The sequence below is a fragment of the Bradyrhizobium zhanjiangense genome (assembly GCF_004114935.1).
GTDB lineage: Bacteria > Pseudomonadota > Alphaproteobacteria > Rhizobiales > Xanthobacteraceae > Bradyrhizobium > Bradyrhizobium zhanjiangense.
In genome coordinates, this window is record NZ_CP022221.1 from 7,124,175 (window position 1) to 7,239,517 (window position 115,343).

General features: G+C 59.2%; 102 protein-coding genes and 15 pseudogenes (1 of these 117 only partly in view). 57 read left to right on the forward strand and 60 right to left on the reverse strand.

The features are described from left to right. Positions 1-754 precede the first annotated feature (754 nt). From XH85_RS34220 to XH85_RS34230, 3 genes are all read left to right on the forward strand, one after another. Positions 755-1,882, forward strand: coding sequence for an AraC family transcriptional regulator (locus XH85_RS34220; protein ID WP_164940871.1), 1,128 nt, complete (start codon positions 755-757; stop codon positions 1,880-1,882). Positions 1,883-2,302: 420 nt separating this feature from the next. Continuing rightward, positions 2,303-2,959, forward strand: coding sequence for a response regulator transcription factor (locus XH85_RS34225; RefSeq protein WP_128935414.1), 657 nt, complete (start codon positions 2,303-2,305; stop codon positions 2,957-2,959). Between the two features lie 346 nt (positions 2,960-3,305). Next, on the forward strand, positions 3,306-3,698 hold the full coding sequence (locus tag XH85_RS34230) for a response regulator transcription factor (protein WP_128935415.1): 393 nt from the start codon (positions 3,306-3,308) through the stop codon (positions 3,696-3,698). Positions 3,699-3,743: 45 nt separating this feature from the next. Here XH85_RS34230 and XH85_RS34235 read toward each other — a convergent pair whose 3' ends face one another. Together XH85_RS34235 and XH85_RS34240 are read right to left on the reverse strand one after the other, a co-directional pair. Continuing rightward, entirely contained in the window at positions 3,744-4,256 is a 513-nt protein-coding gene (locus XH85_RS34235) for a molybdopterin-dependent oxidoreductase (RefSeq protein WP_245473822.1), read from the reverse strand. Between the two features lie 276 nt (positions 4,257-4,532). Continuing rightward, complete coding sequence (locus XH85_RS34240; protein WP_128935417.1) at positions 4,533-5,069, reverse strand: PAS domain-containing protein; 537 nt, start codon at positions 5,067-5,069, stop codon at positions 4,533-4,535. Between the two features lie 324 nt (positions 5,070-5,393). Here XH85_RS34240 and XH85_RS34245 point away from each other — a divergent pair, with 324 nt between their 5' ends. Further along, positions 5,394-6,404 carry a helix-turn-helix domain-containing protein gene (locus tag XH85_RS34245; protein ID WP_128935418.1) on the forward strand — a complete coding sequence of 337 codons (1,011 nt, stop codon included), beginning with the start codon at positions 5,394-5,396 and terminating at the stop codon, positions 6,402-6,404. A gap of 223 nt (positions 6,405-6,627) precedes the next feature. Then, complete coding sequence (locus XH85_RS34250) at positions 6,628-7,035, forward strand: globin domain-containing protein (RefSeq protein ID WP_245473823.1); 408 nt, start codon at positions 6,628-6,630, stop codon at positions 7,033-7,035. Between the two features lie 112 nt (positions 7,036-7,147). On the opposite strand, the pseudogene XH85_RS34255 reads toward XH85_RS34250, so the two are convergent. Further along, a pseudogene (locus tag XH85_RS34255) lies at positions 7,148-7,304 on the reverse strand (IS5/IS1182 family transposase); the annotation flags it as partial. Positions 7,305-7,444: 140 nt separating this feature from the next. Between XH85_RS34255 and XH85_RS34260 the strand changes: the two are divergent. The 7 genes and pseudogenes from XH85_RS34260 (at position 7,445) to XH85_RS34290 (ending at position 18,531) form a co-directional block, all read left to right on the forward strand. Continuing rightward, entirely contained in the window at positions 7,445-12,280 is a 4,836-nt protein-coding gene (locus XH85_RS34260) for a trifunctional serine/threonine-protein kinase/ATP-binding protein/sensor histidine kinase (RefSeq protein ID WP_128935419.1), read from the forward strand. A gap of 469 nt (positions 12,281-12,749) precedes the next feature. Beyond that, entirely contained in the window at positions 12,750-13,124 is a 375-nt protein-coding gene (locus XH85_RS34265) for a hypothetical protein (protein ID WP_128935420.1), read from the forward strand. Positions 13,125-13,126: 2 nt separating this feature from the next. Beyond that, positions 13,127-14,203 carry a LysR family transcriptional regulator gene (locus XH85_RS34270; RefSeq protein WP_128935421.1) on the forward strand — a complete coding sequence of 359 codons (1,077 nt, stop codon included), beginning with the start codon at positions 13,127-13,129 and terminating at the stop codon, positions 14,201-14,203. Positions 14,204-14,549: 346 nt separating this feature from the next. Beyond that, positions 14,550-15,718, forward strand: a pseudogene (locus XH85_RS45970) (tyrosine-type recombinase/integrase). Beyond that, the gene (locus tag XH85_RS34280; RefSeq protein ID WP_128935422.1) at positions 15,715-16,647 is read left to right on the forward strand and encodes a tyrosine-type recombinase/integrase; all 933 of its coding nucleotides are present in this window, start codon (positions 15,715-15,717) and stop codon (positions 16,645-16,647) included. Before XH85_RS45970 ends, XH85_RS34280 begins: the two are co-directional and overlap by 4 nt. Then, entirely contained in the window at positions 16,644-17,651 is a 1,008-nt protein-coding gene (locus XH85_RS34285) for a tyrosine-type recombinase/integrase (protein WP_128935423.1), read from the forward strand. Before XH85_RS34280 ends, XH85_RS34285 begins: the two co-directional genes overlap by 4 nt. Before the next feature lie 460 nt (positions 17,652-18,111). Continuing rightward, positions 18,112-18,531, forward strand: a complete 420-nt coding sequence (locus tag XH85_RS34290; RefSeq protein ID WP_208758067.1) for a hypothetical protein — start codon at positions 18,112-18,114, stop codon at positions 18,529-18,531. 904 nt (positions 18,532-19,435) lie between these two features. Here XH85_RS34290 and XH85_RS34295 read toward each other — a convergent pair. After that, positions 19,436-20,353, reverse strand: coding sequence for an NADP-dependent oxidoreductase (locus XH85_RS34295; RefSeq protein WP_128935424.1), 918 nt, complete (start codon positions 20,351-20,353; stop codon positions 19,436-19,438). Between the two features lie 580 nt (positions 20,354-20,933). On the opposite strand from XH85_RS34295, the gene XH85_RS34300 reads away from it, so the two are divergent. After that, on the forward strand, positions 20,934-21,617 hold the full coding sequence (locus tag XH85_RS34300; protein ID WP_128935425.1) for an antibiotic biosynthesis monooxygenase family protein: 684 nt from the start codon (positions 20,934-20,936) through the stop codon (positions 21,615-21,617). Between the two features lie 296 nt (positions 21,618-21,913). On the opposite strand, the pseudogene XH85_RS34305 reads toward XH85_RS34300, so the two are convergent. The 3 genes and pseudogenes from XH85_RS34305 to XH85_RS48150 form a co-directional block, all read right to left on the reverse strand. Beyond that, positions 21,914-22,345: pseudogene (locus tag XH85_RS34305) on the reverse strand (carboxymuconolactone decarboxylase family protein); the annotation flags it as partial. An 18-nt stretch (positions 22,346-22,363) separates the two neighbouring features. Further along, positions 22,364-22,981: a nitroreductase family protein gene (locus tag XH85_RS34310; protein WP_208758068.1), complete on the reverse strand. Its 618-nt coding sequence runs from the start codon at positions 22,979-22,981 to the stop codon at positions 22,364-22,366. 599 nt (positions 22,982-23,580) lie between these two features. Then, a complete protein-coding gene (locus XH85_RS48150) occupies positions 23,581-23,781 on the reverse strand; it encodes a helix-turn-helix domain-containing protein (protein WP_208758069.1) in 201 nt (66 codons plus the stop codon). Between the two features lie 311 nt (positions 23,782-24,092). On the opposite strand from XH85_RS48150, the gene XH85_RS34320 reads away from it, so the two are divergent. The 4 genes from XH85_RS34320 (at position 24,093) to XH85_RS34335 (ending at position 29,494) form a co-directional block, all read left to right on the forward strand. Beyond that, on the forward strand, positions 24,093-26,030 hold the full coding sequence (locus XH85_RS34320; RefSeq protein WP_245473824.1) for a GMC family oxidoreductase: 1,938 nt from the start codon (positions 24,093-24,095) through the stop codon (positions 26,028-26,030). 178 nt (positions 26,031-26,208) lie between these two features. Then, positions 26,209-26,724, forward strand: coding sequence for a Dps family protein (locus XH85_RS34325; RefSeq protein ID WP_128935427.1), 516 nt, complete (start codon positions 26,209-26,211; stop codon positions 26,722-26,724). A 322-nt stretch (positions 26,725-27,046) separates the two neighbouring features. Beyond that, entirely contained in the window at positions 27,047-28,546 is a 1,500-nt protein-coding gene (gene gorA / locus XH85_RS34330) for a glutathione-disulfide reductase (RefSeq protein WP_128937526.1), read from the forward strand. Positions 28,547-29,092: 546 nt separating this feature from the next. After that, a complete protein-coding gene (locus XH85_RS34335; protein ID WP_128935428.1) occupies positions 29,093-29,494 on the forward strand; it encodes an SPW repeat domain-containing protein in 402 nt (133 codons plus the stop codon). A gap of 1,121 nt (positions 29,495-30,615) precedes the next feature. On the opposite strand, the gene XH85_RS34340 is transcribed toward XH85_RS34335, so the two are convergent. Further along, positions 30,616-31,356 carry a Crp/Fnr family transcriptional regulator gene (locus XH85_RS34340; protein WP_128935429.1) on the reverse strand — a complete coding sequence of 247 codons (741 nt, stop codon included), beginning with the start codon at positions 31,354-31,356 and terminating at the stop codon, positions 30,616-30,618. A gap of 1,417 nt (positions 31,357-32,773) precedes the next feature. Between XH85_RS34340 and XH85_RS34345 the strand changes: the two genes are divergently transcribed. Continuing rightward, positions 32,774-33,592, forward strand: a complete 819-nt coding sequence (locus XH85_RS34345; protein WP_128935430.1) for a YiiX/YebB-like N1pC/P60 family cysteine hydrolase — start codon at positions 32,774-32,776, stop codon at positions 33,590-33,592. 431 nt (positions 33,593-34,023) lie between these two features. After that, on the forward strand, positions 34,024-34,911 hold the full coding sequence (locus tag XH85_RS34350; protein WP_128935431.1) for a LysR family transcriptional regulator: 888 nt from the start codon (positions 34,024-34,026) through the stop codon (positions 34,909-34,911). 407 nt (positions 34,912-35,318) lie between these two features. On the opposite strand, the gene XH85_RS34355 is transcribed toward XH85_RS34350, so the two are convergent. Together XH85_RS34355 and XH85_RS34360 are read right to left on the reverse strand one after the other, a co-directional pair. After that, positions 35,319-35,732 carry a cupin domain-containing protein gene (locus XH85_RS34355; protein WP_128935432.1) on the reverse strand — a complete coding sequence of 138 codons (414 nt, stop codon included), beginning with the start codon at positions 35,730-35,732 and terminating at the stop codon, positions 35,319-35,321. Between the two features lie 533 nt (positions 35,733-36,265). After that, positions 36,266-36,544 carry a hypothetical protein gene (locus XH85_RS34360; protein WP_128935433.1) on the reverse strand — a complete coding sequence of 93 codons (279 nt, stop codon included), beginning with the start codon at positions 36,542-36,544 and terminating at the stop codon, positions 36,266-36,268. Positions 36,545-36,711: 167 nt separating this feature from the next. Between XH85_RS34360 and XH85_RS34365 the strand changes: the two genes are divergently transcribed. Both XH85_RS34365 and XH85_RS47000 read left to right on the forward strand, forming a co-directional pair. Beyond that, entirely contained in the window at positions 36,712-37,329 is a 618-nt protein-coding gene (locus tag XH85_RS34365; RefSeq protein ID WP_128937527.1) for a LabA-like NYN domain-containing protein, read from the forward strand. Positions 37,330-37,380: 51 nt separating this feature from the next. Further along, positions 37,381-37,686, forward strand: a pseudogene (locus XH85_RS47000) (hypothetical protein). Positions 37,687-37,848: 162 nt separating this feature from the next. On the opposite strand, the gene XH85_RS45505 reads toward XH85_RS47000, so the two are convergent. The 7 genes from XH85_RS45505 to XH85_RS34400 all read right to left on the reverse strand — a co-directional run bounded on the left by XH85_RS45505 (position 37,849) and on the right by XH85_RS34400 (position 47,011). Beyond that, entirely contained in the window at positions 37,849-37,992 is a 144-nt protein-coding gene (locus tag XH85_RS45505) for a hypothetical protein (protein ID WP_164940669.1), read from the reverse strand. 133 nt (positions 37,993-38,125) lie between these two features. Then, positions 38,126-43,531, reverse strand: a complete 5,406-nt coding sequence (locus tag XH85_RS34375) for a trifunctional serine/threonine-protein kinase/ATP-binding protein/sensor histidine kinase (RefSeq protein WP_245473825.1) — start codon at positions 43,529-43,531, stop codon at positions 38,126-38,128. A 135-nt stretch (positions 43,532-43,666) separates the two neighbouring features. Further along, positions 43,667-43,849 (reverse strand): hypothetical protein, encoded by a 183-nt coding sequence (locus tag XH85_RS34380; RefSeq protein ID WP_128935434.1) that lies wholly within the window; start codon positions 43,847-43,849, stop codon positions 43,667-43,669. Positions 43,850-43,889: 40 nt separating this feature from the next. Beyond that, complete coding sequence (locus tag XH85_RS34385) at positions 43,890-44,186, reverse strand: hypothetical protein (protein WP_128935435.1); 297 nt, start codon at positions 44,184-44,186, stop codon at positions 43,890-43,892. A 689-nt stretch (positions 44,187-44,875) separates the two neighbouring features. Further along, the gene (locus XH85_RS34390; RefSeq protein ID WP_128935436.1) at positions 44,876-45,853 is read right to left on the reverse strand and encodes a LysR family transcriptional regulator; all 978 of its coding nucleotides are present in this window, start codon (positions 45,851-45,853) and stop codon (positions 44,876-44,878) included. 86 nt (positions 45,854-45,939) lie between these two features. Beyond that, positions 45,940-46,308, reverse strand: a complete 369-nt coding sequence (locus XH85_RS34395; protein ID WP_128935437.1) for a response regulator transcription factor — start codon at positions 46,306-46,308, stop codon at positions 45,940-45,942. An 88-nt stretch (positions 46,309-46,396) separates the two neighbouring features. Then, on the reverse strand, positions 46,397-47,011 hold the full coding sequence (locus XH85_RS34400; protein ID WP_128935438.1) for a response regulator transcription factor: 615 nt from the start codon (positions 47,009-47,011) through the stop codon (positions 46,397-46,399). A 689-nt stretch (positions 47,012-47,700) separates the two neighbouring features. Here XH85_RS34400 and XH85_RS34405 point away from each other — a divergent pair. Together XH85_RS34405 and XH85_RS34415 are read left to right on the forward strand one after the other, a co-directional pair. Next, positions 47,701-48,600 (forward strand): sensor histidine kinase, encoded by a 900-nt coding sequence (locus XH85_RS34405; protein WP_128935439.1) that lies wholly within the window; start codon positions 47,701-47,703, stop codon positions 48,598-48,600. Positions 48,601-49,128: 528 nt separating this feature from the next. Then, positions 49,129-49,673, forward strand: a pseudogene (locus tag XH85_RS34415) (Dps family protein). A 211-nt stretch (positions 49,674-49,884) separates the two neighbouring features. Here XH85_RS34415 and XH85_RS34420 read toward each other — a convergent pair. From XH85_RS34420 to msrB, 3 genes are read right to left on the reverse strand one after another with little or no spacing between them, the layout of a single operon-like run. Continuing rightward, positions 49,885-51,165 carry a lactonase family protein gene (locus XH85_RS34420; protein WP_128935441.1) on the reverse strand — a complete coding sequence of 427 codons (1,281 nt, stop codon included), beginning with the start codon at positions 51,163-51,165 and terminating at the stop codon, positions 49,885-49,887. Positions 51,166-51,178: 13 nt separating this feature from the next. Continuing rightward, a complete protein-coding gene (msrA, locus tag XH85_RS34425; RefSeq protein WP_128935442.1) occupies positions 51,179-51,691 on the reverse strand; it encodes a peptide-methionine (S)-S-oxide reductase MsrA in 513 nt (170 codons plus the stop codon). 2 nt (positions 51,692-51,693) lie between these two features. After that, a complete protein-coding gene (gene msrB / locus XH85_RS34430; protein WP_128935443.1) occupies positions 51,694-52,146 on the reverse strand; it encodes a peptide-methionine (R)-S-oxide reductase MsrB in 453 nt (150 codons plus the stop codon). Positions 52,147-54,673: 2,527 nt separating this feature from the next. Between msrB and XH85_RS34450 the strand changes: the two genes are divergently transcribed. Both XH85_RS34450 and XH85_RS34455 read left to right on the forward strand, forming a co-directional pair. Then, complete coding sequence (locus XH85_RS34450; protein WP_245473827.1) at positions 54,674-55,759, forward strand: SAM-dependent methyltransferase; 1,086 nt, start codon at positions 54,674-54,676, stop codon at positions 55,757-55,759. Positions 55,760-56,171: 412 nt separating this feature from the next. Further along, entirely contained in the window at positions 56,172-57,650 is a 1,479-nt protein-coding gene (locus XH85_RS34455) for an MHYT domain-containing protein (protein WP_164940872.1), read from the forward strand. 9 nt (positions 57,651-57,659) lie between these two features. On the opposite strand, the gene XH85_RS45975 is transcribed toward XH85_RS34455, so the two are convergent. Further along, a complete protein-coding gene (locus XH85_RS45975; protein ID WP_208758070.1) occupies positions 57,660-57,863 on the reverse strand; it encodes a hypothetical protein in 204 nt (67 codons plus the stop codon). A 1,032-nt stretch (positions 57,864-58,895) separates the two neighbouring features. Here XH85_RS45975 and XH85_RS47015 point away from each other — a divergent pair. The 3 genes and pseudogenes from XH85_RS47015 to XH85_RS47025 all read left to right on the forward strand — a co-directional run. Beyond that, positions 58,896-59,069 (forward strand): annotated as a pseudogene (locus XH85_RS47015) (transposase DNA-binding-containing protein); the annotation flags it as partial. A 419-nt stretch (positions 59,070-59,488) separates the two neighbouring features. Continuing rightward, the gene (locus XH85_RS47020; RefSeq protein WP_245473828.1) at positions 59,489-60,352 is read left to right on the forward strand and encodes an IS4 family transposase; all 864 of its coding nucleotides are present in this window, start codon (positions 59,489-59,491) and stop codon (positions 60,350-60,352) included. Positions 60,353-60,751: 399 nt separating this feature from the next. Further along, positions 60,752-60,931 (forward strand): response regulator, encoded by a 180-nt coding sequence (locus XH85_RS47025; RefSeq protein ID WP_276486204.1) that lies wholly within the window; start codon positions 60,752-60,754, stop codon positions 60,929-60,931. Positions 60,932-61,240: 309 nt separating this feature from the next. Here XH85_RS47025 and XH85_RS34470 read toward each other — a convergent pair whose 3' ends face one another. Then, positions 61,241-61,885, reverse strand: coding sequence for a hypothetical protein (locus XH85_RS34470; protein ID WP_128935448.1), 645 nt, complete (start codon positions 61,883-61,885; stop codon positions 61,241-61,243). Positions 61,886-63,173: 1,288 nt separating this feature from the next. On the opposite strand from XH85_RS34470, the gene XH85_RS34480 reads away from it, so the two are divergent. After that, on the forward strand, positions 63,174-63,431 hold the full coding sequence (locus XH85_RS34480) for a hypothetical protein (RefSeq protein WP_245473830.1): 258 nt from the start codon (positions 63,174-63,176) through the stop codon (positions 63,429-63,431). A gap of 265 nt (positions 63,432-63,696) precedes the next feature. Beyond that, complete coding sequence (locus XH85_RS34485) at positions 63,697-63,981, forward strand: hypothetical protein (protein WP_245473831.1); 285 nt, start codon at positions 63,697-63,699, stop codon at positions 63,979-63,981. A gap of 111 nt (positions 63,982-64,092) precedes the next feature. On the opposite strand, the pseudogene XH85_RS47030 reads toward XH85_RS34485, so the two are convergent. From XH85_RS47030 to XH85_RS34510, 4 genes and pseudogenes are all read right to left on the reverse strand, one after another. After that, positions 64,093-64,519: pseudogene (locus XH85_RS47030) on the reverse strand (hypothetical protein). A 7-nt stretch (positions 64,520-64,526) separates the two neighbouring features. Next, on the reverse strand, positions 64,527-64,748 hold the full coding sequence (locus XH85_RS34495; protein WP_128935449.1) for a hypothetical protein: 222 nt from the start codon (positions 64,746-64,748) through the stop codon (positions 64,527-64,529). A 183-nt stretch (positions 64,749-64,931) separates the two neighbouring features. Continuing rightward, the gene (locus XH85_RS45510) at positions 64,932-65,108 is read right to left on the reverse strand and encodes a hypothetical protein (RefSeq protein ID WP_164940873.1); all 177 of its coding nucleotides are present in this window, start codon (positions 65,106-65,108) and stop codon (positions 64,932-64,934) included. Positions 65,109-66,614: 1,506 nt separating this feature from the next. Beyond that, positions 66,615-66,836 (reverse strand): hypothetical protein, encoded by a 222-nt coding sequence (locus XH85_RS34510; RefSeq protein ID WP_128935451.1) that lies wholly within the window; start codon positions 66,834-66,836, stop codon positions 66,615-66,617. A gap of 43 nt (positions 66,837-66,879) precedes the next feature. Between XH85_RS34510 and XH85_RS34515 the strand changes: the two are divergent. The 4 genes and pseudogenes from XH85_RS34515 to XH85_RS34530 all read left to right on the forward strand — a co-directional run. Beyond that, positions 66,880-67,173, forward strand: a pseudogene (locus tag XH85_RS34515) (hypothetical protein); the annotation flags it as partial. A gap of 3 nt (positions 67,174-67,176) precedes the next feature. After that, positions 67,177-67,901 (forward strand): annotated as a pseudogene (locus XH85_RS34520) (SOS response-associated peptidase). Between the two features lie 62 nt (positions 67,902-67,963). Further along, a pseudogene (locus tag XH85_RS34525) lies at positions 67,964-68,326 on the forward strand (Y-family DNA polymerase); the annotation flags it as partial. A gap of 459 nt (positions 68,327-68,785) precedes the next feature. Next, positions 68,786-68,971 (forward strand): hypothetical protein, encoded by a 186-nt coding sequence (locus XH85_RS34530; RefSeq protein WP_128935452.1) that lies wholly within the window; start codon positions 68,786-68,788, stop codon positions 68,969-68,971. Between the two features lie 135 nt (positions 68,972-69,106). Here the strand turns inward: XH85_RS34530 and XH85_RS34535 are convergent, their stop codons facing one another. Further along, entirely contained in the window at positions 69,107-69,586 is a 480-nt protein-coding gene (locus XH85_RS34535) for a hypothetical protein (RefSeq protein ID WP_164940874.1), read from the reverse strand. A 445-nt stretch (positions 69,587-70,031) separates the two neighbouring features. Between XH85_RS34535 and XH85_RS34540 the strand changes: the two genes are divergently transcribed. After that, entirely contained in the window at positions 70,032-71,216 is a 1,185-nt protein-coding gene (locus XH85_RS34540; RefSeq protein WP_128937530.1) for an acyltransferase family protein, read from the forward strand. A 394-nt stretch (positions 71,217-71,610) separates the two neighbouring features. Here XH85_RS34540 and XH85_RS34545 read toward each other — a convergent pair whose 3' ends face one another. Then, the gene (locus tag XH85_RS34545; RefSeq protein ID WP_128935454.1) at positions 71,611-72,912 is read right to left on the reverse strand and encodes a serine hydrolase domain-containing protein; all 1,302 of its coding nucleotides are present in this window, start codon (positions 72,910-72,912) and stop codon (positions 71,611-71,613) included. Between the two features lie 360 nt (positions 72,913-73,272). Here XH85_RS34545 and XH85_RS34550 point away from each other — a divergent pair, with 360 nt between their 5' ends. Next, complete coding sequence (locus XH85_RS34550) at positions 73,273-75,024, forward strand: glycoside hydrolase family 17 protein (RefSeq protein WP_245473832.1); 1,752 nt, start codon at positions 73,273-73,275, stop codon at positions 75,022-75,024. An 883-nt stretch (positions 75,025-75,907) separates the two neighbouring features. Further along, positions 75,908-76,204, forward strand: a pseudogene (locus tag XH85_RS34555) (DinB/UmuC family translesion DNA polymerase); the annotation flags it as partial. Between the two features lie 81 nt (positions 76,205-76,285). Here the strand turns inward: XH85_RS34555 and XH85_RS34560 are convergent. Both XH85_RS34560 and XH85_RS48155 read right to left on the reverse strand, forming a co-directional pair. Next, positions 76,286-76,752, reverse strand: a pseudogene (locus XH85_RS34560) (metallophosphoesterase family protein). Positions 76,753-76,778: 26 nt separating this feature from the next. Continuing rightward, positions 76,779-76,865 (reverse strand): annotated as a pseudogene (locus XH85_RS48155) (non-homologous end joining protein Ku); the annotation flags it as partial. A 175-nt stretch (positions 76,866-77,040) separates the two neighbouring features. Here XH85_RS48155 and XH85_RS34565 point away from each other — a divergent pair. The 4 genes from XH85_RS34565 (at position 77,041) to XH85_RS34580 (ending at position 79,017) form a co-directional block, all read left to right on the forward strand. Then, on the forward strand, positions 77,041-77,409 hold the full coding sequence (locus XH85_RS34565; RefSeq protein ID WP_420837856.1) for a hypothetical protein: 369 nt from the start codon (positions 77,041-77,043) through the stop codon (positions 77,407-77,409). A gap of 34 nt (positions 77,410-77,443) precedes the next feature. After that, positions 77,444-77,890 carry a hypothetical protein gene (locus XH85_RS47035; RefSeq protein ID WP_128935456.1) on the forward strand — a complete coding sequence of 149 codons (447 nt, stop codon included), beginning with the start codon at positions 77,444-77,446 and terminating at the stop codon, positions 77,888-77,890. Next, positions 77,887-78,615 (forward strand): SOS response-associated peptidase, encoded by a 729-nt coding sequence (locus XH85_RS34575; RefSeq protein WP_276486205.1) that lies wholly within the window; start codon positions 77,887-77,889, stop codon positions 78,613-78,615. The genes XH85_RS47035 and XH85_RS34575 overlap by 4 nt, the downstream gene beginning before the upstream one ends. 138 nt (positions 78,616-78,753) lie before the next feature. Beyond that, entirely contained in the window at positions 78,754-79,017 is a 264-nt protein-coding gene (locus XH85_RS34580; RefSeq protein WP_128935458.1) for a hypothetical protein, read from the forward strand. A 9-nt stretch (positions 79,018-79,026) separates the two neighbouring features. Here XH85_RS34580 and XH85_RS34585 read toward each other — a convergent pair whose 3' ends face one another. The 4 genes from XH85_RS34585 to ku form a co-directional block, all read right to left on the reverse strand. Then, the gene (locus tag XH85_RS34585) at positions 79,027-79,227 is read right to left on the reverse strand and encodes a DUF2905 domain-containing protein (RefSeq protein WP_128935459.1); all 201 of its coding nucleotides are present in this window, start codon (positions 79,225-79,227) and stop codon (positions 79,027-79,029) included. A 27-nt stretch (positions 79,228-79,254) separates the two neighbouring features. Then, positions 79,255-79,419, reverse strand: a complete 165-nt coding sequence (locus XH85_RS48160) for a copper chaperone (RefSeq protein ID WP_245473706.1) — start codon at positions 79,417-79,419, stop codon at positions 79,255-79,257. A gap of 60 nt (positions 79,420-79,479) precedes the next feature. Continuing rightward, on the reverse strand, positions 79,480-79,848 hold the full coding sequence (locus XH85_RS34595; RefSeq protein ID WP_128935460.1) for a VOC family protein: 369 nt from the start codon (positions 79,846-79,848) through the stop codon (positions 79,480-79,482). Between the two features lie 125 nt (positions 79,849-79,973). Further along, positions 79,974-80,900, reverse strand: a complete 927-nt coding sequence (gene ku / locus XH85_RS34600) for a non-homologous end joining protein Ku (protein WP_128935461.1) — start codon at positions 80,898-80,900, stop codon at positions 79,974-79,976. Between the two features lie 380 nt (positions 80,901-81,280). Between ku and XH85_RS34610 the strand changes: the two genes are divergently transcribed. After that, positions 81,281-81,529 (forward strand): hypothetical protein, encoded by a 249-nt coding sequence (locus tag XH85_RS34610; RefSeq protein ID WP_128935462.1) that lies wholly within the window; start codon positions 81,281-81,283, stop codon positions 81,527-81,529. Between the two features lie 10 nt (positions 81,530-81,539). Here XH85_RS34610 and XH85_RS45515 read toward each other — a convergent pair whose 3' ends face one another. Then, positions 81,540-81,707, reverse strand: a complete 168-nt coding sequence (locus XH85_RS45515; protein ID WP_164940635.1) for a hypothetical protein — start codon at positions 81,705-81,707, stop codon at positions 81,540-81,542. A gap of 446 nt (positions 81,708-82,153) precedes the next feature. Beyond that, complete coding sequence (locus XH85_RS45520; protein WP_164940875.1) at positions 82,154-82,321, reverse strand: hypothetical protein; 168 nt, start codon at positions 82,319-82,321, stop codon at positions 82,154-82,156. A 377-nt stretch (positions 82,322-82,698) separates the two neighbouring features. On the opposite strand from XH85_RS45520, the gene XH85_RS34615 reads away from it, so the two are divergent. Beyond that, a complete protein-coding gene (locus tag XH85_RS34615; RefSeq protein WP_208758071.1) occupies positions 82,699-82,911 on the forward strand; it encodes a hypothetical protein in 213 nt (70 codons plus the stop codon). A gap of 8 nt (positions 82,912-82,919) precedes the next feature. Here the strand turns inward: XH85_RS34615 and XH85_RS34620 are convergent. Then, positions 82,920-83,530 (reverse strand): annotated as a pseudogene (locus XH85_RS34620) (cell envelope biogenesis protein TolA). Positions 83,531-83,644: 114 nt separating this feature from the next. Between XH85_RS34620 and XH85_RS34625 the strand changes: the two are divergent. Then, a complete protein-coding gene (locus tag XH85_RS34625; protein WP_128935463.1) occupies positions 83,645-84,010 on the forward strand; it encodes a response regulator transcription factor in 366 nt (121 codons plus the stop codon). A gap of 95 nt (positions 84,011-84,105) precedes the next feature. Here XH85_RS34625 and XH85_RS34630 read toward each other — a convergent pair whose 3' ends face one another. Both XH85_RS34630 and XH85_RS34635 read right to left on the reverse strand, forming a co-directional pair. Continuing rightward, positions 84,106-84,333 (reverse strand): hypothetical protein, encoded by a 228-nt coding sequence (locus XH85_RS34630; RefSeq protein WP_128935464.1) that lies wholly within the window; start codon positions 84,331-84,333, stop codon positions 84,106-84,108. Between the two features lie 427 nt (positions 84,334-84,760). Then, positions 84,761-85,006, reverse strand: coding sequence for a hypothetical protein (locus XH85_RS34635; protein WP_128935465.1), 246 nt, complete (start codon positions 85,004-85,006; stop codon positions 84,761-84,763). Positions 85,007-85,386: 380 nt separating this feature from the next. Between XH85_RS34635 and XH85_RS34640 the strand changes: the two genes are divergently transcribed. Beyond that, positions 85,387-85,620 carry a hypothetical protein gene (locus tag XH85_RS34640; RefSeq protein ID WP_128935466.1) on the forward strand — a complete coding sequence of 78 codons (234 nt, stop codon included), beginning with the start codon at positions 85,387-85,389 and terminating at the stop codon, positions 85,618-85,620. 218 nt (positions 85,621-85,838) lie between these two features. Here XH85_RS34640 and XH85_RS47500 read toward each other — a convergent pair whose 3' ends face one another. The 3 genes from XH85_RS47500 to XH85_RS45980 all read right to left on the reverse strand — a co-directional run bounded on the left by XH85_RS47500 (position 85,839) and on the right by XH85_RS45980 (position 86,823). Then, entirely contained in the window at positions 85,839-85,973 is a 135-nt protein-coding gene (locus tag XH85_RS47500; protein WP_276484903.1) for a hypothetical protein, read from the reverse strand. A 74-nt stretch (positions 85,974-86,047) separates the two neighbouring features. Further along, a complete protein-coding gene (locus tag XH85_RS34650; protein WP_128935467.1) occupies positions 86,048-86,410 on the reverse strand; it encodes a PRC-barrel domain-containing protein in 363 nt (120 codons plus the stop codon). A 128-nt stretch (positions 86,411-86,538) separates the two neighbouring features. Beyond that, entirely contained in the window at positions 86,539-86,823 is a 285-nt protein-coding gene (locus XH85_RS45980) for a hypothetical protein (protein WP_208758072.1), read from the reverse strand. Between the two features lie 39 nt (positions 86,824-86,862). Between XH85_RS45980 and XH85_RS45985 the strand changes: the two genes are divergently transcribed. From XH85_RS45985 to XH85_RS34665, 3 genes are all read left to right on the forward strand, one after another. Then, a complete protein-coding gene (locus XH85_RS45985) occupies positions 86,863-87,012 on the forward strand; it encodes a hypothetical protein (RefSeq protein WP_208758073.1) in 150 nt (49 codons plus the stop codon). A 231-nt stretch (positions 87,013-87,243) separates the two neighbouring features. Beyond that, positions 87,244-90,381 carry a GAF domain-containing protein gene (locus XH85_RS34660; protein ID WP_245473833.1) on the forward strand — a complete coding sequence of 1,046 codons (3,138 nt, stop codon included), beginning with the start codon at positions 87,244-87,246 and terminating at the stop codon, positions 90,379-90,381. Positions 90,382-90,645: 264 nt separating this feature from the next. Beyond that, entirely contained in the window at positions 90,646-91,956 is a 1,311-nt protein-coding gene (locus XH85_RS34665; protein WP_128935468.1) for an adenylate/guanylate cyclase domain-containing protein, read from the forward strand. A gap of 92 nt (positions 91,957-92,048) precedes the next feature. Here XH85_RS34665 and XH85_RS34670 read toward each other — a convergent pair whose 3' ends face one another. The 14 genes and pseudogenes from XH85_RS34670 to XH85_RS34740 form a co-directional block, all read right to left on the reverse strand. Further along, on the reverse strand, positions 92,049-92,276 hold the full coding sequence (locus XH85_RS34670; RefSeq protein WP_128935469.1) for a hypothetical protein: 228 nt from the start codon (positions 92,274-92,276) through the stop codon (positions 92,049-92,051). A 264-nt stretch (positions 92,277-92,540) separates the two neighbouring features. Beyond that, entirely contained in the window at positions 92,541-92,759 is a 219-nt protein-coding gene (locus XH85_RS34675; RefSeq protein WP_245473834.1) for a hypothetical protein, read from the reverse strand. Between the two features lie 1,145 nt (positions 92,760-93,904). Next, positions 93,905-94,318, reverse strand: coding sequence for an SRPBCC family protein (locus tag XH85_RS34685; RefSeq protein ID WP_128935471.1), 414 nt, complete (start codon positions 94,316-94,318; stop codon positions 93,905-93,907). Positions 94,319-94,556: 238 nt separating this feature from the next. Then, positions 94,557-95,155 (reverse strand): annotated as a pseudogene (locus tag XH85_RS34690) (IS3 family transposase); the annotation flags it as partial. Between the two features lie 332 nt (positions 95,156-95,487). Then, positions 95,488-95,763: a hypothetical protein gene (locus XH85_RS34695; protein WP_128935472.1), complete on the reverse strand. Its 276-nt coding sequence runs from the start codon at positions 95,761-95,763 to the stop codon at positions 95,488-95,490. A 198-nt stretch (positions 95,764-95,961) separates the two neighbouring features. Then, on the reverse strand, positions 95,962-96,732 hold the full coding sequence (locus XH85_RS34700; RefSeq protein ID WP_276484908.1) for an amino acid ABC transporter ATP-binding protein: 771 nt from the start codon (positions 96,730-96,732) through the stop codon (positions 95,962-95,964). Between the two features lie 15 nt (positions 96,733-96,747). Beyond that, the gene (locus XH85_RS34705; RefSeq protein ID WP_128937534.1) at positions 96,748-97,524 is read right to left on the reverse strand and encodes an SDR family NAD(P)-dependent oxidoreductase; all 777 of its coding nucleotides are present in this window, start codon (positions 97,522-97,524) and stop codon (positions 96,748-96,750) included. Then, a complete protein-coding gene (locus XH85_RS34710; RefSeq protein WP_128935473.1) occupies positions 97,524-98,516 on the reverse strand; it encodes an NAD-dependent epimerase/dehydratase family protein in 993 nt (330 codons plus the stop codon). The genes XH85_RS34705 and XH85_RS34710 overlap by 1 nt, the downstream gene beginning before the upstream one ends. Positions 98,517-98,519: 3 nt before the next feature. Beyond that, positions 98,520-99,191, reverse strand: coding sequence for an amino acid ABC transporter permease (locus XH85_RS34715; protein ID WP_128935474.1), 672 nt, complete (start codon positions 99,189-99,191; stop codon positions 98,520-98,522). 9 nt (positions 99,192-99,200) lie between these two features. Beyond that, the gene (locus XH85_RS34720; RefSeq protein WP_128935475.1) at positions 99,201-99,872 is read right to left on the reverse strand and encodes an amino acid ABC transporter permease; all 672 of its coding nucleotides are present in this window, start codon (positions 99,870-99,872) and stop codon (positions 99,201-99,203) included. A 54-nt stretch (positions 99,873-99,926) separates the two neighbouring features. Next, positions 99,927-100,760: a substrate-binding periplasmic protein gene (locus tag XH85_RS34725; RefSeq protein WP_164940876.1), complete on the reverse strand. Its 834-nt coding sequence runs from the start codon at positions 100,758-100,760 to the stop codon at positions 99,927-99,929. Positions 100,761-100,819: 59 nt separating this feature from the next. Next, positions 100,820-101,740 (reverse strand): polysaccharide deacetylase family protein, encoded by a 921-nt coding sequence (locus XH85_RS34730; RefSeq protein WP_128935477.1) that lies wholly within the window; start codon positions 101,738-101,740, stop codon positions 100,820-100,822. Positions 101,741-101,752: 12 nt separating this feature from the next. Continuing rightward, positions 101,753-102,259, reverse strand: coding sequence for an ureidoglycolate lyase (locus XH85_RS34735; protein ID WP_128935478.1), 507 nt, complete (start codon positions 102,257-102,259; stop codon positions 101,753-101,755). A 208-nt stretch (positions 102,260-102,467) separates the two neighbouring features. After that, entirely contained in the window at positions 102,468-103,202 is a 735-nt protein-coding gene (locus XH85_RS34740) for a GntR family transcriptional regulator (RefSeq protein ID WP_208758074.1), read from the reverse strand. Positions 103,203-104,347: 1,145 nt separating this feature from the next. On the opposite strand from XH85_RS34740, the gene XH85_RS34745 reads away from it, so the two are divergent. The 3 genes from XH85_RS34745 to XH85_RS34755 are packed head-to-tail and all read left to right on the forward strand — an operon-like array spanning position 104,348 to position 107,051. Beyond that, entirely contained in the window at positions 104,348-105,139 is a 792-nt protein-coding gene (locus XH85_RS34745) for an ABC transporter ATP-binding protein (RefSeq protein WP_164940877.1), read from the forward strand. Next, positions 105,136-105,996: an ABC transporter permease gene (locus tag XH85_RS34750; protein ID WP_128935481.1), complete on the forward strand. Its 861-nt coding sequence runs from the start codon at positions 105,136-105,138 to the stop codon at positions 105,994-105,996. The genes XH85_RS34745 and XH85_RS34750 overlap by 4 nt, the downstream gene beginning before the upstream one ends. 14 nt (positions 105,997-106,010) lie before the next feature. Further along, positions 106,011-107,051, forward strand: coding sequence for an ABC transporter substrate-binding protein (locus tag XH85_RS34755; protein ID WP_128935482.1), 1,041 nt, complete (start codon positions 106,011-106,013; stop codon positions 107,049-107,051). A gap of 50 nt (positions 107,052-107,101) precedes the next feature. On the opposite strand, the gene hutC is transcribed toward XH85_RS34755, so the two are convergent. Next, the gene (gene hutC, locus XH85_RS34760) at positions 107,102-107,839 is read right to left on the reverse strand and encodes a histidine utilization repressor (RefSeq protein ID WP_128935483.1); all 738 of its coding nucleotides are present in this window, start codon (positions 107,837-107,839) and stop codon (positions 107,102-107,104) included. A gap of 238 nt (positions 107,840-108,077) precedes the next feature. Between hutC and XH85_RS34765 the strand changes: the two genes are divergently transcribed. After that, complete coding sequence (locus XH85_RS34765) at positions 108,078-108,680, forward strand: HutD/Ves family protein (protein ID WP_128935484.1); 603 nt, start codon at positions 108,078-108,080, stop codon at positions 108,678-108,680. Here XH85_RS34765 and XH85_RS34770 read toward each other — a convergent pair. Beyond that, positions 108,662-109,501, reverse strand: coding sequence for a phosphate/phosphite/phosphonate ABC transporter substrate-binding protein (locus tag XH85_RS34770; RefSeq protein WP_208758075.1), 840 nt, complete (start codon positions 109,499-109,501; stop codon positions 108,662-108,664). The two genes, XH85_RS34765 and XH85_RS34770, sit on opposite strands and share 19 nt — an antisense overlap. Beyond that, a complete protein-coding gene (locus XH85_RS34775; RefSeq protein WP_128935485.1) occupies positions 109,498-110,499 on the reverse strand; it encodes an ornithine cyclodeaminase family protein in 1,002 nt (333 codons plus the stop codon). Before XH85_RS34775 ends, XH85_RS34770 begins: the two co-directional genes overlap by 4 nt. Between XH85_RS34775 and XH85_RS34780 the strand changes: the two genes are divergently transcribed. Beyond that, positions 110,498-110,803 (forward strand): hypothetical protein, encoded by a 306-nt coding sequence (locus XH85_RS34780; protein WP_128935486.1) that lies wholly within the window; start codon positions 110,498-110,500, stop codon positions 110,801-110,803. The genes XH85_RS34775 and XH85_RS34780 overlap by 2 nt on opposite strands. Before the next feature lie 325 nt (positions 110,804-111,128). On the opposite strand, the gene XH85_RS34785 is transcribed toward XH85_RS34780, so the two are convergent. Beyond that, a complete protein-coding gene (locus XH85_RS34785; RefSeq protein ID WP_128935487.1) occupies positions 111,129-112,394 on the reverse strand; it encodes a hypothetical protein in 1,266 nt (421 codons plus the stop codon). A gap of 450 nt (positions 112,395-112,844) precedes the next feature. On the opposite strand from XH85_RS34785, the gene XH85_RS45525 reads away from it, so the two are divergent. The 4 genes in view from XH85_RS45525 to XH85_RS34800 are tightly spaced (at most 8 nt apart) and all read left to right on the forward strand, a layout consistent with a single transcriptional unit that may run on beyond the window. Continuing rightward, a complete protein-coding gene (locus XH85_RS45525; protein WP_164940878.1) occupies positions 112,845-113,015 on the forward strand; it encodes a hypothetical protein in 171 nt (56 codons plus the stop codon). Between the two features lie 2 nt (positions 113,016-113,017). Beyond that, positions 113,018-113,761, forward strand: a complete 744-nt coding sequence (locus XH85_RS34790; RefSeq protein WP_128935488.1) for an HNH endonuclease signature motif containing protein — start codon at positions 113,018-113,020, stop codon at positions 113,759-113,761. Beyond that, positions 113,758-113,985: an ABC-three component system middle component 6 gene (locus XH85_RS34795; RefSeq protein WP_128935489.1), complete on the forward strand. Its 228-nt coding sequence runs from the start codon at positions 113,758-113,760 to the stop codon at positions 113,983-113,985. The genes XH85_RS34790 and XH85_RS34795 overlap by 4 nt, the downstream gene beginning before the upstream one ends. Positions 113,986-113,993: 8 nt before the next feature. Then, positions 113,994-115,343, forward strand: the 5' portion of a protein-coding gene (locus XH85_RS34800; protein ID WP_245473835.1) for a DUF2326 domain-containing protein. The gene runs 384 nt beyond the window's last position; the window shows 1,350 of its 1,734 coding nt (coding positions 1-1,350); the start codon lies at positions 113,994-113,996; its stop codon lies beyond the right edge, outside the window.

The window sequence follows — 115,343 nt, forward strand, 5'->3', positions numbered from 1 at the left end:
AACCATCTCGCACCAATCACGATAAGCGTATAGTAGCCTATGATGTTGTGACCGCGAAGATTAGGGACGCATTTCGATTGCACTCGCCACAAAGTCGCAAGCTCGGGCGGACGCGATGATCTACCACCTCCGAATGATTAATTTGCCGTGTCTGACGAGTTTGCTCGGCGACTGCATAGTTTGCCTCCAAGTAGGGCGTACGGAATTATTGATTTGCTACAGGCCTGACTAGCCGGCGCGGCAAACTAGAGCTGCACCAAAATTGGGTCCAGGCCAAACAATAAGCGCTTGAAGAACAGTCGTTCCAGGTTAGGACCGCCGCCCGGTATTTCTGGTCTTGTGTTTCTCAGTAGCATGCGCGCGATCCTCAGGGACATCCAACCAACTCGGGGGCGCGCACGACGGTTCAGGACTCCGAGTTGGCCATGTGAAGCTGCGCGTGAATTAAGTCGAAGCCTGGATATACGAAAGTCGCAGCTCGGCTCCGCGAAAGTTTATCCCCGTTTGGCCCTTCCTGTCAGACGCGCAAATGCGAGTGCAATTGAGGACCAAGGTATCACACGGCATGCTCACCTCGACCCGTTCGTCGCGGATTCGGGCGAAGAAAGCCGGCGCTCGGCCTAGTGCCCACGCAGAAACACCGCGACAATGAAATTAAAGAGTCTTGAATAGGCACCCGGAGGTCGACCCCATGTGTCTAGCAAATGACGGTCAGTTGACAGCACGAACCCACTTTGAGCGAAGAGGAGAAGCCATGCCAGAAGGCCCCCTACTACTTCCGACCTCCAAACTGGGAGCCGAACTCCACCAAGTCCGTTTACGGACGAATTCGACGACGCTACGCCGTTCGCCGCGTGGCCCTGACGATCTGCAACAGCTTTCAAGATCGCAAGCGTTGCTCCCGATAACCCCGTCCCGAAACTTTGAAGGCGACCATGACTGCTCCATTTTTGATACAATTCGCCAATCAGATGGTCACCTCGTGGCGGACCTGATCCATCCTGTCGTTGAAATCTCTCCTTCCGACACTGTGGCACGCTTCAAGGTAAATGGGCATGGCATGACGGCCGAATCCTTGCGATTCACCGGACGAGGTAGAATCCAGAATCATTTTCGGGCTCCAGTCCATATGCTCGTGATGTACGAGAAGGGAGAGCGCAGTGAAGGAGAGACATTCGTGGAAGGTCTGCCGCGATCTGCGCTCCGAAACCTCGAGCGGAAACTGACATTCGTGCCGGCTGGCCGCGAATTTCACGATTGGCACGAGCTGCGCGGGTCGCAGATGCGGCTCATGTACTTCTACTTCGAACCTGAGAACCTGAAGGTTCTTTATAAGCGTGGCATCACCGACCTACCGAACGCTCCACGTATACTATTTGAAGACGAAGCGCTCTGGCACACCGCGCTGAAGCTGAAGGCGTTCGTCGAGAGCCGTGCAGGAGACCCGATGTACTTCGGGAGTCTCGGTACTCTGCTCATACATGAAATCGTGCGTTTCACTTGCGGGATGCCCAGCATTCAACCTCAGCTCCAAGGCGGCCTTGCACCGTGGCAGCAACGCCTCGTCAGCGCCTATATCCAGGAACATCTCAATGAGCGGATACCGATTGGCACGTTGGCGCAGCTCGTTCGTCTGAGCCCATATCATTTCTGCAGGGTATTCAAGCAATCTCTCGGAATGCCGCCACATCGGTACCAAACTAAGCATCGTGTTGAGCACGCCAAGTTGCTGCTGGCAAAACGAGCGGGCTCGATGACAGAAATCGGTCGGGCGGTAGGCTTCAGCAGTCGTAGCGCGTTCGCCACGGCGTTCCGGAAGGCGACGGGAATTGCCCCGGCGGATTACCGCCGAAGCGTGGCTCCTCCCTTGACATATGAATGACCTGCGACGTCGCGACCAAGTTGCTATTCGGAACGTCGAGGCATCTCGGCCTCTCATTGCGTCGAGGTCGGTCTGGCTTTCGGCGCCTTAGGAACGCAGCTCACGAGCCGGAAGAAGACCTGCATCTGCGAGTGATGGCCTAGCAGCATCCGTTCGCACGACGTAACGGTGAAGCGGCGCGCAAAGGGGACCGCCCCGCCCAAACGCCACCGAGTGATCCCGGGTTCCCTAAATCCGTCGCTGCTAACGGAGCGTGAGGTGAGCTGACATTTCATCGGGCGGCTACAGCGTGGAGGTGAGGACATTGGCGAACCTTCTCGTGGCCCACGAACCAAGGCGTTCCGCGCTGGAACCCCTCTCATGTGTTGAACGGCCTTCGTGGAGGTGATATTTTTACACGAAGTTGGGAGAGATTATCTCGTGGCGCAGCATTCTATTCAAAAGCGTGCAGCAGCCGAGGAGCCAACTATCGCCGTCGTTGACGATGACAGGGACTTCCGCGACTCACTCGGAGATCTGTTCAACTCGGTCGGCTTCAAGGTCAAGTTGTTTGGGTCGGCCGCGGAGCTTCTCGAAGGCGAATTATTACCCGACGTGGTGAGCTGCCTTGTACTTGACGTTAGATTGCCGGGCTTGGGCGGTCTCGACTTCCAAACCGAGCTGTCGAAAATGAACGCTTCCATTCCCATCATCTTCATGACCGGTCACGGCGACATTCCGATGTCGGTTAAGGCGATGAAGGCAGGCGCTGTCGATTTCCTGACGAAGCCGTTTCGCGATCAGGACATGCTGGATGCGGTGACGATCGCGCTGGAGCGCGATCGGACGCGGCGAAAGGTCGAGCAGCGGCTTACGGACCTGAAATCGCGTCTCCAACGTTTAAGCCCGCGCGAGCGAGAGGTGCTGGCTCTCGTGACCTCTGGCTTAAAGAACAAGCAGATCGCTTTCCAGCTAGGCGTAGCTGAGATCACTGTGAAGGCGCACCGCGGCCACGTGATGCAGAAGATGGGTGCGCAATCGCTAGCCGAGCTTGTCAGAATAGCGGAGATGCTTGGTATAAAGTTGCCACCGTCCTAATCGCTTCGTGGTGTCTCCATCAGCGAAAATTGCTTAGGCGCAAACCAACTGATGCTTTTGATGGATGCCGGAAGCGCCTCCCTGACGCGTCGAGCGCAATGACCTGGCATCAGCGCACGTGTTCGGAAGTGGCCCAAATCGGGTTGACCTATTCAGAAGTCTTGAATCACTTAGTCTAAAGTATAACATCGATTATTCCGAGGTCTGGCATCCCCCGTCCACAATATAATCGCGGGTCCAAACGCTTCTCGTTATAGTACGATGCTTGGATATCCGCGCGGTGCCCTTCTTGAGATACGGAACGCGAAATGCGGCGGTCCGCATCCCCAGCATTGAAGGCGGGGATATGTCTAGCGAGATTCAGATTTCGATCATCGATGATGATGAGCAATCTCGCGAGGCGTTAGCGGGTCTCATGCAGGCAGTTGGCTTCACGACTGAGGCCTTTGCATCCGCAATGGATTTCTTGGCGTCTCCTAACGTCCGCCATACCTCCTGTTTGATTGTTGATGTCCACATGCCGCGCATGACTGGGCCTGAATTGCATAGCCGCTTGGTAGGATCTGGCTATGACATACCAACAATTCTGATCACGGCTTACCCCGATGACAGCGCGCGAACTCGAGTTCTGGGTCAGGGCGTCGTTGGCTATCTGACCAAGCCCATCGACGAAGAGATTCTGCTCGGATGCGTCCAATCGGCTCTGCAGCGCGCAAAATCGGATGAAAACCCATCATGACCGCGAAATCAGCTGCCGGCGCTCGGCCAGCTTCGGTCCCGAGTTTCAGCTCGAAGATCGTTGCTCTTTGAATGGGTCGCCGTAGATGTGATATCCGTTAAATTCCCATAAGCCTGGCGATTCGCGATCCAAAAACTCGATCCCGCGTACCCACTTCACGCTCTTATACGCATAGAGGTTTGGCACCACGAGGCGCAACGGGTAGCCATGCTCGGCCGTAAGGAGTTCGCCGTTATGCCGCAGGGCGAAGATAGTCGTCGGGCGCAGAAAATCTGAGATTGGCAGGTTTGCCGTGTGGTTATTCTCGCCATGGACCATCACATGCCGCGCTTCTGGCCGCAGCTTCACTCGCTTCATTAATTCTGTGGCGAGCAATCCTTCCCAATGGTTGTCGAACCGACTCCAGTGCACGACGCAGTGCATGTCCGCAAATACTTCGCTCTGCGGCAGATTGGAAAGTTCTTCCCACGAAAGCCGCAGTTGCTCCTCTACCAGGCCGAACACTCGAAAATCCCACGTCTTGGGACGAAAGACCGGCACCGGGCCCACATGCTTCACCGGCCACTCGAGCGTAAGCGACTGTCCTGGGGGCAGCCGCCCAGCGGCACGCAACTCACGCTCTCGTTCACGTCGCTCGTTCGATCGCACAGCTACCTCCATCGCAAGAGCATGGCGCGCGCAAAAGCACCGCGCGCCCTAGTCAGCGTAACTTGTAATTTCCCGGGCCGAAAACGCGGTCAGCCGGGTGCGGCGGACAAACATTGAGCTTCTGGTACGCCACATGCCGAGAAGGCCCCTATGAAGAAATACGGAACCCGAAGCGGCGAAGGAGCCTCACTGCTCCTCCCCCTCACCGATCTCGCAATCGGAATTATTTGCAGACTCGGAGAGTAAGCCAGGGACAGTCTTGCTGGTATTGTGACGGAAAATGTTGACGGCTCCGATCACTTCGTCGTCGTTGTCACGAATCGGAAAGACATTAACGAGCGCCAGAAGACGATTGCCGTTGGGATGCTCGCAAATCACATCGGCGTTGCGAACGGTGGCGCCGTTGTTGATCACCACGGATGGTGGTGCAAGTTCGTGCGGCATCACTTCTCCTGAAGGGTAACGCAGAAGGTGTGACCCGCAATACTTCTCCGAGGCTCCCAGAGACGGCGTGCGTCCCCAACCCGCGATTGCAGCTTTGTTGCACTTGACGACAGTGGCATCCTTTTCGAGAACGTATATCCCTACTGGGATAGAATCCATTGCCGCTTGGTCTGCAAGAATTCCTTTTGTGACGAGGTGCCCGTCGACGACTTCTCCTCGGAAGTCGATTTTGTCGAAGTCGCCATCCAAAATCATCGTGCTTGTTGCGTTGGTTGCCATTTTCAACCTCCTTTGTGTACCCACCTTGTTCATAGGACCTATTCGGCCTTACACTCGAATTTGAGTAAGCATAGTCTCGCAGGTCACTACCGTCGTCTCACCGTGCGCCGCATGATGTCTCATTTTGCGCCGATCGCCATTCGGTTGTCGTTCAGTTAAGGCCGCGGAGAGGCGGGTGCGTGATCAGCTCGCCGCTGGAACCGAGACGCAAAGGAACTCTCCACATCCGCCCTTAAAAAGTGGCAGCCCCCAAAGTCTGGCACCCTCGCTTTGCCGATGTAACCGGTCTAAGTTAGGTTCCAAGGCATTTGGTCGGCCCACGGGATGATCATGCAAGTCCATTTTTCCACGGACCATATTGCGCCGCGCGACCGCGTGAAGTTCTGGTGCGACTATTTCGCGAAGCAGGCCCATAGCATCACGCCGGGCGAGATTCCGGATCCCGCTGCCTTTCGCGCGGAAGCGAGTGGATCGATTGCAGGCGAATTTGCGCTGCTGGAGATAAGTTCGGGACTTGAGAGGGTCCAACGGACGGCGGCCGACGTTGCCAGGGACAAGATTGAAGCGTTCTTCGTCAGCCGATTTCGCGCGCCGGTCATCTGGAGGGCCGCGGCACGCAGCACGCCAGTCGACCTGATTCATGAGCCCGGTGATTTCTGCATAAGCTCGACCGAATGGCAATTCAACGCGGAATGGAAAGGCCCAGAGTCGTTCGACATGCTGATCATCCCGTGGGCTGCACTCTCGCCGATTATAGCCGGGGGTCGACTGGAGCGCCCGTTTCGGTTGGCCGGTGCCTCGCCGCTCGGCTCGCTGCTCGGCGCAGCTATTGATGCGGTGAAGGCGCAAGCCCCGCTGCTCTCCAACGAACACGGTGAAGCTGTGCTGCGCAATCTCTGCGGTCTCGTGGCACTGAGCTGTAACATCTCAAACGAAGGCATCAATCGGGGGCGGGATTCGCTACAATCGGCGCGGCTCGCGGCCGCCAAGCGTTACGTCGACCTGCATCTCGCCGATCCTTCCCTGACCGCCGCCAGCGCCGCGGCCGCACTCGACATCTCGGCGCGCCAGTTGCATCGCCTGTTCGAGGCAAACAATGTCAGTTTCGCCCGATACGTTTCGCGCGAGCGACTGCTCCGGTGCCGCGACGCCATCGCCGACGCGACGGGAACCGGACGATCGGTGATCGATATAGCTTTTGGCTGGGGGTTCAACAGTATGGCGACGTTTTATCGCACGTTCGCAAGCGAGTTCGGTAGCCCGCCCACCATGCTGCGTGCGGCATCGCAAGGACGAGTGAATGGCCAGCGCACGACAGGAAAGGACACATCGTGAATGCGCTCGGGGCGATCTCCCGCTTGGCGCTAGATGAGACGTTGCCTGGCGCTAAATGAGACGACCTCGCAACTGCTTCCGTGTGAATGACCCACGGCAATCGCGCCAATGAGATGCGTCGGGTTGCACGACGTTTCTATTCGCCTGAGGTCTCGCATCCGATTGCTATCATGTGTCGCGCGCAGCCGAGTGAGCCGCGCCCGCACGCAAAGGAAATGACATCGTGGATGCTGTGCAGCAGGAGCTTGTTCAGACCACCTTCGCCCGGCTGGCGGCGATGCCTGAGGTCGCCGGGGCGTTGTTCTACGAGCGGCTATTCGCCACCAATCCGAATTTCCGGCCGCTATTCAGAAACAACATGCGTATTCAGGGCGTCAAGCTAATGACCATGCTCGCTATGGTCGTCTACAATCTACCCGCGCTGGATCAACTTTCGCCCGCGATCCATGACCTTGCCGTCCGCCATGTCGAGTACGGGGTTAAGCTCGCCGACTACGACGCGGTGCGGGAAGCGTTGCTCTGGACCCTCGAACAGGCGCTTGGAGAGGATCTCACGCCCGCCGTTCGTGAGGCGTGGACGGTCTGCTACGATGAACTTGCGGGTGAGATGAAGGCGGCGGCCGGCGTCTGATTTACGATCTCCCGCATGGCACTAAGCGCCTTTTTTCCTCTCTGGAAGCGGTGATCCCGATATGTCCGTTCCGGGTCTTGGTTGTGTGCAAACGGATAGGATCGGCGCGCGGCCGTTGTCGGCCGACGTTTATGACCTCGTGCGTAACAATCAGATGATGTCGCGGTGTCCACCGCGACCTGGACATTATAGCCGACGACACCCGATCCGCGTCCGCTGGTGGCCATCGAACGGGCATCCGGATCTATCAGCGATATCTGTTGATCCGGCGTATTGCGCATCGTACGCATACGACGAAGACCGCCTGATTGACGCATGCGCGCGAGAGCCGGGTAGCGCTATGATAGCGCTGCGTGAAGGTTAGGCAGCTTGCTGAACTGGTGATGCTGTGGCAACAAGAATGTCACCTATGCCGGGGCTCTCGGGGTACGTGCTGGCGCCCCTGCGGGAAAGCGCAGACTTTACCCTTTACCGCGGCCGAAAGCACGACGCCCCCTCGCCGGTCCTAGCGATCGCACTCTTCGAACAGCCGTCGCCTCAAAGCATCAGGCGGCTCATGCACGAATACTCGCTCGGAGCCGAACTCGATCCCGCGTGGGCTGCCAAGCCTCTGGCCATTGCTCGTCACGAAGGGCGTATGATCCTCTTACTCAAGGACCCTGGCGGTCAGCCGCTGGATCGGATTCTTGAGCGTGACCAGGGGCAACCGCTCGACCTGACTCGTTTCCTTAGAACCGCCATTGGGTTGGCAAGAACACTCGGGCAAGTCCATCAGCAGGGCTTCATACATAAGGATATCAAGCCTGCGAATGTCCTCGTCGACGACACCGGCAACGCGTGGCTCACGGGATTCGGGATTGCCTCCAAACTTACGCGCGAGCGCCAGTCGCCCGAACCTCCAGAGTTCATCGCGGGAACGCTCGCCTACATGGCACCCGAGCAGACGGGACGAATGAACCGTTCGGTCGATTCTCGGAGCGACCTTTACTCGCTTGGGGTGACCTTTTACGAGATGCTGACCGGGAGTCTTCCATTCGCGGCCTCCCACCCGATGGAATGGGTGCACTGTCACATCGCGAAACAACCAGCCGCACCCAGCGAGCGCGTAGGAACCGTACCGACCTCGGTCTCCGCGATCACGATGAAGTTGCTCTCCAAGACGGCGGAGGAGAGGTATCAGACAGCGGCGGGAGTTGAGAGCGATCTTCGGCGCTGCCTCTCCCAATGGGAGTCCCAGGGGCGGATCGATGACTTCACCCCTGGCGCTCACGACACCCCAGATCGCCTTATGATCCCCGAGAAGCTGTACGGGAGGGACCGCGAGGTTGACGCTCTGCTGGCCGCCTTCGACCGCATCGTACGCGGTGGCCGTGTAGAACTGGTGCTGGTCTCCGGATATTCCGGCATCGGCAAATCCGCAGTCGTCAATGAACTCCACAAACCACTCGTGCCGCCACGCGGCTTGTTTGCATCAGGCAAGTCCGACCAGTACAAGCGCGACATTCCGCATGCCTCGTTGGCCCAGGCGTTTCAGAGCCTCGTCCGGCGGCTCCTCAGCCAGAACGAGGAAGACCTGCGCAAATGGCAGGACGCACTTCGTGAGGCGCTGGGTCCAAACGGACTGCTCCTCGTCGATCTGGTCCCGGAATTGAGGCATGTCATTGGCGAACAGCCGCCAGTGCCCGAATTGCCGCCGCAGGAAGCGCAGAGACGTTTTCAGATCGTATTTCGACGGTTCATCGGCGTATTTGCGCGACCCGAACATCCGCTCGCGCTCTTCCTCGATGACATGCAATGGCTAGATGTCGCCACACTCGACCTCCTCGAAGACCTGTTGAGCCGCAACGATTTGCAGCACTTGCTGATCATTGGTGCGTACCGGGACAACGAGGTCAATGCCACCCACCCGCTCATGCGTAAGCTGGAAGCGATCCGTCAGGCCGGAGCGGCAGTGCAGGACATCGTTCTCACACCACTGAGTCGCGACGATCTAGGCAAACTGATTGTGGACTCCCTTCACTGCCAACTGGAGCGCGGCGCCCCACTGGCAGACTTGATCCACGAAAAGACCTCGGGCAACCCGTTCTTCGCAATCCAGTTCATTTCTACTCTGGCGGACGATCGCCTACTGAAATTCGATTATCGCGAGCGCCGTTGGGTATGGGACCTGCTCCGCATTCGTGACAAAGGCTTCACGGACAATGTTGTAGAGCTGATGGTCGAGAAGTTGAAGCGCCTTCCGCCAGAAACCCAGAAGGTACTCGAGCAGTTCGCCTGCATGGGCAACAGTGCAGAGTTCGAGATGCTGCGGATTGGGTATCAGGGCTCAGTCGAGGACATCCACGACCATCTCTGGGAAGCCGTGCGATCGGGCCTCATCTTCCGTGCGGACAATTCCTACCGTTTCCTGCACGACCGCGTGCAGGAAGCCGCCTACTCGCTGATTCCGAAGGAGCTGCGTGCCGAGGCTCACCTGCGCATCGGAATGCTCCTCGCCGAGCACACGCCCGCTGAAAAACGTGAGGAGGCGATATTTGAGATCGTCAATCAACTCAACCGGGGCTCCCATCTCATCACCTTAGTCGAGGATCGCGAGCGCGTCGCGGAACTTAATCTGATCGCCGGCCGGCGCGCGAAGCTCTCGACAGCATACGACTCGGCGCTCAAGTATCTCAGAGCCGGCAGAGCCCTTCTTGAAGAAGAGACTTGGAAACGTAATCACCAGCTCATCTTCTCGATCGAGTATCTGACAGCCGAGTGCGAGTTGCTCACTGTCACGGTTTGCCTCGCCGCCGGGGATCCACTCGCCGAAGTGCAAAAGGAATGCGAGAACGGCGTGGCATCCGCTAGGCGGGCGCGTTTCGGCCTGGCCATCGAGCGCTGCGAAGCACAACTCGGTTTGATCCTCACCTTGCGCGGGCTGACTGCAACTTTCGGATGCCTGGATCACGAGGGATACAGTGAAATCGATACCGAACGCCGCTTAGCCAAGAGCCCCGACTTAGTGCTCGCCGAGTTCTATTACTGGACGCGAAAGCTGCAGGCGCACTTTTTCGCCGGAGACCTTGCGTCGGCGGTGGACGCCTCGCTACACGCCGAACCGCTGCTTTGGACGTCGGCGGCAATGTTCGAGTCAGCGGAGTATCGACTCTATGGCGCGCTGGCGCATGCGGCGGTCTGTGATCACGCCACTCCGGAGGAGAGACCGAGGCATTTCGATTCTGTGCTGGACCACTACCGGGAGCTCCAAATGTGGACCGAGGCCAACCCCGAAACCTTCGAAGATCGCGCCACGTTGGTCGGCGCCGAAATCGCCCGCCTTGAGGGCCGGGTGCAGAACGCTCAGGAGCTGTACGACAAGGCCATCCACGAGGCTCACAAACACGGATTCGTGCACAACCAGGCAATTGCCAACGAGATAGCCGGGCGCTTCTACGCAGAGCGCGGTTACGAGAAGATCGCCGCGACCTATTTGCGGGCCGCGCGGGCCTGCTACCTGCGCTGGGGAGCCGACGGAAAGGTCCGCCAACTTGAGGAGCTTTATTCGCACCTTAACGTGGACAAGTCGATCCCAGATTCCGCGGCGACAATAGTGACACCCATCGAGCAGCTCGACTTGACTACCGTACTCAGAGTGTCGGAAGCAGTGTCAGGCGAGATCGTCTTCGAGAAGTTAATCAACACGCTCATGAGTTCGGCAATCGAACACGCGGGCGCCGATCGAGGTCTCTTGATACTTTCGCGAGACGACAAATATCAAATTGAAGCAGAAGCAACAACCAGCGGTGACAACGTGAACGTGGTCCTGAAACAGGCACGCGTCACGGCCGCTGATCTACCGGAGTCTGTGTTTCACTACGTCCTTCGGGCAAAAGAGAGCGTTCTCCTGCACGATGCGTCCAGTCAGAGCTCGTTTTCAGCGGATGCCTATATTCGCGACCATCGCTCGCGGGCAGTGCTCTGCCTCCCAATACTTAAGCAGACCAGGTTGATTGGAATGCTGTACTTGGAGAACAACTTTGCGACTGACGTGTTTACTCCTGCTCGAATGGTGGTCCTCACACTACTCGCTTCCCAGGCGGCTATCTCAATAGAGAACGCCAGCCTGTACCGCGAGCTAGCCGAGCGGGAGGCCAGGATCCGACGGCTAGTGGATGCCAACATCATCGGCATCTTCGTCTGGGATCGTGACGATCGGATCATCGATGCCAACGAAGCTTTTCTCCGCATCGTCGGATACGACCGCGACGATCTCGTCTCCGGTCGACTGCGCTGGCGGGATCTGACGCCCACCGAATGGCGCGATGCCGACGACCGATGCGTGGCCGAGCTGGAGGCGACCGGAACCGTGCAACCCTATGAGAAGGAGTACTTCCTGAAAAACGGCAGCCGCGTGCCAGTGCTGGTCGGGGCAGCGACGTTCGGCGGGCGACACGACCAAGGCGTTGCCTTCGTGGTAGACTTAACGCAGCGCAAGCGGGCAGAGGAGGAAATTCGCGAAAGCGAGCGGCGCTACAGCGAGGTGCAGATGGAGCTCGTGCACGCGAATCGAGTCGCAACAATGGGGCAGCTCTCTGCTTCGATTGCCCATGAAGTCAACCAGCCGATCGGCGCGACGCTCAACAATGCCTCAGCGGCGTTGCACTGGCTAAGCAAAGAACCGGCAGATCTGGAGAAAGCTCGTCAGGCTCTCAACCGGATCTTTGCAAACGGCAATCGCGTCAGCGAGGTCGTCGGCCGGATGCGCGCCCTTTTCAAAAAAGCACCTCTCCGGAAAGAAGAAGTTGACATCAACGGAGCAATCCTCGAGGTCATCGCCCTGACCCGTAGCGAAGTCGAGAAGAATGGCATTGTGGTGCAGTCACACCTCGTGGACGGCTTGCCGCTCATTCAAGGAGATCGGGTCCAGGTGCAACAAGTGATTATGAACCTGATCATCAACGCGATCGAAGCCTTGAGCTCGATCTGTGAGGGGGCGCGAGAATTGGTGATCACCACCGATAGGAGCGAGTCGGATGGCGTTCTTGTCGAGGTGCGGGATTCAGGTCCAGGCCTGAGCTCAGCGGATCTTGAGCGCGTCTTTGACGCCTTCAATACGACAAAGCCCGGCGGCTTGGGGATGGGTCTGTCGATCTGCCGCACCATCATCGAAGCGCACGGGGGACGACTGTGGGCCACGGCCGCCGAACCTCGGGGAGCAACTTTTCGATTCACGTTGCCCGCACAGTCAAATCGAGCCGCGTGAATCGAATATCCTGCAGCGGGCCAACAGCAGAGCGAATATCTATCGACCGCAAGAATCTTGGTGTTTTTCGGCTTTTGCGATTTCAAGCGTGCCTGTCGGCTACGTGACAGAGCTGCACCAGTATTGAGTTCGCCCGTTGAGTCGCCTTGATGCAATGACAGATAGCGACCCCGGGATGGCAAGCGCGCTTTAGTGTTGCTAATCCAAAAAGGCAGCTACCAATCAACCAACCAAAGGCGACTCGTCCAATTAATTCTGACTTCTAGGACACGGCTGACCCTTAAGCCAACTTAGGTTGACAGGTGATCGAGACCACGGAGCTGTCGGGCACGCCAGAGACGAAGCAGAACTACTCACTCAATAAACCCGCAAGAATGATAACGCCGTAACAAGAACTGAGCTTACCGTCGCGCTTAATCTGCTCTATCTCTGGCCAGACATCAAGACAGCAGCGTCACGGATAACCAGGATGCGAACCATATTCCCTGCGCCAACTGCATTGCCCACCGGGGCCGATGTGACCGTGTGGGGTACAAAACGCTGTGCCCATGACGTCGACATCCAAGGTCGCCATCAGCACATCGAGATCGGATCGAGGCCATGCAAGGTTCATGATCCAAGGTTTTTGCCGGACCCTCGAATTGAGCTGATGTCATCGTCCGCGGCGTTAGCAGGAAAGAGCGTTGGCGAGAGAACTTTTCGCCAGGCGGATATCGAGAACTCCGGGCCGATGCATAATTCCCATTTCGTCAGAAACTCCACGACCAATCCTTTTGCCATCACCCCTGCTTCCCATGGCAACGAGCTGAAATGGTCCGGACCATGGCAAATCTCTCGGGTGTGAGCATGCATCTGCAGTTTCATCAGGTGCGATACTTCTTGGCCCTCGCAAGGACGCTCAATTTTACCCAAGCGGCAAAGCAATGCAATGTGACTCAGCCAGCACTGACAAAGGCGGTTCACAAGCTGGAGGAAGAGCTCGGCGGAGCGTTGATTCACCGTGAACGTCGTTTCACCCAACTCACCGAGTTGGGCAAGATGGTTTTGCCCACGCTCGAGCAAGTATTTGCCGCCGCGGAGGCGGTACGGCTTCAGGCGCGAAGTTATCAAAAAAAGACAATCGCCAGGCTCAAAATAGGACTGTCGCCATCAATCTCGGCCGCACTCATTACGGAAGTGCTCTGGGAGCTCACTACGACCATCCCTGACCTACGTTTCGATCTGCGCGAAGCCGATGCCAATGGGCTCGTTACGATGCTCTTGGATGGCGAAATCAATGCGGCACTCGTCGGCGACGCTGTGGAGCTGCCTGAACGTATCGATCGCTGGCCGCTGTTCGAAGAGCGGTACATGCTCGTTCTCCCTCGGGAACATGTAATGGCGAGGAAATCCGTCATCCCGCTACACGACTTGCACGAGTTGATTTTTCTCGAAAGGCTCGGATGCGATGTCGCAAGTAGATTCGTGCAAGCTGGTCTTCTCGACCATCAAGGTCCAAGAATTGTGCACAGCAGCGATCAGGAAAAGCATCTTCAGCAAATGGCATCCGCCGGTTTTGGAGCCATCCTAGCCCCAGAGCACGCTCCCAGGCTGCCATCGCTCGCCGCTATTCCGATTGAGGGCGATCCCGTCCGGTGCGAGGTGCAGCTCTTGGCCGTGGCGGGGAGGCGATATTCGCCAGCGCTTGACGCCTTCATCAAAATTGCCCGTGCTCGCGATTGGACGCGTGTGCTGGACACAATCCGCAACGCATCTGCACCTGCGTCGAACAACGACAACATTCGCAAGCCCGACGCACAAGCTGCAAGCTCCCTGTTTGAGTCACGCCTCCGAGCCGATCGCTCACGAGATCCTCGGATAATTCGGAGCGAAGATCGGGAAGTACGGAAAGTCCCGCAACCTCACTCAATCGAACGGCGGTGACTACTCGCGAGAAACGAGCTAGCTGGGCTGGTGTGTCCCCTCCGTACCGGAGGATCTTGACCAGCTTGCCGCTCTTACCTCGGAACACATAGAGATCGCCGCCGTGCGGTTATGTTGCGTGCAACATAACCGCATTTATGTGTCGGAGGAGATTATGTGGCGGAGGCGCCCTAACGCCAGCCGGGGCCGGCCACGGCTGGATTCCTCCGCCACATAATATTTTGTGCCCCTCGTGCGGACGCGGGATCCCCCTGCGCCGTAACGCCGGAGGGGCATAATGCTCGAGTTCTATTTTTCGTACCGTGGGGTGCTTAAACGCCTTCGTGACGGGGCGCTCGGCGCCGAGATGGATCGCATCGCGGGGCACTTTCTCTCGCTCGGTTACAAGAAAGCATCCGCTAAGCTTTATCTGAGCCGGATCGCACGGTTCGGCCGTTTTGCTGCAGCGCATTGCGGTTCACGGCCGATCGGCGAAGCTATCGTCGATAGCTATCTATGCACATTCACCACGGAGTCACCGCGGATTGCGGCAGTGTCTGCGCCCCAACACGCTCGACGGGTGGCGCCCGAACGATTCATTGCCTCGACGCCCATTGTAGTCGATGATTCGGACGCTCCGCTTTTGCGCTCCTTTTCTGACTATCTGAGCAGGGTACGAGGCCTTGAGCCAAGGTCCCGCGATGGCGTTCTCTTGGGCGCACGGCGCTTTCTGGATTGGCTCCGCCATCGCCATCCTGGCCAAGACCTCGAGGCGTTGACGGCAGAGCATGTCCTTGCCGCTGTCGAGTATCGGCTATCGCTCTCGGCGACCTCCGGCACTCGCACGGCGGCGATCTCTCACATCCGAACGTTTCTCCGCTTTCTGCATTGGGGTGGCCACCACGAGCAGGATTTGGCTCCCGTCGTTCCAAGAACGCCATATTGGCGACTGGCCCATTTACCGCCCCGGCTTTCGTGGGATGATGTTCGCCGCGCCATCGATGCGATCGGCAAGGCGACGCCGATCGACCTTCGCGATCGAGCTGTCCTGTTGTTGCTCGCCACCACAGGCATTCGCAACGGCGAGCTACGCGCTCTTCAGCTCCGGGATATCGACTGGCGAGCTGGCGAGGTTTTTGTCCGGCGCACCAAGGGCAAGCGTGACCGAGTGGCCCCGCTCATCGAGGAGCCGGCGCCGCGCTCGCCGACTACATCCTGCGGGCTCGACCGAACGTCGATAGTCCATATCTATTCCTGTCCTTCACGCCGCCCGTGGGGCCGTTCAAATCCGCGTCGCCTGTTTCGAGGATCGTGCGGAAGCGGTTGCGGCATGGCGGGATCGAGCTCGGTCGCGTCGCAGGCGCGCATCTCCTGCGCCACAGTTTGGCCACCCAGCTCGTCGGGCGTCGAAGGCCGATCAACGAGGTCGCCGATCTTCTAGGGCACCGAAGCATCAACACAACGGCGCTGTACGTGAAGGTCGCAGCCTCACAGCTCGCTGAGGTCGCGCTCCCCTTTCCGGGAGGCGCCGCATGACCGCCTTCGCCGCATTCCTCGGCGACAAGGTCGAGCGTTACATCGAGCTGCGCCGCTCGCTCGGCTACGCCTTCAACAAGCAAGCGGGCACGCTGCGGGCTTTCGTTCGCTACGTCGAGCGATCTCAGCTGGGTGCGCCCGCCACCCGGACGATGGCGCTGGACTTCGTCCTGTCGTTCGGTGGCGCCGCCGACAGCCGCGCGGTCCGTCACGGCGTGCTCCGCCGATTCTACGAGTACCTCGTCGTCTACGACCCCCAGACCGAGGTCTTGGAGCGCAAAGCTTTCCCGCGGTCCAGGGCGATTCCGCCGCCGCGCATCCTAAGTGAGGCTGAGCTGACGTCGCTTATCGACGCATGCAGCTTCATTTCGCCAGGGAACCCTCACAGGGGCCGCACGATGGCGACGCTAATCGGATTGTTGGCCAGCACGGGATTACGATCGGGCGAAGTGGTCAGCCTTGATCGCGGCGACGTCGATCTGATCAACGGGGTCGTCCTCGTCCGTAAAACCAAGTTCCGTAAAGACCGCCTGATTCCTGTTCACCCAACAACCCAGGCAGCCCTTCGTCGATACGCCCGTGAGCGCGACACCGTGTTTCCCAGGCCCAAAGGCGAGGCCTTCTTCCTCAGCTCGCGAGGCTGCCGTCTGTCGGCGACCGGCCTGCAAAGCAACTTCGCTAAGGCCCGCAAGCTCGCGGGTCTTGACAATGGCAAGCCTCTGCGACCGCACGATCTCCGGCACCGGTTCGCGGTGACCAGGCTCAGGCTGTGGCACCAACAGCGCGCAGACGTCCAAGCGCTGCTACCCTTACTCGCCACCTATCTCGGACACGCCAGCTACAGCGACACGGCCTACTACCTCACCGGTTCGTCGGATCTTCTCGCCATCGCGGCTGAACGCGCCTTCCTCGACGGAGGCGCCGCATGAGCGAACACCTCCTTCTGGCGCCGCTCCTGGAGTCGTACTTCCGGTGCCGGTTGACCAAGCAACGCAACGCGACCTCCGCGACCCTGGCCAGCTATCGCGACGCCTTGCGCATGCTGATCCTCTTTGCCGCTGCCCGTTTGCGGAAGAAGCCAGCGGCGCTGGCCCTTGAAGATCTCGATCGGGACCTCGTTCTCGCCTTTCTCGATGAGCTTGAGGAGAAGCGGAACAATTCCATCGCAACGCGCAACGCCCGACTAGCCGCGATCCGATCCTTCTTCCATCACGTCGCTGCCGCCGATCCCGCCTCGTTCGGCGTCGCCCAACGGGTTCTGACGATCCCCACGAAACGGACCCACATCGAGGTGACGCATCATCTCACCAACGCCGAGGTGGAGGCCATCATCGCAGCCCCTGATCAGACGACGCCCCGCGGCCGGCGCGACCGGGCCTTTCTGCTCTTCTTGGCGAGAACCGGCGCTCGCGTGTCCGAAGCGACCGGCGTCAATGCGAACGACCTTCAGTTGGAGCGAGGACGCCCGCAGGTGCTGCTTCACGGCAAGGGACGCCGAGATCGCGTCGTTCCCATTCCTAAGGATCTGGTGCGATCGCTGACGGACCTATTGAGCGAACGCGGCCTCGCCAATCATGAACCGCGGCCGATCTTCGTCGGGGTCCACAACGAGCGCCTGACGCGTTTCGGCGCGACACACATCGTGCGGCGTGCCGCTTCCCAGGCCGGGTCCACGAGGCCAAGCTTGGAGAGCAAGCCGATATCGCCGCACATCTTCCGGCATTCCCTCGCCATGAAGCTTCTCCGGTCAGGCGTGGACCTCCTGACGATCCAGGCCTGGCTTGGCCATGCTCAGGTCGCCACAACCCACCGATACGCCGCTGCGGATGTTGAGATGATGCGCCGGGGCCTCGAGAAGGCGGGCGTCTCAGGCGACCGCAGCGCGCGCTTCCGGCCGAACGACACCATCCTGCAGCTGCTGGCCAACATCTGATTATTATGTGGCGGAGGAATCCAGCCGTGGCTGGCCCTGGCTGGCGTTAGGGCGCCTCCGCCACATAATCTCGTCCGACACATAAGTGCCGGTCTCGCCTGAAGGCTTCCTGCACCAGTAAGACCAGCGAGTTCATGCCGCAGCGCATGTCTGTATGGCGCCGGTGGCAATCTACACCCGTACGCGCGACGCAATGGAGATCACCGCGGCCGTCCATCTGCCAGCGCCCGCAGACCGTTTGCGTCTGAAAGCTGTAGACGCACCACCGCCGGAGAGAATGAAAACGATAACGATACTGCATTTCTAACGGCGGGCGGACACGAATACTGTCCTCATGCACCTCATCGATACTTGGTGGCAGCACGGGTCGCCCAATCACAACGCTTGGTCTGGGGGCACCGCCTCTACTCTCGATGTCCCAATAACTCGATCGAGCAGCCCAGCAAGCAGGAGTTGCGTTATGCCATTTTGCAACGCCACAAAGTCTATCTACACCTACCTAATCGACTATCCTGTAGCCATCGTCTTGATGGTCGCGCCGCTCCGGATAAACTTTGGCAAGAACAGTCCTGTCGCGCTCTGGTTTTCCGCGGTGACCCGCGCCACGGCGCTGCTGCCGCCGGCTTTCGTGGACTACGCGACGGGGATCGTCCGGATCATTCGTTCCTGGCTGCATCTGTGGGTGGATAGCGCATTGGACGCGATTTCCATCACTGCCCCGTCTACCGCCCATTTTGGCGGGCCTTACGTCTGGTGCTGCTGGATTCTCGCGGTTGCGGTCTTGCTGACGACCTCAGTTCTCCGCGCGGTCGAAGTCGGCACTGTATTGGTGGCCGATCTCGACACGCCGGCTATCAGGTGTCGATCGATTCGATTCTAACGCGGCATGCAGGTTTGCCCAAAATAGGTACGTTAAGCCGATCGTTGCTGAATAGATCGTAGCCGTCGAGACTACAATCGATACGATTTATATGTCCTCAATCAAAGAAGAAGGCGGCGTGGGTCGGCCGAGATAGCTAGCGCCTACATCCTGCGCGGCGGCGCCTTGCCCGACACCGAGCTGTTCGCTTCATCGGGACGTTGCTTACAACGCTTACGCAGTTGGCGGTTGGCTGGTGATCAAGTAGTTGTCGATAGCGACTTTCTGGACTACCGGACTGATCAAGCGGTGAATTCCGTTCGGAACGGCTGGAGGACCGCCATTTGACTGGGCGGCATCCCATCAAGACTAATGTCGGTGGTTACCGACAGTATGTAAGTCGGAGCATGTTCTTGGATCCCCGATTGGCCGCAGTAGACGCCAGGGAAGTGAGGACGGATTTTCAGCACTACAATCGCTCCTTTCCAGATCGCGGCGCAGCCACTAAGGGCCGCAGCTGCACCCCGGACGGCTTGACGTAACACCATACCACATTTTAGTTCCGCGATCGACAATGAGCGCACAGTAATCCGCGAGAGCCTGTCATGGCATTGGCTGGTTGACTTGCTCTGTCTAAGACCTTGCGCATTGATCGGCTCGCGCGGAAACTATTGGTCGCTTTCGATGAGACAATCTTCCGACTCCCACTACCAACGTCCCATTCCGGTTCGCGAATGTCGTTTCTCATTCCGTCGGCGCTATAAGCTCAAGGGCATGCGACCTCGGCCCGATCCGTTCGACCGACGCAAGAAAGCCAATCCGCGCAGCGCGGCCGAACGGCACCCACGTGCTTTCACTTCATCGAAGAAGGCAGCCTGAACTGGGCAATGCCGTTTGGCCACGTGCATCGATAGGCGCGTGCCGTTCACGGACGAACGCGGATGATTTTCTTCCCGTTGATCCGCTCGGTCTGGTTAAAGGCGGCCACAGCCTCGTGGAGCGGCGAGACGATACCGATGTTCGTCCGCAGCCGTCCGTCTCGCACCCGCTGGACGATCTCACTTAGTTGGGCGCGATCGGACTCGACAACAAAGTCGATTGTCAAGACGTTGGCGGGCCGTGTCTCGCTTGGCCCGACAATGGACACCAGCGTCCCTCCGGGTCTAACCAGCCGCGCGGACCGTTTTCCGATGTCGCCGCCAATAAGATCGAATACCAGATCGACGTCGCCGACGTCTTCCAAGGCGTCGTTCTCAAGGTCGACGAACTCTTGCGCGCCGAAGTCGAGCGCTTTCTGACGATCCGCGGCGCGTCCGGTTCCGATGACGTAGGCACCGGCCTCGCGTGCGAGCTGGGTCACCATCGAACCGACTGCGCCAGCGGCGCCGTGCGCAAGGACGCTCTGGCCCGCCCTGAGGCGACCGTGATCGAACAGTCCCTGCCATGCAGTCAGGCCCGAGATCGGCAAGCTCGCGCCAACCGTGAAGTCCACGTCGCCCGGCAGCGGCGCGAGATTGCGTGCCTCGACCGCGACGTACTCCGCCAAGGTACCGTCGCGGTACCAGTCGGCGAGGCCGAACACTCGCTGCCCGAGCGACAGCCCTGTCGTGCCATAGCCGACGGCGGTGACCACTCCGGCCAACTCGTGCCCGGGGACCGACGGCGTCCGGTCGCGGTCGCTACGATCAGTCCAGGTCGAGGGCCACGCCAGCTCAGTCCCAACGAATCCTGACGCATGAACCTCAACGACAACGTCGTTTATCGCGGCCTGCGGCTGGGACCGCTCTCCCAGCTTCATTCCGGTCGTTCCCGCGGCCTGGTCGGTCACTATAATCGCTTTCATCGTCCACCTCTTCGAGTGTGGTATGTCATCATGATCCAATATTTTCGCAGAGGATCGAAAATACGATGTGAAACTCGGTGGTCCAATGACCTGTAGATATGGAATCGATGCCATCGATGCAGCGTGCGAGAAGTCAAAGGTGTGGTACGAGTAGAAACATCTGCTTCTTACGACGAAGCGAAATTGTGAGTGGTTGGGAAGATGATTTCCAGTCCGCATTGGCGTCTTCAGCCATAGGCCGGCACGCTGTGGAGGCCGGTGGGGCGTGGTTGACGTCTGCCATAGATCGTCTGCAAGACGTGCGCCGGCGCTGGTGTCGAGGACCGTGTCGGAGCAGCTCTTCCTTCTCGACGAGTAGCCCGAGCGGAACTCTCGATAATCGCCAAAAGTGTTGACGCGAGTATCGAAACATCGCTTTGAGGTGGACTCTTCATCAATAACGCGATCGCGGTGGGCGCGGTCGTCAGGGTGTGATCGAGGGCGTACAGCTTAGGACAGCTAGAATTGCGAGTGCGTTCATGGCCGGGGCACTCGACATCGAGATCGATTACGCGGCGGCACCGAAGGAGCGCGATACGACATGTTTTCAGTGATTTTCGAGACGCTGCCCAATAGAGAGAACTGGAATGATTATCTCCACAACGTTAAGATACTGCGTCCCGAGCTTGAGCTGGTCGATGGCTTCGTCGACAACGTCCGTTACCGTAGCCTGACCCGCGAGGGCTGGATCCTTTCACTCTCGAACTGGCGGGATGAGAAGTCGCTCGTGCGCTGGCGCACCTGCAGATCCCATCATGAGGTTCAGCAGGAGGGCCGCGACAAAATCCTTGCTGACTACCACCTGCGCATCGGCCAGATCACTGCTGACAATCAAGTGCCGCCGGGGTACGCCCTCTCCGAGCAAAGGCTCGATGAGACCGAAGTCGGCGAGGGAACGACGGTCACTCTGATTAACGCGACTCGCCCCGCGGAATCGAAGCGGACCAACAACGCCTACGAATGCGCCGAGCGGCTAGGCCTGAATCCATGGGCCGCCGAAAGCACGTCCTGGGATATCTTCGATGCTTTCACGCCCGGCGATCTGATTCTGCTAATGTCTTGGAAGAACGCGGCTGCAGCGCAGGCGTACGAAGACACTTCCGTGCTGGATGACAGCGCAAGGGTTCGGAGAGTACGGATTGTACGCGACTACGGAAAGTACGACCGTCGCGAGGCGCCTCAGTATTTCTCAGAGGCCAAGGGCGGCGAGGCCATCCACCCCTGACATTGCTTCGTCCTGGAGCCCGAGCAAAGTGGATCGTGGATTAGGCTTCGACCAGCCTCTCGATGCTTACCCCCCGCTTTGTTGATCTCCGACGACTTGTTGCCAGCGAGGTCCTGAATGGGGCGTTGGCTTCACCCGGCGTCGTTCCTTAGGAGGCCCTACCCGCCTTGACACGACTGACGAGGCGTCAAGTGCGTACAGAGCCATCTAATGCCAAGGATGGTGAGGGAACAGCCTTGGCCCTGCGCGATCATTTTGGTCGGTGGCTTGCAACCGACACACCCTCCCATCATTCGGTCCATATAGCCGGCGTCGCGGACCGCTTTCAGCTCGGCATCACTGACAGGGGCCTCGTGTCTCAATGACCTTGCGCGCAAACTGGACGGCAGCGTCCCGCTTCGGATCAATGGCGTGCCCCTTCCGAGCGAGAGCTATTTCATCGGCCGGAAGCTTGGCCATATGCTCGGCCGTAAAGCTATGAACGGCTAGGGCAGTAGTTGCAGCCCTTCACTTCAGAGACCGCGAGGCCGATGCTGTCCCGTGTCTTCACGTCGAGCGCCTTGCTCAAGGCCCCGAGCAGGGAATCCCCAGGCGTTAAACGCGATCGGCCTTTGGGCGAAGGTCGCCATCATGTTTGGGGTGAACCCGATGGTCTTGGCAAACGCGTCGAGGGTCTGTTTGCAATCGGCAGGTACCTGTTCCAGCTTTAGAACTGCAGTTCTTGGCACTAGTCTCCGAAATTCATATCACACGAGTTCCAGCACGTCGCTCACCGGGCGGCGCGGCTTCTGCGGCCAATTTCCCGGGCGCTCCGGCCCGACGGACAACAGCATGACCGGTACTTCGTCCTTACTCAGCCCGAACTCGCGGTGCACTGCCTCAGCATCGAAACCGATCATCGGCGTCGAACCCAGCCCAAGCGAACGGGCCGCATAAATCATCGCCGCCGCGCCGAAGGTGCCGGTGCGTACTGCTTCGTCGCGCTGGCGCTGCGGGTACTCCATGTACAGATCGCGTGCGGGGATCTCCCATTCTGGCACCATCTCCGCAGGCATGATGCCGGCTTTCACCAGAGGTGCCAGACGATCAGGTATTACGCCGGAGTCGGCCAGTTGGCCGCAGACGATGAAGGTAACGGCCGCCTCGGTGATCGCCGGTTGACTCCAAGCGATCGGACTCAGACGCGCTTTGGCTTCCGGCGTGCGCACAGCGATGAAGCGCCAATTCTGCAAATGGAAGGATGTCGGCGCAGTGGTGCCGATCCGCACCAGCTCACGGATTTCTTCGTCGCTCAAAGTGGCGGCGGGGTCGTAATACTTAGCCGCGCTTCGGCTCAAGATACAGTCGATGACGGCGTTAGTCATTGGGATTCCATTGGTCATAGTCGTTCCGGCAATGTTGCTGCGATGAGGGCTGTTCGACATCTCATTTGGGGGCAATGTGAGTTTCTCAGCTTGCCCCCGGCGGGTCTGATAGGACGCGGTCGGCGGATCTGGTTCTCGCCGGCCCGCCGTTCCCCCGCCTGGTATGGTGGGCCGTCATCTTCCGCATTCTTTGCATACGAGCGAAGCTATTGCGACGAAACTCGATGAACCAATGACCTTTGGTTATGGATTTGATGCCATCGACGCGGCGCGCAAGGATCAACTAGTGTCAATAATGTCCACTGCTTATGATGAAGGCGACTCTTAGTGCATAGGAGTGTTGATTTTCTCAGACCGATATCATTCGTCAGATGCGGAGGCAGCCCTCGGCGAGAATACGAACGAGCGCCCCACTTTCCAACTCGGCCTCCGCACCGATGAGGCTTGAGGCGACGATCCCCAGCCCGGCCTTCGCTTCGACAACCTAGGAGTGACCTAGCTCGACGAGGTTCCGATGCGAAACACCCCTCGCAGTTCTCCGGTGCCGCGAGCCTCGTGGTCGGGCTCCTCAAGCTCGGCCAGGATCGCCTCTACACGCATTAAGTAGGTTGCTCCAGCGTCGGCCAGCGTGATCGCCCGGGTGTTCGGCTAAAGAGAATCGCCCCGACTTCGACCTCCAAGGCGGCAATAAGGCGTGATGCGGAGGGCTGAGAGAAATCGACTTCACGACCTGCCCCCGAAAAGCTCCCCACGCGAGCTGCGCGAGCGAACAGCTTCAGCGCTGTAAGTTGGTCGTTCATCTGTGAACGCAGTTCGGTACCCACCTCTTCTTGATGAGATCGCGGGTCCTCAAGTTAGTGAATGCTCCGTTCAGCGCCAAAGCAGTGAGCGGGAGTTTCTCGCTCAAAAGTGTGCTCGTCTCCAAGTGATCTTCGAATGCGTCGGCGTCAAGATGACCGATCTGTCTAAGACTTCGTTAGATCGTGCGAATGCGGGGAGGTATTCACGCGCATCATGATGTCCAAAGTGTCACGCGCTCCTCGCCGGTATCGTGCACCATCTGTGAACATCTCTCGGGGCTGACCGCACGAACTCGCAGCTTCAGTCGAGCATGCCGCGACGCCATTCAAGGCGGGTTTGCCAACTGAAGGCGGCTTATAACTCGCTGCAGAATAGAAGCGTCGGTCTTGCGTCCGATAAGGTTCGCATCTTTCCTGGCTACGGCATCATGTATGCGGCGCGCTACAATAACGATCGTCTATCGACTTCATGGCGAGAGGTGATTTCCCTCGCCCACAATGCAAGGTCACTGTCGGACTCGCAAGGTCCCATCAATCTCAGGATCAGGCACTACGATGGCGCGCCGCCGGCTAGGGGCGTTGAACGATACAGATTGGCGCAGAGAGAGAGAGAGAGAGAGAGAGAGAGAGAGAGAGAGAGAGAGAGAGAGAAGACGCTGATGTCTCAAGAAGCCTTCGATATCGTCGTTGTTGGTGCAGGGGCGGCCGGATGTGTGGTCGCGAGTTATCTTGCCGAACGCACCGATGTTTCGATCGCGCTGATCGAAGCAGGCGACACGGACCGCGATCCTTTCATCCATATTCCTGCCGGCTTTGCCAAAATATTGGCCCAAGATCGGCATGTCTGGAAATACGAGACAGTGCCCCAGCACGGCACCAAGCGAGCATATCGCTCAGGCAAGGTGCTCGGCGGTGGTTCCTCGATCAACGCGATGGCCTATGTCCGAGGCCAGAAGCGCGACTTCGCCGCCTGGCAGGCCGCGGTCGGCGATACCGGCAAATGGTCGTACGAAGACCTGCTTCCCGTCTTCATGGCGCAGGAACGCAACGACACGTTCCACGACGAATATCACGGCATCAATGGTGGTCTGTCGATCCAGCAGCCCAAGGGCATCAACGAGCTGAACCAATACTGCCTCAAAGCCTTCCAGGAATATGGGCTTCCCTATAACCCCGACTACAACGGCGAGAGCCAGATCGGCGTCTCGCCGGTGCAGTCAACGGTCGGACACCAGCGGCGGTGCAGCGCAGTCGACGCTTATCTCCGTCCGCACCTTGTTTCGGGCCGCGTCACTCTTCTGACCGGCAAGACCGTTGTTCGCGTCCTCGTCGAGAACAATCGGGTCGTCGGCGTCGAGCTCATGGATGACGAGATGATCATGGCCGGCGAGGTTGTGCTGTCGGCCGGTTCGGTCCATAGCCCGAAGATCCTCATGCACTCGGGCATCGGGCCACCGGAGCAGCTTCGCCAGCACGGCGTCGCCATTATCGTCGATTCTCCGGAGGTGGGCGAAAATCTCCAGGACCATGCGATCGTGCCGGTCCGCGCCTATGTAAAGGGCGATCTGGGTTACCAAGCGGCCGCACATGGCCTCGGCAGCGTGAAGGCGGGCCTGCGCTATTTCGTCACCAAGGATGGCCCGGCGGCGGGCAATGGCATCGAGACGGTTTCCCACTGGAATCCGTCGGACTTTACTGCCGAACCTACGATCCAATGCTACCACGTGCCCATCGTCGCAACTGGCGGCGTCAGCCCGACGGGAGACCGTTCCGGCATCACTTTCGAACTCGTGGTGCTTCAGCCCAAGAGCCGTGGCTGGGTGCGGTTGGCCGACAGCCACCCGACGTCGATGCCCCTCATCAATCCGAACTTCATGGGCGAGGAGGAAGACCTGAGGGCCGCAGTGGAATCGGTACGCGCGATCCGCGAGGTTATGGCGCAGGAGTCGTTGGCGCCGGTGATCGAGGAGGAGATCGATCCCGGCCCGCACATCCAATCCGATGCAGAGATCGGCGAATGGGTGAAGGGTGCAGTGACGACGATGTTTCACCCGGTTGGCACGTGCCGGATGGGGCAGGATGCGCGAGCAGTGGTTGACGCGAGGCTCAGGGTCCGAGGGGTCGACGGCCTCCGGGTAATCGACGCCTCGATCATGCCGAACATCACTAGCGGCAATACCAACGCCCCAACCCAGGCACTCGCGCGCCATGCCGCGGCGATGCTGGTCGAGGATCTCAAACAGTCTTGAGGAGCTCCGGCGCAGGCCGACGTAGGCAGACGTAGATAGTCATTGGAGCGGAACCGACCACATCGGGCCAACGTCAAAGCGCCGTCTGGAACTGGGCAGTCTCTACTCGCGAAGCTTTCTTATTCAGAGCCACCCCCGACGAACAACAACACAGCAGCACCTTGAAGGAGAGACCACAATGAGTTTAGAGGACACGAGAAAGCGCCGTGAGGCACCACTCCACACTCCGAGCAATCTCGGCTCCAATGCCACCACAGATATTTCTGCCGCCCTCTCCGTGCTTCTGGCAGATGTGTTCGCGCTTTACGTCAAGACCAAGAACTTCCATTGGCACATTTCAGGTCCGCACTTCAGGGACTACCACCTTCTTCTTGATGAGCAGGCGGCGCAGATTTTCGCGATGACGGACGACATCGCAGAACGCGCCCGCAAGATCGGGGGCACAACAATTCGCTCGATCGGCCACATCGCCAGAGTGAAACATATCAAGGACAATGACGCCGATTTCGTCACACCTGACGGCATGCTAGCCGAGCTGAAAGAAGACAACCTCGCGCTCAGCCAGCGCCTGCGGCAGACACGTAATATCTGCGACGAACATGGCGATGCAGCTTCAGCTAGCCTGATCGAGAACTGGATCGACGAGGCGGAACGTCGTACATGGTTCCTGTTCGAGGTGACTAGAAGGGCTTGAGAGCAACGCCAGCTCGCGAAATTCGGGTGACCGGATCGGCTGGACAAAGCAGAAGCCCTGTGGCCACACACGTTAGCCGTCGGACCGCGCTTGCCGGGCCTCTGTCTGCCCAATCGGGTGGCGTAAGATCTGCTCGACGCCGATACTGAATCCAAAAAGCGACGCCGGGAGTCCGAAGTAACAGCGCGTACGGTAGATCTCAGGGCCATTCGGCTCCAGAGTAGCTGCCCGTCTGACAGGACATTTGCTAACGCGCGTGCATCAGCGCACGCATCTCGACCGGCCTCACAGAATGAACTGGATACCTGACTTGAGTAATACAATGGATTGCAAGGGTCCACGAGACGGGTCGAGGCCGGCGGCCGACGCTTCAAAGCCTCCCCACGACCCGGAGTTCGACGTCGACCTGTTCGTCATCGGCGGCGGTTCAGGAGGCGTACGGGCCGCGCGCGTTGCAGCCGGGTATGGCGCGAAGGTGATGCTCGCCGAGGAGTACCGGCTGGGAGGGACGTGCGTTATCCGCGGCTGCGTGCCGAAGAAGCTGTTTGTCTACGCGGGCCGCTTCCGCGGCACATTCGACGAGGCTACAGAATTCGGTTGGCACTTACCGGTTCCTCGCTTCGACTGGCCGTCGCTCGTGGCGGCGAAGGACCGCGAGATTGCACGTCTGGAAGGGCTGTATGGCGCCGGCCAAGAACGTGCAGGCGTCGAGGTCGTGAGGTCTCGCGCTGTGCTCGACGACGCGCATACGGTGCGCCTCCTCCAGGACGGCCGTCGCGTGCGGGCGCGCACGATTTTGATCGCAACAGGCGCACGCCCCGCACTGCCTCCCTTCGAGGGCATTGAGCTCGGTATCACCTCGGATGACGTCTTCGACATGAAGACATTCCCCAGGAAGCTTGTAATTGGGGGCGCCGGATACATTGCAATGGAGTTCGCCGGTCTGTTCGCCGCGTTGGGAAGCGACGTCACCGTCGTCTGCCGCGGAAGCAATGTCCTCCGCGGCTTTGACGAGGATGTGCGCCAAGCGATGGCCGGGTCCTACACGAATCGTGGCATTAAGCTGATGTTTTGCGACAGCATCTGCCGCCTCAAGAGACGTGACGGGAACGTCGGCGGTGGCGACGACGCAGGAAGGATTGACGTTACGACCGAACAGGGTGGGAGGCTGGTGGCCGACCAGGTACTGCTCGCCTTCGGGCGCGCTCCGAACACGAGTTCGCTCGGACTCGATCGCGCCGGGGTCAAGACTGCGGCGGAGGGCGGAATCATCGTAGACGCTAACTCGCGCACGAACATCGGCAATATTTACGCTGTGGGCGATGTGTCGAACCAATTCAACTTAACGCCTGTCGCTATCCGCGAAGGCCAAGCGTTCGCCGACACGGTGTTCGGCAAAAAGCCTTCGCAGGTCGACTACTCCAATATACCAACCGCGGTCTTCTCCAGCCCGGAGATCGGCACTGTTGGTCTGACGGAGCTGGAAGCCAGAGCTCAGTACCTCGCAGTCGACGTCTACAAGGTCCGCTTCCGCCCATTGAAGGCGGCCGTAACAGGGGATTGCGAGGCCTCTCTTCTGAAGGTCATCGTGGATAGCGAGTCTGACCGGATCCTCGGGATCCATATCTTCGCTCACGAGGCCAGCGAGTTGATCCAGGTGCTCGCGATCGCCATAGGCAGCGGAGCAACAATGAAAGACTTCATGTCGGTCATGGCGGTGCATCCAACAGTTGGCGAGGAGATCGTCGGAATGCGTACGCCGACCGTGCGTTACGATCGGCGCGACGCCGCCGCACCACTCGTCTCAAGCGCCTCTGTTTGATTCAGCCGAAGCTGGCTCGGAAGGACGGAGCGCCCCGGGAAGTTGAGCTTCCTAAATGTTAAAAGCTTAGAGCGACCGCGAAACAATCGATAAGGTCGGGCCGCCTCCATAGCGTCGAGAGCGCTGCGGGTTTGTGCCGCTTGCCTAAACCAGCCACTCGTCGAGCCGGCTCGCTTGCTTACGTGCGAACATCTGAAATCTCCAATCCAGGTTCATAATTCCCTTTTATTCGACCCGACACTCGATCCTATCAAGGTAGTCCGCGAAGGAACGGATAAGCGCATCAGCTGGTACTTTCGCACGAGCAAGCGCGAGCAAGACCAGTCGCCATTTCGCTGGCCCATGGCGAGGCGCGAGTGGAATGGAAACGATAACGATCCGTCATTTCTAATGTTTGGCGTTCCGGCATACCTTTCGGTGCGTCTAACCGGACTCGCGACCGTTGTGCACAGTGTCCGCCGCCGTGGGGAGGCCCCATCGTCCTCTTGGATGGGGGCAATCTCCTCGTCGCAAGGGCCGGCCCCAGCAACCGCGCAGGAGTCACCGATGTCATTTCGCTTCATCACCAAGTCTTTCCACGCCTATCTGATAGACTATCCCGTCGCGTTCGTCCTAATCGCGGCGCCGTTCGTGCTGAAGCTGGGCCAGAGCGGACCGTTCGCCATGTGGCTTTCGGTTGTTGTCGGTGTCGCCGCGCTGCTCTTGGCCGCCATGACCGACCATCCCACCGGGTTGGTCCGCATCATTCCTTATTGGCTGCACCTTTGGGTCGATCGTGCAGTCGGCGTTGTATTTGCTATCGTGCCGTTTGCCTTAAAGTTCGCTCAGCTAGATGCCCAGTACTACTGGCTCCTCGCCGCCGCTATCCTGCTCACGACTTCAGTTTTTAACGCGCCTGAGGAGCCAGTTGTGACGCCTTCGGGATTGTCTCGGCGGCACAGCAGTTGAACTCCCCATCAAAGTCGAGGGGTGATAGCGGCATCTCCGTCGCAATGGGTCGGTGCCTCGAAAATACAGGATCCGCCCCAGTTCGTTTTGTGGCAACGTTTAAGAGGAGTTACCTCACCGGAGGTCATTGACGCGGCCGGAGCTTGTCGTAGCGCATCTGGAGTTGCTGACGAGCGATGGCGCACTTCTGAAGACCAAAGGTTCTCGTGGGGGTCCTAGATGGAGCAGCACGCAACGCTATCCCTCCGCTCATCCGTTTGCGGCGGGTGCCCGGATCTCGGTCAATAAAGCGTTCAACGAGCCTTCATGATTTCACTTGAATTGCCGCGCGACTGTGGCGCGCGACATGCTGCACAGGTCTGCGAGATTGGCTACTATGCGCTGGCCGACAGATGTCGGTTAATCCGTTTCGAATTATTGAGCCTTCTTTTGAGCGCAGCTTCGCTGGCAGCCTTCAGCTGTAGACTTTAGCAGCATTCCACGACCGGTTCATCGAGATGTTGCTTCGCGGGTGCACCACGCAGTTGGGAGACACGCGCAAGCTGCCCTGATTAGACACATTAGATCGACTTCTGTTTTGACTTCGGACCGATCATGGGTCCCATAGCTGCGCTAAGTCCGGCCTGGGTGATCCGAAATCTCCCCCACCCACTCAGAACTATCCATCTGTGATCGCCGGCAAACCCAATTCCGCGCTCAGATTCGTAATCATTGAGACCTGCCTCTGTGAGCCACGACTGTGCCATAGCGTCTGCGATATCGATATCCGGTCCGCACCCATGGTCGATGAGAACCCGCATCACACGCAAAGCTTCTTGTTCTTCCATTCCCGTGCTCCTAATTCCCGTGCGGTCAGGTACCGCCGGGTCGTGCCTGCCTTGCCACTTCGGACGGCGTAGTCCTGCATAAGGGGACACAAATGTGCCTCTCGTCTACCAGCCCTGCCGAATGTTGGAGATACTGAAGGATGACTAACTCGTCTCGTCTCCGCATGCGAAGTGAAGACGGGTCCTCGAGGCCAATCGTGACGGATTCGCTTGAACGAGCAGATCGAAGAGCCGAGGGAGCCAACTGCAACAAACCTTGGCAACCAGCCATTTTTGGAGTGGCATCGCAGATAATTACCGGTTCCCATGCACCAGCGATTCGCTGTTCGGAGTCCCAATATTCAGCAGTTGTCGCCGGTTCTCGCGCTCGATCAAGCTCCAGCAATGGCAGGAGATCTGCGCCAGCCGAAAAGCGTCGCGGACGACGAGGCAGCCACGCATCATTTCGATAAGCCCATCCTCCCTGAGTTGAAGAAGGCAGTCCGTAATGCCTGCACGACGCACTCCGAGAAGCTGAGCAAGCACTTGGTGCGTGAGAGGGATCTCGTCAGATCCCAGGGCATTGCGCGCGATCAGGAGCCATCGCGCAAGGCGCTGCTGTAGTTGATGGGACGTATTACATGCCCCTGATTGAGCGGTCTGAATAAGCACGGAAGCGATATAGGCATGCACCACGCTGCGGAAAGTCGGCAGACGAGCAATCGCCTCCTGAAAGCGATCCACCGTGAGTCGATTAGCCGCGCCGGCCACCTGCACAATTCGACGGTGCATTGGCTGCGTTTTTGCCGTCAACGCGAAATGTATTCCCGCAAGCCCTTCTGAACCGATCAGCCACACCTCAACGAACTCTTGTGGCCCCACCTTGGCACCGACCGACACAAGACCACTCTCAATGAAATAGACGTGTTGCATGCGAACGCCGTAGCGATGAAGAACTTGCCGCTTCGTAAGCGGCACCTCTTCCGAGAGCGACAGAACGCGCTTGAGTTCGTCAGGTGGGAGCAGACGTAGTAACCTGTTGCGCACTTCGTACATCAGATTCAACGTCCTAATACTTTCTGAGCAACCGAGCTATCCGACTGTACGTTTTCGTACCAAAAAAATGAGACGGAAAGCGACGTAACGCGCTCGCCGGGCAGCTCGGATCTAATGACGGGCCGGGGACTTGGATCGTGCCGCTACCAGACCTGAGTGCGCGAGGATGGTGCACGACAAGTCGACTGTAGCAGCTGCGTCATGACCAAGATGGTCTAGGTCAATGCAGCGGCACGCGCAACGTCGATTGGTCCACGGCGGCAACGGAGTCTCTGCGGTTGGCGCCAGTTGAGTTCCTGGCTATCGCACCTGCGGATTGCGGCGGCAATAACGATCGTTTATCGACTCTATAGCGGGACGTGATTTCCCTCGGCAGCGCTAGAAGGTCATTCTCGTCGGTGGTGGACAGTCAGTATCAACACGAATAGGGGGCCGCCGTGAAGATTCAAGTGGGAAGCGTGGCAATTGCTATTCCTCTCGCACTGCTGCAGACCCTCGCTAAATCGTCTGCTGCACCGGTTAATACCAGTTCGACCAAGGTGGCGATACCGGCCGTGACAACGGACCAGCGCTATTGGGCGCAGCGGGGTCATCCCGATGCTTCCTACTGAGGCTATCTCGCCGACAGTTCGAGTTGGGGCAATCCAACGTATGATTCATATCATGGAGCAGACCGCTACCGATATTACACGTCAAACTTCCCGCACCACGCCTCAGCGCTTTTGCGACGGCGTCCTGGACCGATACGCCGACGTGTCCGCCGTATGGATAAACTTCCCCTGCGTTCTCCTGAGGAGAGATGCTGAAATGAACAAGGCTGCAGAACCCCAGCCGGCCAATCGACGGGATGTCGCATGGGCAATTTAGCGAACTGGCTTTATCTAATCGGGTCGCTGTGCTTTGTTCTCGGTACAGTGATCAACATGCTTCCGGTTTGAGGAAGGCGAACGTCTGTTTGAACGGTTTTAACCTTCCGCGGTCATGCGCACTGGTTCTTGAGCCATTCTCGACGGAGCCAGGCGATTCTGCCTGCCAATTGTTATCCACTGAAGCGACATGACCCTTGCACGTAGGTGAAACGACGCGAAGGTCAAAACTCGAAATTAGCCCCAGTGCAAAGTCGATAGAGGCGTCGAGTGCCCTCATTGGTCAACTCGCTCCACCCCGCGATCTCGCAGGTGCGCCCGATGAAGAGCAGCGTCGATAGCAGCCACCGGACCAAGTGCGGCTTTCCCAACACTGGGAACGGCCCGGGTGGTCAAATCGTATCCTTTGGTATGGTCGTTTCAGACAAATGCATTGCGCAGATGGACCTCAGTGCAATGGTCCGGTCCGTCTTTCCTGAATAGGCTTGGCTAAGAGGGAACAGTCGTCCGAAACTGCCATACGGGAACGGCCAAAAAGAAAGGAAAGAGTGATGGGCTGGATGTTCGACAACGTCGAACGTTTGATCGCCCGGCTGCAGAAGCCGGCCAATCGGTGTGAGCCCCTCACCTCGGACAATGCAACGACCGCCCTACGCCACACTCTTCAACCCGGTGACGTCCTGCTGGTCGAGGGCAAAGGTCGTATTTCCAGCAGCATCAAATATATCACTCAGTCGACATGGTCGCATTCGGCGTTGTACGTCGGACCGATATCGGGCGCCACAAATGGCGGCGAGCCGCACGTCCTGATTGAAGCCAATATCGACGAAGGGGTCGTGTCCGCGCCTCTGTCGAAGTATTTGCATTGCCAAACCCGCATATGCCGGCCAGTCGGCCTGAGCGATGCGGACCGCGAACAGGTCTGCCGCTACGCATTCGAACGGATAGGTCTCGGCTACGATTTCAAAAACGTCATCGACCTCATGCGCTATCTATTCCCTTGTCCATTCACGCAACGTTGGCGTCGACGAACCATCGCGCTCGGCTCCGGCGATTCGCGTCGGATCATCTGTTCGTCTCTGATTGCGCAGGCATTCGACGCGGTGCGTTACCCGATCCTGCCCAACATCACGCACATGGAGAACAATTCCGGGCGGTGCGAGATCGCCGAGATCCGTCATTCGTCTCTATATGCGCCGCGCGACTTCGATCTATCGCCCTACTTCATGGTGGTGAAGCCCACTCTACCCGCCGGCTTCAGCTATAAAAACATGCGCTGGGCAGATCTCCAAGTTGACGCCGCACAGGCCACACTTGCGCCCGAGATAGAACGCGGGATCGCGGCAATGGTACAGCCCGACATTCCGTAAGGTGAGGCCAGACTATTAACTTCCGAATCGGTGGTGCTGTTGTCATTAGTCGCCATCGTGCTCTTTCAATAGGCTTGAACTCCGACTACCACTCATCGGCAAATTCTTCGCAGCTCTCAAAGGTTCAAAGCAAGCAGCGACCGGTTCGGAATAGCGCGCCATGACCAGCGGCTACTGACGCGTCGGCAGCTCTTGACCCCGCGCCCGGAGAGAGCTGGGGTCTTTTCCGCTCCAAGGATTGGGGCGGCTTCAGCCGGTTCGCCCACCGCACGCCGTACGTTTCGGCCAACCAAGCCCTGATCGCCCGCGTCGGGCTATACACCGGGAGGCATGAAGCTCACCGCCTTGTGAGGCTCGCCACTCATTCGGTTTCCGCATAAGTTGGATCCGGGACTAAGCTCGAACATGACCAATCTCTGCGCAAAGACGAAATGACTGATCGCCTCCTTGCTCTAAAACTCTTCGTCCGTGTCGCACATACCGGTAGCTTCTCGCGGGCCGGCAAGGATCTCGGACTTTCGCAACCTTCGGCGTCCCGACACATCGCGTCGCTCGAACGCGAGGTAGGCGCGGCCCTCTTCGCGAGATCGACAAGGGCCGTTGTGCTCACCGAAGCCGGAGCGGACTACCTCGCGAAGGTCGAGCCCGCGCTTGCCATTCTGGAAGAAGCGACCCAAGCCATCCACGGCAAGGGCGTACTTCGCGGCGTGCTCCGGATAGGGTTGTCGCCTAGCATGGCGATCCGGGAGGTCATACCGCGACTTCCCGCCTTCATTTCGAAGCACCCTGCGCTGCGGATCGATTTGGCGATGGACGATGGTCGCCAAGACCTTATCAGGAGCGCGATCGACGTCGCGATCCGGTCCGGAAAGTTGGAGGATTCCTCCGCGACTCTAAGACGGGTCGGGTCAAATCCTCTGCTCATCGCCGCCTCGCCGGCCTACCTGAAACGGGCTGGCTACCCGAAAACGCCGAACGATCTGTCCGGACATCCCGTGTTGATTGGTGTCCCGGGCTCGAATGGCATCTGTTGCTTCGAGAAGAACGGAAGAACCGTTTCCATAAAGGTGGAAGCTCCTCTGTCGGGGAACATCAACGAAGCGGCCGTGGCTGGCGGCGTCGCCGGAATCGGGATCGTGGCCTGCAGTCTCTGGGGCTGTCGCGCCGAACTCAAGTCGGGTGCGTTAGTGCAGATCCTCAAGGATTGGAACATGGGCGCCGCCGACGTAAACGCCATATTCCCGGCCGGACGCGGAGCGAAACTCGCGGCGCGCGCGTTCGTTGAACATTTTGCGAAGAGCCTCAAAACCAATCCGTGAGTCCCGCTGTGCGTCGGCCTGTCGTCGTTCGCATAGGGTGAAATCGTGGAATGCGCCCAGCATCCGACGAGAGCACGTGGCGCATGCGTTTTTCACTGTGACTCCTTCAAAAGCCACCTAAATGCGTTGCGCAGCTCAGCGGCGCCGTTTGCGTCGTGCCAACGGGCGTGCGCGAAGATAATGCGCTCGGGCTCCCAGGACAGCATCGTCTGGACCTCCACCTCCAGTTCATGCCGGCGCTGCCACGTGAAATTAGCCGCAGATCACGCGACACGCCGCTGTACGGCGGTGCGATACCGCCGATCGGCGAGCGCGTGCGATCAATCATCTGGCGCGGTCGGGAGCGGCCGGCGTCCGGGCCCGCGCAGGCGCTCGATCGCGAACGCCGCGCGTCCCGGTCCACGCCACTAGGGGAACGCCAGGCCGAAAGCGGCCGGATCCGGCTTCTCGCCGTCCCGGGGGACCAAGAAGCGCTCCAGCCCACCCGGCACGAAGCTGACCAGCAGGATCGCCTGATCGCCGACCACCTCGACCGTATGCGGCACATCGCGGGGAAGAGCCGCGTAGGCGCCCGGCCCCACCTCGACGCGGGCATCGCCGACCCGCGCGATTAGCTTCCCCTGCACCACGTAGAGCAGCTCGTCCTCGCGCGTGTGGGTGTGCAGCGGCGGCTCCTCACCGGCCCGCAGCGTCCACAGGACAGTGCCATATTCGCCTCCGGACTGGCTGCTCTCCACTTTCAGCTCGATGCTCGAACCCGCACTGAACTTCACCGTCTTGCCGCCCCCGGGCGGCGTGAGAACCGGCTGCTTTACTGGCATTTATGGCCTCCTGATTGTGGACCTTCTTCGAGTGGGAGTGGCGGCGTGAGCAATGGCGCGCCTCTGCGAACAAGTTTGAGGGTGTCGCCGCCGCCGGATAAAGGGAAATGCCCTGTGATTATCTATCCGATAACCATTTATCATCGATCTCAATTCAGATGTGATCGCATCGCGGCGGTTTTGCCTGCTGCGGCTGCTGTTGCCACCTCGCGCATCTTCAATCAGAGTTCTGTCCATCACGCTCAGATTCTCCCGCGACCTGTCCATGCACTTGACGAAAGGCGCGGAGAAAGCTGCTGCAGCTCCCATAATCGACGGCGCGATCTACTTAACTGAAAATATTGTCACGGCAAGCATGTCGGCCGCACGCTTCATCCACTTGACGGAGCGCGGACTGCCAATCATCCGCCCCCACCACTCCCCGAAACCATACAGATAGCGCTGGTGAGTTCGTTGTTTACCCAGTGGTTCAACTCACATCACCGCCGCAGCGGTAATTCCGGCCTGGGTGATCCGAAACCTCTCCTACCCACTCAATGTATTCCGGCGAGCCCTTCCGAGCCGATCAACCACACCTCGACGAACTCTTGCGGCCCCACCTTCGCACCGACCGACACTGGGCTAGTCTCTATCAAATAGACGTGCTGCATGCGAACGCCGTAGCGATGAAGCACTTGGCGTTTTGCCAGCGGCACCTCCTTAGCTAGCAAAAGAACGCTCTTGAGTACATCAGGTGGAAGCAGACGCAGTAATCTGTTGCGGACCTCATACATCAGATTGGACGTCCCGATACCTTCCGAATAATCGGACATCCAAGTGTACGTTTTCGTACTAAAAAAGATGAGAGAGGTTTTCGCATTTGATTCACCGCCTGACGACAACTTTCTCCTGATGATGTTAGATCAACTGGCTCGGTGTTTCGTCCCATCAACCGCGGGCACCTTCCAGGCTCACATGAATGAACGCAGATCACATCTTAATGGCTTCCAGCTCCAGCAAGATCGCGGTGTTCATTGACGGTTCCAATCTTCACTCAACCGCAAAAGCGCTTGGCTTCGATATCGACTACAAGTGTCTGCTTAAGGAATTCGAAAGCTGGGGGACGCTTGTGCGCGTGTGCTATTACACCGCGATCATTGAGAGCCAGGAATACTCGTCGGTGCGCCCGCTGCTCGACTGGCTGAACTACAACGGATTTACCGTGGTGACGAAGGCCACGAAGGAATTCGTAGACGCGAGCGGCCGTCGCAAGGTCAAAAGCAACATCGACCTTGAAATTGCGGTTGACGCGATGGAGCTCGCAGATCGCATCGACGAAATGGTGTTATGCTCGGGAAACGGTGACTTTCGTCCGCTGGTAGAGGCGGTGCAGCGTCACGGCGTCCGTGTTACCGTCGTATCCAGCCTCGCTACTCAACCGTCAATGATCGCCGATGAGTTGCGACGGCAGGCCGACGTCTTTTGCGATATATGGGAACTGCAGTCAAGGATCCGGCGCGATCGTTCCGAACGAGAGCCATCTCGTATTACGCGGGATCAAGCGCCACGGTTGATGCAGCGCGCGATCGCGCGGTCGAGTGATGATGACGAGGAATAGCGAACGCGCGAAATCGGGTGAAGTACAGAGAAGATCTGTTTCGGACCATCCATGGCTGGAGAAAAAGAACAACAAGGCCGACGGGTCATTTTCGAGTACCCGCTACCGGTAAACATGATGGCTATCGACGGCACCTGGCGCCGCAGGTAGCCTTAAAGATGTTTCACAGCGCGATGCGAGACTCCAAATTCAACGTCGATTGAAGGCCTCACACTGAGTGAATTCTTTCTTCTGCTTTCGTCTACCGGGCTCGCCTATCGGCGATGTCAACTCGTCCGTGTGAACGGCGAAGAGCTGGAGGTCAGCTTCATACGGAACAAGAACAAGACGAAGGGGACAAGGGACCTTCCGACCTGAAAAGACAATGTCGCGAGCACCCGCAGGGAACGGCGCGCGCAACACGCACGCGAAGAGCGGAGCATCCCTCGCGGGCGAGCACGACATACCAAGGGAGAGCCAAAAAGGGCGAGCGGCGCTCGGCAACAGACGGTCGCAATCCCGGTGAGCTCGAGCACCTCGCTAGATCCACCCGATCATCGACAGTGGGAGCGCCCCGCGCGATCCCACATTGCGCTGGGCAGCAAAGCCGATCATCTCGCGCAGCAGCTCCGCATCAGGGATCTTCTCCACGAGCGTGCGGGGGTTCATCATCTCATCGGTCATCGGTTCCTCGAATCAGGTTTGTGTCAGCAACCTGACCCTACCGGCGAACTGCCGGTGACCACCGCAAAGCCCCCCCGCTAGGCTCCATGGGAGGGCGCGCGTGCGGACGGCTTTGCTCTACCGAGCTACACCATCACGGGGACACGCCCTTCTTCGTGGGTATGGAAGCTTCAAAAGTTACGCCTCGTCGCGCATTAGTGAATGCGCGCAACATTCCCCCGTGCGCTTCCACGATTGAACGGCAAATTGACAGACCCATTCCCATGCCCGATGTTTTTGTCGTGTAGAACGGCTCAAAGATCCGCTCAATGTCCGCTTGGGTGACACCGGGGCCCGTATCGCTCACAGCAACGGTAACACTTTCATCGTCGCGCCGACTGGTACTAATGACCAAATCCCTCGGACCGTCATAATTTTCGCTCATCGCCTCGATTGCATTGAATACGAGGTTTAGCACGACCTGTTGCAGTTGAACCTGATCTCCTTCAACGAGGGGTAGCGTCTCGCAGAGTTGCGTCTGCATAATAACGCCCTTGCGACTCGCTTCCGCCCGAGAAAGGGCGACGACATCGTGAATTGCCGTATTAATATCAAGTGCCTCCTTTTGCTGCGGTGCTTTTTTGACCAGACTGCGAATGCGATCAAGGACATCGTTCGCCCGAATTCCGCCCTGTCGGATACGGGAGAATACCTGACGTGCCTCGTCGACTTTCGGATCGGCGCCCCCCAAAAAGCGCTGCCCCGCGTCCGCAAGTGTGATAGTCGCGGCGAGAGGCTGCTTCACCTCGTGACTGATCATCGCCAGGAGTTGCCCCATGGTCGTCAGCCGGTTTGCATGGGCAAGCGCCGATTGCACTTCCCGGTATCGCGACTCGCTTTCGCTGGCTTCAGCTTCAGCGCGCTTTTGCTCAGTCAGGTCCAGCACGAAGGCAACACCTTCGTCCATACTCCCTTCGAAGTTGGCGATGCCCAGCAATACCGGGACACGGCGGCCGTCTTTGCGAAAAAGCTCCTTCTCGAATGGAGGTAACGTTCCGTCGCGTTTCAGCTTGGAATCCCAAATCTGCTCGTCACGTTCGGCCCAATCCGGAGGAGTCAGATCTGTCCACCGCACTTCGCCGAACTGAAAGTCATCGCGGTCGCATCCGACGATCTGAAGAAATGCGTCATTGGCTTCAGTGATGGTGCCTTGGCTTCCGTAAATGAAAATTCCGATGATATTGGCGTCCACGAGACGCCGGATCCTGCTTTCGCGTTCGAACAAATCGCGGTACAGTCGGGCGTTCTCCAGCGTGATCGCCGCCTGCGATGCAAGCAGCTTGAGCACGGGAATCCGGCTAAATGCGAAGATTCCCGGGCCCAGGTGATTTTCGAGGTATATGGCTCCGATCAGATTGGCTTGGTTGACCAGCGGAAGGCACAACACCGAGAGTGCTTGGTGCGCGTTAATATAAGGGTCGGCGGAAAACGAAACGTCCGACACAGCATCGTCGAGTAAAACATTGCGCCTTGTGCGCGCAACGTAGTTGAGAACCGATTCGGGCAAGGTCGTATCGTTTATGGGCTCATCACAGAGCCTCACCGTGACCGAGTCGCTCGAGGTGACGGCTTCGGCCTGGACATTTAAACCCGTCTTTCGCCAAAGCATCAGCAGACCACGTGCAGCACCGGTATGCTCCATCGCCATTCGCATGATCGTGTCGATCAATTTCTCGAAGTCCATTTCGACTGATAGCGCTTTTGACAACTTAAGCACAGTGCCGAGATCCAGACTTTCGACAGTCGCGCCGAAAGTAGTGTCGAGTGAGGTGATGGTTTCGTGTGCAACTAGATGCGGATGCGACTCCTCGAGCTGGCGGACCTTGATGTTGGCACCCCAACGAAGGTAGCAGCAGCGGGCGTTGCGCAGATAGGCGTGTGAGACAATCTCCACGCCGCGGTCAGTGTAAAAGCGCGCAGCGAGTTCGCTGGCAAGGCCCTCGTTGTGCGGAAAGCGGTTCAACTGCGCGGCGCGAATCGCCTTTTCGAAAAGGCGTTCCGCGTCGAGGTCTCGTCCCTCGAGGCGCGCTATCTCCGCACCGACGAGCGCGGCCCGATCCTCGAAGTTTTCCGGTCCATTCCGCGCCCAGATCTCGAGCTGATGATGATGAGCAGCAATTGTTTCGCACAGCTGCTGCCGTTCTTCGATCGGCTTACCGGTCAGCGACGCGCAGAGCGCAAGCGCCGCATAAAAATGAAAGTCCGCTTCCTCGAGAAAAAGCGGGGATGTCCAGAGCAGCGTGCGTGCTTTTGATAGCGCATCGATCGCGGCCGTATAATCCCCGATGAGATAACGCAGCTGCAATTTGCGAATCCAGTACCAGCACTGAGCGATAGCCAAGGCAGGGCTGTTCGAAAGGTATTGCTCGACCTGGTGCTCGTCCATGTCCTCATAGCCGAGGGAAGCAGGTTGTTTACCTGACCTGCGTAACGCCTTGATCAATGCAAGTTGAGTCGCGATGATGTGTTCGACGAGCCCAAAGCGTGCGTTTCGCACGAAATGGAGTCCCCACTCGGCTTCGCGCTCGGCATGGTCCAATGGGTCGCCGGCAAAGAGAAGATGCGAATTCAGGTTGTTCCGAGCGTACGAGGCATACAGCAGGTCTCCAATATTGTTTGCATCCGTGAAACCGCGGTGGATCAAGGCATTACTCGACCGCACGTGCTTGATCCAGCGGAGGCCGGTGAACACAAACACCAAAATCGTCGACGCACGGAATCGCCTGTTTTCCTGCCGTTCGATGAGGTCGAACCCCACTTGACCAAGCCGGAAGCCCGCGTCGTACTGACCGTAACGTGGGCCGGCAACGCGCGCGAACATTACATAGGCAAAACACGACGTATCGCTATTGCCATGCGCGAGACTGATGCTTACTGCCCTGCAGACTGCTAATGACGCGAGGTTCAGGTCCGTGAACATGGCAGGTGTCTGCGCCTTGATTAATACTTCCATGACAGCCAGCGATGTTGGATCCTCCATGGATGGGGCCCTGAGGATCTCATCAATAGGCCGGCTGTTCAGAATATGCAGGATCTGGTCGTACTCCCGGCGCACCTCCTCGTCCGCAGGATGGGCAGACCAGTGAATGCCTTCGTGCGCCAGGAAGTCCAGCGCGATACCAATCGCACAATCGCTCTGGCCATTTGCGGTGCAAATATCCATCCTCAGGCAGGTGACGGCGGCGCGCTCTTTTGTACCGACGGCAAGGATGTTCAACCTCTCGAGGCGCGCGTCCGCGGCCAGTAGTTCACCCGTCAGAAATTCGCATTCTGCACGCTCGAATTCGAGTGCGTATGTCAAATCGCGTAGACGAAGCTGACTATTCTCCTCTAATAGAGCGGCCCCCGCGATAAGGTATTTAAGTGCAGAAGTGTGAGCTGACGATGCTTTGGCACGCCGGGCGGCGATCAGATTAAGGTTAGCCAGTCGCTCGCGTTCCTCGCCCGTCACGATATGACTGACGGCCCGATTGAGTTGCCCGACTATGTCGAAGATCGCTTTCTCGAGATGCGCCGCGGGAGTATGTGCAACGAGAAGTCTTCCTATTTGCAGGTGCTTTTGTGCGCGTGTTTGCTCGGGTATGAGCGAGTACGCGGCCTCCTGTATCCGATCGTGGACGAACTGGTACTTATCCGGCAAGCGTTCTATAAGTTCGAACCGGCATGCTTCCCATAGATCCGCATCCACATCTTTTTCAGTTGACTGTCGAATTCTGGAAATGACCAGAACATCTCCCGTGTTGCCCAGACATGCAAGCTCCTGTAGCGCCTCCTTGCACGAGTCCGGAAGACGCTTGATTTTTTCGACCAGCAATTCAATGACGTTCTCCGTGTGCCGCGACGCCTGACTCTTTTCGACATCCCACTGCCAAGATCCCGAAGCGCGATCGGGAACAATCGCGTTGCGATCGACCAGAGCATTCAAGAACTGACCCACGAAGAATGGATTACCATTAGTCTTCGTATGCACTAGGCGCGCAAGCGATGCGGCGCGTTCGAGACCGCAGTGCAGCGCATCCGCTATTAACTGCGCTAGATGATGGTGCTCAAGGGCATCGACACGAATCTCAGTGACTGCGGTTCCTGCATCGCTCATTGATTTCAGCGTCCGTGAAAGCGGATGAAGCGCGTCGACCTCATTTTCGCGGAAGGCACCGATTAAGAGCATATGACGCGGGTCTAGCCGCGTTGTCATATCCTCAATGAGGTCCAGCGTCGCAGCATCGAGCCATTGCAGATCGTCGAGAAAAAGCACTAGCGGATGTTCCGGTCTCGCAAAAACCGCGACGAACCGACGAAATACAAGCTGAAAGCGACCTTTTTCCTGTTGAGGAGGGAGTTCTGGTACTACCGGTTGCTCACCGATAATGTGCTCGAGTTCAGGCACGAGATCGGTAATGAGCCTGCCGTTTGGTCCGATTGATTCCAGAAAAGCGTTGCGCCATCCTCGTAACTCGTTCTCGGTTTTCCCGAGCAATTGGCGTACAAGCCCCTGGAAGGCCTGTGCCAATGTCGAGTACGGAATATCTCGCCTCCGCTCGTCGAACTTTCCTGATGCAAATTGTGCATGCGTTGACATCACGACCTTACGTAGTTCTCCAACAATCGCAGACTTGCCTATACCGGAGCCCCCGGATACTACTACCAGCTCGGGAGCGCCGCTCCGGACGACGCGATGAAAAGCCGTCGTAAGCGTTCCGATTTGCTCCTCTCTGCCATATAACTTCTCAGGGATGAGCAGACGGTCTGACAAATCTAGCTCTGCTAGCGGAAACGGAACGACCTGGTAATTCGTTTCAAATTCCACAAGACAGCGCCGTAGGTCATGTTCGAGACCGACTGCCGTCTGGTATCGATGCTCCGCGGGTTTCGCGAGCAGCTTCATGATGACATTCGAAACTTGGGCCGGAATGTCAGCTAGTCCCTGTTCTGGAGGTACTGGCGTTCGCGCTATATGGCAGTGAATCCACTCGCCAGCTTCTGACGCTTTAAATGGGAGCGTGCCCGTTAACATGCGATAGAGGATCACACCGAGCGAGTACAAGTCACTACGCGCATCAACGGAACGATTCATGCGGCCGGTTTGTTCCGGCGCCATGTAGGCAAGAGTGCCCGCGACATATTCGGGCAGTTCGGACATACGTCGCGTGCGCTGTAGCTGTGTCGCGATTCCGAATCCGGTCAGCCGGACATGCTCCTCGCCGAGCGCAATGAAAATATGCACGGGCTTCAGGTCTCTATGGACAAGCCCCTGTTGATGAACACCAGCGAGCGCCTCAGTCAACTTGATGGCGAGCCGCAAGAAGCGGCCAAGCTCAAATGGTGCCTCGAGCAGAGCCTCGAGAGGTTCCTCGCCATTGTCCTCGAGGAGCAATGCAACGCGCCCACTTCGATTGATGAGCGAGAGAGGGCAAAGCGCCCAGGCGGCGTCAAGCCGATCTTTTAATTCATATTCATGAGAGAGACGGGCCAGGCTGTCAGCGGATGGGATCGCGTCCAAGTTGCTAACGGTGAAAACGCTCGTTTGCTCGCCATTGCTGTTTGTTCGCCATTCTCGACAGAATATGCGTTCGCCGTCTCTCCATAGGACATCTATTCCATTGTTTCTCACTGTCGATCTCGTTCGCTCGAGATATTAACTCATCATCGGTCCACGGCCATCGGAGGCGTTGCCGTAGAGGCCAAGCCAGAGCTGTACCGTGTAGGAGACGGCCAGGGCGCCCGCAAAGCGCAGCGCAACTCCGGAGATCATCGATCTCGCAAACGCCAGCTCGACCAGAAAACCAATGGGCCCATAGATCGTCATGTGAGGCCGCATGACATCCTTCAGGAACCTACGATGAAACTCGAACGCAACATTAGTTGATTCCCGCTCGATCCAGTATTGCAGACCATCGGACGCCGGCGGCGGCAGCTTCCATAACATGCCCTGAAACCACATGCAGCGATGAGACCCTGACGACCCAGACACCCAGATGACGGCCGGTGCGTCGCGTTAGATCGTTCTGCAAATTTCGCACGGCCATCCCGAAGGCGGCAATCGTGAGCACCCAGAACAGCGCCAGGATCACGTAGCGCCAGCCCCTTGATGCAAATAGTCGTTGGTGTTTCCGGTCAGGAAAACACCTGAGATCAATGAAGGGATTGGCGGGCATGCGCGGTCTCTCACCTGATGGAGTAGCTTCTCTATGTATCGCTCAATCGAATCGTTACTCCGCACATCGGTTGACAGGCAACGCATACCGCCAAAGGGACCAGTGCGCCTAAAACCCGGACAATCAATCACTCAAACGACGACCAGTGTTCACTGCGCGTCCAGCCAGTCTTCGGGTCCCGTGAGTTTGCCAACCCATCGGTCAAGGTAAGCCGGAACGATTTCCCATCGACATCCGCGGACTGCAACTTCCCATTGGTTATGGAATCGATGACAGTATGTTTCGCATCACCAGGCCAGTTGTTGGCTGACCACCCGGATCTCCTGCGTTATTCTCTAAACCGATCCAGTTGCAGGAGCGCCTGATATCATCTGGGTCGATCTCGTAGCTTGCGAACCCCAGTCTTTCCGTCACATTTTGAGGCCGTTTCCGCGCCATCCACAGCCGGCGCCACGACAAACGGCTACGCAAGCAGCGACTTTCTCCTACTTTTGAAAGCCGGGACTCCCCGACCTAGTCGCTGGAACAATTAAGGGGCTCGTAGCGCGTCTATGCCGCAATCCGAATATGTGAGCGGGAATTCGTACTCCGCCAGTGGACGGAAGTCGGGAAACGGGCCGCATGACGGGCAGTCGTATCGAAATGATAGCGACGAGGCTATAGCGCTAAAGGCCGTGCGTCGCTCTACCCTAAGCGGTGATGCGGACGACTTCCGGGTCACGTTGACGTCGGGGCATGGCGGTGAACGGACCTGTCTTTGGCGCGATCCGCGCCTGCGCCTTTGTCAGCAGCGTCTGCCAATCGAATCGCCTGCAGATCTTTATGAAAGCGTCGAGCGCAGGCGAATATTGACGTCCCCCGACAACAAAGAGCTCAACAGTGTGTTTGAAGTCGAAGTCCGCGATAGGACGGACGACAGCATCCGGCAGTGCTGGCGCGTGCTCTGGGGTTAGCATAACGCCAAGGTTTGCGCTAACTAGGTGCTGCAGGTGCTGCAGCCCTTGCGCGCGGTGCCCGGGCTGTGCGACCTGCCCCTCGCACAGCTGCTCGCGGAACGCACGGTAGATCTCGCAGTCAATCGCTTCAAGCCATTTTGCGGACCGCAGATCCTTCAGGCTAATGGCGGCCTCCTCTGCCATCCGGCTCCCCTCGGCGCATGCGACAAAGACTCTCTCGCGGAATAAGCTGAAACGCTCGATACGTTCGGGCGTTGGCCCAATGCAGCTGCTACCCAGAGCGGCACTGACGTCGTCGCTCAGTAAGCCTTCGAAGACGTTAGAGGATTCAGCATCGACCAGATCGACTTGGAGGCCCGGTAGCTGGGTCGTGAGCGCCGCGATCGGTTGCGCCAGGATCGACGCCGAGATCATCGGTGTCAGGGCCACCCGGAGTGTGGCGACCTTCTTCCGCTTGAATTTTTTAGCATTGGCGCGAGCCTCCTCGACGGCGAGCAGCGTCCGCTCCAGCGTGGGCAGCATTAGCTTTCCAAGGTCTGTTAACTGGCTGAGGTGCCTTTCACGGAAAACCAGTGCGCCACCAAGTTCGTACTCCAGCTTCTGAATTGACTTGGTCAGCGCAGGTTGGGAGACGTTGCACTGTTCGGCCGCCCGAGTAAAGTTCATGCACTTGGCAAGGGCTACGAAATACCGAATTTGGTGAAATTCCATGGCGGCTCCTTATTTCTTCAGCTAGCCCGTCAAGGGGGCTATCGTCAGGGGACTTCGTTCGCCAACGAGATCCGGCTGGACGTCCGTCATGCCGCAACACTGCGTTGAACGATGTCGAGCAGCGATTGCGCCTCGATTGGCTTTCTGAAAAAGCCGACCGCTCCGGAGTACATCGCGCGTTCGCGCCACGACTCTTCAGGGCGCCCGCTAATGAGAATGACTTTAGGTGGATCCGACATCTCGACGACGCGCTCGACCAAATCGATACCGGACAGCCCCGGCATATCGATGTCCGCGACCACGCAGTCACAGCGCTCGCTCTCCTCGGTATCGAGGAAGGACTCCGCGCTCCCGAAGCAGGCTACTTCGTGGCCAGCAGCACGCAGCAGGTAATTCAACGATTCCCGGAGGAGGGCATCGTCATCGACGACGCAGATGAGAGCTTTCTTGTTCATGAAGCGAAACTGCGCCTATTCGACGCGCTCGCCTACTCTCCCACGGCTGAGGTTAGTCCTGTCCTTTTGGACAGGCTTCGATGAGCACCTACTCCTCGCCTTCCAGAAGTGCCGCCATCCGGGTCAATTCCGCGAGGCTGCTGGCCATCATCTTCGTCATGACCGCGCTCCGATGAAATTTCACGGTCGTCTCCTGGATCTCTAATGCGCCTGCGATTTGCTTGTTCATTTGGCCTGCACACACTAGCGCCATGACCTCGCGTTCACGTGCGGTCAGGCTTTCGTATCGTTTGCGCAATTCCGACAGCCGGTCCGGCGCCGGCGATGGCGGCTTCCACGTTCGGATCGCGTTGGCAACTGCCTCCAACATCTCCTGGTCCCGAAAAGGCTTTTCGATGAAGTCAACAGCGCCTGCCTTCATCGCCTGAACTGACATGCGGATATCGCCATAGCCGCTCATCAGGATAATTGGCAAACGGTTATTACGCCGGGCGAGCGACGCCTGCAGTTCGAGCCCGCTGGGCCCCGGCATCCTGACGTCGATGATCACGCAGCCAGGCACATCAGCTAGATCGGCAGCAAGAAAATCCACCGCACGACCGTAGAGCTTCACGGTGTAACCGACTGATCGCAGAAGATCGTCGATCGAATGCCTCATGAGCTCGTCGTCGTCGACGACATGGACGATAGCGTCGCCCAACATAGCTATTTCGTCTTCAGAGCAAGCGGTTGCCCTTCGGTCTCGTTCACCGCTCATGGTCCCAAGCTTCGGGTTCCGGTCGATCCGACGCGCTCGTCCCCTCTATCATTTTGTTGGGAGACATTGGTAGGCATAGAGTCAATTCCCAATGGGAATGGATGTAGTGCCGCGCCTGAAAGGCGGACGGAACGCAATTTTCCATCACCCCGCATCATCCCGGTGGGCGCCGCCACAGGACGTCCGGTTAGAGAATATCGTTCCTAGGTCATCTCCGACAGCCATTGATGCCCAAGAGAGTCACGTCCGAAGAGCTCGCGGGCCTGTTGATGACCATCACAAGCAACTGAGATCAACGTTGAAGATCATGGGGCTTACCCCATACGCATCTGATTTCACCGAGGCGAGCATCTTCACCGCCATTATCGCCGCGCTCGCGTGCGCCTTAACCTATCGCTATTGTGTTTCGAGGATACCGCGCTAGTCCGGCGTCTAATCGGGCGCGGCTGTTCCTTTAAGGTCGATGTGACTGTAAGGATCCGTTCTAGTGTCGAAGTCGGATCCGCGCCTCGCGAGGGGCCGCGATAACGTAGGGATATAGAACTTATGGCGACCGAGGTCTCCAAATCGGTCCAAAGTCGCTCTCGTCGGGTGTCGCATGTCGGCCCTGTGACGAGAACTTGAGGGAGGCGCGAATGTCGGTCGTGAGCTTGCGAGAAACGTTGAAGTCAGCATTGGGGGCTATTCTTTCGCTACCAGATGCGGCCCCTATCGGAGACGGAGCGTTCGCGATAGATCTCTCCGCCGTGACAGAGGCGACATCTAAAAATGCCCGTAATGGGCGGGCGGAGATCCCTTTGCAAGGCGCAGATGGAGAGACCTCGGGCGTCCTGTGCAAAATCGTTTCCATCGATATTCCGGTCTGCGGGCCCGCGGAGATCGATCGAGACACCACGAAGATCTTCGTCCATGACATCGCAAATCTCTTGGCAGTTATCGATGGAGGCCTGCGGCTGCTTGACGTAAAGACTGACGCGCAAGATCGCGCTGTGATCGTTGAAAGGCTCCGCCGCGCAATCCAGCGCGGCGCGTCGCTCAGCCGCAAACTGCTGGACAGCGATCGTCCGTATTGCAGCACAGCTCGGCCCGTCTCCCATGACCATATCGTGGACATCGGAGATCTGGTCGACCAGACGCTGCGCGCTGACGTTGTTGTCGACACGCACATCGACCCGGGTCTCGGGCAGTTCCAAGCTGATCCGGAGGAACTCCATCTTGCACTCCTCAATCTCTGCAAGAATGCAAGCGACGCGATGCCCGAAGGTGGGACGATCAGTATTAGCGCGCGGAACGTCTGCGTGCAGATAGACGCTCCCTGGGTCGAGATATCGGTTTCCGACGATGGGACCGGCATGAGCCCGGACGTGCTCGAACGAGCCTTCGAGCCCTACTTCACGACGAAGGAAATCGACACAGGTACAGGGTTGGGTCTCACCCAAGTCAAACGCCTCGTCGAACGCTGCAATGGAACGATTAATATCCAGAGCGCGGAGAACAAGGGAACGACCGTGCGTATGCTATTTCCGTGCACGTAGAATGGCATCAACGCGGCCGATCCGCAGGGCAAGTGGAGGACGGTCACATGTGCAAACAAGATCAATATCGAAAGTTACCTCTCAAAATGAGAGACGCGCCATCAGGATCGTGCGCGCCGCCAAGGGCCCTTCCGGCTACCCTCCACGGATACTCCTTTCCTCGTTGGGGCCGTCCTGTGCCAGGCATATCCGAATCGGCCGGTGCGACCGCTTAATCGCTGCTGGCGACGGCCTCCAGGTAATCGACGCCTCGATCATGCCCAACATAACCCGCGGCAACACCAACGCCCCGACCCAGGCGCTTGCGCGCCACGCCACGGCGATGCTGGTCGACGACCTAAAGCGGACCTAAGGAGCTCTGGCACAAGCCGAAGTGGCCCGACGTAGATAGTGATCGAGGGCGGAACCGACTATGCCGCGGGATCAATGGGATCGATTCCTTTCATACTTGCAGTTTATTTCGAAAAATTGCTTGTTCAGAGCCCCGGCGTGCAACAAGGCTGCATTAGTCCTGAAGGAGGGATGAAAATGAGTGTAGAGGACGCGAGAAAGCGCCGCGAGGCTCCGCTCGACACGCCGAGCAATCTCGGCTCCAATGCACTAAAATATTCCGGCCCCCCTCACTGTGCTTCTGGCAGACGTGTTCGCGCTTTACGTCAAGACCAAGAACTTCCATGCACATATCAGGGCCGCATTTCCGGGATTATCACCTCCTTGTTGATGAGCAGGCCGCGCAGATTTTCGCGATGATGGAAGACATCGCGGAAAGAGTCCGTAGGATCGGCGGCACAACGATCCGCCCGATCGCCCACATCGCCAGAGTGAAACATATCAAGGACAATGACGCCGATTTCGTCACACCTGACGGCATGCTAGCCGAGCTGAAAGAAGACAACCTCGCGCTCAGCCAGCGCCTGCGGCAGACACGTAATATCTGCGACGAACATGGCGATGCAGCTTCAGCTAGCCTGGTCGTAATCGGGATCGACGAGGCGGAACGTCGCACATGGTTCCTTTTTCGAGACAACGAGGAAAGCTTAACCACGAGCGCACGCCACCCGCGAACTTTCTGACGACGCCAACTGACTCCATTTGCGGCCAAACCGACGAGGAGATCGCTAAGCTCGACGAGGTCGAGCGTCCAGCCGTGCGCGAGGGAAAACTGCGCCACTGTATCTTGCGATTGACTGATTTGCGCGGCAAGGGCCGAGAGCGCGTCTGCCAGACGCATCACAGTGGATTAGCTGGATCTTGCATGATCGACCGCGCTCCGTCGGTAGATGTCTAGAATCCTGCGAGGCCCTGGGTGCTGTTGTAGGGAATCGGGTTTCGACCAATCTCCGTCAGTCTGCCGCTCGTCTTGTCGAGGCCGTAGCTGACAAGCACCTGGGCATTTCCAAAGACCTGGTAGAAGTACTGGTCGTCGGGAGTCAGCCAGCTGTCGCTGGGTCCGCTGCTGACGAGCCCGTTCACAGCGCGGAAGGTACCGTCGCCCGGTATCGCTTTGTTGGCCGGGTCCTGGAGAAGGCTCAATCGGCCGTCTACAAGCCGGTAGGTCGAGACCGTTCCGTATCCGAAGTTGGTCGCGAGCACCAGCGAGTTGTCAGATGTCACCTGCAGCCAGCAGAGCTCAGATGGCTTCCCGAGCGCGGTATCGATCGGGGCCAAAGGACCGTCGGTCACCCGACCCTCGCCATCAATGCGGCTCACTAGCACGCCGTCTCCTACCGCGAAACCGTTCAGGAAAGTATCGCGGCTCCGGTTGAGGAAGGCGATGTAGAATGGTCCCGCGCCGCCGGCATTGGCGAAGGAGGCCTCGCCGAGTGCGCCGTCGTCGCCCACCGGGAATATCACGAGCCCGTCTGGATCGGGGGCGTTCGCCACGACCAGATTTGGCGACCCGTCCGGATTGACGGCTGGACGAGCGTCGAAAAGAATATCGACCAGCAGGAACCGGCCGTCGGGCGACAGGACAGCTTGTGTCGACACCCGATCGGTCTTTGTCGCGGTATTTACCGAAGCCCGCTCCGGGCGCAGCTTCAGCTTGCCGTCCTCGGCAACCGTGTATGACCGGAGGTGGTTGGGGCCGAAGGCATGGAGCACGTATAGAGTTCGACTTTGGGAGCGGTAGGCGAGCGACTTCGCCGTTCCGCTGCGCCCTATTACGGGCTCGCCAGTCGGTTGTCGATCGATCAGTGTCAGCTTGCCGTCTGGACTCACCCGGAAGCTCGTCACGCTGTTGTCGCCGCCGTTCGTCGCGAACAGCAGAGTGTTGGATTCGGCCAGGATCACGCTGCCAGCGCCCTCGAATGCGTTGGGCGCACTCTTTTGGCCGCTGATCGGCTTGAAGACGCCAGACCCAGCGCCCCCGGTAGGGATACTCTCGAGTAGCTTTAGTTGCCCATCCGCGTTGCGACCGAAGTGCATGATGCGGTTCTGGGTTTCATTGGTCTGCACGTAGACATGACCTACAAGCTCAGAAGCGCGTGCTTCTATTCCGAGAGTCCCGAACAGAAGCAGCACGAGAGGTATAAGGAAGAGCTTCGACGATCGCGGACGGGTCATATAGTTAATCTCCTTAGGCCCGAGTTCTGACCGACAACTTCCACTGGGGCCGGACGAAATGGCAGGTGTAGCCGTTCGGATGCCGTTCCAGGTAGTCCTGGTGCTCGGGCTCGGCCTCCCAGAAATCGCCGGCGGGTGAAATCTCGGTCACAACCTTGCCCGGCCACAGCCCTGACGCCTCGACGTCGGCGATGGTATCCTCGGCGACGCGGCGCTGCTCCTCGGTAGTGTAGAAAATCGCCGACCTGTAGCTTGTGCCTCGGTCGTTTCCCTGCCGGTTGAGCGTCGTCGGGTCGTGGATCTGGAAGAAGAACTCGAGCAACTCTCGGAAGCTCGTCTGACTCGGGTCGAATACGATCTCGAGCGCTTCGGCGTGCTTTCCGTGGTCGCGATACGTAGCGTTCTTGACGTCGCCGCCCGAGTAGCCGACCCGCGTCGAGACGACACCGGCCAGGCGCCTGAGCAGCTGCTGCATTCCCCAGAAGCAACCTCCTGCCAGGACCGCGCGCTCTGTAGTCGCTGCCATCGTCAGGCCTCCTGCTTTGAGAACAGCGTTGAGTACTTGCCGTATCCCTCGCTTTCGAGTTGGTCGCGGTGGATAAACCTCAACGAGGCCGAATTTATACAGTACCTCAACCCGCCCTTGTCGCGCGGCCCATCTGGGAAGATGTGGCCAAGATGGCTGTCGCCGTGCTTGGAGCGAACCTCGGTCCGCGTCATGCCATGCGAGCTGTCAACGTTCTCGGCGACATTTGCGGCCTCTAGGGGCCGCGTGAAACTCGGCCATCCCGTTCCGCTGTCGAACTTGTCGAAGGACGCAAAGAGCGGCTCGCCGGAAACTACGTCGACGTAGAGACCAGGCTCCTTGTTGTCCCAATATTCATTGGCGAAGGGACGCTCGGTCCCGTCAGTCTGCGTGACGCGGTACTGCTCGGGAGTCAACTTCGAGACCGCTTCGGGATTTTTCCTGTAGGTCGGCATTCGCCGTGCTCCTTTTTGTTCTGCAAAGACCCAATCATAGAAATCTGCGACAATCGTATTTCGCAGACTCGAATTGAGTCATTGACTTCGGAAACTCCCGTCCATGCTGTGACGAGCCGCGGCAAACTGCCAATTCCCTTCTGGAATACGTTCGATAATTCCTCGGCTACGCCGTCGTGAACGGTAGATGAGGTGACGGCGCCTTATTCGAGTCTCGCCATATTGCAAATTGGGTGCCTAACATTTCGACAATCCGAACTCAGATTTGATGGCGGTGACTAAGCTGCAATGAGCACCAAGGGTTGGGATACGTGGACCCTTCTCCGTTTCCTGATTGTGAGCCGGCAGGGATCCGTCCGCGTCTTCAGCGAAGCGTCCCATCCGTATCGCTCTTGCCGGACTGCCTGGAGGATTGGCTAAGCGAGGACAACGTGGTCCATGTGGTCGATGCGTTCGTTGAAACGCGCGGCCCGGAGCGATTGTCGATCAAGGTTTCGTCCGCTTGCGCACGCAAAGACCAATTGCGCAAGTGGTCGGCATTGAGGGGAGCCCTAAACCTTCGTATCGTTCCACGGCACCATTTGGATGACGGGACGACTAAACGTTCAATTGAGTTGCTGATCTCAATCGCCCTAGCATGCATGCGTTGGAAAAGCGCACGGCCTCATGAAGTGCGATCGTGAAAAAAGGATGATCGATTAACAGCTGCGATAAAGCCAAGAGGAGATTACAATGCCCAACTGCTCCGAAAGTCCTAGATCCGGCAGTGCCGCACGATGCGCAGTTTGTGATGGCAACTTTGGTCTCGTCCGGCACTACTCGTGGCGAACGCCTCTTTGTTCCAAGAAGTGCGTCGATCGCTTCAGAGCTCGCAGGGAAAGTGACCGCAATTGGGTGGGCTGGCTCCAGATCACCTTCAACCAGCTGCCAGAGAACCGCGCGAGGGTCTTGTGATGGTCCAGATCTCACAACGAGGCGAGGCATATTTAGAGACAGCATGGACTTGGCTCCGCGCAGCCCAAAACATGACCGACTCAGCGATCGCGAATCACCTTAAGGGCCTTGCCGACTATTACGAGTGGCGAGCTGAGAACGCTTCGCATGTTGATGCGGCCAAACATTCGTTCGATAGCCTGAGCGCATGACCGGGTGCGCAGCTTCAAACGACTTTTCTATCTTTGAAAGTTGAACTTGCGCTCGGCGCTCAAAGAGCTAGAGGCATCAAAGTCTAGCAGGTTCGCGGGGGTTTGCTAACAGTCGAAACGGCACAACTGACTTCGTATGTCGGCCTTCCTTATCAGCCAGCCAGGCAACTGACTCTGTTATGCAAAAACCTTATCGCTGAAGAAGCCAAGCCGTCTCATATGAAGCCTGTCAGCCTCAAATGGCTCAAAAACCTGATGACCTTTTGTCTCAAATAGGACGTCAGCAGCGCGGTAGAGAGCTACTGCTATGGGCCGAAGGGTGCAGGCTAGGCCGAAACCCGATCCCCTACAACAGTCCCCAGGGCCTCGCGGGATTCTAGACACCCACCGACGGAACGCGGTCGACCGTGCAAGATCCAGCTGCTGCCACTGTGAGCAGGTCTGCAGATAAGCTCTCGTCCCTTCGCAGCCGCGCAAATCAGTCAATTGCAAGACTCTGCGGCGCAGTTTTCCCAATGGACGCTCGGCCTCATCGAGTAGAACAGCATCCCCGTATAGAAGAGGAGAAATGTCGTTCCGGTACGGTTCGTTGGCTGTCGATTGAAGCGAACAAAGGCAACGACGAACAAGCCAGATACACCCACAGCCCTGATTGACTACCGTGTGCATAGTCGCCTCCCAGTCAGTTCTGACGCGCAGATCGGCACTTTTTCGGTACTGGGTGTCTTGGACATGGCGTTCTCCTTGTCTTGGCGCCCTGGCCAACTTATCGCTGGCAGGGCAGGAGCACGGCCGGACCATCCAACAAGCGGAAGTGGTCTTCTTTAAGAGCGAGCGCCATAGACCTTCGTATCGTTTCCATGACCACCTTGGATGCTCGGCGATTGCCTACGTTCAATTGAACCGCTGATCGCGATCGTCTTAGGCTGCATGCGTTGGAAAAGCGCACGGGCTCATGAAGTGCGACGGCGAAAAAAAGACGATCGACGGACCTCAAAGCTCGTTCCCTTAGGTTGCCTTCCGGTGGAATACGCCCCCTCCGCCGGAAGGTCGAAGGGCGGTGAAGTCCCCCAGCTTCACCGCCCGCTTTTCACTTGATCGGGAGTACCAGGAGGAAACTACAATGCTCAACTGCTCCCAAAAGTCTGTCAGAGCCGCGCGATGCGCAGTTTGCGATCGTAAGTTTGGTCTTCTCCGGCGCTACTCGTGGCGAACCCCGCTTTGCTCCAAGAAGTGCGTCGATCGCTTCAGAACTCGCAGGGAGAGTGATCGCATCGGCGCAGTGACACGAATGACCCAACCCCGCAAATACGCGGCACTTCTGTGATTTGAAAAATTGCAACACGAGTTCGTCGAATTCTTCAGCTATCATAGGAGCAAGCTTGAATATTGTTCTAATATCTCAGTTGGTAGCGGCCGCCATCGTCGCGTTGTTTGTGGTGTACAACTTCTTTCATTACGTACTTTTTCTTTTGGTGACCCGACCGAAGGACGCGAGCAAGATCGGCCACCAGCTGAATAAGTTCGAGCAGCGCCAACTAATTGAGTGGACACCAAAGCCGAACGACTTTCTCAAGCATGACGACGAAAAGCGCACATATGATGACGTGTTCGGCACGTATCGCGACGAGCAATCGAACTACAGCACGTGTGTGTTTCCCCGATTGGCATTTTCGCACCCTTACGAAGCCGAACGTGCACTTTTGAAGCCAAAAGAGGGGATGCGATTCTTGGATCTCGGATGCGGCTCCGGCGCGGCAGCCGAATACCTAGCTAGGCGGAGCAATATCGAAATTGTGTGCGTGACCAATTCATCTGTGCAGGCGGAGATCTGCCGGCGGAAATTTGCGAGACTTGGCGGGCGTGGACAGGTGATAGTCATCGATTTTGACAGCCTCGATCTCCCGAATGAACACTTTGATGCCATCTATGCGCTCGAGTCGATTGGCTACACCAAAGACCTGGACGCGTGGCTAGCTAGATGCTGGCGGATGCTCAAGCCGGGAGGACGGTTGCTGATCCATTCGCCGGGGTCGCTGGATCATTGTCGCCGTACCAGGGATTACCTGAGTGTCACCGCCTTCTTCGAGAATTGGCGCTACAATTTTGTCGGGGCCAATCTTCTCGTCTACAAGATGCGCCGACTTGGCTTTAGTCCAATCCACTATCGGCGACTACCATTCTTGGCCTGGGGAGTAACCTGGAACTTCATTCAACACATGCTCTTGTGGAAGTACCGGCTAAAGATGCGCACATTCGTGGAACTGGAGCGAATTATTTGGCGCACGTCGAAGGTGTTTGTGTTTGGCAACCCGTACAACACGGTGCTGGCCACCAAACCCAAGGCACCATCTTGCTCCCAAACTCACACATCGGAAGCAGTGAAGCGGCCGCACTGGCGGCACTTCGACGATACTCATCATTGGGATTCGACCGCGGAGGAATGGATCCCCAACGACGTCCACTGATCGCGCGGGTCCACTGCCGTACAGCTACGCCGGCAAGGGCCAGGGCCGCCGTCGTCTGGTAGCGATGAACGACGGCCATCCGACAGATGAGGTGCGCGCATTCATGATAGGAGCATAGCGATCGCCACCCAAACGCCGGCTTCGGGCGTCCAGCCACGGCTGCGCGGGGTTCTGGCGGCTGGTGGTGGCCCATCGAATCGGTGCCGCCGCCGACCGTGCAGATAGCGCGCCTCGCTAGAGACAGCCTCGCTGCCGAACTATTGTCGCCCTTGAGGGAAGCGAGTCCTTGCCCCATCGTACTGACAATTTCCCTTGCGTGGCGCAATCGTAGGAGCCGGCATCCGGGGAATGCCGGTTGTGATGCCTCGGATGGTGCCTCGCTCGTCTCTGCTCCGAAATGGGGACGATCCCGATGGTAATTACCCCAACTTACGATCCGTCTCTCGTTGTCCTGTCCATCCTGGTCGCTGGCTTCGCGTCTTATACGGCCCTAGATCTCGGCGGACGCGTGGCGCTGGCCCAAGGACCCACGCACCGCATCTGGCTGGCGGGGGCTGCGCTCACCATGGGAGCCGGCATATGGTCGATGCACTTCGTCGCCATGCTCGCCTTCGAGTTGCCGATGCCGGTGTCCTACGATGTCGGCTTGACTGTCCTTTCCCTCGTGCTGGCGATCCTGGGCACGAGCGGCAGCTTCTACTTCATCAGTCGCCCGGGCGGCGTATCCCGCCCCCGCCTCGCCCTCAGCGGCGTCTTCATGGGGTTCGGCATCCTCGCCATGCACTACACCGGCATGGCGGCCGTGCGGGGGCCCGTCGAATTGAGCTACGATCCCCTGTGGGTCGCGCTCTCCGTGATCGTCGCGATCGGCGCGGCGACGGCGGCGCTGTGGCTCGCGTTCGGAACCAAGGACCCTGGGCAGAAGCTCGCCGCCGCCATCGTCCTGGGGTTCGCCATTTCCGGCATGCACTACACCGGGATGCGGGCGGCCATCTGTACCGCTCCCGCCACGACGGACGTCGCCCAGGAGATCACGACCCTCGATCGGACCTCCCTGGCGGTGGCGATCGCGGGTTTCGTGCTCGCCGATCTGGCCGCCCTGTTCGCCTCCGCGTACAAGCGCAAGCGCGCCGACGAGGCCCTGCGTCAGACGCGGGCGGATCTTGCCCATGTCCAACGGGTCACCGCCATGGGAGAGCTGGCGGCCTCGATCACACATGAAGTCATGCAGCCGCTCGGGGCGGGAATGAACAATGCCGGCGCCGCCTTGCGCTGGCTGGGTGCCCAGCCGCCAGATCTGGACAAGGCCCGGGACGCGCTTGGTCGTACCGTCAAAAACGGAGAGCGTGCGGCCGAGATCATCGGCCGCATCCGTAGCCTCGTCAAGAAGGAGCCCCCGCGGAAGGATGCCTTGGAGGTCAACGAAGCGATCGTTGAGGTTGTTGCCCTGACCCGTGGCGAAGTGATGAAAAACAATGTCTCGGTGCAGACGCAACTCGCGGAGGGCTTGCCGCTCATTCAAGGAGATCGAGTCCAACTGCAGCAAGTGATCCTTAACTTGATCATCAACGCCGTCCAAGCGATGAGCGGTGTCAGCGAAGGGTCGCGCGGGTTGCTGATCCGCACTGGGAAAGATACATCGGACAGAGTGCTCGTCGCCGTGCAGGATACTGGCCCGGGACTGAAGCCGGAGAGTTTTGAACGCCTGTTCGACTCATTCTACACTACCAAGCCCGGCGGCATGGGCATGGGGCTATCGATCTGCCGTTCGATTGTCGAAGCTCACGGGGGACGCATATGGGCCACCCCGAACGCCGGGCCAGGCATCGCAGTTCAATTCACTTTGCCGATCAACGATCAAGCCACGGCATCCGCGCGTCCGGCGGCGTGATCTTAACTACTATTCAGAGAGCTGGTATGGTTTCCAAGCCGGAGTAGCCATTCCGGGAAAACGCGCACGTCCTTGAGCGGCCTTTCCTCGGCTTTGCTCGCATGAAACAGCAGTTCCCGATGCAGATGTCGTCAATGAAACGTCGAGTGCTGAAAAGATGACCTTGCCGTTTTGATCGACGATCGAAACGTCACTGGTGTTAGTCCACACCATTTGTCGTTCCAATCTGACGCTACAACACGCCATCCGTTCGCACCTATATCCTCATTCTACATGTCCATTCTACACATTCGCTCTGATTCTCCTTCACTTCCGTCGCTTTCGCTTGGGCTTGTGGCCCATCGCGTCAATTAGCTGCGATGCAGAACTTGATCGCTATGGGTGCATAGCGGACTCTGGCAAGCCGCCCGTCCGGCAAATTTATGGGTTCACGGCCTAGCCTAGTAGCTCGAGGACCGCAATACGCGAGCTCTTAGCAGCCATCCGAACCGACTCCTCACTCGTCTATGAACGGCTCACCGGTTGGCTCACGGCTCGACGCAACGGCATTTCCAACGTGGCGACCTCGCGCCAAACGTCCTAATCATGATCGCGCGGCGCTACTCAAGAGTGCCACACAAAAACAGATCGCCGGGCCGAAAAACACAATAGAATAAATGCAGACCAGGATTGCTACCTCAGTTCAATCCTTCAATCCTGTCCGGCAACGACCTTCTGCTCAGTCTATCAGACTGATAAGGTTTCGCATATTACCTTATCAGTTGGCCAACTGACTCCATTTCGTATGAAAGCTTATCAGTCGACCGAGCGCCCGCCCCTAAGCCAAGTAACCGGCGCCTAATCGATGCAATTGCCTGCAGAGTAATCGAAATACTTCCGATAACAGCTCTTCTCGGAAGTATCGGAGATCGGTACGCATCCGGCGACGGCCCCGGCTAGGACCGCTCTTGTCGGAAGGCTGGTCGCTCTTGAGCGGCGTGAGCGATGCTTTAGCTGCCGCCTCCAAGGCAGCGGATTACATGACGACACTATCGGACAAAGGCCACACAATATTTCCAACGAGCAGGCTCGAATTCAGATAGGCCGCCACGGCGACCGGAGTGTACGTTCTTTCGTACGCGTCCGGTGAAGCTTTCAATTACCCATAACTTTGGCCACCGGGCTGATCCGCTGATCGGCGAAATCTTGAATCGAAAGAATCACTTGTGATTCCTTGCTGAGCACCTGATTCGCGAGGGGTGCTCTATGGGGCTGACATTAAGGGATCGATCGGCAAAAGGCTGTTTGCGGTCCTTGGAAGGTGAATGTTGGATTGATCGAGAGAGTAGTGGATGCGAGTTTAGGGATGCGCGGCTCGGCGACAGATTCCGCAAACTGCTCATGCAGATTGGAAGCGCCATGGGACAAAGCATTCCGCTCGTCTGCCAGGATTGGGCGAATACCAAGGCAGCCTACCGCTTCTTCTCTAATGACCGGGTCAGCGAAGCGGACATTCTGGCCGGCCATTTCCAATCGACACATGATCGTGCCGCCGGCACTGAAGGTCTCGTTCTGGTGCTGCACGATACAACCGAGTTCAGCTATCAACGCGAGAAGTCAGAAGCGATTGGCATCACCAAGAGCATAAACAGTGGACGGGATAAGGCGGGTCGCCTCAGATCGCACACGGTTTGCGGCATCCTGATGCATTCGAGCCTCGCAGTTACAATCGAAGGGGTGCCGCTGGGGTTGGCTGCCGTTAAGTTCTGGACCCGGAAGAAATTCAAGGGACGGCAGCGCTTAAAAAGAAGATCAATCCGACCCGGATTCCCATCGAGAAAAAGGAAAGCGTCCGGTGGTTGGAAAATCTCAAGCAGTCTACGCAACTCTTGGATCATCCGGGACGATGCATCCATGTTGGTGATCGCGAGAGTGACATCTACGAGCTTTTCTGCGCAGCACAGGAGATCGGCACTCATTTCCTGATCAGGACCTGCGTCGACCGCTTGGCTGGAGAGGGGGATCGCACGATCGCCGACGAAATGGACGAGGTCGCCGTCAAAGGGCTCCATCGCATCGAAGTCAGAGACAGTAACGGCGATCCCGACCAGGCCGTTCTTGAGATCAGGTATCGCAAGATACGCGTCCTGCCGCCGATCGGAAAGCAGAAGCGCTATCCTGCTCTGACCTTGACGGTGATCCATGCCGAAGAGCGCGGGACGCCGAAAAACAGAAAGAAGATCGATTGGAAGCTGATCACCGACCTGCCTGTTAGTTCCCGCACCGACGCCATTGAGAAGCTCGAATGGTATGCTTTGAGATGGAAGATCGAGGTGTTCCACAAGATCCTCAAATCGGGCTGCAAAGCCGAGGAGTCGAAGCTCAGGACAGCCCAGCGTCTGACCAATCTGATCTCGCTCTTTTGCATCCTGAGTTGGCGGGTCTTCTGGATGACGATGCTCAACCGTTCCGCCCCAGACGCGCCGCCAACCCTCGCGTTGACTGCGACTGAAATCGGCGTGCTCGATCGGCTCGTCAACGACAAATCAAAAGCAAGACAGAAAACGCTCTCGCACTATCTGATCAAGATCGCCCGGCTCGGCGGTTATCTCGCCCGCGCCAGCGACCCGCCGCCCGGCAATACCGTCATGTGGCGTGGGCTGTCACGCCTCACCGACATCGCGCTGGGCGCCATGGTCGGACGAGAATTTGTGGGTAATTGAAAGCCGGTGAAGGCCCCTGGTTAGGTCATCCTGAGCGGATGGCTGAGCTCGCTTATGCGGCGTGAGCGACGTCCCGAGGTCGCCAATTCCAGGGCATGAGTTCCTGGATGCGCTTGGCATGTTACCTGCTGAAGAAGAGGCAGACCGCGGCAACGCTTGTTGCATCCCGGCAGAAACCCTAACTCGCACGCAGTTCTTGTTACCATGAGCCTCTCGGCATTCGCACTTTCCTCCCATTCTCTCCGCCTTCTGCTCAGCCCCAAGCACTTGTGCTCGCAAGTGTTCCAGCTCGGCAAGTTGAAAGGTGAGCCGACCGCCCCGTTGCGCTGTTCGACTGCGGGAGGCGAGCGAACGCCTTAAGAGCCTACTGTGAGCATACTTCTCATCTAGGACGATCCCCTGGCCCACGAATTCATCGTCGAGGCGCTGCGCGAGGCGGGCTATCACGTGATCCACGCGAGCACTGGAGATGAGGCGCTGGCCCGGTGCAAACTCCGGGTCGCAGATGTACTGGTCACCGACGTCAGGCTGCCAGGACAACTCGATGGATGGCAGATAGCGGACATTCTTTCCATGTAGTGCACGCGCCTGCGACTTGGGGCAATGGCGTACTACGGCTTCTATCCGGGGATAACGCGCAGCCGAATGCACCTTGGGACCGCCGCGAGGTTCGAGAGCGCTCGCGCTGACTTAGAAGAGCTTGGATTGGACAGCGCGGAAGTATGCCGCGCGAGGCGCGCGGCGAGAAAGTGCCCGTCGGCAATATTGTGGAGATCGCCGTCACCATCGAACTGGTGCAGGGCGGACCGCATCTGAGTCGAGAAGTTCAACGCGCCGTTCCTGCACCAGCTCAAGGTGACCTAAGGAGTACATAGATGGGGATCGGCTTTACACCGGCTTTCGGAGTTGTCGTGACGAAACCATCTCGGCTTCAACCTCCTTAATTGTGTCGAGGACGTTTTTGACGGATGCTTCTAGACCAGATAGGGGGTTGGGATCGGCTTCGATTTGCGGTGGACGCGCTAAGCTGAGTTGGCGAGCATCGTCGGCTCGCGCTTCGGAGCGGCGCATCGCAGCAAAGGCTAAGACGCGCTCGGCATAGGTATGGTGAAATGGCAATGATGTGATAAAGCCAAGTGCCACGAGTGCCATCATCATCACTAGCGACAACCCGTCGAGGGAGCTGGTTATCCGCGCGTCATTGTATTCGATGTCGGGAGGCGGTGTGACCTGAACGACCTCCGCCGAGACGTCGACCGGTGCCATGCCGATCGTTTGCTCGCCTTTGCGGTCGATAGCGGGTGGCGGTGTGACCTGAACTACATCCGCTGAGGCATCTACCGGTGCCGCGCCGACCGTTTGCTCCCCCTTACGGTCGATGACGGATGCGGGCGCGACTTGAACTTCATCCCGCGCGCGATCTACCGGTGGGCTGGCAGCCGTGGCATCATCATTTCCCGCGCGCCGCGCGCCCAATGGGGTTCGCGCCCCAAGCGGCTGCACAGGGTTGTGATCCGAGAGGATCTTCCGCATTGGTTCGTGCGGCTTGAGCTTCGTTCGCTGAGCTTTGTGAGCCTTGTGGCGGAAGGGCGCGGGCGTCGCGTGTCTCCACATATCCCACCCAGGACGGGCCGCGCGCTCTCGGAAGGGGTAAGAAGCACCGTCACGAAGCCAGCCATCGCCAGACCAACTCCTGCTCCGTTGGATCTGCATGCCCAGTCGGTTCGGGTAAGGCAAGCCGTATGCACCGACATAGGGATCGCCCCCACCATACCCCCCACCGGCACCAGCGCTGGGAGCTCCCGCACCGGCATCGGCGCCACCGCTGGCAGCCGAACCGCCGTTGGCAGCACCGCCACCGGTACCAGCTCCCGCTGCACCACCGCCACTGCCGCTACCAGCTCCCGCGCCACCACCGCCAGCTCCCGCACCACCGGCGCCACCACCGCCAGCTCCCCCACCACCAGCGCCACCACCGCCAGCTCCCCCACCACCAGCGCCACCGCCGCCACCACCCCCGCCACCACCGCCACCGCTCCCGTGGCCAAACGCCTGGGTGATTACGGGAGGAGTAATCAGGGACATCAGCAAGGTTGCCACTACCGTAAACTTGATCACCGACCTGAGCACATCTTGCTCCGAGCTTCGGGCAGCGCGAAGTTCGCTTGTGTATCCGCGCGCCTCAATCCGAGACTAGTCGCGCAGGCGCCAACGCGCGCGCATCTTCAGAGACTGGTAGCGCCGCATTTCGTTCGGCGTTTCTCGTTTCGATCCTCTGCTCAGCCTGATGCACTCGTTCGCGAAGAGCGTCCAGCTCGGCGAGCTGAGAAGCCAAAGTTTCTAAACGGCACCGAAGAACAACGGCAGCAGCATGCGCTCCACGGCATGAATCGCCCGCCCCGGTCAAATTGGCTGATTTGAAGAGATCGGCTCATCGCGGAGCTTCCGGGAAAGTCTGGGTATGATGGAGGCCACTCATGGCAGAACCCTCCCTATGGCGACGTTCGGGCGATTGAGCTCAGTCACCACACCGATTTCATCGCAAGAAAGCGGAACCTAGGTTGACCCTGATGGTTTCTTTGGGCGCAAATTAAATCACCGGAGCGATTTAACTAAATTAAATTAGGTTACACAAGTTCAATCACTAAATATAACGAGCCCGGCGGTAGCGTCCTGCCCCACCCACTCCACCGGTGGTCGTACTTGCGACCGTCTCGGTCGCCTTCCATTGCCGCAGTCATTGTTTCCCTGCACCACGCGGCTCAATTGGGCGAGCCGTTATCATCGTAGAAGCCGCGCACAAGGTCCGCCAGAAACATTCGTGCTCGACGGCGAAGCTGTCGTCCTAGGTGTCGACGGCATTTCCGATTTTAATGCACTACACTCGCGCAAGCACGATCAGGAGGTGCAGCTCTTCGACCTCCTAGCGATGGACGGCGACGCACCTCCGCGACCTGCCGCTGCATCTGCGCAAGACCAATCTGGAGCGGCTGCTGGGCGCCGGTGGGAGGGCATCACCGTTGCGCCGTTTGACCGCGGCGAAATCGGCCTGATTCATTCCGCGCCGCACGCCGAATGAGCTTGGAGGGGCTCGTCTCCAAGCATCGCGATCGGCCGTACCGCGGCGGCGTCAGAAGCACTGGATCAAAGTGAAGAACCGCAGCCATCCGGCAATGGAGCGGGAGCTTTAGCACCCTGCTGTTCCAGAATTAACCCGCGGTCGCGACATCAAGCTTAATTCCAGAGGTTGATTGCACCGAAGCCGTGGCCGGACATTGCCCTTTGTCCGGGCCCCCATGGGCGAAGCCGTCGCGCCATTATATTCGACGCGGCGGCTCGTTTGATTGCAGGCCATCATCCTGAAGCAGCGGTCACACTACGCAAAAGTGGATCTTATCGAGATGCGTCGGCAACTCACGGCACTGCGCTCGCAGCACTCGGACAATCTTGCAATAGCATCGCTGCTGAACCGCTTCTTGGTGAAGATTGCATTCCTTTCGGAGCCTACAGACCCGAAACACGAACAGTATCTCCGATCTGAGCTTGCACAGACGCTGAAGAAGGTAGAGGCGATCACCTCGCGAAAACCAGCAGCGAAGCGGCCGGTTCCCACTAAGCCATCCAAGTAACGCTAACCGCCAATCCTAGACGCAGTCGCGAAGAGCGTCCTCGTTTCGCGCACTGATGCCTTCGTGGCGAGGGGCCGCCGCGTTCGTCGGCGGCCTCGCCCATGAGCACGCCTAGTAGGCCCGGCGCACCACGCGATGCAATCGAGATTGTTTCGGCAAGATCCTATTGGCTAGCGCAAGCACTGACATTTCGTCTGTTTCGAACGCGATCTTCTGCGCGAGCATGACATCGCCTGCCGCCAAAGCTCTTTCGGGAACGAAACACCACCCGGCTGTCCGGCTTCGTCGACCTGCACAACATTACTCACGGTACCATAGTGAATTCGATATCGTCGGCCGCTGTGAGAGCCAGTGACTTCGAAATAACTCTCGGCATCAAACTGCGCACGTTGATCGGGAGAGACCATTCGCGGAGAAGACGCCGCCCACGTGCTTCCGGAGTGTTTTGCTCGTTGAAGCTCCGGTAGAGCGCGCGCAGCGCGCGCAAATGCGGGTTACTGGCAGCGCCTCTGCGTCTGACCAAAACATTTTGTGCCATATGGAGGCTACCCGCCGACGAGGCGCGGATAAAACAGCGTCTCGTCAGCGGTCGGATCAAACGTCCGTACGAGGTTGAAATGGCCGGACGGCATTCGGCTGGCGGCTGTATATCCTTGGCCGGTCAGCTTGCCAAAGCGGCGCTCAGCCTTTGCCAGCCCAACGGGATCAGTTTGGTCAAAAAAATGTCTGCTGTCGCCGGTGCCGTCCATCACGATCTGGGTAGCCATGGAAGAGTACTCCGCAATGCCTAGCCTATGACGAGGAAGAACCTGGCAGCGGTGAACGGTGTTCCTATTCTCGGATAATTTCGATGTGGCCTTCGTCAAGCGCGTCCGTTAGACGCTCGCCGAAAACCTTGGACGCGATCTGATGTGGTTCAGGGCGCGCGGTAGCGCGGCTCTCGGAAAAACCTACGCAGCGATGTCAAACGATGCAATCAGTGCGCGGACCTCGTTTGCCAAGTCCCGATAGTGCCGCCCGGCCCGGAGATACAACTCTCGATTACTGCCATCAGACTTTTTCGCAATCAGATCGCATTCGGCTGCGAGACTTTCGAAACGTTCCAGCTTGGCCTGAAAACCACTCATTGGAAAACACCCCTACTCTACAAAGGGAGGCGAAGATATCCGCCGGATTAGATTAGAGCAAGCGACCGAATATAATCATGCTGCAGCGCACTTGCCTCGGGGCGGTCGCAGAACCAGCGTGTACGCCCCTGCCGCCAAGGACGTCCCGGCGGTCTAGATTGGCGCAACGAGCCTTGGCGCGGGTCGCGTCGCGGCAACGGCCGTCCGTGACCGGCCGCTTTTCGCAGCCGTGTGGTATTGGGATTTAGATCGCCGCTCTTCGCCTTCCTCGTCTTGGAATGCACGGCTTCACGGCAACTAGGATGGCAGTCGTCACTGCGATGCCGATCGTTTGCGCGACGTTCTTCATGGGGCGGCCCTGCGGCTGAGGTGTGACGCCTGTCCACTCTTCGGCCGGCTGTCGATCCGACGCTACTTCAGGAGCGTCGTGGGTGTGGATAAAACCCGGCGGCTCGCGTAGCATCGGCAAGGGTTCAACGTCTCACCGGGATCAGACCAATGAGCCGTTTCCTGCTGTGCTGTGTAGCCGCTACCTGCTTCGCCGGAGCTTTAGTCTTCCATTCCTCCGAAGCGAATGCTGTCTTTTGGCGCGGCATCACCGCGCCAATAAACATCGATATTCATGGATGGCCGATCATCAAAGAGCCCCCGCCGAGCCCATGCCAATGGATACGGGTGAGCAGTGGCTACTGGGTCCGACGGTGCGTTTACTAGGCCAGCATTGGCCCATCCCTCAATTCAAAGTTAAGGGCGGGGCACTTTGTTCTTTCGCCCAAACCTGAGGCGATTTATCCGGTCGTGCGGTGGGTATTACTCCTCTCTTTTGCGAAGCGGCTTTTGATCTTGCGGCGTAGGAGGGTGTCGAAAAGCGAGGGTAGATTTGCTATCGCATGCTCCAGCTCACTAGCGATGGCCCGATAGCGCACGAGCAGTCTCGCATATAAGTCGCGCTTAATCTGATTTTTTGCAACAATCTGAAGTCGCTCGCATTCAGCGATTTGCGCTCGGAGCAGGTCTAGTTGGGCTTGCATTTCCTTCATGGCGCCGAGTTGATATTCCTGCGACACTGGCGTCAATGCGGAAAGGCGAAGGTCCGCCGGGACCGCGTGACGCCTCCCACCATCGCAGCGTTGCGGTCCACGTCCCTCGCCAGCATGGCCATCGCCCAGTCCGGCGGTGGCTTAGTGCATGGCCCTCGCGGCAATACGGCTATGGCAATGGCGGCGGTGACGGCAGCCCCAACGCCAGCCTGATCAGGATCGCTGACACGCCTTCAGGCGGCCTCAGTTCGGGAGCAGCGGCATTCGGAACACCCCGATCCAGGCGAAAAAAGCAACTTCAATTAAGAAGGTGGTGCCCCATGATGGCGACAGTGAGAACTGCGTCGCCCGCCGGTAAAGTGGTCATAGCGCGCCTCGCGTAGTTGCGAAGCCCCAAAGCCCAGAACAAAACTCTCGGACGTTCGGAAATGTTTCAGTTCCCACGCGGGCTCGAGCGCGGAATGCGTTAGCGCCTTTCGAGTTCCTTGATTGCCAGAGCGGAAATGTTCGACGCGTCTTTGTTGCCGGTCTGCGCGATCTTGATGATCGTTTTTGCAATCATTTCCGTCAGAGGGTCGTCGCGATCCTTGACGCAGAGGGCATGCAACGTTTGCTCGTATGCTTTGGTAATACAGGCAACCTCTCTAGGTGCCATGCCGTGGGTTTGCAGATGCAAGTAGATAGCCATCTCGACCCGAACCCATACCTCAATGAAGCACATTATCACGGGCCTGCTTTGCGAAAGCTGGAACGAACGGCTGTGGAGTGATGGCGAACCGATCGATCCGTCGCCGACCATCGATCAGGCCGTGAACGGGGGCTTCCCCTGGCTGGAGATCAGGTGCGCGCGCTGCAAGACGCCGAGCGACGTCGACCTCGCGGCGATGAAGCACCCGCCGACCACCTTTGTGCACGATCTCGCCAGCCGGCTGCGCTGTCGCAAATGCGCCAAGGCGGGCCGGCGTCCATCCGCGACTCTGCTACAGTTGACGTGGCAGCCGCGCCACCCTCGAACCGAATCCTGACCGATGTGCAATCTTTATTCGATCACGACCAATCAAGCCGCCATAAGCGCGCTGTTCCGCGTCGTGAACCGCTACGTCGGCAATCTGGCGCCGATGCCCGGCGTATTTCCGGACTACAAGGCACCGATCGTGCGCAACGGAGCCGAGGGTCGCGAGCTCGCCACGGCGCGGTGGGGAATGCCGTCGTCATCAAAGGCGTTGATGGACGCCACCAAGAAACGCGCCGAAAAGCTGCAGGCTAAGGGCAAGTAAGTGGATTTCAAGGAATTGCTGCGGATGGAGCCGGACGGCGGCACGACAACCATCCGCAAGGTGAAGAGCAAGCACTGGACACGATGTTGGGGACCGAGAATCGCTGCTTGGTACCGTTCAACTCCTTCAGCGAATTCAACAAGGCCGAGGGCGGCGATGTTTGGTTCGCACTCAATGAGACCCGTCCCCTCGCCTGCTTCGCCGGCATCTGGACCAACTGGACGTCCGTCCGGAAGGTCAAGGAAGGTGAGACGACCAACGACCTCTACGCGTTCCTCACGACGGAGGCGAACGCCGAGGTCGGCGCTATCCACCCCAAGGCGATGCCGGTCATCCTGACAATACCGGAAGAAGTCGAGATCTGGATGACGGCTCCTCCGGACGAAGCGCTGAACCTGCAGCGGCCGCTTCCGGACGGATCGCTCAGGATCGTCGGCCGCGGCGTCAAGGAAGACCAGGCCGGGCAGACAACGTGACCGACGAGGACGACGACCAGGCAGAGCCGTCGGCCCGCCAACGCAAGATCATCCACGTCGACATGGACGCCTTCTATGCATCCGTCGAACAACGTGACAATCCGGATCTCCGCGCAAGCCGGTGGCGGTCGGTGGATCCCGCGAGCGGGCGTCGTGGCTGCCGCGAGCTACGAAGCCCGCAAATTCGGTGTCCGATCTGCCATGCCATCCGTGACAGCCAAGCGGCGGTGCCCTGACCTGATCTTCGTGAAACCCGTTTCGAGGTCTACAAGGCGGTCTCCCAGCGGATCCGCGAGATCTTCGCGGAGGACACCCCGATCATCGAATCGTTGTCGCTGGACGAAGCCTATCTGGACGTCACGGAAAATCTGCAGCGCATTCCGTTAGCTCGAGACGTCGCGTTGGCGATCCGTGCGAAGATCAAGGAGGTAATCCGCCGGCACCGCGGCAATGCGTTTGTCTTGGATCACGAAGCGATCCAGGCACCCTACGAACAAAAGACGATCGTCCTGAAGTGCTATTTGAAGGACGTTGAGGACGGGTACAAGCCGCCGAAACTGATTCGAATCGACGCGCTGACGTTTCGAGGGCAAGCCCTTCCTTATCTCGAAGCCGGCTGTAAGAGATGCGATCGCGGCCTTAAGCCATCGCTTTGGCGTCATCTCCTCGTACGGTCCCGGCGAAGCAGAAGAGATCGCCGTCGTCCGCTTGATCGCCATCGTCTTTACCGTGATCTCGGTCGCTAACGGGCACTTCCGAAACTATGCAACGCGGCATGACAATATCCGCGCCATGCTCAACACGCTCTTGAATAGCGTGGAGGAGATACAGCGCTATGCTCTCTTGATCGAATTCCTTCTCAGCATTGTAATCAAAACGGCCTCTTGAGCGGCAAGGTTGGCGAACATATCAAGCGCGCAAAAGCGGCGGCGGAAGGTAATCTCTGTCTCGAGGGCGAGCCCGAATGGCAGATTATGGCTAATCTCCTGCCAGAGGCGTTGAATCGCATCACGCGCGAGGAGATGGTTTATTTAGATGAACTACTGAGTTGGGCCTCTATCGTGACGTAAAGGCCTTGGCCTGGGTCTCGGATGGGCCTCAAGGTAAGCTGCCTCTCCCGCCTGACCTCGACGGCATCTCTCGGCTCGGCTCTTCTGAGGCCATCGCGCATCGCTCGGAAATTCGGTTGCCGGGTCTTCTAAGATCTAGTCAGGAAGCGTGTCGAACTGCTCTTTGGGCAGTCTCAACATCTGCTCGCGGATTTCTCTCGCGGTCTTGTCCAACTGCGGACTTAGATCGTGCTCGATAATCAGCTCACAATGGCGCGACACTTCCGTCAGCGTTTGAGTGTTGGGAACGTTCCGTCTCGCCAGCATAGCAGCCAGGAGGCCGCGCGGGCGCTTGCCGAATGATGTGTCTTCCACGAGATTGATGCCGGCATAGGACCGCTCCAGCCTCAGATCGGCGTGAGCGATATGGCTGTTTCGTATCTCCATGCACCACAGATGAAGGTCCTTCTGCGGCGCAAGCGCGCCCTTGAAAATATCCTGAGACAGGCGTGTTCGCATGTTCGAGTTGAAGCATTTTGCATTGGCAACGATACCAGCCTCAAAGTAGGCCCTCTTGTCAAAGTCCTGTGGGTTGGTCTTTGCACTTTCAAACGTAACTGTTCCACCAGCGCGCAAACGAGGATGTGCCGCGCTCAGATTCTGCTCGAAGTTCGGAAATAACTCACCGGCCGGCGGTTCTGTTCTTTCAGACAGTTCAGCTGCACGGGCGAATACGTAACTAGAGAACTCGAGATCCGTTTGATGAGTGCGTATGCCTCTTGCAAGTGATCATTTGTGGAGGATTGGCGCTTAGTCGCAGGTGCGCCGATCCCTTGGCGTTGGGCTTTGGCTTCAGCTTCCTCAGGCATTATCTCGCCGATGCGCACCCTGTGAATGAGGCGTAGTAGTCGTCAAACCGTGCGATGACCTCGCGCACGCAGTGACCGAACTTTCAGGCGGCCGTTGGGAGAGGCAAAAGAGCGCGCCCGATATCAATATGCTTCGTAATTATATGCGGCGGGATATATACTTATTGCTCTCGGCGGGAGACGTGAACTCACAAAACGAGGCGAGGTGCACGATGACATCGATCGCGCGGACGCCAGTGCCTGCGGATGCTCAGGCGCCCCAAGAAGCAAAGGTGCGCAACGCCGCGCTCGATCGCTGCCGCACCTTCCTCACGCTGGTGGTACTGCTGCATCACGCTGTCATTCCATATACCTATTTCGGGCATACCGATCCGAAGTCGTGGATCGGTTTTGACATCATCGTGCTCGCCACAGACAGCTTCTTCATGGCGATGTTCTTCTTTCTCTCGGGCCTGTTTGTGTGTCCTGGACTCGCTCGCAAGGGACCGCTCGACTATCTGCGCGATCGCCTGATCCGGCTCGGCTTGCCCTTCGTGATTGGTGCCTTCACGATCATCCCGTTGGCCTACTACGCGATTGAACTGCGTCAGCATCCAGACGTCGGCTTCGCCGACTTCTGGTGGAAAACCATCACCGAAGGACCTTGGCCGAGCGGTCCGATCTGGTTCCTCTGTGTGTTGGTTGCCTTCGACGTCATCGCAAGCCTGCTTTACAAGCTCTCGCCGACACTTCTCGACCCGATCAATCGCCTGTCGCTGCGCGGCCATGACCAGTCGGCGCGATTCTTCGCAGTCATGCTTGCCGTCACGACCGTGCTCTACATCCCGGGGCGAGTTCACTTTGGACCATACTCCTGGTTCGAGTTCGGTCCATTCTCGGTCCAGCACGGACGTGTACTGCTGTATGCGACCTACTTCTTTTTTGGCGCGGGCATCGGCGCCAGGTACCTGCACCGCGGATTGCTGGCTCCCGATGGCCAGCTCGGAAAGCACAGCCTGGCCTGGACGATTCCGGCGCTCGTTCCCTATTGCCTCATGTGGGTGCTGATCTACATCAAGCGCGAAATTCTGGGAAATCCGACCCCGCTGCCCCACTGGTATGAAGCCATCTATGGACTGTTCTTCGCGGCCTTCAGCGTGGCTATCATGTTTACGATCCTGGCCTATTTCCTGGGATTCAAGCAATCAGGCTGGAGCAGCCTCGATACCTTGCAGCCTGCCGCCTTCGGCATGTTTTTGGTGCACTACCCGATTGTGCTTTGGCTCGTATATTGGATGTTCGACTTCGACGTCCCGGCGATTGCCAAGGGCCTGACCGCATTCGTGCTCACTGTCTTCCTGAGCTGGGGCGCGACTGAAGCGTTGCGAAGGATTCCGGGCGCAGGCCACGTGCTCTAGGGTTGTATCAGATCAATTGCGTGGGGATGGATTCAAGTAGCCATGACGAAGAATATCGTAGCCGGACTTGTCCTGCTGGGTTTTATGATCATTGGCGTGCTCGCCTTCGCCCAGAAACATGATGTGTGTTTGCACGGACACCTGGTCAAGAACTTCAAACCCTGCGGATCAGTCAGCGATTCAATATAGGACCTCCGATAGTTGGCGAACGTAGCGACAGACAGGTTGCTTCCGGCCCGTAGCGGCGCTTTAGCGGCCAATTCAGCAGCCGGTGCCGGGACCGTCGTCGCTTGCCGTGACGCAAAAACGAAGCGCTAAGCGGTCAAGGCACTCACTTGTCGATGGAGCAGCCGTCCACTGCATCAAAAATGGCATCGATCTTGCTGGCTGCCCGTCAATCCTTGCGCAGGCCCTTTCCCATCGCTTCGTAGATCATCGTTTTCAAGTTCAGCTGGATCCGTCCGCCCTGTGTGGGCGACATCACCATGAAGACTCCAAGCATGTAGTCCACGGGGTCGACGAAATAGAAGCTGCCGCCGGCGCCGTCCCAACGGTATTCGCCGAGTGGCCAGCTCGTACCAGGAGGTGACGAGGTGCGGACGGCAAAGCCAAGACCGAAGCCACTAGTGGGTCCGGGAAAATAGAAGAGATCATGAATGATACCGGTCTCCGGCCCAATCTGATCCGACGTCATCAGCGCGACGGTCTCACGCTTGAGGTATCGCTTGCCATCCAGTTCACCTCCATTGAGCAGCATTTGTAGGAAGCGGGCGTAGTCCCTTGTCGTGGAGGCCAAGCCCGCTCCGCCGGACTCCCAGCGCCGCGGCAATGTAGGATCCCTGATTCCGGCGACCCGGGATCGATCAACAGGAAATCCCTTCGCAATCAGCGGAAATTTTGCGCTATCCAAAATGTAATACGCGGTATCGGACATGCCGAGCGGATCGAACAACCTCTGCTTTTCGAACTCGTACAGCGTTTGCGCCGAGACTACCTCGACGACCCGGCCGAGCACGTCGGTTGAATGACTGTAGTTCCAGTGTGTTCCGGGTTGATCGTCAAGCGGCAGCACTGCGATTCGGTCGGCAAAATCGGCGTTATCGAAATCCCCGGCGTACAATAGAGGATTTGCATAGAGTTTCTGCACCTGGGTACGACCGAGGAAGCCGTAGGTGATGCCCGACGTGTGCCGCAATAGGTCCCTGATCGTAATCGGGCGCTTCAACGGCTCGAGCTTGAGCGGATACTCTCCGGCCTCATCGGAAACATCGACACCGACTTTGGTCTTCGCAAAGGAATGAATGTATTTCGACACGGGATCATCGAGAGCGAGCTTGCCCTCGTCCACCAGCATCATCGCCGCAACCGACGTAACCGCCTTCGACATGGAATAGATCTGGAAAATTGCGTCGGGAGTCATCGGTAGCCCCGTGTCGGGGTCCCGCACGCCGAAACATTCGAAATGGACCGGCTTGCCGTGCTGTTGGATCAGCAGAATGGCTCCGGGAATCTTACCGGTCGCGATCTCATTGCGGATGGTGTCGTCAATTCGCTTCAGGGCCGCGGGTGAAAGAGTTCCTACAGCCGGCGTTCGGGCTTCGGCGCGTAGTTCAAACGCCCATCCGACGATCAAAGAAATCACCAACGTTGCCGCGGCAAGGCAGCGCAGTACGGTTTTTTCAGTTTGAAAGTGCATGGTCGCGCGGCTTGAGGGTCCACAGAATGTTCGGGCGGTCCGCAGGCGTCCGACGGGCCTCCGGAGCGACGGCTTGCCTCGACTTTCTCACGACCGGAATGCTCGTGCAAGGCGCGCGCGTCGTGGCGATCTTCGCTGCGGCCCGGGACTACGTCGCAAGCTGCCTCGAGGCAGGATGGACGCATGGTGCTTCCGGGCAGCTCACGATCGTGTCATTCTTGGCGAGGACTGGAGGCTGATCTGGATCAATGAGCTTGCAGCAATCTCGCGAAAATTGTGAGCCGATCCGGGAGCGCCGAACAAGCTCAATCTATTGATCCTCTTGCTTTCTCTGCAGTCGCAATCACAGGGGCGCTCTTGATGCGTGATGGGATGAGCCCGCCAGCGAGCGAGACAACACATGCTACGTGTGATCGCGCGATCCATCATCGACAAACAAGAAAGGTCATCGACGAGCCGAACTCGCGCGTTGACGGGGCCCAGCATACAACTTCTGCCGGCAGGACACTGGTTTCTCACCGCACACCGCTAACGCTTTTGCTGATATCCTTAGGCGCCATCGCCGCAGTCTGGTGGTGGCTGGGGATCCCGGTCGACCTGGTACGCGCACCGATCGATCCGAACGACAAAGTTCAGTGCATATCATACGCTCCCTTCCGCAACCATCAGACGTCGCTTTCGTCGGCGACGCGGGTATCGCGGGAACAGATTGCAGAAGATCTCGCCGAGCTTGCGAAGATATCCGACTGCATCCGTACCTATGCGAACGATCTTGGGCTTGATCAAATCCCCGAGCTTGCGGCCAAGGCGGGATTGAAGGTCATTCAGGGCATTTTTCTTGATAAGGATCGGCAGAAGAATTTGACGCAGATATCCACGGGGGTGCGTCTCGCCAAAAAACATCCGGGAACCATCATTGCGCTTGTGGTCGGCAGCGAGACCTTGTTGCGTCATGACATAACAGTTTCTGACCTCGCCGCTACGATCCGCTCGGTGAAGGCGCAGGTCTCTGTCCCCGTTACCTATGCTGATGTCTGGGAATTCTGGCTGAGCAATCGCGAACTTTACGACGTTGTCGATTTCGTTACGATTCATATCCTGCCATATTGGGAAAATGTTCCGGTCCCGGCGGAGCTTGCCGCCGCGCACGTTGACACGATCCGCCGGCAGATTGCATCGGCTTTTCCGGGTAAAGAAATTTTTATCGGAGAAATAGGTTGGCCAAGTGAGGGGCGGATGCGCGAGTCGGCGTTGCCGTCGCGCGTCAATCAGGCCCGCGTGGTCTCGGAGATCCTCGACCTCGCCCGACGCGAGAATTTCCGCGTCAACGTGTTCGAGGCCTATGATGAATCGTGGAAACGGGAAATCGAGGGCACGATCGGTGGGTACTGGGGCCTGTTCGATTCCGTGCAGCGCACGCTGAAATATCCTCCCGGGGTCCCCATCAGCAATTTTCCGCTGTGGAAACTGCAGATGTGCAGCGGAATGGCACTGTCAGTCCTGGTGTTCGGCGTGGCATGGCTGACTTTGCGGCGCAAGGGCAGGGAGCCCGGAGCGGCCCCATGGTTTGCAGTAGCAATATCGGCAACCACGGCCGGAATCCTGTTTGGGGTTGCCGCCCAAAAGATGTTCTATGAAAGTTACGGAGCAGGTGGCTGGCTTCTGTGGGGCTCGTTTCTGGCGGCGGCCGTTGCCTCGCCGGTGTTTGGCGCCAACGCCCTGATGTCGGGCCGCGTATCACCCAGTTTCCTGGAATTGCTGGGTCCCTCGGAGCACCGGACCCAATCGGTGCTCGCGACCGGGAGCGGGTTAGTCCGGATCGCAACCGCGGTGATCGGCACGGCCACAGCACTCGGCTTGGTTTTTGATCCGCGCTTTATTGATTTTCCTTTCGCGCCTCTCACGATGGCGACGGTGCCTTTTGCGGCTGTGACGCTGCTCGATCCGGCTAGGAAAGGTATCCGCCCTGTGGCGGAATCGATATTTGTCGGCGTGCTTATTGTGTCAGCGATCTACATAGGGTTCAACGAAGGGCCGGCCAACTGGCAGTCGCTATGGACCTGCGCTGCCTATGTACTGCTTGCGGTTACTCTCTGGCGGACGCGTGCCTGAGAACGACGAGACAGTCGGCAGGAAAGGCTTGTAAGCCTCGCGGTACTCATCCAACCCGGCCCGGCCCTGCGCCCAGTCAAAGTCGAAATCCCGGCGCGCGTTGGCGATGAAGCTGGCTTCATCTGGTATAGTGATCGCCTGGGCGCGAGGCTAGCGCCCTCCCCTGTTCTCCGGCAATTTGGTTTAGCCAAAACCACATGTTGTTATGCCCAGAGCCATAGAAGAAGTTGAAGTCGAGTTTGTGTGCCCCAAACCCTTCGCATTGGGGTTTCGAGAATCTGGATGGTGGTGCAGTCCCGACAATTAGCAATCGAACATTAGCAGGCATGGGCTCTGAATTGTAAGGATGCGTTTCCGTAGACATCTTACCCCTCCCCATTCAACAAGTCAGATGCACTCACGGAGGCCCTATTCATCGATAGCGATGGTGATGCTTGGCAGCCGTCGATAATTTGAAGGGAAATGTCCGATTATGAATCAGCACGAGTTCAACAAGACCCATCTCGAGCATTTTATGAGACTAAGCCCACCCGATAGAAGTGGAAACGCTATCGACGAAGAGGGCAGTCCGCTGCAAGCACTATAGCGTCGGCTAAGGACAGCACTTTGCGGATCGTGGCGACTGGGAGAACAACGACCGCCCGGTCGCCTAGCGTTCTGGACGACGGAACAGGTGGACAAGCCGAAGCCCTGCCGATTGCGAATCCCTGCTCCGTGCTAGTCGCCCGGAACGAGCGAAGGGGCGGAAGGATTCGTCCCGGCAGGAGTGATCTCTATGCTGATGACGAAGGAGAGATGACCGGCAATACGGACCCTGGGTGGCTGGGCCATTTTGGCGCTGAGCGACGCCGGCGCCATCCGCGAATGCGAGGAGCACGGTTGGATGGCCGCCGAACTCCGGCCACTGATCGACAAAGTCTGGCGCCACTGCGAGAGCACCGGCAACCGGGGACGGACCGTGACGCTCAAAGTCAAGTTCTTCGATTTCGAGATCATCACGCGGAGCCGGTCGGTCGCGACGGTCGTGTCGAGCCGGGACGACTTGGAGAGCTTGGCGATCGCCCTGCTGCAGACCGATATGCCCTTCCCGAAGTCGGTGCGCCTGCTGGGCGTGTCACTGTCCTCGTTGCAAGCGCTGGGGAACGACGATGTCGAACCTCAGCTCGATCTGCCCATCTGACGCTGCCCATGGATGCGGCTTATAGCTTGGCGGCCAAGATGGCGCCGAAAGCTTCGCCTGCCCGGACGTGCGCGGCGCGGCCTATCCGACTTCAAGATCGTGGATGATCGGTTTCAGTCCGACGGGCGTGACTTCGAGGCTCGCAAGCGTGATCGGCAGCTGGAAGCGCCGGCGCCCGGCACTGCCGGGATTCACGTAGAGCAAGCCGTCTACGGTGTTGATCTTCGGCACGTGGGAGTGGCCGGAAACAATGACATCGATATCCTCGGCTCCGGGATCGATCTGCAGGGTGTTGAGGTCGTGCAGAACGTAGAACAGCCGTCCCGCGAGCCGCACGAACTCGGTTTCGGCAAATTCGGTGGCCCACTCGCCCGTGTCCACGTTCCCTCTGATCGCCGTGACGGGGCAATTCTCCGCAGCGCGGTGACGATCTCGGGATCGCCGATGTCGCCGCCGTGAATGATGTGGTCGACTTGGGCCAGCAAGCGAAGAGCCTCCGGCCTAAGCAGGCCGTGCGTATCCGAGATGATGCCGATCGTGAAGGTCATCGCGGCGTCCGGTCGAACCACCCTATCGCGCGCTGGGCCGCAGCAGTCAGAGCCTGCGGACAGGTGACCGGGGAGAGCCTCAAAAAGCCTTTCCAGTTGGCGCGCGGGGCCATGGTACGCAGAACTCCGGTTTAGGCGGCTCGGATTCAAGGCGAACGACCGCGACCAGTTCCGACAGACGGCCAGGCGGACGGAAGCATTTTTCTGAGAAGCAGACTCGACCTTTTGTTCTTGTTATGTTCTATTCTGGCCATGACCAACCGACCCGCTAGTTGGCGCTTTCCGACCATGAAACAGATCCAGAAGCTGACCAATGCCCCTGCCGTCGGCAAAAAAACCCCTTCCACGCCGGCCGTCGGTCCAGCCGACGACTTGCCGGCTGCGTACTGGGCATCGCTCCTCGGGGACGCGCGCGGCGGTGCCGTTCGCGCCGAAAAGCCGATCCAGGCGCACAAGCTGTCTGAGATCAGCCGTCACGTGCTGCGCGTCACCTGCAGCCGCTGCGAGCGGATCGTGGAAATTCAGAAGGCAGACGCCACTCGCTTCTACGGGGCAGACGCAATCTGGCGAGAGGTCGGCCAGCGTCTATTGAACAACACCTGCACGGAGCGCACCGGCCTCCATGAGGAAGACGGTTGCTGGCCTTCGTTCGAGTAGCTGCGCCGGCGCCGTCTGACGCTAGGTTATACAGATGGCTCCTCGCTATCATCCAACGCCTCTCTCCGGAGGAGACCGCAAGGCTCTCGCGAAAGAGCTGTCGAAGTCGCGAGCGATGACGACGGTCTTGGCGCGAAGCTCCGAAGAGCGCCGGGCAGAAGGCGAGGCGCCGATCCGCGAGGCCGACAAGTTGCTCTGCGAGTCTTGGAACGAGAAGATCTGGGCCGACGGAGGCCCGATCGATCCGTCCCCCACGATCGACCAAGCCGTGAACAGTGGCTACTCATGCATCGAGATCGAATGCTCGCGCTGCAAGACTCGACGGGACGTCGACTTGGCGGCGCTGCGCCATCCGCCAACCACTGCCGTACACGACCTAGCAGGGCGGCTTCGCTGCAGCAAGTGTGCTAAGGCAGGACGCCGCCCGGCCGCTACCCTCCTGCAACTCACACCTCGCCCCCGCCAGGCTACGGAAACCTGAGATGTGCAACCTACAGCATGACCAAGAACGTCGACGCGATCCGCAGGCTGTTCGGCGCGCTGAACAGCCACGTCGGCAATCTGGCGTCGATGCCCGGCATCTTCCCGGACTATCCGGCACCGATCGTTCGGAACGCGGCCGACGAGCGCGAGGTCGTCATGGCGCGGTGGGGCATGCCGTCCTCATCCAGGGCGCTGATGGATGCAGCGAAGAAGCGGGCCGAGAAACTCGAAGCGAAGGGCAAGCCGGTAGACTTCAAGGAATTGCTTCGGATGGAGCCGGACAGCGGGACGACGAACATCCGGAACACCAGCAGCAGCCATTGGAGATGGCTAGGGCCGGACAATCGCTGCCTTGTGCCACTTAGGTCGTTCTCGGAGTACGACACGATCGGCGGCAAGAAGGTGCCGGTGTGGTTCGCACTCGATGAGTCTCGCCCCCTCGCTGCTTTCGCCGGCATCTGGACAAACTGGACCAGCGTGCGAAAGGCGAAGGAAGGCGAGATCACCGCCGACGTCTTCGGCTTCCTGACCTGCGAGCCCAACGCCGAGGTCCGCCGCGTCCATCCGAAGGCGATGCCGGTGATCCTGACGACGACGGAGGAGTACGACGCCTGGATGCGCGCCCCCTGGGACGAGGCAAAGGCGCTGCAGCGGCCGCTTCCGGACGGGGCGCTCAACATCGTCGCGTCGGGCGAGAAGGAAGACCCCGCGCTGGCAGCGTAGGTCCCGATCCATTGTGCAACAGCCTGTTGCACAACACGTGGAAAAGCACGAGACCTCGCGATTTCGAATCTCTGCCCTGTGCTAACCGCTGGAACGACGCTGGCGGCAGACGGATTTGGCCTGGCAGGAGCGAACGCGATGCTGATGACGAAGGAAAGGCGGCCCGCGATCCGGACGCTGCGCGGCTGGGCAATCTCCGTGCTGCAGGAGGCCGGCGCCATCCGCGAATGCGAGGAGCACGGCTGGATGCAGGATCGTGGCGACCCGCACGCCCGCGAGCGGGCCTTCGACATCGTCCGTCAGGATCCGCGGCTCGGCGCATCTTTGGAGGAAGCGACTGCGGAGATCGGCGATGTGCTGGACTCGATCGGCGATACCTGTCCGGAGTGCCCGCCCGATTGAGGACGCGCCCTATCGGTTCGCCAGCCACAGGATCACGCTTAGCACCACGGAGATGACGAGCGAGGTCGTCAGCGGAAGGTAGAAGGCAAAATTCGGCCGCTCGACATAAATATCGCCGGGTAGCCGGCCAAGCCCGAACTTGCCAAGGACAGGCCAAAGCAGCCCAGCGGCGACCAGCACAAGTCCGAAGATGATGAGCGTGCGCGACATCTCGCACCTCCATCGGCCCTGCGGCCCTTATAGTGACATCGCGAGACTTCGCTGCGTCAGCACTGCGAAGAACATCCCGGCACCTGCGGCGACGCAAGAAAAGCCGGCGGCACGCGCGATCCACCGTCCGAACGGGGCCAGCTTTTCCAGAAAAACAAGCAGCGCCAGCAACGCGATCCAAAGTACGTTCATAACCCGCCAACGAACAATAGCGCCATCATCACGTCATCGGTCCAGCGGACGGATTGCAGTTCACTGAGATACGGTCATGAGTTCGAGCACATGGCCATCAGGGTCGCGAAAATAGACGCCGCGGCCGCCGTTCCAGTCATTGAGCTTGCCGTCCTCGAGGCTCCACGGTGCGCTGCCATAGGCGAGCTTCGTCTCGCGAATGCGGCCGAGGATGGCATCGAACTCGGCATCGCTGACGTGGAAGGCGTAGTGGTGGCTCTCGAACTCCTCCTCGTCGTCGAAAAGGAGCGTGAGCGTGTCGTTGATGCGTACCGGCGCGAAATGGCCGTCTTTCGGATCGGGATGGAGGCCAAAAATGCGCGCAAAAAATTGCGCCGCTGCCTTCTTGTCGCGGGCAGGGACGATGGTGTGGTTGAGGGTGATGGTCATCGGAAGACCTCTCGCTAACGACTGTCGCAGACTTATCGGCTCGAGATCAGGACCAGCAATGCTCCGGTCAAACGCAGATTTCTGCCTAACCTCAGGGGTCGGCATCCTGCGCCTTCCAACACGCCCTAAGCCGACTTCCGCTGCGACCTGGCCGCCGGCTTCTTCGCCGCCGCTTCCTTCGCAGGCCTCTTACCGGCGATCGGCATCAGCATCTCCTTCTGGCCGGCCGCCGCCTTGCGCGGCTTCTTCGTCGGCTTGGCCGCCTTCGCCGGTGCGGCTTCCTGACCCACGCTCCGCCGCAGCGCCTCCATCAGGTCGACGACGTTTCTCGCAGCGGGCTTCTCCTTTGGCGTGATCGGCTTGCCGGCGCGCTTCTGGTTGATGAGGTCGATCAGCGCGGTCTCGTAGTGATCCTCGAACTTCTCCGGCTCGAACCGAGCCGCCTTCTGGTTCACGATGTGCTTGGCGAGGTCGAGCATGTCCTTGGTCACTTTGACCTCCTGGATCTCTTCGAAATACTCCTGCTCACTGCGCACCTCGTAGGGGTAGCGGATCAGCGTGCCGACGAGCCCTTTGTCGAGCGGCTCGAGCGCGATGATGTGCTCGCGGTTGGTCAGCACCACGCGGCCGTTCGCGACCTTGCCCATCTCGCGAATGGTCTCGCGGATCACGGCGAAAGCGTCGTGGCCGACCTTGCCGTCGGGACGCAGGTAGTAGGGGCGGATCAGATAGCGCGGGTCGATGTCGGACTTGTCGACGAACTCGTCGATCTCGATGGTGCGCGTGGATTCCAGCGCGACCTCCTCGAGCTCCTCCTTGGTCACCTCGATGAAGGTATCCTTCTCCAAGGCGTAGCCCTTGACGATGTCCTCGTTGGGCACCTCTTCGCCGGTGTCGGCGTCGACCTTGAGGTATCTGATGCGGTGACCGGTCGCCCGGTTGAGCTGGTTGAACGAGATCTTCTCGGACTCGGAGGTGGCCGGGTAGAGCGCCACCGGACAGGTGACTAGGGACAGACGCAGGAAGCCTTTCCAGTTGGCACGCGGGGCCATGTACGCAGAACTCCGTTGGAGCGGCCTGGATTCAAGACGAACGGCAGGCGGCAGTTCCGACAGGCGGCCTGCCATCCGCGGAGATTCATCCGACGTCGACCACTGCGCCATGGGGAATTGGGGGAGTCTCTTGACTCCTCTGAACGAAACAGGAACGTAATCGGATGAACGCTACTTCCGAGCAGACCGCATCGGCCCCTGACGATCTTGAGGCCGCCGCCGACCAGGCGATCGCGGCCTGCGGAGGCGACGCAAGGGAAGCGGTCAAGGCCCTGATCGTGGCCAACGACTTCCTGGAGATCCAGCTCGAAGAGCGAAGGTGTCGACCGGCTACGCCCGTGGACGGCTCCCAGGAGCGCGAGAACGCAAGGATGAGGCAGATGGCTGATGTGACCTACTATGTCCCTCTACCGTTCGTTTTCTCCGACGACGGCATGGCCGCCGGCGAGGCGACGGAGTGCCTGAGCGCCAATGCCGCGGTGATGCGGGCCGAGGCGCTGTCCAGAAAGCCCGGCCACGCGGGCGCCATTGCGTTTTCGCGGACCGGAGACCCGTCGAGCGGCGACTTCGGCGACGCCAAGGTCATCTGGAAGTTCGGCGAGGTGCCGAACGATCCCAGCGCGCTGTGACCGACGAGGATCACACGTCGCTCTGGCCGGCGCCATCTTCCGGCGCGAGCAAGCTCAGCGCGGTCTCGATCTGCGCGAGCAATCTTTCGATCTCCTCGCGCTCGTTCGGCCCGGGATCACTATCGAGCTGCGCCAGAAGCCGTTCCTTCCGCGCCAGCAACTTCGCGACGGTCGACATCGCACCTCACGTTCCCAGCAGCACCTCCCGAGGATTTGGTGGGCTGGCGCCGATCTCGCCAGCGCTGTCCCGGCAACGGACGGCCCACCGCGGCTTGCACGCGCCCTTAGGCATGGACGTTGGACGGGAGACGGGCGCTCTTTCGGGCGCTACTTCGCCGGCGGGCGCAACGGACTGTCCACCCACGTCCGGGCGGCGGGATCGTGCAGCGGATCATCGTCGCAGGCGGGACAGACGTATCGGTCGCCGCCGCGCGCCGTCCGGTCCGGGACGAGCTTCATCGCCCTCCCGCAGACCGGGCACAACTTCCACACCTGGTGCGATACCGACATCCAATTTCCCCGCCGCACCCAGCTTAGTTCCGCTCAAGAAAATTCGCCAGGCGCGCGAACCAACGCGGTTCGACGATGACCGAGCAGTTATCGCGGAAGGCGGCCCCGGCCGCATCAAGCGGTATGACCGGGGTCGATGTGCTTAGGCGTGTTCTTCTCGACTTTCGGCACCATGCGGGCAGGATTGGGAGCGCCAGGAACGCCGCGCGGGCCGAGCTGCTCGCGCGCAATGTCGTCCTCGGTTTTGTCAGGCGCTACGCCGTCGATCGGGCGCGGACGCATGGTCTCCTTCCCCGGGCGCATCGGCGGTCAATCGCCCGACGCACCGAGCGCCGCTCCAAACTTCTATGACCGGATGTGCTTCGAGGAGTTTCGCGGCCCGGCACCTTGCGTCGTCGGCGCCGCATTCCAGCTCATAACCGCATGGACGACGCCGCATAGATCGACTGCATAGGCCACATAACGCATGGCGGTGCACAAAAGCGCGATGTTCAGCACACCCGAACGACTCCGACGCCAGGCGGTTTGTTCCTGCGAATTCGGAATGTCGTCAGTCCGGCCGCTCCTCAAGCGACCGGCCCATGTTGCCCCTCGGCGCTCTGGATGCGTCCGACCACTTGACGCGAAGCGCGCTCCGCACTGAAATCCGATTTTCAGTGATGTTGCGGGGTGGCGTCGTGGAAGAGTTCTACAGGGGCTTCGCGCAGCGGGCGCGCGATCTTGCGGAGAAGGCGGATCCATTCACCAAGCGGCGGCTGCTCGATTTGGCCAAGCGGTACGATCTCAAGAGCACCGGCTCGAGCTACGGGCGGGCGCCGGCGCCACGAGCCACGCCGCCAAACGTGCTGTTCTCCGGCTCCGGCGAAGCCTAATACTGAGCCTACTCTCGGGCGCGGCGCAGAGCGTCTTTCAGTTTCTCCCTCTGCTTGTCCAGCGCCTCTCCTCGGTCTCGGTGCGTTCGTCCAACGCCGCGCGCTCGGCTTCGATCGCGGCCGTCCTTTCCTCATGCTCGCCCCTGGCCTTATCGAGGGCCGCCTGCACTTTGGCTGTCGCCTTCTCCCGCCGGTCGCGCTCCTTCGCTCGGGCCGCCTCCTCCTTGCGGCGCTCGGCGTCGCGCCGCCTCTGCTCCCTCTCGAACTCCAGCGCAGCCTTGCGGGCCTCCTTGTCGCTGATCTTTGGAGCAGCCCGCTTCTTCGTCTTCGGCCGCCTTCGCTCACCATTGCGTGCGCCCTCGCCGCGGCCGAGATCGGTCGGCAAGCCGAAATGCTCGGCGAAACGGCCATTCGATCCCGCAGGGCGCCTGAGCACGACGCCGGGCTTCGCCATCGTCGCGGCCACCACATCGGCGTCGTCGGTCTCCTTCGCGACGCCCTGGTGAAAGAGGTTGCTGTCGGCGCCCCAGGCCTCCAGCGCCGCCTTCATCGACGGTGCCGCGATCGCAAGATCGTAGAACCCGAGCGAGGTCTGGTAGGTCTTAAGTTTCCTCGGCATGAGACCCCTTGAAGGCCCTCCAGTCATGCTCTTCGGCCGCACCACCCGTCGGGAACGACCGCGCGCTTGGGCCGTTCGACGGGTGTAACGAATACTATCCCATATGAGCCGCCGGTGAGCGTACTTCTCGTCGAGGACGACCCTTTGATCCGCGAATTCGTCGTCGAAGCGCTGCGCGAGGCGGGCTATCATGTGATCCACGCGAGCACCGGTGAAGAGGCGCTGGCCTGGTGCAAGCGCCACGTCGCGGACGTGCTGGTGACAGACGTCAAGCTGCCCGGGCAAGTCGATGGGTGGCAGATCGCGGAGCGCTGCCGAGAGCAGGATCCGGACCTGCCGGTCATCTACGCGACGGGCTTCTCGCCCGCCACACCACGCCCCGTCCCCGGCAGCCGCATCGTGAAGAAGCCCTTCCATCCAGAGGAGATCGTCCGCACGATCAGGGAGCTCGGCGAGGAAAAAGGGACGCCGTCGGGTTAGCTGCTCTACTCGTGGCCGAGCCTTTCACGCGCTCGCCGTAACCTGCACCCGCCGTCGGATCCGTCGCTTCGGTGCACCACCACTTCCCGCGGAAATCATCCTTTCGGCAGGCCCAATTCCTCCACGGCCAGACCGCAGATCTCAGCTGGGTCCTTGAGGCCAGTTTGACCGATCTCGATGATCTTCTTGGCGATCAGTTCGGTGAGAGGGTCGTTCCGATCCTGTACGCCAATCCTGCGCAGCGCCTGTTCGTAGGCTTTCGAAAGCCGCGAGATCTCTTCAGGCCCAAGAGGCGAGTTTTGAAGTATTCGGTAGATGGCCATTGTTGTCCCCAGCAGGGGCGCAGCGTAGCACCGATCCGCTGAGGGAGCATTGCATCTTAGCAGCCAATTTTAGCTTTCGCAGACTACCCCCTGCTTGCGTCCTGGGAGCGTGGAGGCTGCGGGCGGCGAAGAAACCCATGGGCGCAGGGGGCGCGAGGCTGGCCGATATACGGTAGGCGCGGCCCGCAGCGCCTGATGATCCAGGCGGCGGCCGGTGGTCGCGTTTCGAAGGTCCGGATACAAAATGGCCACAGACTGACAGCCTGCGGCCCACCGGCAAAAATATGAGCACGTGAAATACGCCAGCCCCGGTGCTGCGGGATAGATAGCCCGTCGACGGCGCGTTTTGGATTCCGTGAGTCTACGGACAGGGCGGCCTCAAGAACGAGGTGCGAGACCGCAATCACATCGGACCGGGTTCCCGCGATCAACCTTGCTTCAGCGCGTCCTTGACCTCGCGCACCGGCCAGCTTTCGCCGGCCGGTATGACGCGGACCTTCACGCCGCCGCCGACCGGCGCGTGCGAGGCCACGTCATCGTCCGCCGCGGCGACCGTCAGATCAGTCTCGGGCTTCCAGGCGAGCGTGAGATCCAGATCGCCTGGAAACACCTGCCATTGCGATCCGTCTTCGAGTTCGACGATGTGGCTTTCGGAATGGGACCGGATCTTCATCAGGCCGCATCCAGACTCCGCGGCGGGTCGTGCTGCACGAATGGGCGCCGCAGCCGGCCCGCCTCGTCACCGTGGCAGCTTGGACACCTGAACCGGACAACCGACTGCGCGGATGACGTCCGTTGCAGGTTCGCGGCCATGGGCCAGGCGCCACAGCGCGGGCATTTTTCCAAAAGGGTATCGGTTTCGATCATCGCGACGGCTCCTTCAAGGCGAGCCCCTGTGCTTGCGAACGGCCTGGACTTGCGCAGGTTCCCGCTCGGAGGCGGTCTCGAGGCGGTCCTCGTCGATCCGGGCGGATACATGCGTGAACCAACAATCGCTCTTGCCGTTGTGCCGCATCGGGACCGCTCTCGACAGTGTGCACCGAGACGATAACCATGAGGACCGACCCGCACCAGCATCTCGATGCAGCCGGCGCCTGGGACCGGACCTACCTCGAGTCGCTGATACGCGAGGATTACGAGCGATGCCATCCCGACGACACCCTGGACGATCTCAAGCGGCGCGCGTCCTTTTCGAAGGAGGACAGAGGCCTGCTGCGGGATTGGCTGGCGGTAGCGGCGGCTCGCGCCGCGGCCGCATGCACGGCCAAGGCATCGCCGCCACGCTGACGATCCGATGATCCGCGCCGTAGGAATGCAGCCTGCCAACGATCCGGTTCAACCGGGGCCGGACCCGCTATCGACTAGCTGCGAGACGGCGGCTGCCAATTGCGACGGCGCAAAGGTCTTCTCGATCAGGAGGCTGCCGTCGACACCTGCGATTTCCAGTCCGGAGCACTGGCGCTCGTCATGTAGACCACCGGAAAGTCGGGCGTGATCTCCCTGATCTACCGCTCCAGCTCCCATCCGCTGATGCCATAACCCAGCCAGGCCTGGAAACCGCCGTCCGACAAGGCGTCTTCGATGAAGCTGCAGATCAGAGCTTCATCCTCCACCATCAGGACACGAACAACATCACTCAATTTCAAGCCTCTCGGCGATCGACGCGGGCGTCTCGCGTGAGGACGGGTGCGTTGGCCCCGAGCGTCGTGCCGCCTCAAGCCACCGGCACACCGTAGTAGGCGTTTACCGAGCGTGTTGTCGCCGGGTCGCTCCAATTCCAACTGCTCTCGTCGGCGTATTTGGGAGCGCCGCGGAGCTGGTCCTGGGTGATTCCAGTGACGTATCCGCCGAGGTTGGTGTCGTATTTCAGCGCTTGCCAGGGCAGCGGATAGTGATCGTCGCCGATGCCGAGCAGGCCGCCGAAGCTGAGCACTGCGTATGACACCTTGCCGCTGATCTTATCGATCATGACGCGCTCGATGTAGCCGACCTTTTCGCCATCGGCCCCGTACACGTTCGTGCCCTCGACCTTGTCGCTTCCGATGAGACTGAAGGTCTCGCGATCTTCCATGGCCATGTTGACCTCCCGGATGTTGTGTTCTGGAGTCAACCTGACGACTACGGCTCCGTTCCCCGGACGCCTCGGCGTCGTTCTCGCCGTCGTCCGTGATCGGCCGGGCCGCATGAGACGACCCGACGACTGCCCTACAAAGCGCCCAGGCTTGAGGTCCTGCGCGGTGCGGATTGCGGACGGGCCCGGCCCTCGTCGCGGAGCCTCGCCAAAACGCTGCAGCGGGCGGCAAGCACCCGCTCGGTGCTGCCTGGCGGCTCGTTGTTAAGCCTTCGACTTCGTTGGGTGGCGACGGTGCGTCTCGCCACGAATCCCAGCGTCGAGCGCTGAACGATGATGCTGAAGAAGACGACGGCGTAGGTCGCAGCGAGGATCAGGGACTTCGCCGGGTTGGCCGGCAAAGACAGCGCGAGCGTCACCGAGATGCCGCCACGCGCGCCCGCCCAGGAAACGGCGCGTTGGTCCAGGATAGCAGCGCGTCCAGCAACGGGATCGGCTGCACGCTGACCGAGACGAACCTCGCGAAGGGGACGATCGGCACCGCCGCCGGCAAGCAGGAGCGTTCGCGGATCGAAACGCAAGATCCGCGTTTCGAGACCGATCAGTAGGAACAGGACCGAATTGAGGAATCTCGTCGATCACCGTCCAAAGGACGAACACGTGGGTCCGCTCGCTCATGGCAAGTGGAGGTGAGGGGCCGAGGTGTAGGTGCCGGTCACCAGCGCTACGGAGATCAGCAACTCGACGAAGTGGCGTATTCTTTGCTGCACTGCGATGAGGGCTTCCGGCACGTTGGCCTGAACGGTTAGGATACCTTCGACTGGGCACCGAGGAAAACAATGAAGCGGGGCTTAAGCACATGCTGCAAACCAGGTAAATCGCCGCGCAACAAGGCGCCGACTTCCAAAGCGATGCCCGTTGCTCGTGCGGCAATGACCTCCCAGGAAAGACGCTTAAGGCTCGAGCGCGACGAGGCGCTCGAGCGGGAGAAAGCCACAGCCGAAGTGCTGCGGGTCATCAATTCATCGGCCGGCGATTTGGAGCCGGTATTCAACGCAATGGTCGAAAATGCGCTCCGGCTTTGTCACGCCGAGTTCGGAAATCTATTTCTTTACGATGGCGAGAATTTTGCCACGGCTGCGCTGCACGGCGCGCCACCGGCCTATGCTGAGGCGCGACGTCGTGGCGGCGTGGTCCGTCACCCCCATCCGGATGTTCCCTTAAACCGCGTCATTCGCACGAAAGAGGTTCTTCACATTGCGGACGTCAGAAACGAGCAAAGCTACATCGATCGCGACCCAAGATTCTCCGAGCTTGTCGACATCGCTGGAGCGCGTACCCTTCTCCTTGTACCAATGCTCAAGGATGACACACTGGTCGGTGCCTTCGCGATCTATCGCCGTGAGGTCCGGCCTTTTGCAAGCAAGCAGATCGAATTGGTCCGGAATTTCTCGGCCCAAGCTGTCATTGCGATCGAGAACGCAAGGCTACTGAAGGAATTACGCCAGCGCACGAATGACCTTAGCGAAGCGCTGCAATATCAGACAGGCAGCGCCAACATACTCCGTGTCATCGCCTCCTCCCCCACTGATGTCGGGCCAGTTCTCAGCGCGATCGTTGAGAGTGCCTGCGAGCTCTGTGAAGCCTATGATGCCGTGCTCGTCTTGAAGGACGGCGGCGAACTGCGGCTGGGCGCCCATCACGGCCCGATTTCGATGAGTCACCTGCGCTGGTCCAACGACCGATCCTCGATCTCGGGTCGCGCTATGGCCGATCGGCGTCCAGTACATGTGCAGGACGTTCTTTCTGACGAAGGAGCCGACTTCGCGAATGCGCGCGAAATGTCGCGTGCTGATGGCTGCCACACACTCCTTGGCGCGCCCCTCCTGCGCGATGGCGAAGCCATTGGTGCGATCGTGCTTCGTCGGGTGGAGGTCCATCCGTTCAGCGAGAAGCAGGTTTCCTTGCTGCAAACCTTCGCCGATCAGGCGGTGATCGCCATCGGCAACGTCCGCCTGTTCGAGGAAGTGCAGGCGCGGACGCACGAGTTGACCGAGTCGCTGGAGCAGCAGACCGCGACATCGGAGGTGCTAAGCGTCATCAGCCGATCGGCCGGTGATCTCGCGCCCGTCTTTGACGCGATGCTCAGCAAGGCGATGCAGCTCTGCGGCGCCCATTTCGGCGTGCTCAACACCTACGATGGCGGGCAATTCCACACCGAGGCCAGTTACGGCTTGCCCGCCGCATACGATGAGTTCCGGCGCAAGCAACCCCTCAACTACGGTCCGGCCACTGCGCCCGCGCGCCTGTTGAAGGGTGAAGCGTTCGTCGAAATCGCCGACCTGCTCGAGTCGGACGCTTATCGAAGCGGCGAGTCCAACCGTCGGGCGCTGGTCGACCTCGGCGGCGCACGCTGCTTACTAGCGGTGCCGCTAGTTAAGGACGAGCGAGTGGTCGGCAACATTATGATCTTTCGGCAGGAGAACCGGCCTTTCTCCAAAAAGCAAATCGCGCTGCTGCAGCAATTTGCTGCGCAGGCTGTCATCGCCATCGAGAACACTCGATTGCTCAGGGAATTGCGCGAGCGCACCGAGGATCTGAGTGAGTCCCTGCAACAGCAGACGGCGACCGCCGATGTGCTCAAGGTGATCAGTCGCTCGGCCTTCGACTTGCAGGCCGTGCTCAATACCTTGGTTGAATCAGCGGCACGACTATGCGAAGCCGATATGGGGGCCATCACTCGCAAGATCGGCAATGTTTACTTCCGGGCCGGTTCGTACGGCTTTCCAAGGGAATTCGCTGAATATGTAAGAGATCTCCCGGTGCAGCCCGACAAGCGCACCATCACGGGCCGGACTCTGCTCGGCGACAAGGTGGTCCATGTTACCGATGTGCTGGAAGATCCCGACTACTTCTTTGAAGGCCAGGAATTGAGCGGCAACCCGCGCAGCTTTCTCGGCGTGCCCTTGCTGCGTGAAGGCACTCCGGTCGGCGCGATTGTCCTCGCACGTCGCGAAGTCCGGCCGTTCAGCGAAAAGCACATCGAACTGGTTGCGAGCTTCGCCGACCAGGCCGTCATCGCGATCGAGAACGTACGCCTCTTTGACGAAGTGCAGTCCCGCACCCAAGAACTTGCCGCCTCACTCGAGGACCTCCGCACCGCGCAGGACCGGCTGATCCAGACCGAAAAGCTCGCCTCCCTCGGCCAGCTCACCGCCGGCATCGCACACGAGATCAAGAACCCCCTCAACTTCGTCAACAACTTCGCCGCACTGTCGTCCGAGCTAACAGACGAGCTCAAGGATATTCTGAAGTCCGCCAGTCTCACTGATAATATCCGCGGCGAAGTCGATGAGTTGACACGCCTCTTGAAAGACAATCTGCAAAAGGTCGTCCAGCACGGCAAACGCGCCGATTCCATCGTCAAGAACATGCTGCTGCATTCGCGCGAAGGCAGCGGTGAGCACCGGCCGACCGACGTGAACACCCTGGTTGAAGAGAGCCTCAACCTCGCCTATCACGGCTGCCGCGCCGAGAAGCCGCAATTCAATGTTACGCTCAAACGCGAGCTCGATCCCGAGGCCGGCATCGTCGAGGCATTCCCACAAGAGATCACGCGCGTCCTCCTAAATTTGATCGCCAACGGATTTTACGCGTTGAGCAGGCGAAAGGTAGAGACAGGAGACCAGGCCTTTGAGCCGGTTCTCACTGCTACCACTAGAAATCTCGGGAAGACGGTCGAAATCCGAATCTGGGACAACGGTACCGGCATCCCACCCGAGGTCCGAGAAAAGATCTTCAATCCTTTCTTCACCACTAAACCGACCGGGGAAGGAACAGGACTCGGCCTCTCGATGGCTCATGACATCATTGTAAAGCAGCACGGCGGCAGGATTGACGTTCAGACCAAGCTGGGCGAATTCACCGAGTTCATCATTACCCTACCGCGCGACAATGCTAGGCAGAGGTCGGAATGAGCGCTTGTGGCCCTAAGGCGTAGTCCCGGGAAGCAGCCATGTTGTCGGCTCATCAATTTGGATCGGAAGCAGGCAGCGCGGTGCTCAAGCTGCGCTGGTGACCCAAAGCCGGCCTTCGAAAGGCTCCGGCTGGTGGGCCGCGGACTCTTAGCGAACATGGGCAGCCTCAGGCCATCGCCATACGGTCGATGAGTTTGTTCCAATCAATTGCACTGCTTGGCCGTTAGCCGTAGGCTACGCAGCGGGCTAAACCGGCGGAAAGCCATGGTTGTCGAGACGCGCTATGTGACCAGCGGCGAGGTCTTCGTCGCCTACCAAATATCCGGACAGGACGGTCCGGATTTGCTCATGACGCCGGGCTTTGTATCGCATCTCGAGCAGGCGTGGGAGAATCCCACTGTCGCGCGCTTCCTTAACGAGGTCGGCTCGTTCTCCCGACTGATCCGGTTCGACAAACGCGGCACCGGTCTCAGCGATCGTGGCGTCGGTGTCCCGCATCTCGATGAAAGGATCGACGATATCCGCGCCGTGCTCGACGCCTCCGGTTCCAAGAGGGCCTACTTATTCGGTGTCTCGGAGGGCGGGCCGATGTCGATCCTGTTCGCAGCGACCTATCCTGAACGAGTCGCCGGCCTCATCCTGTTCGGCACGTATGCGCGCACGGTGGGCGCCTCCGTCCCATTTGACGATTTTGCAGCCTTGGAGCGCGACATCCGGTCCAACTGGGGTACCGGCAACAGTCTGCCCAGTTTCTCGCCGTCGACAGCCGCAATTCCAGGGGCCATGGAGCGCTTTGCCAAGTTCGAGCGCTTGGCGGCCAGTCCCTCCGACGTCATCAACCTGATGCGCATGAACCGCGAAATCGACGTAACGGCCGTCCTGCCGTCGATCCGTGTTCCTACGCTCGTCATGCATCGGCGCGACGACGTACGCATTCGAGCACTCGCCGGCCGCGAGCTTTCAGAGCGGATTTCTCAAGCGCGCTATATTGAGCTACCGGGTAGCGATCACCTCCCATGGTCAGGAGATCAGGATCGGCTTGTCGAGGAGATCAGACGATTCATGGGTGTCTCCCCCGCTGCCGTCGATGTTGATCGCGTGCTCTCGACCGTGCTGTTCACCGATATCGTCGAGTCGACAAAGAAGGCCTCGCTGGTGGGCGACAGGCAGTGGCGTTCAACTCTGGAAGCGCATCATGCGGTGGTGCGTTCGGAGCTGAAGCGGCATCGCGGACGCGAGATCAAATCGACAGGCGATGGATTCCTGGCGCTGTTCGATGGTCCTGCGCGCGCTGTCCGCTGCGCCCAGGGGATCGTCAGCGCGGTGCGGCCGCTCGATCTCGAAGTACGGGCCGGCGTGCATACTGGTGAGGTCGAAATGATGGGCGACGATGTGGGCGGCATTGCTGTGCACATCGCAGCACGGGTAGCTCAGCATGCGAAAGCGAGCGAAGTTCTGGCCTCGAGCACGGTGAAAGACCTGGTCGCAGGTGCTGGCCTCAAGTTCGTCGATCAGGGACCAGCCGAGCTTAAGGGTCTTTCCGAGCCCGTGCGCCTGTTTGCAGCCGTCACCTGAATTAATTCAACGAACTTAAGTTCGACAATCCCCGAACACCAAGCGGCATGACGCTTCGAACCGCGTAGAGGCGCGCAGCAGCGCGCTAATACTCACTCCCATTTTAGCTGATCTGTGCGAGCAGTCGCGTGTTGGTTACGAGAACCGCTCGTTTCCGCTGGGAACAATGGACGGCGTTCGTCGAGCTCGCGCAATTTCTGCATCCGCCTTTTGAGACTCGAGGGCAGTTCGGTTTCCTCTCTCAGCAGTCCGCGCAGTCGCTCACCAATCTCGCGGGCGATTGCCCGGCTGTGTGTCTGGTCAATGTTGATGTTGCGCATCTCTCGGTCCCGCGAGCCTGGTCAAACGGTCAGTTGGGCTTCCAGCTCTGCCCACGAACCTGAACTCCTTTTGAAGAGAGGCGGAGACCGTTGCCTTTGGCTATCTGCGCGGGCGCTTGTTTCTAGACAGCGGGTCCTTGCGTCAACGACCTTTGGCTATCCCGCAACGTGCGCTGTTTGTTGGAACAGCGGGCGACGGTCTCAGATGTTAATGGCGTAACCGGATGATCGTTCCCGGTGAGCCCGCACACAAGTTGCCAATTCTCAGGCGGCCTTGGCCGATCCGCCCGGATATGCATTGACTTCAATCTCGACCAGGTCCTTTGATCGCTTTCGAACATGGTAGAATGTAAGTTCATGATCGAGCATTGGGCAGTGGAAACTAACGAGAGCTGTATCCGGCAATCGGCAGAGTTCATCGATGAGATCGCCCACAGTAATGATCGGGGGATCGGCGGTTGCATTGCGGATAGCCTCACTCATGGCGTTACTCCCTTGCGCTAACCTGCCCTACTCGTCCCAGACCAGCTTTGTGCAAGCCCCGCACTCGAAGACGCGAACGGTGTTGCCGTGCACGGTATGAAGGAGGGTTTGGAGGAGCCGGAGCGGACCGTCGCAATCGGGACACCGCCGATCGCCCGCTGGATTGACTTCCGTGGAGGAAAAACCGACTACCATGGCCGCTCCTTTGCGTGCCTTCCCTTCACAAAGTTAACGAGGTTCGATTTGGTTCCGTCTGCGCACACGTTCTGCTTCGAGTCATCGAAGAGAGTGCAATGCCGCAACCCGCAGGATTCGTTCTCGTGGCCCAACAGCTTGTGCGTCGCCCGACAGATGAAATGAATCTTGCCGCTGGCCGGGCATTTCACCATCACGAACGAGTCCCCGGCCGCGTTTCGGTCGTCATCAACCCAGTGCTGCACGAATTCATGCGTTGAAGGGCAGCGGGAATATCATCCCAGTCATTGCGACAGCATCAATCGCCCGCTCGCGGCGATGATGACACAGATCAATGTCGGGGTGCTATTCCTCGGGTGGCTTCAGGGGACTTTCGATCCACCCGCGAACGATCGCAGATTTCATCGGATCGCTTTCGTCGCAAGTGGCGCAGCGATACTCCACCTCCTCCGACACGGACGGCGCAGCTTTCATGGCCTGTCGCACATCGGACAGCCTTCTGTCTCAAAGATAGGCGGCATTGCTCCCGCAGCAATGTCAGCCTAGTCTGAGCCCAATCTGGTCAAAGTCTTTAGTGGGCACTCAGTTCTTTTACGGGTAGGAGAGATGCTACCTGTCCAAAGGCGTGGTCTTCGACTCGAAAAATGCGACCGCCGGTCAAGCTGCCACAACTCGACATCCTATCCGTCCAGCAACTGCTGAGCCTGCCGTTTTGCGCCTTCGTCATCGAAGCAGGTCAGATTGATGGCCGATGAAATGCGCCCCTGCTCCCTAGCGCGTTAGAACGACGTTGCAGTTCCTCTAACAACACCTCTGATTACGCGCGACAGAAAAGAGGGCATTGCCGCCTGTGATCCTAAGCCGACCGTTCCCCATTCAGTTTTTGTCAGGTGCTCCGCGGAAACCGAAGACACCCGTCAGAGACTGCCATCTCTAGCCCTCGCACACCTTCACGCCTTCTCCTTCAGCTCCACGTATCGCGCGAAGTTATCGAGGATTGCCTGCCAACCGCCCTGCTGCTGCTCGACTGAGTGGGTCGGTTCGCTATCGAAGACAACGCGGACGAGAACGCGCTTCGGGCCGGGCAGGAACTCGACTTCGGCCTTTCGATCGCCGAACGCATATTCAATCCGCTCGTGGTCAACGATCTTCGTGTAGGTGCCGGCGAAATCGAAGCCCATGCTGCCGTCCTTGGCCTCCATGCGGGACGAGAAGGCGCCACCATCGCGCAGGTCGACCGTAGCCCTGGTCGTATGCCAGTCGTCGGACGCGGCGTTCCACTTCACGATGTCGGCCGGCGTCGTATAGGCACGCCAGACCTGATCGATCGTGGCCGCTACATTGGCTGTGACGGTGATTCTCATGGGTATTGCTCCAGTTCAACGGCTCGAGGTAATCGCTTTCTTGTGTTGGGTCGATCTACAGCACGTCCGCAAGTCCACCTAAGGACGATCGAGACCTGTCCATGCCGACAAGGTCCAGCCGTCAATGCGTAAGAATTCGAAAACACGTATTGTCAGTGGGCCTTTTAGCCATCCACGAGCGACCGCAAGCCAATTGGATCTACGGGCGATCCACCTTCCAGATCAGACATCACTGCGTCGGCTTGCTCCGTTCCATCACCAGCCGGTCCAGTTCCCGCGCGACCCGGGCGCCCGAGAGCGAGGTGTCGGCCACAAGCGCCAGGCACTCGCGGGTGCAATCATCGACCACGGTCAGGATGCGGAAGCGGCGGCCGTCGGTGAGCTGATCCGAGACGAAGTCGAGCGACCAGCGGTCGTTCGGCGCCATCGGCACTGTCATCGGCGCTCGGGTCCCGATCGCCCGCTTGCGGCCGCCACGGCGACGAACCGCGAGCCTCTCTTCCCGGTAGAGCCGGAAGAGTTTCTTGTGGTTGATCCGATAGCCCTCCCGCTTGAGCAGAACATGCAGGCGCCGATAGCCGAAGCGACGGCGCTCCTGGGCGAGCGCCCTCATGCGTTGGCGCAGGGCGGCATCATCCGCCCGGGACGTCTGGTATCTGATGGTCATGCGGCAACAGCCGATGGCTTTACACGCCCGCCGTTCGCTCATCCCGTGGGCATCCACGAGATGCGCGACAGCTTTCCGCTTCCCCGCGGGCGTCACCACTTCTTTCCCAACAAGTCCTTCAGCGCTGCATTGTCCAGCATGGCATCAGCCAGCAACCGCTTCAGCCTTGAGGCCAAATGCCGGCCAAAGAATATTTGGGCGCTGCGCGGATTGTACTCAGGGCGGCTCAAACAATGATCACCGACACGATGCGTGTCGGCCTAAGGCGCTTGCTGGACTATGAGGGGCGCGCCGAGACAGCCCCCGCGTGCTGATACGCAGGCACTGACTTCCTTTCTGAGGTGACCGGCCGTTCCTATCAGAACTATGAAAACGAAGTCTCGTCGAACAAAATCAAGTGAAGCCGCAGCAGTCCGAGCCGTACACCGGCCGCGACACGCAGCAACCGTAACGAGCGCTATCGAGTTGAGCTTGGGATTTTCCGAGTGCGCAAAAGGTAAGTTCAGCTGCGTAGCCGGACGCGCGACCGTTTGATGGTGGACGATACGACCCGATCGTAGGTTTCGAGGGCCGCCTCCGTCGCCAACTTGACCATTTCGCGGTAGGCGGCCTCGTTCACTTGAGTGAAACTGTCGCGGATTGCTCTTTCCAATTCTTCTTCGGTGACCGATATTCGATTTAGCTCTGCTTGCCCCGTAAGGTGGCTATACAGATTGAGACGGTACACCTCGGTCGAAAGTTGCCAGGCCCAATCTTCGAGATTTAGTTCTTCAATCATTACCGCTATGCAGAACGGAAGGATGGGAAGGTGACGCAAATACCGGATGCAGATCGATTTAGCAACCAACGCATGGTTGGCCTACTACTCCGCTGTGGCAGCGAGACCGGTTCCAATAATTGACGCGATCGCCCCTATCGCCATAGACGCTCCCCAACCTTTCTCCGCGTCGGTCCCATCCGACTGTGCGACTCAGCCCTAGTGCATGATTTGCTTCAGGAACGCGCGGGTGCGCTCGTGCTTAGGATCCGAGAAGAACTGGTGAGGCAGGCCCTCTTCTATAATCGCGCCAGCGTCCATGAACACCACTCTGTCCGAAACGCTTCGCGCAAAGCCCATCTCGTGGGTTACACATACCATCGTCATCCCTTCGCGCGCGAGTGAGACCATCACGTCGAGAACCTCCTGGACCATCTCTGGATCCAGAGCCGACGTTGGCTCGTCGAACAGCATGACCTTCGGCTTCATACAGAGCGCCCGCGCAATCGCAACGCGCTGCTGTTGTCCCCCCGAGAGCTGGCTTGGATACTTGTCCGCATGCTCGACGATCCGCACCCGTTCCAGATACTGCCTTGCCGTCGCTTCCGCCTCCGGCTTTGGGATCTTGCGGATCTTGACTGGCCCGATCATCAAATTCTGCAGTACGGTGAGATGCGGAAACAGGTTGAACTGCTGGAACACCATTCCGACATCGCGGCGCACCACGTCCACATTTTTCGTGGTGTGATCAAGTTCAACGCCGTTGACGATGATTTTGCCGTCGCGGTGCTCCTCGAGCCGGTTGATGCAGCGAATCATCGTTGATTTTCCGGACCCGGAAGGACCGCAGACCACCACGCGCTCGCCGCGCGCGACGCGGAAGTTGATGTCCTTCAGCACTTGAGTGCTACCGTACCACTTGCTGACCCCCGACATCTCGATGATTGGCGCGGCTACGGCGGCACTTGTCAAATCAGGTTTGCTCATCATGGGGATCTCCAGGACTCACGCGGCCATCCAGCCGCCATCGACAAGAATGTTCTCACCTGTGATGAAGGTTGCATCGTCCGAGGCCAGAAAAAGCGCGGCCCCGGCGACGTCCTCGGGCGCGCCCAGGCGCGGCATCGGCGTGCGGCTGCGTGAATAGTCCATCCAGCGTGCTTCTGCGGCGCGACCCGGCTTGCCCGTCACGATCTTGCCGGGCGCCACCGCATTGCAGATGACATGATCTCGCGCATAGTCGGCGGCGATTTGCCGGGTGATGTAGACTACGCCGGCCTTCGAGGTGCCGTAGGCGATATCCTCCGGACAGGCGATCATGCCGTGTTGAGATGAGATGTTGACAATACGGCCGCGCACGCCGTTGCGGGCCTCCTGCTTTAGCATTGCTGCGACGGCAGCCTTGCTCATCAAGAATACGCCGGTGAGATTGACCGCAAAGGCGCGGTTCCACTCGTCAACGCTGGTCTCGAGCAAGGGCTTGCCGATCCCGATGGCTGCATTGTTGACTAGACCATCGAGCCGCCCGAATCTCTCCACAGCCAGCGCAACCGCCTTTTGAGTTTCGCTTTCGGACGACACGTCGGTGCGGATGAACTCTGCCTCGCGCCCGACCGCCCGGAGCCGATCGATAGTCGGAACACCACCTTCACGTACGTCAGTGGTGACATCGGCGAGCACCAGCCGTGCACCTTCGGCGGCAAAGCGGAAGGCGATCGCGCGCCCAATGCCGGACGATGCCCCTGTGATCACGATCGATTTGCCAAGTAGTCGCCCGGTCATCACGCTCCCCCGGAAGCCCTGCCGTTAAGTTTCATCCAAGATAAATAGTCAGCGGCCGCCTCGTTGACCGGAAAGGCCGGGCTGAAGCCGGTGTCGCGGGCAAGTCGCGCGGTGCTCAATGGCGCGCGATCGGCAGGCAGATTGTAGACAATGTTGGAGGTCTCGCCCGATGCGCCGTACCGCCAACGGAAATCCGGAAAGCGGCTTGCCAGCGCGCGGCACCAGTCCTGCAGGTCTGACAGGCAACCGCCACCGACGTGATAGATCGCATGGCGCGGGGCCGCATCCATGGCGACTGCAGCGATGCCGGCGGCGGCATCGCGCGAGTAGATCCAATCGGCACGCATCGCACGCGGCAGCACTACCTCGCGACCGGACTTGAGCGCCTGCAGGACCTGGTGGTGCGGGCTGAGCGCATCGCGCACCTCTGTCGGCCATTCCCAGGGACCATAGACCGGGCCGAGCCGGACGATCCGCGTGTCACAGCCGTGGAGATGCGCGATCCTGATCGCCGCCTGTTCCGCCGCAAGCTTGCTGATCCCGTAGAGTGCGGCTGGCGCCGGATGACTGATCTCCTCCTCAAAACAGCCGGAGGGGGCAGGTGCAGAAAACCCGTAGACGGCAACAGAGCTCACCACAACAATACGTCGAATTCCGCCGTGCGCGATCGCACGCTCCATCAGGTTGACGGTACCGCCGATGTTGATGTCGACGATCCGACGAGCATCCTTGCGTTCGCGCTGCTCGTTCGGTGTCACCGCAGCCGCGTGAACCACCCGGTCGATCGGCGCGGCAGCGAGTGCCGCATCGAGATCGGATTGGACCGTAACATCGCCGTTGACATAGACCGCGCCCGCGAGCTCGGGTCGCGCGAGCAACTCCGTCGAAGCCGCCGGCAAGTCGAATAGCACGACGCGTTGCCCTGCCGCCAGCAGACGCTCCGCCAGCGCAAGTCCGATGAATCCTGCACCACCGGTGATCAGCGTGGCCATGGCTTACCGTGCCGCAAGGGCCTGCCGCTCCAGACGCGCCACCCAACGCGCAATCGGATACAGCAAGACGAAGAAGATCACCGCAGCCGCCATCAGCGGCGTCGGATTGTAGGTCTGCTCCTGAGCGACACGCGCCGAGCGCAGCAGTTCGGGCAGTGCAACCAGCGCACCGATCGAGGTGGTCTTGATCAACTCCAGCGAATTGCTGGCAAGCGGCGCCAGCACATTGCGTACGGCCTGCGGCAGGACGATGTAGACCACGACATGCAACGGCTTGAAGCCCAACGCGCGCGCCGCCTCGTACTGACCGCGAGGCACGGACTCGATGCCCGCGCGAAAAATCTCACCATAGTAGCCGGAGTTGTTGAGCACGATCGCAACAACGGCGGCAGCAAATCCGCCCAGCGTCAACCCGAGGAACGGCAGGCCGTAGAACACCAGAATGAGCAGCACGACCACCGGGAACGCCCGGAAGACATCGATATAGACCAGCAGGGCAACGTTCATCCAGCGATGGTGGAAGCTGTAGGCCACAGCGATGCATAGACCCAGCAGCAAGCCGAGCGGCAGCGCCATCAGCGCCAGGGCGAGGGTGTAGAGTAAGCCCTGCAGGAGTAGCGGGTAGACTCGCATCAACGCGTCGATGTCGGCAAAATTGTCCAGCAGAGCCTGCATGATCTTCCCCTAACGTCCCTGCGCTGATCGCCACTCGATCCAGCGGCTGGCGACCACGAGCGGAAGAAAGAACAGCAGGTAGAAGGCCGCGGCGAGCGTCAGTGGCGAGGGATTTGCGACCATCGCAGTTACGCTCTGCGCCTGCCCCAGCGTCTCCGGCAACGACACCGCGGTGCCCAGCGCGGTGCCCTTGCTGATCGAGATCGCCCGGTTGGTCAGAAGTGGCACCGACAGCCGGAAGGCCTGAGGCAGGATGATCTGCAGCAACGTTCGAACCCGCCCAAACCCGAGAGCGCTCGCGGCATCCCACTGGCCGCGGGGCACCGCCATGATCGCCGACCAGAATATCTCGGTACTGAACGCCGACAGCACCATTGCCAGCGAAAGCACCGTGGTCACGAACGGCGAGAGGGTGACCCCCACATACGGCAGACCGAAATAGATGAACACGATGATGACGAGCTGCGGCAGCGTCCGCAGCAGGTCCACGTAAACAACGATCAACGCATTCAACGGTCGCGAATTGGCACAACGCAATAGCGCCAGCAGCAACCCCGTCGCGATGCCGAACAGGATAATCAGCAGCGCTACGGCGACCGTCACACGAAATCCCGCCAGCACGTCCGGAAGCGCGAGCGTGACGACCTTCGGATTGAAATAGTACTCGAGAATGCGATCCATCGGCTGTCACCAAGTGGCGGCCGGACCGCTCTTGCGATCCGGCTGCGGTGCCGGCTACTTCTTGCACGCCGGAATATGGGCGGCCGGCTCGAAGCCCTTGAATCCGGGAGGCCCGTAGCCGAAATACACTGTTTCGATTGCCGAGCCGGCATCTGGAGTGGCCCCGTACCACTTCTCATGCAGCTTGCGCAGCCGCCCGTCGAGTTTCATGCATTCGATCACGCTCTCGACCTTGTTGCGATACTCGGTGTCCTCCAGGCGGAACGCATAGGCGAAGTTGCGACCGTTGAAGTCCTTGTAGCCGACCTTGATCGCCTTGTTCTGGCTGGCGGCGTACACGGTTGTGGGGATTTCGTTCAGCGCGGTGAATGCGCGCCGGGTCAGCACGGCCTGCACGCTGTCCGGAAAGGTGTCGTAACGCTGTACCTCGAACCCATACTTCTCGGCATTCGCGGTTGCCCAGGTGTCCGAGATGGTGCCGCGGTTCACTGCCACCGCCTTGCCCTTGAGATCCTCAAAGCTCTTCATCTCGTCGGCGGTGCGAACCAGAAACCCGTTTCCGGTGGTGAATAGCGGCTCTGTATAGAGCATTCGCTCCGAGCGTTCGGCGGTCAGATTCAGCGGGTTGACCAGGAATTCGACCCGCTTGGCAAACAATGCCGCAAAGAGTCCAGAGAAGTTGATATCCACGATCTCCACCTTCGGACGGCCGAGTTCCTTGCCGATCTCGTTGATCAGATCCACGCCGAAGCCTTCAGGACCGTTCGTGCCTCGCACCATCCATGGTGCGACACCGAAATCGGACGCGACAACCAGCGGCTTGTCGGACGGGTGATCTGCCTCCTGGGCATGAGCTTCGATCCAGCCCGCGGCCTGGACCCCGGCCACGAGCAGCGTGATTGCAAGAAGCTTCGATCGGAGCGTCATCGGTCGGGTCCTTCCATGGATCAAGACTTTCTGGGCTGTGCGGGATGGGTGGCAATCCAATGCCGGGCAATGTCGAGGCGTCGGCACACCCACACCGCGTCACGCGTGGCAACGTGGTCAAGAAAGCGGGCGAGACCTGCAGCCCGGCCCGGATGGCCAACGATCCGGGTGTGGAGGCCGACCGACATCATCTTCGGCGCGGTCGCGCCTTCGGCATAGAGCATGTCGAAGGCGTCTTTCAGATAGACGAAGAAGTCGTCGGCGGTCGTCATCGCGCCGCGGATGAACTTGGCGTCGTTGTTGACAAGACCATAGGGGACGACCAGGTGGGGCTTGCCGACCACCGTCGTCCAGTACGGCAACTCGTCATTGTAGGCGTCGGAATCGTAGAGGAAGCCGCCCTCCTCGGCCACCAGCCGGCGGGTGTTCACGCCAGCGCCGTAGCGGCAATACCAACCGAGCGGTCGCTCGCTGGTCGTCCGGGCCAGGCTTGCCACTGTCCTGCGGATCCGCTCGCGCTCCTCGTCCTCGCCTAGATGTTGATGCCGCTCCCAGCGCCAACCATGGGCGCACACATCGTACCCAAGCTCGCGGATGGCAGCGGCCGCCTCCGGGTTGCGCTCCAGCGCAAGGGCACAGCCCATGACGGTGGACGTCATGCCGCGCTCGGAGAGTAACCGGATCAACCGCCAGAAACCGACACGGCTGCCATACTCGAACATCGATTCCGCGGCGAGATCGCGCCCTTCAAAGCCTCCTCCGCCGCCCTCCGTCAGCGCCGCCTCCGTGACACCGTCGCCATCGGCAAACGAAGCCTCCGATCCCTCTTCGTAATTGACGCAGATGTTGAGCGCGAGGCGAGCGCCGCCAGGCCATCTTGGATCAGGCGGATTGCGTCCGTAGCCGATGAAATCGCGATCCTGGTCGGATTGCGCAGTCATGACCATTACCCTCTACGAACCTGCCGAAGGCATAACGATGGTGACGGCGGCATCGAGACCGAAGAAGACGTCATCGTTCTGCTGGCCGGTCACGCCCATCGCCACCGCGAATTCCATCGGGGCGTCAAGCACGGTCATCGGATGATGCCACACATTGCGAGCGTAGGTGACGATCTGGTCGGGACCGGCGACGAATCCGCGCAGCGTCGCCAGGTCAGGATCACCGTCCGGCGTCGCTGCGCAGACGACGGCCAGATAGCGCGTGGAACCGAGCGGCACGAAGGTCTGGGCCGAATAGGGATGCCGCTCCAGTGTGGTCGCTCGCAGCGGGAGCTGTCCGAGCGCGGCCGCGCCGCTGATCCAGAGTGAGAATGATTGCGCCTCGTCGGCACGGTTCAGCATGGTTGGAAGGTAGCGCCGTCGCTCACCGGTCGGACGCGAGACCACGTCGCCGAAAGGAGCAAAGGCCTCGGCGGACAACGGCTCGAGCGACACTGTGTGCGAAGGAGAATCGTTCATTGAAGCTCTGATCCGGGCAATGATGCATGATGATACCCACCAAGTCAGTAATACCAGTGGTATACCATTGGAGCTTAGAGGTATCGCCTTGTCAAGGGCGCGAGCCGTGTCCTCAACGCAGGGCAGCAATCGTGAGTGAGAGGCCGGGACGAAATGCGGCGGACCCTGAACTGCCCAGCGCCGGTCAGCGAACTGACAGCGGCAGCGTTCAGCCGTGGCTGTCGGGCAAGAAAATCCCGAACGTTTCCAGCATCCCCTGGCGGACGTTGGTCAGATGCTGGATCATCGCGTGGCGCGCCACTACTGCGTCCCGCTTGATGATGGCATCGACGATCGCGAGGTGTTCGCGACACGCGGGCAACAACCGCTCGGGACGGCGCTCCACATTGCACATCCTGATCTTGCGGCGGGTCTCTCCGATCAGCGTGGCGAGAGAGCGGTTGCCGCAGTGGCTCGCAATCTGGTCGTGAATCTCGTCATCCAGCGTCCAGTGCTTGGCTTTGGTGACCTCGGCGGTGGACAGGATCTTCTCCAGGCTGGCCTTGATCGGTTGCAGCACATCAAGGCCGATACGCGTTGCAGCAAGCGAGGCCGCCTCACTTTCCAGAATGAGGCGCAGATGAATCAACTCGAGCAGCTCGGCGATACCGATGTTGCGCACGATCACCGAGCCATTCGAAAGCTGCTCCAGCCTGCCCTCGCCGAGCAGACGGCTGATCCCGGCACGTAGCGGAGTGCGCGACACCTTGAGGCGAAGCGCGAGCCGTCGCTCCTCGATGACCTCGCCCGGCGTAAGCTGCCGCGATTCAATCAGGTCCAGAAGCTTTCGATAGGTCGTTTCGGTGACGTTACCATCCGACCGCAGGCGCTTGGGCGCCTCTGGCGCAGCTGCGCGCAGGACGTTTGTTGCGGATTGGCGCTTGCGCGCGGTCGACTTCGTCACGGTCATTCCTCAGGACGCTGGTCTGGCAGATTGATAGTCGTGCAACTGCGGCTTGTCGAGATGCGTCGCGTTCGCGACTTATCCCACACCGAGCATGTGATAGGACGTCCGACGCTTGCCGCTGCACCGCGACATATGCTTCCGCTGGCATTACTGCGCAAGCACCGTGCATATTGCTGAAATGAATGGCTTGCAAGGGTTAGGCAAGACGGACGGTCTGACTCTGGTTTTGCAATGAACCTGGTGTATCCGCATGGGATACCACTGGCATGTGCGACTAGGCGCGGGGGAGCGCGTCACGAAGGTGAGTAGATTGGCCGAGCTGGCCGTCCTTGGGACCTTGGCGACGACAATTGCTACTTGCGCGACCGCTGCTGATCTCGAGGATTGGTGGCTGCGTGGGCGTCCGTTAGATAGTTTGGCCGGCACCGGGACGGTCCGCTCGTGAATCGGATTTTGCAGAACATCAGCCTCAGCCACTGATAACGTTTTGCTCGGTACCTTATCAGTGCGGAAGCTGACTCCGATTTATGATTTGCTTGTCGGTCAGCAGACCATCAACTGGCTGCATTTGGTATTTGGCATCTTGATCAGCCAGCAGAGCGGCTTTCAATTGCGGTCAAACCTGCTGGCAGGTCGACTTTGCCTCAGCTTCGATAGGAGCCCATCGGGGACTCGAGTCGGCGGAGCGCTAATCACGGCTGATCTGCGACCGCACCTCCGTGAGCTCCACGTCGCAACTCATCGGCGGCCGGGCGACGAGGGTCGAAACCACAGTGACGCGGACGCCCTGTCGCTGGAGGGCTTGCGTCGGGTAGCGCGATTGTGCCTCCCTAAACTCCAACTGGGGCCGCCCCTCCGCGGTCGTCGATCTTCCAGCCACCATCTCACGCACGAAGAGACCTTGCGAGAAGAGGTTGAGACCGGGCCAACTATCTAGCCGGCTAATGCCGAGGGGTAAATTTGCCATTCAACGACGGGCACGCAGTACGGGATCTGTCCTAGGCAGGCACGAGGTTAGGGGGGTTCTAACCTTTCTGCCTGACCACCCGCACGCAGCAGCCCGAAATCTCATCACCCATGCCAGCTTGCCCATCCGGCCGGCTTCGATTATGTATATACATGTTAGAGTAAGGGTGACCGGAATGACCGACCGCGTACTCGCCTTCGATGGGATCGGGCAGGACTTTCCGTCTCCGGGACAACGGACGAACATTCGCGTGTTGGATGAGATCAGCTTCGAGGTTGATCGCGGGAAATTTGTTGCAGTTATCGGTCCGAGCGGATGCGGCAAGAGCACGCTGCTGCAGATGGCGGCTGGGCTCCTGATTCCAACCCGTGGTGCAGTACGTCACCGCGGCCGCGCAGTGGCTTCGATCAACACCGAAGTCGGCTTTGTTCCCCAACAAGCCCAATTATTTCCCTGGAAGACCCTGTTTGAGAACGTCGAGCTTCCCCTCTTGTTGCGGGGCGTTGCGGCTGAGGAACGCAGTCAGCGGGTCGCGAGCGCGCTCGGCTCCGTCGGCCTCAAGGGCTTTGAACATCATTATCCCAGTCAACTTTCTGGCGGCATGCAAAAGCGCGGTTCGATCGCGCGTACCTTGGTTTACCGTCCAGATATCATCCTCATGGACGAACCGTTCGGAGCTCTAGATGCGCAGACTCGCATGGTGATGCAGAGCGATCTGCAGAAACTGTCTATGGAAGCTGGTGCGACTATCGTGTTTGTAACGCACGATATCACCGAAGCCGTGCTTCTCGCCGACTATGTGGTCGTGCTGAGCCAGCGACCATCCCGCTTACTGGCGAACATTCCGATCGATCTCCCACGGCCACGCAACATGTTCGAGCCATTCCGCAATCCAGGTTTCGAGGCCGCCTACGACGCGGTTTGGACTGAGTTCCGTTCGCAGATCAATACCGGACAAGTCCATTGACCGAGGGCAAGCCGGTGATCGACATGGCGTATTCCGCCTCCATGGATACCAAGCCCCCGCACCGAGCCCTCCCGGCAATTGTCGCCCGATCGTTTCAGTGGCTGCTGAAACTTCTACCGGGCGTCGCGCTGCTTCTGTTCTGGCAATACGCATCCGGTCGATTGATCAAAGAGATCTACGTCAGCAAGCCTACCGCAGTCGCGCAACGCCTGTACGAATTGTTTGCCTCGGGTGAGATCTATCCGCATCTTTGGACAACCGGCCAGGAGCTTGTGCTCGGTTACGTTATCGGCGTCGCAGGCGGTGTGATCGGCGGCTACACTCTTGGCCGATCGCCCAGACTCGCGCGGATATTCGAACCTTACGTAATGGCGTTCTATGGGGTGCCAAAGATCGCCCTCGCCCCGCTCTTCATCATTTGGTTTGGCATCGGGATGGGTTCGAAGGTCGCCCTGGCCTCGATCATGGTGTTCTTTCTAGTCTTTTACAACGTATTCGCTGGCGTGCGCAGCGTTGACCGCGAACTCGTCAATCTAACCCTGGTGATGGGAGCCAACCAGCGACAGCTCACCTATCACGTCTTTCTGCCTGCTGCCGCGCCGTTCGTGATGCTGGGCATGCGGCTCGCAATTCCGTACAGCGTTATCGGCGTGATTGTTGGCGAATTTACCTCGTCTGCCCAGGGACTCGGCCTTTTCATCCACGAGGCATCGTCGACGTATGATCCGGCAGGCGTATTCGCAGGGATCGTGATCCTCCTTGCATTCGTGACTGTTGCTAACGTCCTTGCTGGTCGCCTTGAGCGCCGACTGTTGCGCTGGCGCTCCCTATCGGGGACCGGTCCAATCGACATTTAGAAACGGAGAGCTTCATGCGCACGATCCTCAGGGTAGCGAAAATTGCTGTCATCGGAGCTACGTTGGCGCTGTCGCCAAGTTTGGCCAATGCCCAACAGACAGTACGGATCGGGCTGGGCGCTCCGACTTTGAGTTTTCTGCCGATCTGGTCGGCTCGCGCTCTAGACACGTTCAAATCGCAGGGATTGACGGCCACAGTCGTCGCATTGCCCGGGGGCGACGCCTCTGCACTCGCTGCACTCGATGCCGGCGATATAGAACTTGCGGCTGTCGGGCCCGATGCGATGCTTCGCGCGGCAGCCAAAGGCCAGCCTTTCGAAATCGTCTATTCATTAATGTCGAAAGTTACGCTCCAGCTCGTTGTCTCGCCCGCACTTTTGGAACGTACCGGTGTTAAGGCGACCGATCCCTTGGCAAAGAAGCTCGCTGCCATGAAGGGCGCGCTCGTCGGCGCTACCGCGCTTGCAGGCGCGCAGGAGATCGCGGCGCGCTGGCTCGCCGCGAAAGGCGGCCTTGATCCAAAGAACGACCTAAGGGTTGCTCAGGTTGGTAACCCTACCGCCGTTCAAGCCGCGCTCGAAGCGAAGCGGATCGACGCCTTCGTGCTGTCTCCACCGGAGGGATACCTCGCCGAAAAGGCCGGCACTGGCGTTGTGCTTGTGTCGCTTGGCGACGACTTCCCCCTGCTTGCGAACCAGCCCTATCTGGTGCTCGTCGCCAAGAAGCCCATTAGCCAGGCGACGGCCGATCTGATCACCAAGACAGCAAAGGCCCTGCAAGAAGGCAGCGCAGCTGCGGTCAATAAGCCGGACGAGGCGGCGAGCGCGATCCAGAAGCAGTTCTTTGCCAAAGCGGATCCGCAGGCAATTGCGGCCGCGCTCAAGACGATGAGCAGCGGCGTCGCCGATGGCGGGAAAATCGACGTCCAGAGTATGCAGAACGCGCTGACTTTTGCCAAGGAGGTTGGCACCAACTTTGGCAAGGAGTTCGACGCCAAGTCGTCCGAGAACGATCTGTGGACGAACCAATTCGTCGACGCCGCTAAAGCCAAGTGATCGTCTCTGCCGACGGCCTCGAAGCGAGGAGCTGTCGGACAATGGAACGACTAACCGCACGGGGTGAACCTGGCCACCAGATCGTACAGCTGCGCGGGATGGGTAAATCGGACCGCCGTGATCGGCTCACCATTGCGCCACGTCCATCGTTCGATGACGAGACATGCCGTCCCGACATCAATCGAAAGTTCAGTGGCAACAGAGGCATCCGCGTTGAATGCGGATATGCGGTGTTCGGCTTCGGTCCACGGCACGTGGTCGACCAACCAGGTGCTTGGCGGCACGATCGAAAAATCCTGCAGGGAAGCGTCAGGCACCGCCTTCAGGTTGAGCAGTCGATCTTCCAGCGCGAATGGCTGCTCCGCGGCGTCGTGACGACAGCGCACCGCCAGTATGGGTTCGCGAAGGTGAACCTCCAGCCGCCCCCTGTCTTCTCGCGTCGCGCCTCGCTGCTGCCGGTCGAGCAACTCGTAGCCATACCGTTCGCCGCGACTTTCGACCTCAGCCTTGAGGTCAGGAATCTGCAGCACCGCGGAATGGACCTTCGGACGTGCGACGAAGCTGCCCGCTCGCCGGCGACGCTCTACCAGGCCGGAAGCAGCCAGCGCCGAAAGGACCTTGTTCGCCGTCATGCGGGCGCATGAATATGTCTGCATAATCTCGTGCTCGAACGGGAGCCGGTAGCCAGGCGGCCACTCGCCCGAAAGAATACGGCCCTCAATGTCGCTGCGGATGCGTTGATGGAGGGTGGTCCCTGCCCCGCTTCCCCGTTTTGCTACCGTGCTCATTCTGCGAATGGACCCCCAAGTCGGCGGTGGACGCGCAACATCCGATTCCCGCGCACCTGACTACGCCTGCCACAAGCAGGGGCCAGTTCGAAAATGCACCCGGCGCCATGAAATGCAGTCCATTTCGGCGAAACAGTCTAGAGACCTGCTATATGTATATACAACTTACATCAGAGCGCCAAGTGTCTGTCGCGCTTGATGGGTCCTGGCCAACAAACTGGATGACTCCTCAACCATCATGAAGATTGTTCGCGCTAATGAATGTCGAAGGACGCCCTGGAAGAACGGCGGCGGCTCGACGACGGAGATTGCTATCTCGCCACCAGGTGCCTCGCTCAATGCGTTCGACTGGCGCATCAGCATGGGCCACATCGCTTCTGACGGCCCGTTCTCTGAATTTCCCGGCATCGACCGTACCCTTGCCGTCGTCGGGGGGAACGGACTATCCCTCACAATCGGGAGTGCCCAGCCGGTCGTGCTGGATCGCAATACCGCCCCTGTGAGCTTTCCCGGCGATACTCCGACCTCGGCGCGATTACTCGCCGGCGAAATCGTGGATCTCAATGTGATGACGCTGCGAGACCAATTCGAGCATCGGCTCCTGCAGGTCCGCCAACCGATAGATTGCGATTTCATCGGGTATGACGTCGCCGTCGTCGTTGCCCCATTTGACGACGTCTGCCTTTATTCAGCCGACAGCAAGGCGACAACACTGGCATGCGGTGACGCGGCCATCTTGATGCGCGAAACCGACTTCAAATGTCAAATAGCTCCCGCCGCTGCGGCTGCGTGCTATCTGGTGGTGCTCCGTCAATGCCGAGGTCAAATCGGCCGGACGTAGCCTGCCGCGCGCGCCTCGGCGTCCCAACGCAATATCAGTTCGTAGTCCCCAATCTCGACAGGAGCGAAACCGTTAAGACACAATGCGTCTCGCAAGAAAGCGCACTCGGACGCCTTGGCAAAGGTCGTGAGAGTTGCCTGCAACTTGGCCACAATATCGTCGGGACATCCGGGTGCGGCTACGAGAAACGGAATCGGCGCAGGTTCGGTCGTTGCAACGATCCTGACCCGGGAGCCAAGCTGCGGTTCGTGACGGATCATCAGATCCAGCGCGTAACTGTCAAGCGGGCCGACGTCGACATCACCGGCAATAATCGCGTCCATAACCCCGCGCGGGGTCGTCAGCGGACCGATACTTTCGCGATAGAGCTCGGTACCGCGCCGGCGGTAATATGGCAGGAGGTGATGGCGCACCGCATTGTAACCGGAATGAGAGTCCTCGACGGTGTAACCGAGCCGGCCGCCAAAAGTGTCCTCGATCGTCTGAAATTCCGAGTCCGAGCGTACCAGGAACCTTGTCGCATAGACCGAGCGTCCGGGAACCGGAGCGTTGGCGGGAATCGGCGCAACGACCGGCTGGGGCCGATGTTTCGCCAACATGAACGGAAATCCGCACATAAAGGCGCAACCGAGATCGCGCCGTGACCAAAGCTCCGCCAAGGGACGCGGAAAGGCATGATCTACAATATCGAGGTTGACCCCGCTAACGCGAGCGAGCCAGCCGAACAGCCCCTTCCATGCGACCGCTGCCTGGGAATTAACCGAATACATTCGCGCATTCGCGGCATAGCACATGTCGGTATGTGCCTGACTGGTGTTCACGCAAAGCGCAAGCGCTGGCCTACCCCGATCCGCTCGGCCTTTTCCAGCATTGCATGGCCCAGCGCTATATCGGACAGTGAGAGCCCGCGATGCCAAAGCAGATTGGTTTCCGCATCGCTTTCGCGACCTGGCTTGAGACCAGCAACAATCTGGCCCAGTTCGGCATGGAGCGTCTTTTCGGACAGCTTGCCCGCTTCGACGTGAGCACGAAGACTACCGAACTTCCCGCCCTTGCACTGCCCCCAATCATCGACAACCAGCTTTGTCATGATATCGGTCAGCGAGAGTTCGATTGCACTCATCGTACCGTAGGGCACGACAAAAGCGCCCTTCTTGATCCACTCGGTCTTGAGCATCGGCGTCGGTTTGTCGAGACGGGACGCCTCGACCACGATGTCCGCCCCGTCAAGACACGACTTCCAGTCAGCGGTCGCCACGACCTTCTTGCCGAGATCCTGACTGAGTCGATCTGCGAAATCGTTCCGGCTCTCCTCCCGGCGCGAATGGACGCGGATCTCATCGAAGTCGAAGAGATGATCAAGCAGCCGCACGTTCCAATAGGCCGTCCCCCGCGCACCGATGTGACCAAGTATTCTTGAGTTCTTGCGAGCCAAATACTTGGCACCGATCGCCGTGACCGCCCCGGTTCGCATGTCGGTGATTCCGCTCGCATCCATGATTGCCCTTGGAGCGCCGGTCCGAGGATCAAACAGGGCCAAGATGCCAAGCTCCGAATGAAGACCGAGCTTGTAGTTGTCTACGAAGTCACCGACGATCTTGACTCCAGCCCTATCGATCGGCGGCTTTATCGCCCCACGCAAAACGTTGAAATGCCCGTTGGCGGCGCCTGGTTCGAGATGGACGCGGGGCTCGATAACCGTGTCACCTCTTCCTTGCGCCGCAAGACTCGTTTCGATGGCCGCGAGGATCTCTTCGTCGGTAATCTTGAGTTCGTCGATGTCGAGGCGGTTCAAGTAGGAGATATAGATTGGCGGCATGATGGCGCGGCTCCCTCGACGACAATATGTCTATACTTATCCCACAGAAGCAGGAAGTCAACGCGGCCGCCGGCGTGAGCGCCATTGTGCAGCGCAAAAGCCCGATCAGAATCGCTCAGGCATATTCAGGCCGCGCGGCTCGCTTTGGGGATTGATCTCGCGCGAGCACACGCTCGATTTACTGACCGCAGAACAGCGCCGGGTTACGGCAGCCGACTGGGCCGCTGCCGCCAAGGCGATCGCCGCGCCCAGCGGAGCGAAGGCCGAGACGAGTCGTGCGCAAGGCGCTGTTCGAATCGCGTGATAGCGCGATGGCAGTCCTGCGACGGTCGCGAGGCGAAGATGTCAACGTCGCGAAATTCGTCAGAGATTGAAGAGGGAGCTCCTGGGCGGCGCTTCAGGATCGGCACCATCCGGTCCAGGGAACGCTGCCAAGGGCAGCGGCGGCCAGTCCGACTGATAAGGTTTCACGTCTTTCCTTATCAGTCCGCGAACTGACTCCGTTTTGTTAGAAACCTTATCAGTCGATGAACCGACTCCATTTGCGACTAAACCTCATCAGCGGCAAGTCGGCGCAATCTCGGGGTAGTGCCATCAAGCAATTTATCTCTGTGCTCACGTTGCCGCCGTTAGTTGTTACGAGTTTCGGCTTCCCTCGCCGCCATGCGCCTTGCAGCCTTCAATCGGGTACGGTTTAGGTCGATGTTGTTTTTGAGCCTTTGCATATCGAGCGGTAACGAAAGAAAGTCTAGTATCTGGTCGCGCTTCCTGAACTTGTAAATATTCCAAAGGAAGAACCGAATGAGGGCCGCCAGGTATAGGCTGCCATATTGCGCGCACAGTAGCGCGTGATCACTTGCTTCGCCGCGATGAACCACGCGGTTGCGATAGTCCTGAATGAAGTTCAGACGCATGGCAGCGTGCGGGAAATTGTCGAAGATCGAGCTCGCGCGCTCCACCACGCGCTGTGCCGGCTCTCGCTCCTCCCGCGCACACAGTACTTCAATTGCGGTCCAGAATTTTAGAAGGGCGACCTCGACGTGGCTCGTTTCAAGTCCCTCTTGAAATAGCAATACCGCGCGGACCAGTTTTTCTTTGAAGTCGATCCGCGCGAGGTCGGAAGCGACGTTCTTGGCGAACTTCGTAATATGCGGAGCATCCTGCCGCTGCCAGACGGAGAAATTTCTTTTCCAGGTTGTCGGGTAATAACTCTCAGATTGCCAGGTGCCGAGCTTTCGGGATGCTGTATCGATGAGGAAAATAGGTGATGCCGACAGAAACGTCCCGATCGGAGCGTTCGGAAAGCCAAAGCGCTTGCTGACCCCGTAGCCGCTCGTTGCCATGTTCAGAATGCCAAGAGAGTATTTCATACTCCGGTAGGCCGCATTGAGCGCCCCGCAGTCGTTCCGACTTTTTACTTTCATAACGAGGTAGGCAAAGTCATCGTGGAGATTGAGCCGCTGCCGATCGAAGCCGTCCAACTTCTGGATCACTCTCAGGCTTGACGGCGGCAGGCGCGCCCTGATCTCGACCGATCCATCGACCGACATGATCTTGTTTGGAAGCCGCGCAGCCGCTTGAGCATTGACCTGGGTTACTGCCATGAAAGACCGCGACTTGTTGCTAAACAACCCGTCGAGAAAGGTCCTCAGCTTCAGGATAAAGAATCGCGGGGTGAAATCATTGGCCCGCGCACACTCATTCAGCGCAGACCAAATAGCGGCATCCTTTTCAAAATCATCGATCGGTGGATCGAATGTCAGATTGTAAAGGACCTCAAAGCTGCCGTGCTCAAGTTTAGCCGAATCCCAGCCAACGCGGCCGTCGTGGTCCGTTGGAATTCTTGACAGAGCCTGAAGGGCTTCCGCCAGATGGCTTTTTCCGTGGATCTGCATCGACGTTCCCCTCTCCCCTCGAATTTCCCGCTCTTAGCCGATTCCGAGCCCACTCTGGACGGGATGCGCGCTCCTCAGCCGTTGTCCTGCTGTCCAATTCGCGGCGCAACAAAGAAATCACAAGCGCCAGAAGCAGCAAAACTACAGATCGAATCGAACTTCGCCGATTCGAACGGTGATAGTATCCGCCAAGCCTTCGGACCACACGTAAGAGACGACTACCAGGAATCGTCTGTTGGCTAAGGAAGACCTGTCCGCGAATCGTAGTCAGCGGCAAAGCCCTCTTGTCTAATGGGTTGCGCCTCGGGCATTATGCCCGTTGGGATAAGAAAGAAACGAGACCAGGCGTGTTTCGGCGATTGTGGGCAAATCATTCGAATCATGAACAGTACGGCTGCCTTTCTCACGGAGTCCCTCTCGGCACCGGCCGAAACAATCGGAGAATTTATAATGGCTCAGCTCGGCCAGCAGCGAGAGAGAAGGAAGGCGCTCTGCAACGTGATGCTCGACGACTCCAACGTTTTAACAATGGCCGCTGCGACGGAAATCATCGTGGCAGCGGATGATAAAACGGATTTCGAGGGCGTTGAGACGATCAACCCATCCAGAGCGGCGAGCTAGGCATGGCCGCCAGCTATCCGACGAAGGTCCTTCTGGCATTCCGGAGCGGCGGCGTGTGCGCCTTTCCAAAATGCGGAAAGCACCTCACCTATGAAGCGAAATCTGGCGAAGACACCTACGTCGCCGAGGCCGCCCACATACGCGGGGAAAAGCCAAATGCGGCGCGCTACGACGCGTCGATGACCGACGACGAGCGCGACAGCGTGCACAACCTCATTTTCATGTGCACGGACCACCACACTATCATCGATAAGGTCGAGCCCGATTGGCCGACTCCTACCCTGCGGGCGCTCAAGGCAACCCACGAGACCCAAGTCCGGCAAGCGATGGAAGAGGCGTTCGCGGACGTGGAGTTTCCCGAGCTCGAACGAGCCGTCTCTTGGGTGACCTCACAGGTCCCAACGGCAAACGGATCATTCGACCTCGTAGCGCCGGCCGAGAAGATAAAGAAAAACGCTCTGACGAACGGTTCTCGTCACATCATCGCCGCCGGGATGATGTCGCGCGCCACGGTAGCGGCCTACGTCGAAGCCGAAACGCAGCTAGACCCGGACTTTCCTGAACGCCTGAAAGCCGGCTTCCTGGCGGAGTACTACTTCCTTCGCGCAAAAGGCCACCAGGGAGACGAACTTTTCGAGTTAATGTGTTCGTTCGCGCAGCGGGGCCTTAGAAACCATGCCGACCGCACCGCGGGAATTTCAGTCCTGATATATCTGTTCGAGATCTGCGACGTGTTCGAGAAATGATCCTTCCCACGAAGCATATCGCTGAGCAAGAGGCGCTTATCGGAGTGGGCGCAACGCTGCTCGCTCACCTCGTCACCCCCATGACCGTGTCGGGACTGTGGGAGCGTCTTAAAGGCGAACCAAACGTAGGAACGTTCGAGCGCTTCGCGCTTGCCGCAAATCTCCTCTACCTCATCGGCGCCATCGACCTGAAGGACGGCATCATCGTGAGGGTCGTATCGTGATACGGCGAGTGCGTGCTAATCGACGGGGCTTCCACGGCATCATTTTCACGGCTGGCGTCAACCTTGTCCTCGCCGACCGCTCGAACACCTCGGGCGAGAAAGACACGACGAATGCCCTCGGCAAATCGACCCTGATCGATATCATCGACTTCTGCCTTGCCAGCAACACGGCCCCAGGTAAAGGGCTCCGCGTGGACGCCCTGCAGGGCTGGGCATTCACGTTGGACCTAACCATCGCCGGCAGTGACGTCTGCGTCACGCGTGCGACGGATGCGCCTTCCTTCTTCGCAATCGAAGGACCGACCGAAGGATGGCCGCTCCGTCCGACGAACAACAAGGAAGGCGTGCCCGGATTCGATGCTAAGAAATGGAGAGCCGTACTCGCCTGGGCGCTGTTTGGGCTCACCGAGGCATCAGCTGGGCGCGGATACAAGCCGTCCGCCCGATCGCTGCTCTCCTACTTCAATCGCAACCAGCCCGCCGCCTACAACACGCCCTTCAAATACTTCGACAATCAAAAGGTCTGGGACATTCAGGTCCACAACGCCTTCCTGCTCGGCCTCGACTGGGATAAGGCGGTTATGTGGCAGCAATTGAAGGACCAAAGAAACGCGCTCGACGCTCTGAAACAGGCCATCAAAACGGGCGCAGTCGATGGTGAACTGGCGTCGCTCGGTGAACTTGAAGCAGAGCGACTGCAGCTATCGACCCAGCTAGAGCGCGAACGCGCCGCCCTATCGACCTTTCAGGTTATGCCTCAATACCGCGAGATCGAAGCTCAGGCGAACACGCTGACAGCGGAGATCCATGCGCTAGTCAACTTGAACATCACCGATAGGCGCAGGCTCGATCGATATCGCGAGACCGTGGTTGCCGAGGGCCCGCCAACGGATGATCGCCTCGAAGCGCTGTACACCGAGGCTGGCGTCGCGCTGCCCGGCGCCGTGATCAAGACCCTGGCTGCTGCTCGGGCCTTCAACGAGCAGATCGTCACCAATCGTCGCCAGTTTATCGCGAGCGAGATCGCCGCGCTCGAAGTTGGCCTGGAGGCGAGAAACGCCGAAATTGCGGCGCTAACGGAACGACGAGCCGGATATCTCAATGCCCTTGCTGGACAGGGGGCCCTTGAAGAATTAACCCAGCTTCAGGAGCTCTTCGCCGCAACCAGACTTAAGGTCGACGAGCTCACCAGCCGCATCACCCAGTTGCGGCAGATGACGACCAAAGCCGACACGATCAAGGTCGAGACGGTCGAACTCAAGCGCGCTGCCGCGCTCGACTATGAAGAGCGTCGTCCGCTGTGGTCTCAAGCGCTCAGCTTGTTCTCGGATTTCTCCGAACACCTCTACAAGACCCCG

Excerpts from the sequence above, each read along its gene's own strand:
- XH85_RS34420 (WP_128935441.1), bottom strand. The coding sequence starts at position 51,165 with ATGACCCGTCCGCGATCGTCGAAGCTCTTCCTTATACCTCTCGTGCTG.
- XH85_RS34345 (WP_128935430.1), top strand. The coding sequence starts at position 32,774 with ATGGGCTGGATGTTCGACAACGTCGAACGTTTGATCGCCCGGCTGCAG.
- XH85_RS34405 (WP_128935439.1), top strand. The coding sequence starts at position 47,701 with ATGTCGGTCGTGAGCTTGCGAGAAACGTTGAAGTCAGCATTGGGGGCT.
- XH85_RS34395 (WP_128935437.1), bottom strand. The coding sequence starts at position 46,308 with ATGAACAAGAAAGCTCTCATCTGCGTCGTCGATGACGATGCCCTCCTC.
- XH85_RS34660 (WP_245473833.1), top strand. The coding sequence starts at position 87,244 with ATGAAGCGGGGCTTAAGCACATGCTGCAAACCAGGTAAATCGCCGCGC.
- XH85_RS34455 (WP_164940872.1), top strand. The coding sequence starts at position 56,172 with ATGGTAATTACCCCAACTTACGATCCGTCTCTCGTTGTCCTGTCCATC.
- XH85_RS34665 (WP_128935468.1), top strand. The coding sequence starts at position 90,646 with ATGGTTGTCGAGACGCGCTATGTGACCAGCGGCGAGGTCTTCGTCGCC.
- XH85_RS45520 (WP_164940875.1), bottom strand. The coding sequence starts at position 82,321 with ATGCGTCCGCGCCCGATCGACGGCGTAGCGCCTGACAAAACCGAGGAC.
- XH85_RS34300 (WP_128935425.1), top strand. The coding sequence starts at position 20,934 with ATGTTTTCAGTGATTTTCGAGACGCTGCCCAATAGAGAGAACTGGAAT.
- XH85_RS34285 (WP_128935423.1), top strand. The coding sequence starts at position 16,644 with ATGAGCGAACACCTCCTTCTGGCGCCGCTCCTGGAGTCGTACTTCCGG.
- XH85_RS34615 (WP_208758071.1), top strand. The coding sequence starts at position 82,699 with ATGTTGCGGGGTGGCGTCGTGGAAGAGTTCTACAGGGGCTTCGCGCAG.
- XH85_RS34230 (WP_128935415.1), top strand. The coding sequence starts at position 3,306 with ATGTCTAGCGAGATTCAGATTTCGATCATCGATGATGATGAGCAATCT.
- XH85_RS34260 (WP_128935419.1), top strand. The coding sequence starts at position 7,445 with ATGCCGGGGCTCTCGGGGTACGTGCTGGCGCCCCTGCGGGAAAGCGCA.
- XH85_RS34785 (WP_128935487.1), bottom strand. The coding sequence starts at position 112,394 with ATGCAGATCCACGGAAAAAGCCATCTGGCGGAAGCCCTTCAGGCTCTG.
- XH85_RS34470 (WP_128935448.1), bottom strand. The coding sequence starts at position 61,885 with ATGCGGAAGATCCTCTCGGATCACAACCCTGTGCAGCCGCTTGGGGCG.
- XH85_RS34790 (WP_128935488.1), top strand. The coding sequence starts at position 113,018 with ATGGCCGCCAGCTATCCGACGAAGGTCCTTCTGGCATTCCGGAGCGGC.
- XH85_RS34580 (WP_128935458.1), top strand. The coding sequence starts at position 78,754 with ATGCTGATGACGAAGGAAAGGCGGCCCGCGATCCGGACGCTGCGCGGC.
- gorA (WP_128937526.1), top strand. The coding sequence starts at position 27,047 with ATGGATTGCAAGGGTCCACGAGACGGGTCGAGGCCGGCGGCCGACGCT.
- XH85_RS34670 (WP_128935469.1), bottom strand. The coding sequence starts at position 92,276 with ATGCGCAACATCAACATTGACCAGACACACAGCCGGGCAATCGCCCGC.
- XH85_RS34700 (WP_276484908.1), bottom strand. The coding sequence starts at position 96,732 with ATGATGAGCAAACCTGATTTGACAAGTGCCGCCGTAGCCGCGCCAATC.
- XH85_RS34705 (WP_128937534.1), bottom strand. The coding sequence starts at position 97,524 with ATGACCGGGCGACTACTTGGCAAATCGATCGTGATCACAGGGGCATCG.
- XH85_RS34685 (WP_128935471.1), bottom strand. The coding sequence starts at position 94,318 with ATGAGAATCACCGTCACAGCCAATGTAGCGGCCACGATCGATCAGGTC.
- XH85_RS34775 (WP_128935485.1), bottom strand. The coding sequence starts at position 110,499 with ATGCCGCCAATCTATATCTCCTACTTGAACCGCCTCGACATCGACGAA.
- XH85_RS34550 (WP_245473832.1), top strand. The coding sequence starts at position 73,273 with ATGCGTGATGGGATGAGCCCGCCAGCGAGCGAGACAACACATGCTACG.
- XH85_RS34795 (WP_128935489.1), top strand. The coding sequence starts at position 113,758 with ATGATCCTTCCCACGAAGCATATCGCTGAGCAAGAGGCGCTTATCGGA.
- XH85_RS34780 (WP_128935486.1), top strand. The coding sequence starts at position 110,498 with ATGATGGCGCGGCTCCCTCGACGACAATATGTCTATACTTATCCCACA.
- XH85_RS34745 (WP_164940877.1), top strand. The coding sequence starts at position 104,348 with ATGACCGACCGCGTACTCGCCTTCGATGGGATCGGGCAGGACTTTCCG.
- XH85_RS34355 (WP_128935432.1), bottom strand. The coding sequence starts at position 35,732 with ATGCCAGTAAAGCAGCCGGTTCTCACGCCGCCCGGGGGCGGCAAGACG.
- XH85_RS34325 (WP_128935427.1), top strand. The coding sequence starts at position 26,209 with ATGAGTTTAGAGGACACGAGAAAGCGCCGTGAGGCACCACTCCACACT.
- XH85_RS34540 (WP_128937530.1), top strand. The coding sequence starts at position 70,032 with ATGACATCGATCGCGCGGACGCCAGTGCCTGCGGATGCTCAGGCGCCC.
- XH85_RS48150 (WP_208758069.1), bottom strand. The coding sequence starts at position 23,781 with ATGAACGACCAACTTACAGCGCTGAAGCTGTTCGCTCGCGCAGCTCGC.
- XH85_RS34335 (WP_128935428.1), top strand. The coding sequence starts at position 29,093 with ATGTCATTTCGCTTCATCACCAAGTCTTTCCACGCCTATCTGATAGAC.
- XH85_RS34295 (WP_128935424.1), bottom strand. The coding sequence starts at position 20,353 with ATGAAAGCGATTATAGTGACCGACCAGGCCGCGGGAACGACCGGAATG.
- XH85_RS45510 (WP_164940873.1), bottom strand. The coding sequence starts at position 65,108 with ATGAGTGGTTTTCAGGCCAAGCTGGAACGTTTCGAAAGTCTCGCAGCC.
- XH85_RS34380 (WP_128935434.1), bottom strand. The coding sequence starts at position 43,849 with ATGCGGCCTCACATGACGATCTATGGGCCCATTGGTTTTCTGGTCGAG.
- XH85_RS34340 (WP_128935429.1), bottom strand. The coding sequence starts at position 31,356 with ATGTACGAAGTGCGCAACAGGTTACTACGTCTGCTCCCACCTGACGAA.
- XH85_RS34510 (WP_128935451.1), bottom strand. The coding sequence starts at position 66,836 with ATGGCTATCTACTTGCATCTGCAAACCCACGGCATGGCACCTAGAGAG.
- XH85_RS34390 (WP_128935436.1), bottom strand. The coding sequence starts at position 45,853 with ATGGAATTTCACCAAATTCGGTATTTCGTAGCCCTTGCCAAGTGCATG.
- XH85_RS34675 (WP_245473834.1), bottom strand. The coding sequence starts at position 92,759 with ATGAGTGAGGCTATCCGCAATGCAACCGCCGATCCCCCGATCATTACT.
- XH85_RS34240 (WP_128935417.1), bottom strand. The coding sequence starts at position 5,069 with ATGGCAACCAACGCAACAAGCACGATGATTTTGGATGGCGACTTCGAC.
- XH85_RS34220 (WP_164940871.1), top strand. The coding sequence starts at position 755 with ATGCCAGAAGGCCCCCTACTACTTCCGACCTCCAAACTGGGAGCCGAA.
- XH85_RS34495 (WP_128935449.1), bottom strand. The coding sequence starts at position 64,748 with ATGGCTACCCAGATCGTGATGGACGGCACCGGCGACAGCAGACATTTT.
- XH85_RS34320 (WP_245473824.1), top strand. The coding sequence starts at position 24,093 with ATGCCGCGACGCCATTCAAGGCGGGTTTGCCAACTGAAGGCGGCTTAT.
- ku (WP_128935461.1), bottom strand. The coding sequence starts at position 80,900 with ATGGCCCCGCGTGCCAACTGGAAAGGCTTCCTGCGTCTGTCCCTAGTC.
- XH85_RS34720 (WP_128935475.1), bottom strand. The coding sequence starts at position 99,872 with ATGGATCGCATTCTCGAGTACTATTTCAATCCGAAGGTCGTCACGCTC.
- XH85_RS34585 (WP_128935459.1), bottom strand. The coding sequence starts at position 79,227 with ATGTCGCGCACGCTCATCATCTTCGGACTTGTGCTGGTCGCCGCTGGG.
- XH85_RS34765 (WP_128935484.1), top strand. The coding sequence starts at position 108,078 with ATGAAGATTGTTCGCGCTAATGAATGTCGAAGGACGCCCTGGAAGAAC.
- msrB (WP_128935443.1), bottom strand. The coding sequence starts at position 52,146 with ATGCCGACCTACAGGAAAAATCCCGAAGCGGTCTCGAAGTTGACTCCC.
- XH85_RS34265 (WP_128935420.1), top strand. The coding sequence starts at position 12,750 with ATGCGAACCATATTCCCTGCGCCAACTGCATTGCCCACCGGGGCCGAT.
- XH85_RS34735 (WP_128935478.1), bottom strand. The coding sequence starts at position 102,259 with ATGAACGATTCTCCTTCGCACACAGTGTCGCTCGAGCCGTTGTCCGCC.
- msrA (WP_128935442.1), bottom strand. The coding sequence starts at position 51,691 with ATGGCAGCGACTACAGAGCGCGCGGTCCTGGCAGGAGGTTGCTTCTGG.
- XH85_RS34635 (WP_128935465.1), bottom strand. The coding sequence starts at position 85,006 with ATGAAGATCCGGTCCCATTCCGAAAGCCACATCGTCGAACTCGAAGAC.
- XH85_RS34385 (WP_128935435.1), bottom strand. The coding sequence starts at position 44,186 with ATGCCCGCCAATCCCTTCATTGATCTCAGGTGTTTTCCTGACCGGAAA.
- XH85_RS34730 (WP_128935477.1), bottom strand. The coding sequence starts at position 101,740 with ATGACTGCGCAATCCGACCAGGATCGCGATTTCATCGGCTACGGACGC.
- XH85_RS45505 (WP_164940669.1), bottom strand. The coding sequence starts at position 37,992 with ATGACCGATGAGATGATGAACCCCCGCACGCTCGTGGAGAAGATCCCT.
- XH85_RS34400 (WP_128935438.1), bottom strand. The coding sequence starts at position 47,011 with ATGTTGGGCGACGCTATCGTCCATGTCGTCGACGACGACGAGCTCATG.
- XH85_RS34650 (WP_128935467.1), bottom strand. The coding sequence starts at position 86,410 with ATGGCCATGGAAGATCGCGAGACCTTCAGTCTCATCGGAAGCGACAAG.
- XH85_RS45525 (WP_164940878.1), top strand. The coding sequence starts at position 112,845 with ATGGCTCAGCTCGGCCAGCAGCGAGAGAGAAGGAAGGCGCTCTGCAAC.
- XH85_RS48160 (WP_245473706.1), bottom strand. The coding sequence starts at position 79,419 with ATGAACGTACTTTGGATCGCGTTGCTGGCGCTGCTTGTTTTTCTGGAA.
- XH85_RS34595 (WP_128935460.1), bottom strand. The coding sequence starts at position 79,848 with ATGACCATCACCCTCAACCACACCATCGTCCCTGCCCGCGACAAGAAG.
- XH85_RS34270 (WP_128935421.1), top strand. The coding sequence starts at position 13,127 with ATGCATCTGCAGTTTCATCAGGTGCGATACTTCTTGGCCCTCGCAAGG.
- XH85_RS34565 (WP_420837856.1), top strand. The coding sequence starts at position 77,041 with ATGAAACAGATCCAGAAGCTGACCAATGCCCCTGCCGTCGGCAAAAAA.
- XH85_RS34365 (WP_128937527.1), top strand. The coding sequence starts at position 36,712 with ATGGCTTCCAGCTCCAGCAAGATCGCGGTGTTCATTGACGGTTCCAAT.
- XH85_RS34695 (WP_128935472.1), bottom strand. The coding sequence starts at position 95,763 with ATGATTGAAGAACTAAATCTCGAAGATTGGGCCTGGCAACTTTCGACC.
- XH85_RS34245 (WP_128935418.1), top strand. The coding sequence starts at position 5,394 with ATGATCATGCAAGTCCATTTTTCCACGGACCATATTGCGCCGCGCGAC.
- XH85_RS34755 (WP_128935482.1), top strand. The coding sequence starts at position 106,011 with ATGCGCACGATCCTCAGGGTAGCGAAAATTGCTGTCATCGGAGCTACG.
- hutC (WP_128935483.1), bottom strand. The coding sequence starts at position 107,839 with ATGAGCACGGTAGCAAAACGGGGAAGCGGGGCAGGGACCACCCTCCAT.
- XH85_RS34630 (WP_128935464.1), bottom strand. The coding sequence starts at position 84,333 with ATGGCCATCTACCGAATACTTCAAAACTCGCCTCTTGGGCCTGAAGAG.
- XH85_RS34310 (WP_208758068.1), bottom strand. The coding sequence starts at position 22,981 with ATGACTAACGCCGTCATCGACTGTATCTTGAGCCGAAGCGCGGCTAAG.
- XH85_RS34640 (WP_128935466.1), top strand. The coding sequence starts at position 85,387 with ATGAGGACCGACCCGCACCAGCATCTCGATGCAGCCGGCGCCTGGGAC.
- XH85_RS34710 (WP_128935473.1), bottom strand. The coding sequence starts at position 98,516 with ATGGCCACGCTGATCACCGGTGGTGCAGGATTCATCGGACTTGCGCTG.
- XH85_RS34290 (WP_208758067.1), top strand. The coding sequence starts at position 18,112 with ATGCCATTTTGCAACGCCACAAAGTCTATCTACACCTACCTAATCGAC.
- XH85_RS45975 (WP_208758070.1), bottom strand. The coding sequence starts at position 57,863 with ATGGTGTGGACTAACACCAGTGACGTTTCGATCGTCGATCAAAACGGC.
- XH85_RS34545 (WP_128935454.1), bottom strand. The coding sequence starts at position 72,912 with ATGCACTTTCAAACTGAAAAAACCGTACTGCGCTGCCTTGCCGCGGCA.
- XH85_RS34350 (WP_128935431.1), top strand. The coding sequence starts at position 34,024 with ATGACTGATCGCCTCCTTGCTCTAAAACTCTTCGTCCGTGTCGCACAT.
- XH85_RS34360 (WP_128935433.1), bottom strand. The coding sequence starts at position 36,544 with ATGTCCGATTATTCGGAAGGTATCGGGACGTCCAATCTGATGTATGAG.
- XH85_RS45515 (WP_164940635.1), bottom strand. The coding sequence starts at position 81,707 with ATGTCGACCGTCGCGAAGTTGCTGGCGCGGAAGGAACGGCTTCTGGCG.
- XH85_RS34280 (WP_128935422.1), top strand. The coding sequence starts at position 15,715 with ATGACCGCCTTCGCCGCATTCCTCGGCGACAAGGTCGAGCGTTACATC.
- XH85_RS47035 (WP_128935456.1), top strand. The coding sequence starts at position 77,444 with ATGGCTCCTCGCTATCATCCAACGCCTCTCTCCGGAGGAGACCGCAAG.
- XH85_RS34715 (WP_128935474.1), bottom strand. The coding sequence starts at position 99,191 with ATGCAGGCTCTGCTGGACAATTTTGCCGACATCGACGCGTTGATGCGA.
- XH85_RS34610 (WP_128935462.1), top strand. The coding sequence starts at position 81,281 with ATGGCTGATGTGACCTACTATGTCCCTCTACCGTTCGTTTTCTCCGAC.